This is a genomic window from Streptomyces sp. NBC_00667 (assembly GCF_036226825.1).
Lineage (GTDB): Bacteria > Actinomycetota > Actinomycetes > Streptomycetales > Streptomycetaceae > Streptomyces.
Genome location: NZ_CP109022.1, coordinates 2,538,697 through 2,652,211, shown reverse-complemented (window position 1 = coordinate 2,652,211; position 113,515 = coordinate 2,538,697). Strand labels below are relative to the sequence as shown.

The following is a 113,515-nucleotide window of genomic DNA, read 5'->3' as shown; positions in this document are numbered from 1 at the left end:
CGAACTCTCACGAGCGGATTTCGATGCACTGGGGAAAGCGATGCTGCGTCTGCTGATGGCCGCCACCAGCCCGGCCCTCCTCATTGAGGGGGGCAGCAAGTACGAGCCCCTGAGCTACCGCGTGCCGCCGCTGGAGGTCCCGGAGGGTGAGCCGCTGTTCGCTCTCATGCGTAACCTTCCGCAGCACGAGCTGTCTCCCAAGTACACGGAGACGATTAACATCGTTGCCGAAAACGCCGCCTTGGGGCGCAAGACGCTTATCTGGTCGACTTTCGTCCGGAGCATCACCACTCTCGAAAGCCTTCTGTCGGCCTACGGGCCGGCGGTGGTCTATGGCGGGACGGCCGACCGCGAAGAGCAGATCCGGCGTTTCAGGGAGGATCCGGACTGTCACGTGCTCATCTCCAACCCGTCCACGCTGGGTGAAGGGATCAGCCTCCACCACGAGTGCCACGACGCCGTCTACGTGGACCGTGATTTCATGGCCGGACGCTTCTTGCAGAGCCTCGACCGAATCCACCGCCTGGGCCTCGCACCCGGTACTGAGACGCGGGTCACGGTGCTGGCGGCCGAAGGGACGATCGACGAGGTGGTCGCGATGCGGCTTGAAGCCAAACTGGAGTTCATGGGCGCGATCCTTGATGACCCCTCGGTCCGGGAACTCGGTGATCTGCAGGAGGAGCCGTCGGTCGCCGGTGGGATGGATATGGCTGACGTCCGCGCGCTCCTTGAACACGTAGGTGCCTCCTGGTGAGGTAACCGTCACCTGAGCGGCACGGGGCGAGTGGGCTTGGTGCGAGGCGGTTCGGTGCCCGGATGTCGGTGGCGGATGCGACACTTGCCTGTCTGCATCAGCCACACCAGGAGGACTCGATGGATGCCAGCGAGCACACGCTGACCTCGATTGAGATTTGCGCGGGAGCCGGGGGTCAAGCCATCGGCCTCCACCAGGCCGGGTTCAGCCACCTGGCGCTCGTGGAGATCGACCGGAACGCCGCGAAGACCTTGACCCACAACATCGAGCGCCGGCCCGGGTGGAGTTTCGAGCGGAAGTACTGCGAGATCATCACTGGGGACGTCAAGGACTTCGAGCCCGAGAACCTCAAGAAGGCCTTGGACCACTTCGGTCATCCGATCGAGCCAGGCGATGTAGACCTGCTTGCTGGCGGTGTCCCGTGCCCTCCGTTCTCCCATGCCGGAAAGCAGCTGGGAAAGGACGACGAGCGTGACCTTTTCCCGACGATGCTTGATCTGGTCGACCGGATCCATCCGAAGGTGGTGATGATCGAAAACGTCAGGGGCATCAAGGACGAAAAGTTCCAAGATTACCGCGACTATGTGGTGGCCCGCCTGGAGGGTGGCCGGGCGAAGGATCCAGTCGACGGCATCACGCGGGATTTCGAAGGTGCCGGATACAAGGTCTGCGGCTGGAAGATTCTGGAAGCGAGCAATTTCGGGGTTCCGCAGCTCCGGCCGCGCGCCATTCTCGTCGCCATCGATGCGGGCGTGCTGGGTGACCTGGAGTTCGAGTGGCCTGCCGCTAAGACTGCTGATGTACCGGTAAGTGTTTTCCGGGCTCTTGAGGAGAGCATGGAGAATCGATTCGCGCCTCTGCTGAAAATGGGCGGCGACATCCAAGTTCGCGCTCAGGAGCGTCTTGAGCGGTGGCGCAAGCTCGCGGGGGAAGCCCAGGACCTGAAAAAGGGTGGAGGAGTCGCCCCGACGCTGGTTGGTGGTTCGAAGAAGCACGGCGGAGCTGATCTCGGGCCGAGCAGGGCCAAGGCGGCATGGGCAAGCCTTGGCGTCTCCGGCCTGGGCGTGGCCAACGAAGCGGTGATGAGCCTCGCCAAGGAAACCTTTGAGCGTGACCTCCTGCGCCCTGACGGCCCCATGCTCACAGTTTCCCAGGCAGCGATCATCCAGGGCTTCCCAGAAGAGTGGGAGTTCGACGGCGGGAAGACCGCTCAGTACCGGCAGGTCGGCAACGCCTTCCCGCCGCCGGTCGCGAAGGCCGTGGGCGAAGCGATCGCTGACGTACTCCGTGCCGCCCACAAGCGAGACCAGGCGAGCCGCCCGTAGCTCAGCCGGCCTCGGGTCCGCTGCTTCCCAGACGGCTCCGGACCGCATCAGCGATCCGGGCCGCGCAGACAGCTGAGTCTTGGTGTTCCCAGAATCGCAGGACCAGCCAGCCCGTCTCCACGAGTTTCGCGTCGGTATCCCGGTCACGCGCTACGTTCCGCGCGACCTTTTCCGACCAGTAGCCGGAGTTGGTTTTCGGCGGCACATAGTGCTCGGGGCAGCCGTGCCAGTAGCAGCCATCGATGAAGACAGCCACCTTCGCCGGACGGAACACCATGTCAGCCGTCCGGCGAAGACCAGGCAGCGGCTTAGCTGCCACCCGGTACCGCAGGCCCTGCGCGTGCACGAGCCTGCGCACTAGCTGTTCAGGCTTGGTGTCACGGCTCCGGATCGCTTGCATGTTGCGCCGCCGGGCGGCTGAGGAAGCCCAAGAACCCGCAGGGCGGTCCCAGTCTTCAGTCATGGTGCTGTTCCGCTCCCAGGTGTCTCACGTCAGCCCGAGCCCTGCGGGCGCTCAGGGCACATCATCCAATCTACGACGCTCGCATCGCTGCCATGCGTCTGAGGTGCCCCCGCCGTGCGGGAGAGCCGCTGACGCACTCGATCTTCATCAGCATCCACGAGGTCTCGGCGAGGGTGTACTCCAGCGCGGACAGGCCCGTCGGCGTCGGCCTGCCGGATGCAGGTCCGCAGAGCCTCGTGGAGCACGCCGAGATCCTCGGCCATACTGCGGATCAAGGGCTTCGGCTCGGCAGTCCGGTACGTCTGCACCACCGATGGGGGAGCCTCATTCGCTGTCCGTGTGCTTGGGCAGAAACGGAGCTGCCTCCACGGGGTCACCGTCGTCGGCGAGCACCCAGGAACGGCCGTCCAGCTCGACGCGGGGGCGGCCGGCGTGATGCGGCCGCGCCGAAGCGACCCGGAAGCTGACCAGTTCACCCTGTCTCGGCACAGCCACACCCAGCTCCCTTGCGATCGCCTGATGGCTGCTGAAGTGGCCGGGGATCAGCAATCCCTCCTCCCGCAGCACGGTGCGTGCCCGCCCTTTGGCCTCGCGGACCCGCGCCATGTAGTCGCTCTGCTGCGCCACGGTCCGGATGACACCTCGGCCTATTCTTCTCCGCTGTACCCGCCGGAACAGTTCATTCACGCGCTTCTGCCCGGACGCCAGAGAGAGGATGGCGTTACGTGTGTCCTCCGGTAGGTGCAGGAGAACGTTCTCTGGGAGCTCTGCGTGATGCCAGAGCCAGAGAATCTTGTTCCTGTGCTCTGCCTTCACCATGAGTTTCAAGTCGCGGTTCTTCCGACCGGTCAGCCATGCCTCCTCGATACGCAGCAGCCCTGCGCTCCAGCGGCTAGCGAGGTCGTCGGCCCAGACCAGCAGGCACAGGTGGCCAACTGCTTCTGGCGGGATCATCCAGTTGCCGAGCCGCTGCGAGTACTTGCAGTCGACGTCCGCACCAGCGATCCGGTAATCCATCGCGACGCCGTCGTCAAAACTGAACTCCCGCTGCAGATTGATCTCTACGAGCGTTCCCGCATGCGTCTTCTCCGTCTTGTACAGCTTCTCCCACTCGTACCGTCCGGTGACCTCACCGTTCAGTAGTTGGTCGATGGTGTCACGCAAGACCTGGGCGAAACGCAGGCCCGTGGGGTCCAGGCGGAGCAGCTGCGCATGTACGGCCCACAACTCAGGGTCGCTGTGAAGAGACGCCTGAGCATGGATGTTGGCGGCGGCCGAGACTTCCGGTTGCAGCAAGAGCAGACCTGCCCGAGGTGACGTCGTGGTTGCGGGGTCAGAAGCGCTGGGCTTCGCCGTGGCACTCCGGGTAGGGCTTGCCCAAGGTGCACCAGCAGGGGGAGGTGGGGGTGGGGGGCCAGGGGGTGGCTTTGCCGCGGGCGGCGAGGGTGGTGGCGTATTCCGCCAGGAGGCTGGGGGAGGCCGGGGAGGTCTTCTCGGAGGCCGCGAAGGCCTCGTACGAGGGGACGCTCGCGGTGACGATGCCGAGGTTGGTGGTGCCGGAGGCCGCCAGGGCGCGGAGGGACGCTTCGATCTGTTCCAGGTGCTGCGCGTGCGAGGGGTATTCCGCGGCGAGCGTCGGGTAGCTGGTCAGGAGTTCGGCCAGTTCACGCTGGGGCCAGTGGAGGATCGCCACCGGGAAGGGGCGGGAGAGGGCGGCGCGGCGGTCGCCCAGTTCGGCGCGGAGACGGGCGATCTCGGCGCGGAGCTCGGCCGGGTCGTCGGAGCCCAGGGCCCAGATGCGCTTCGGGTCGTGGAGCTCGTCCAGCGGGATCGGGCCGATGTGGCGGGTGTCCGCGACCATGTCCCAGTCGTCGTGGGGGCGTCCGAGGAGGCGCCGGACGCGGTGGCGGCCCGTGAGGAGGGCGGTGGTGGCCTGGGTGAGGGGGGTGTTCTCCGGGATGAGGAGGGTCGCCGCCTGCGTGAAGCACTCTTCCGAGGCGGTCAACTCGTCGTGGTTCTCCAGGGCTTCCGCGATGACCTCCCAGGGGGCCGGGTCCGCGGGGGCCGCCGTGCGGATGCCCTGGATCAGGGCGCGGGCCTCGGCCTCGTGGCCGTACTCCCAGAGGTTCGAGGCCTGGAGCGCCTTGATCAGGTGCGGGTCGTCGGGCTCGGAGGCCAGGAGCCGGTCGTAGAGCGCGCTTGCCCGTTCCCGTTCGTCGGCCAGTTCGAGGTGGGCCGCGGCCTGGAGGAGCAAGGGCTCCTGGTCCTCGGGGTAGCGGGTCGCCGTGCGGATGAGGCGCTCGGCTTCGGCGATGTGCTCGGCAGGCGTGTCGGGGCGCATGGTTCACACCGTACTGCCGCTGGTCAGTTGACGGGGGAGGTCTTATGGTGCCGCCCGTGCGGGATCACATGCCTGTGGTGGTGCAGGGGAGCGGCCGGCGGGGGCGCCGGGCCGGTCTCGCGGGGGTGCTGTGGGCGGCCGCCGAAGCGGCCGTCACGGTGGGGGTGGTGGTGTTGTTGCTGGTGGTGCACCAGGTGTGGTGGACCAATCGGCAGGCCCTGGCGGGCGCCCGGGAGGAGGTCCGGGCGCTGGAGCGGGGATGGGAGGAGCCGGTGGCAGGGATCCCGCCCGCGGCGGAACCACGGCCGGAGTCAGAGCCCGAACCGGATCAGGAGCCGGAACCCGGGCCGGAACCCGGGGCCGGGCGGTCGGGCGCGCCCGCGGCGGCGGTCGGGGCGGGGCCGGCGCCGTCTTCGCCGCCTGCGGCCCGGGCACCCGAGCGGGACCGGTCGTACGCCGTGCTGCGCATCCCGCGCCTCGGGCTCGTCGTGCCCGTCGCACAGGGGATCGACAAGAAGGCCGTCCTGGACAAGGGGTACGCCGGGCACTACCCCGGGACCGCGCAGCCGGGTGCGGAGGGGAACTTCGCACTGGCCGGCCACCGCAACACGCACGGGGAGCCGTTCCGGTACCTGAACCGGCTCAGGGCGGGGGACGAGGTGACGGTCGACGTGCGGGGGCAGAGGTACACGTACGTCGTGGGGCGGATCCTGCCCGAGACCACCGAGCGGGACACGGGCGTGGTGGCACCGGTGCCGCGCAGCGTGGTGAAGCCGGAGTTCGGCTACAGCGAGCCCGGTGCGTACATCACCCTGACCACCTGCACGCCCGAGTACACCTCCAAGTACCGGCTGGTCGTGTGGGGGACGTTGAAAAAGTGAGCGCGGAAAACGGTGATCACGGGAACTGGGGCGTGGGGCGGGGAGTTGGGTCAGTACAGTAGTTCGTGTCGGTGGCCGAGGGGCTGAGCGGAAGGGGGTGGGCGGCATGGCCGGGCGTATGGTCGAGCTGTTGCTGACCCTGCTGCTGCTCGGAGGCTTCCTCGGGCTGCTGCTCGGGGAGAACGGGCTCGCCGCAGTGGTGGTCGCCGTCGCGGCCGCCGTCGCGGTGGGCGTTTCCGCCTTGGCCGCGAGCCGGGTGCGTCTCGTACCGCCGCACCGAATACGTACCGCGATCCGTGATCGCGAGCAGCGCACGGCGTTCCTGCCGCAGCGCGATCCCGACGCCTCGGGCCGGTCGCGTCCCCGGGCTCCCGGCCGTCTCGTCCCGACGGCCGCGTAGGGGCGCGCAGTACATCAGGGCGGGGCCGCCGGTCGGCCCCGGCCGTGGCACCGTCTTCCGCTCACTGATCATGTCGTCGCCCCTCGCGGGTCGTCACGCCGAAATGCATCTCTTTCGACGTTCGACGAGACCCTTCGGAGGGCCCGCGTGTCCGTTTTCACCCATCTTGTTGCCGAGCTGGGCCGGCTGTTGGAGCCGGTACTGGCCGAATCCGCGACCGCTGTGGCGATCGTGCTGTTCACCATGCTCGTACGCCTCGCGCTGCACCCGCTCAGCCGGGCGGCGGTGCGCGCCGGGACGCCCACGGCCGGCTGCCTGCCCATGCTGTTGCAGCTGCCCGTGTTCTACGTGATGTACCGCGGGTTCTCCTCGGCGAAGGTCGGCGGGGCGGCCAACGAGCTGCTGGGCCACCGGCTGCTCGCCGCGCCCCTCGGCGACCGCTGGGCCGACGCACTGGGGCAGGGCGGGGTGTTCGGGGCGCCCGGGCTGGTGTTCCTCGGGCTGTTCGCGGCCATCGCGGCGGTGGCGGCCTGGAGCGCGGTACGGGGGCGCCGGGCCGCGCTGGCTCCGGGCGGACTGGCCGGCGGCGGGGCTGGGGCCGGCGGTCGTGCCGGTGGCGGCGCCGCTGTGCGGGCGGCTTCCGGCGCCGGGGCGAAGGCCGGTGCCGGGCGCGGGGGCGCCGGGCGCGCGGGCGCGGGTCTGGGCGCGGGCGCGGGCGTGCTGAGCGCCGAGCAGGAGGCGGCGATGCGGAAGATGGGCGGCGTACTGCCCCTGCTGTCCTTCGGGACGCTGATCACCGCTGCCGTGGTACCGCTCGCCGCCGGGCTCTACCTGCTCACCACCACCGCCTGGTCGGTCGCCGAGCGGGCCTGGCTGCAACGGGGTGTGGCGGCAGCCTGACGGAGGCCGGCGTTCCAGTCCGTGAACAGGGTCTTGCAGATTGGCCGGACATCTTGGAGGATCGGCCAATCCTCCGATGGCCGCAACCCATCGTCCGGCCCGGGGTATGCCCATGGGCCGACCACCCTCGACCACGGGAGAATGCCCATGAAGCTGCTGCGTGTCGGACCCGTCGGGTCGGAGCGCCCCGCGCTGCTCGACCAGGACGGCATCCTGCGGGACCTGTCCGGCCTGATCACGGATGTGGACGGCGCGCTCCTCGCCGACGACTCCGTGCTGTCCCGGGTACGTGACGCGGCGGCGGCGCCCGGGGAACTTCCCGTGCTCGACGCCGAAGGGCTGCGCCTGGGCTCCCCGATCGGCCGCATCGGCAAGGTCGTGGGCATCGGCCTGAACTACTTCGGGCACGCCGCCGAGATCGGCGCCGAGCCGCCGGCCGAGCCGATCCTGTTCCTCAAGGCGGCCGACACGGTCGTCGGCCCGGACGACACCGTCCTCATCCCGCGCGGCAGCGTGAAGACGGACTGGGAGGCCGAGCTCGGCGTCGTCATCGGCGCCACCGCCCGCTACCTGGCCTCCGCCGAAGAGGGCCTGGCGCACGTGGGCGGGTACACGGTGGTCAACGACGTATCGGAGCGCGAGTTCCAGATAGAGCGCGGCGGCACCTGGGACAAGGGCAAGAACTGCGAGACGTTCACCCCGCTCGGCCCCTGGCTGGTCACGGCCGACGAGATCCCCGACCCGCAGGCGCTCGGCGTCCGGCTCTGGGTCAACGGCGAGCTCAAGCAGGACGGCAACACCTCGGACCAGGTGTTCCCGGTCGGCGAGGTCGTGCGGTACCTGAGCCAGTTCATGACCCTGTACCCCGGTGACGTCATCGTCACGGGCACCCCGGCGGGCGTGGCCATGGGCCAGCCGGAGCCCAAGCCGTACCTGCGCGCCGGTGACGTGGTGGAGGTCGAGATCGACCTCCTCGGGCGTCAGCGCCAGGAGTTCAAGGGCGCGTAACGAGCCGGCGGCCGGGAAGGCAGGACGGCGGGAGGGGCGGACCCCCGGGGGGCGGCCCGCCCCTCCCGCCCGCCTGCGCTCCCGGCCGCCCCCCGTCTTGAGCCGTCCGGTGGACGCCCTGCCGCGAGCCGTCCGGTGGACGCCCGGCCGTGAGTCCGGCCGCCTCAGGCCGCGTCGCCGGGGGCGAGTGTCACCGTGACGCCGTCGCGCGACGACCGGCGGGCTGCCTCCAGGACCGCGAGGCACTGCGCCGCCTCACGTGCCGTCACGGGAGCCGGGCCGCCCTCGCGCAGTGCCGCGGCCACCGCCGCGTAGTACGCCGGGTAGTCGCCCGGGGCCGTCGGCACCGGGGTCCCACCACCGGTCAGCGGGGATTCCCCCGCGCCCAGCCGGCCCCACAGGTGCTCGGGCTCCATGCCCCACTCCTGTCCGTCCCCGCCCGGCCGCAGCCCCTCGCGCAGCGCGGCCTCCTGCGGGTCGAGGCCGTACTTGACGTAGCCGGCGCGCGAGCCGAGCACGCGGAAGCGCGGACCGAGCTGGGCGGTGGTCGCGCTGACGTACAGGTGTGAGCGGACCCCGCCGGCGTGCGTGATCGCGATGAAGGTGTCGTCGTCGGCCTCCGCCCCCGCGCGGCGCACATCGGTCTCCGCGTAGACCCGTACGGCAGGGCCGAAGAGGACCAGCGCCTGGTCGACGACGTGGCTGCCGAGGTCGTACAGCAGTCCGCCGATCTCCTCCGGCGCCCCCGACTCCCGCCAGCCTCCCTTGAGCTGCGGCCGCCAGCGCTCGAAGCGGGACTCGAAGCGCTGGACGTCGCCGAGTTCGCCGTCGGCGAGGAGCCGGCGCAGGGTGAGGAAGTCGTTGTCCCAGCGGCGGTTCTGGAAGACGGACAGGAAGGTGCCGGTCCGCTCGGCGAGCGCGGCGAGCTCGTCCGCCTCGGCGGCGGTGGCGGCCAGCGGCTTGTCCACGACGACGGGGACGCCGGCGGTGAGGGCGGCCTTGGCCAGCGGGACGTGCGTCTTGTTGGGGGAGGCGATGACGACGAGGTCGACGGGGTCGGCTCCGTCCGAGCCGTCCCAGAGCGCGGCGGCGGAGCCGGCGATCCGGATGCCGGGGTACTCCTCGCGCGCCCGGGCCTGGCGGCCGGGGTCGGAGGTGACGACCGCATCGAGGACGAGCCCTTCGGTGGCGGTGACGAGGGGGGCGTGGAAGACGGAGCCGGCCAGTCCGTAGCCGACGAGTCCGACGCGGAGGGGGGAGGTGGCGTTCAGGGGCATGGGCCATACTTTGGCAACAGTGTTGCGTAAGTGCAAGGAGAGGCGGCGGGGTGAATCGGGGCAATGGGGTCAACCTGCCCGTGGTGCGGGGGCACAACGAGGCGCTGCTGCTCGGGCTGTTGCGGGACGCGGGACCCGGCGGGCTGGGCCGGGCCGACCTCGCCGGCCGTACGGGGCTCACCCCGCAGGCCGTCAGCAAGATCACGGCGCGGCTCACGGCGGAGGGGCTGGTCGCCGAGGCCGGCCGGGGCGCGTCGACGGGCGGCAAGCCGCGGACCCTGCTGCGGCTGGTGCCGGAGGCGCGGTCCGCGGTGGGGGTGCAGCTGGACCGGGACGAGCTGACGGCCGTACGGGTGGACCTGGCGGGGCGCGTCGTCGCGCGGTGGAGCGGGCCGCTGGACTTCGCGGCGGGACCGGCGGCGGCGGTCGAGGCGGTGCTACGGGCGGTCGTGCGGGTTCGCGAGGCGGGCGGGTCGGGGGCGCCGCTGCTCGGGGTGGGGGTCGCGGCGCCGGGTCCGCTGGACTGGCGGGACGGGGTACTGGGGCGGGTGACGGGGTTCCCGGAGTGGGAGGGGTTCCCGTTGCGGGAGGTGCTGGCGGGGCGGCTGGGGGCGGGGGTGCCGGTGGTGGTGGACAAGGACACCAACGCGGGGGTCGCGGCGACGGCGATGGCGGCGACCGCGGAGGCGGACGGGCGGGGCGCGAACTGTGTCTACGTGCACGTCGGGACGGGGGTGGGGGCGGGGCTGCGGCTGGACGGCGCGGTGTTCCGGGGGCCGCGCTCGCTGGCGGGGGAGTTCGGGCACCAGGTGCTGGAGCTGGACGGGCCGCCGTGCCGGTGCGGGGGGCGGGGGTGCGTGGAGGCGCTGTGCCTTTCGGCGCTCGCGCGGGGGGATCTGGCGGGTGCGGCGCGGGTACTGGGGGAGGGGGCGGCGAACGTGGTCGCGCTGTTGGACGTGGAGCGGGTGGTGCTGGGCGGGAGGGTGGTGGAGGCGGAGCCGGGGGTGTTCGCGGAGGGGGTCGGGGCGGTGCTGGTGAGGCGGGCGGGGGCGGGGGTGGCGGTTGCCGTCGCCGGGGCGGGGGTGGCGGAGGGGGCGGCGGAGTTGGTGCTGGGCCCGGTGTTCGGGCGGGGGGTCTGAGGTTTCCGGGGCTCCGCCCCGGGGCCTGCGCCTCAAGCGCCGGCGGGGCTGGTGGTGCGGCCCTGCGCCTCAATCGTCGGCGGGCTGGAGGTGCGGCCCTGCGCCTCGATGGCCGCGGGGCTGGAGGTGGCCGCCGTGGCCCGGTTCGGTGCGGCGCCGTTGCGCGGAGCGGCCCCGGCTGCGCCGGGCTTCGTGGGGCTCCGCCCCACGCCCCGCGCCTCAAACGCCGGCGGGGCTGATATTGCCCTGCGCCTCAAGCGCCGGCGGGGCTGATATTGCCCCGCGCCTCAAGCGCCGGCGGGGCTGGAGGTGGCTGGCGTGGCGCTGGGTGTGGCCGCCGGGGCAGGGCTCGGTGGGCCGCGTCCGATCAGGCGTAATGGCGGGGGCCGTGCGCGCGGATGGGTGGGGGCGGGGGTGGGGCATGGGAGAGTGCGGGCGGCGGGGTGATTGTCGCCTCGTCCGATCATCGTCTTCCTCACTGTTTCCGTCCGGCGAGCTGCGAAGGTCCTCCATGCGACTACGCGAAGCCCTTGCCCCTCCCGCCCTGCTGGCCGCCGCGTTCCTCTCGCTCCTCGCGCCCGGCACGGCCTTCGCCGACATCGGCAACGGCGGCGGTGCCCGCCCCGCCCCCGCGCTGCCCTCGCGCGCGAAGGCGACCTGCGGGGACGCCAAGAGCAGCGCCTTCCCCATCGGCGCCCGCATCCGTGGCGGCCCGGCCGTGTACCGCACCGGCGACGGTCCCCAGACCTGGTACCTGGACCTGACCAACACCACCTCCGGCGAGTGCACCGCCATCCACCCCGTCGTCGTCTTCACCGACAAGGCCCGCACCCTGCGCCCCGCCCACCTCCGGATGGACTTCGAGACGTCCGGCGGCCCCCGCCCCGTCACCCTGGAGCGCAGCGACCGGGACGAGATCATCGCCGTCTTCGACGGCGCGGGCGAGGACTTCCCCGGGTTCGCCATCGGCGCCGGCGGCTCCCGTACCGTCCGCGTCTCCCTCGCCTTCGCCCCCGACGCCCCCCACGGCGAGGTCCTCGCCGACGCCGCCGTCGTCCAGCGCAAGGGTGACGACGGCGACTGGGTCGGCGAGGCGGGCGGCTACCGCTTCTCCGTCGAGGGGCCCGAGGACGAAGCCGGCGAGGCGGGCGCGCTCGCGCACACCGGCCCCCGCCCCTGGGTGTCCGCCGCTGCCGCCGTCGCCACCCTCGCCACCGGCGGCGCGCTGCTGCTCGGCGCACGTCGGCTGCGGGCCCGCGCCGAAGACTGACGTACACACCGAGGACTGACGTACACACCGAGGACTGACGGTCACCCGGCCCGCGTACAGTCCGAGGGTGGAACATCCCAGTCAGAGCCAGCCCCACCGCCCCGGACAGGCCGTGCGGTCCGGCATCCCCGAGCACGGGCGCATCCCCAAGTACTACGCGGTCAAGGCCCGTATCTCCGTCCTGGTCGAGGAACTCGGGGAGGGCGGCCTGCTGCCCACCGAGCGTGATCTTGCCGAGCAGTACGAGGTCTCCCGCGAGACCGTCCGCCAGGCCCTGCGCGAGCTGCTGCTGGAGGGCCGGCTGCGCCGCTCCGGCCGGGGGACCGTCGTCGCCGGGCCCAAGCTGGAGCAGCCGCTGTCCCTCGCGAGCTACACCGAGGGCGTGCGCCGCCAGGGCCGCCGTCCGGGCCGTCACCTCATCGGCCTGGAGCGTTTCCCCTGCCCGCCCGAGCTGTCCCGCGGCATCGGCGCCGAGACCGGTGAGCCGGTCTGGCACCTGGAGCGGGTCCTGCTCGCCGACGACGAGCGCGTCGGTCTGGAGAGCACGTACCTGCGCGTCGCCCGCGCGCCCCGCCTCGACAGCGATTTCCAGCCGGACTCCTCCTTCTACGGGTACCTCCGCGACCGCCTCGGCATCTCGTTCGGCGACGCCGACGAGAAGCTGGAGACGGTCCTCGCCACCCCCCGCGAGGCGTTGCTGATCGGCACCCCGCCCGCGCTGCCGATGCTGCTCATCCACCGTTTCTCCCGGGACCAGGACGGCCGCCCGCTGGAGCGGGTGCGTTCGCTCTACCGGGGCGACCGGTTCAGCTTCACGACCCGCCTGCGTTCCGAGTAGCCTCGGCATTCCCCCACCAGAGCGAGCGAAAGGGACGCCGTCTTGTCACAGAAAGATAACGGGTCTAGTCCAAGCGTCGGGGGTTGTTCACCGGCCCGCCACCGCACCGCCCCCTCCGTGCCACGGCCCGCGCCCACCGTGGACCGCGTGAGAGTCATAGTCGTCGGAGGCGGCGTGGTCGGCACCATGCACGCCTGGCAAGCAGTCGAACGCGGCCACGAGGTCGTCCAGATCGAACGGGAAGCGGAGGCCCGTGGCGCGTCCCTGCGCAATTTCGGCCAAATCTGGATCAGCGGCCGGGCCGGGGGCGAGGAGCTCGACGCCGCCCTGCGCGCCCGCGAGCTCTGGGAGCGGATCGGCGCACGGGTGCCCGGCCTGGGCTTCCGCGCCATCGGCTCCCTCACCCCGGTCCGCACCCCCCGCGAACTCGCGGTCGCCGAAGCGGCCGTCGCCCGCCCCGACGCCGCCGCCCGCGGCTACGAGCTCGTCACCGCCGAGGAGGCCCGGGCGATCAACCCGGCGCTGCGCGGCTCCTTCGAGGCCGCCCTGTGGTGCGAGCGGGACGCGGCCGTGGAGCCGCGCACCGCGCAGCTCCACCTGCGCGACGCCCTGCGCGCCACCGGCCGGTACACCTTCCTTCCCGGACGGGAGGTGCGCGAGGTCGTCGGCGCCGGCGCGGTCCGCGACGACCACGGGGACGTCCACCGCGGTGACGCCGTCGTCCTCGCCACCGGCGCCTGGCTGTCCGGCCTGGTCCGCGAGCTGGTCCCCGACCTGCCCGTACGCCGCGTCCGGCTCCAGATGATGCAGACCGCCCCGCTCGGCGAACCGCTGACCACCTCCGTCGCGGACGCGGACAGCTTCCGCTACTACCCCGCGTACCGGTCACAGGCCCTCGACGACCTGAACGCCGGGCAGGAGCAGGCGCCGGTCGCCGCCGCGCACAAGATGCAGCTGCTCATGGTCCAGCGCCGGGACGGCGGCCTGACCATCGGCGACACCCACGCGTACGAGCACCCGTTCGCGTTCGACACCGACGAGGACCCCTACGAGCACCTCACCGGGGTGGCCGAGTCCTTCCTGGGCCGCCCGCTGCCCAGGATCCGGCGCCGGTGGGCGGGCGTATACGCGCAGTGCACCGACACCACCCGCGTCGTCCACCGCCAGCAGGTCGCCGACGGCGTCTGGCTGGTGACCGGACCCGGCGGGCGCGGCATGACGTGCTCGCCCGCGATAGCCGAGACCACCGCGAACGAACTGGGCTGGTAACCGATATGACAGACACGAACGCCGCCACCCGGGCCCACGGCCTGGTCGTCCTCGACATGGCCGGAACCACCGTCTCCGACGGCGGCCTCGTCGAGCGCGCCTTCGAGCGCGCCGCCGAACGCCTCGGCGTCGAGCCGGGCAGCGCCGACCACGCGGCCAAGCTCCAGTACGTCCGCGACACCATGGGCGAGTCGAAGATCTCCGTCTTCCGCCACCTCTTCGGTACCGAGGACCTCGCCCGGCGCGCCAACTCCGCCTTCGAGCAGGCCTACGGGGAACTCGTCGACGACGGCCTGATCGCCCCGGTCCCCGGCGCCCGCGAAGCCGTCGAGGAACTGCGCGCCGAGGGCCGAACCGTCGTCCTGACCACCGGCTTCGCCCGCGTCACCCAGGACGCCATCCTCGACGCCCTCGGCTGGCGCGACCTCGCCGACCTCACCCTCTGCCCGGCCGACGCCGGCGGCCGCGGCCGCCCCTACCCCGACATGGTGCTGGCCGCCTTCCTGCGCACGCGCGCGGTGGCCGACGTACGGGACTGCGTGGTCGCGGGAGACACGGCGTACGACATGCTCAGCGGTGTCCGCGCCGGCGCCGGGATCGTGGCCGGCGTCCTCACCGGCGCCCACGGCCGCGAGGCGCTGACCGCCCACGGCGCGACCCACGTCCTCGGCTCCGTCGCCGAACTGCCCGCCCTGCTGGCGGAGCCGGCGTGAGCGGCATCCGCTTCGACTCGGTCTCGGTCGCCTACCACGGCACGACCGTCCTGGACCGGCTCGACCTCACCGTCGAGCCGGGCGAGGTGATGGCGCTGCTCGGCCCCTCTGGCTCGGGCAAGACCACAGCCCTGCGCGCGGTCGCCGGTTTCGTACGGCCCGTCGCCGGGCGGGTGCTGATCGGCGGCCGGGACGTCACCGGCCTGCCGCCGCACAAGCGCGGGATCGGCATGGTCGTCCAGCAGTACGCGCTGTTCCCGCACATGCGGGTCGAGGAGAACGTCGCCTTCGGCCTCAAGGCGCAGAAGGCGTCCAAGGCCGGCATACCCGGGCGGGTCGCCGAGGCCCTGGAGATGACGGGGATGGCCGCCTATGCCGCCCGCTACCCGCGCGAGCTCTCCGGCGGTCAGCAGCAGCGCGTGGCCATCGCCCGCGCCCTCGCCATCCGCCCCGGCGTCCTGCTGCTGGACGAGCCGCTGTCCGCGCTCGACGCGCAGCTGCGTTCCGGGATGCTGGCCGAACTGGCGCGGCTGCACCGCGAGTTGCCGGACGTCTCTATCCTCTACGTCACCCACGACCAGGTCGAGGCGCTGACCCTCGCCGACCGGATCGCGGTCATGGACCGGGCCCGTCTCCAGGACTGCGGCACCCCGCAGCAGCTGTACCGGGCGCCGGGTACGGAGTTCACCGCCGCGTTCGTCGGCAACGCCAACCTGCTGCCGGTGACCGTGTCCGACCGCGGGGCGGTCTTCGCGGGGCACGCGCTGGAGCTGGACCGGGGCCGGGCCGTGCCCGGCGCGGGGGCCACCTTGTGCGTGCGACCGCACCTGCTCGCCCTGGGCGAGGGGCCGAACGCGCTGCGCGGCAAGATCACCGAGGTGCAGTGGAGGGGTTCGACGCACCGGCTGTACGTCGACGTCGACGGCCACCGCGTCAAGGCGGACCTGCCGGAGCTGCGGGAGACCCCGGCGCTGGGCGACGAGGTGACCCTGCACTTCGAGCCCCGGGACGCGGTGCTGCTCTCGGCGGGGGTGTCCGGTGCCTGAGGCCACGGAAAGCCGCCCCCAGCCGGCGCCCGCGTCCGCCCAGCCGGCCCCCGAGGACGCCCCGGCGACGTTCGCCCCCGCCCCCTCCCCGTTGCCCGGCCCGCGCCGGGCGGCGGTGGGGGCCGGGGGCCCCGGGTCCCGGCCCCGGAAGGTGCGCGCCGTGCCCGCCTGGGTGTGGTCGTCGCCGCCGCTCGCCGCGCTCGCGCCGGCCTTCCTGTATCCCCTCGCCCTGGTGGTCCGGCAGTCTTCACCCCCGAGGGCGGCGGCGGCGCGCTGGGCGCCTACGCCTCCGTCTTCGCCTCCACCGCCTTCCGCGAAGCGCTCGGCACCACCGTCCGGCTCGCCGCCGGCGCCACCATCGGCTGCCTCGTCCTCGGCTTCGCCCTCGCGCTGGTCATCGCGTTCGTGCCCTTCCCCGGGGCCAAGGCGGTCGCCAAGTCCATCGACGTCTTCCTCTCCTTCCCCTCGTTCCTCATCACCCTCGCCCTCCTCTTCGTCTACGGCACCGCCGGCATGGCCAACGGACTGTGGCGCGACGCCTTCTCCACCCCGGACGGCCCGTTCCACTTCCTCACCACCGCCTGGGGCGTCCTGCTGGCCGAGATCACCTACTTCACGCCGTTCGTGATGCGCCCGCTGCTCGCCGCCTTCTCCCAACTGGACACCGCGCAGCTGGAAGTGGCCTCCTCGCTCGGCGCGCGGCCCGCCCGGATCATCCGGCAGGTCATCCTCCCCGAGGCCCTGCCGGCCCTCGCCGCGGGCGGCAGCCTCGTCCTCGTCATGTGCCTCAACGAGTTCGGGATCGTCCTGTTCACCGGCGCCAAGGACGTCACCACGCTCCCGATGCTCATCTACGGCAAGGCGATCCTCGAATCCGACTACGCGGGCGCCTGCGTGGTGGCCGTCGTCAACATCACGGTCTCCGTCGGTCTCTTCGGTCTCTACCGGATGGTGGGCAAGCGTGCTGGTGCATAGCAGAGCGGGCCGTTGGGCCGCCTGGGCGCTGTTCGGCGTCCTCTTCCTCCCCCTCTTCGCGCTGCCCCTCCTCGTCGTGGTGGCCGCTTCCTTCGCGACCCACTGGTCCGGCGCCTTCCCCTCCGGCCCGACCACCCAGCATTACGCCTCCGCCGTCCAGGGCGAATCGCTGCGGGCACTGACGACCTCCCTGGTCACCGCTCTCCTCGCGAGCCTGATCGCGCTCACCGTCGGCACCTGGGCCGCGCTGGCCGCCGCCGGGCTGGGCAAGCGCGGGAAGCGGTTCCTGGACGCGTTGTTCATGCTGCCGGTCGCCGTGCCGTCCGTCGTCGTGGGCCTGGCCGTGCTCGTCGCGTTCAGCAAGCCGCCGCTGCTGCTCAACGGCACGAGCTCCATCGTCGTCCTCGCGCACACGGTCCTCGTCACGGCGTTCGCCCACCAGTCGGTCTCGGCCGCCCTCGTCCGTCTCGATCCCGCGTACGAGCAGGCGGCGGCCTCCCTGGGCGCCCGTCCCTCGTACGTCCTGTGGCGGGTCAAGCTCCCGCTGCTGCTGCCGTCCCTGACGGCGGCCGCCGGGCTCTGCTTCGCGCTGTCCATGGGCGAGTTGAGCGCCACGATGATGCTCTACCCGCCGGACTGGACGCCCCTCCCGGTCCGGATCTTCACGGCCACCGACCGGGGTTCGCTGTTCCGCGGCTCCGCGATCGCGGTGGTCCTCATGGCCGCCACCCTGCTGGTCCTGCTGGCCGTCTCCCGCGTCCGCACCAGGGCCTCCTACCGCTGAGCCCCTCCTCGCCACCCCCCGACCCGCTGACTCCCTTTCCCGGTAAGGAAGTTCCATGCCCAGCTCCCGCATGCCCCTGCGCACCGCCGCCGCCCTCACCGGCAGCCTGGCCCTCACCGCCTCCCTCACCGCCTGCGGCGGGTCCGCCTCCCCCGCCGGCTCCGACGGCGGCGGGAAGACCGTCACCGTCTACAGCGCCGACGGCCTCAAGAGCGACGGGGGCGACGGCTGGTACGACAAGGTCTTCGCCGACTTCACCAAGAAGACCGGCATCGAGGTCAAGTACGTCGAAGGCGGCTCGGGCGAGATGGTCCAGCGCGCGCTCCGCGAGAAGACCAACACCCAGGCGGACGTCCTCGTCACCCTGCCGCCCTTCATCCAGCAGGCCGACGGCAAGGGCCTGCTCCGGGCGTACCGGCCGCAGGGCTCCGACAAGGTCAACGGCGGTGCCAAGGACGCCGACGGCAAGTGGACCTCGGTGGTGAACAACTACTTCGGCTTCGTCTACGACAAGAAGGAGCTGGCGCAGGCCCCCAGGACGTGGGAGGAACTGCTCGACGCCACGTACAAGGGCAAGATCCAGTACTCCACCCCGGGCGTCGCGGGCGACGGCACGGCCGTCCTCGTCAAGGCGGTGCACGACTTCGGCGGCAAGGAGCCGGCGATGGAGTACTTGAAGAAGCTCCAGGCCAACAACGTCGGCCCGTCCTCCTCGACCAGCAAGCTGGCGCCCAAGACGGACAAGGGCGAGCTGCTCGTCGCCAACGGCGACGTGCAGATGAACTACGCGCAGTCCAAGTCCATGCCGAACCTCGGCATCTGGTTCCCGGCCAAGGACGGCGGCAAGCCCACCACCTTCGGCCTGCCGTACGCCGCCGGTCTGGTCGAAGGGGCCCCGCACACCGAGAACGGCAAGAAGCTCCTCGACCACCTGCTCGGCGAGGACGCCCAGAAGCTGGTAAGCGAGGTCGGTGGCGGCTTCCCGGCCCGCACCGACGTCAGGCCCACCGATGCCAACGCCGTCGAACTCGCCAAGATCATGACGGGGGTCGAGGTCTTCGAGCCGGACTGGGCGGACGTCGGGAAGAACCTCCCCGCCTACGTCGACGCGTGGAAGTCGGCCACCGGCAGCTGACCGGCCGCCCGCCGGTCACGCGGCGGAGGAGGCGTCCGGGCCGTGGACGCCCCCCACGTCCACGGCCCGTGCCGGATAGGGTGGTAAAGACCAGAGGCCCCAGGTCAGAGACCCCGGAGGGCACAGGCCCCGCAGAGCGGAGAACAGTCCCGTGGCAGAGCGCAAGCCGATCGAATCCTGGCTCACCGACATGGACGGCGTCCTCATCCACGAGGGAACCCCGATCCCGGGCGCCGACACCTTCATCAAGCGGCTGCGCGAATCCGGCAAGCCCTTCCTGGTCCTTACCAACAACTCCATTTACACCCCCCGTGACCTGCACGCGCGCCTCAACCGGATGGGTCTGCACGTTCCCGTCGAGAACATCTGGACCTCGGCGCTCGCGACCGCCCAGTTCCTCGACGACCAGCGCCCGGGCGGCACGGCGTACGTCATCGGCGAGGCCGGTCTGACCACCGCCCTGCACGACATCGGCTACATCCTCACCGACCACGAGCCCGACTACGTGGTCCTCGGCGAGACCCGTACGTACAGCTTCGAGGCGATGACCAAGGCCGTCCGCCTGATCAACGGCGGCGCCCGCTTCATCTGCACCAACCCGGACGAGACCGGCCCCTCCATCGAGGGTCCGCTGCCCGCCACCGGCGCCGTCGCCGCGCTGATCACCAAGGCGACCGGCAAGCAGCCGTACTTCGCGGGCAAGCCCAACCCGCTGATGATGCGGACCGGCCTGAACGCGATCGGCGCGCACTCCGAGAGCAGCGCCATGATCGGCGACCGGATGGACACCGACGTACTGGCCGGCCTTGAGGCGGGCATGCAGACCTTCCTCGTGCTGACCGGCCTGACCTCGATCGAGGACACCGAGAGGTTCCCCTACCGCCCCACCAAGACGGTCGACTCCATCGCCGACCTGATCGACCTGGTGTAGAACGCTGCCGTGCCGGCCCTCGGCCGGCCCCTCGGTCGGCGCCCCCTTCGTGCGTACGGCTGACTCGTACGGTCCAAGGGTGCGCCGCTCCGGATGCGGAGCGGCGCGCCGCGCGTGAATCTCCTTGTTGAGGAGGTTCACCATGCGCAGTGCTCTGATCGCTCTCCGTGCCACCGGGGTGGCCGTCGCCCTGACGGCCCTCACCGCCGTCACCGCGCCCGCGACCGTCGCCGAGGACTGGGGCCGCAGCGGTGTCTCGGTCAGGCCGGACCCCGCCGAACCCGGGGACCTGGTCAAGCTGGAGGTGCGCGGCTGCGACGGCGGCTGGGCGTCCGCGAGATCCTCCGTGTTCGTCTCGGAGGTCCACCTGTCCTCCGGCCACGACGACCGCCGCGTCCTGTGGGGCGACGCGCTCATCGCCGGGCACGCCCAGGCCGGCTCCCACGAGATCCACGTCAAGTGCGACGGGCACGACGGCCGGGTCAGCGGCTCGATCCGGATCAGGGAGCGGCGCCACCACCCCGATCCGCACCACTCGCCGGTCTGGCCGGTGCACGCGGGCGGCGGCGCGATGGCCGCCGACGTGGCGGCCAGGTCCTCGGAACTGGCGGCCGCGCCCGCGAAGAAGAACCACGAAGGCGACGGCCCCGGGATGCCCCAGACGGTGATCGGCGCCGTCCTCGCCGCCGTGGCCACCCTGGCCGTCGCGGGCAGGGCGCTGGCGCTGCGCCGCCGTCGCAGCGGCGAGTGAGGGCCCACCGGTGAACGAGGAGCCCCGCGGCTCCGGCGGCTCCCGCCTGCTGACGTTCGCCGCGTGGACGGTGCTGGTGCTCGGACTGTGGTTGTGGGGGCGGGAGATCACCGGAGTTCCCGTACCGCCCGCGGGACGGGCCGGGGGCGCCGGGGCCGCGGTCCCCGGTCTGCCCACCGCGCACTCCCCGCTGGCGGCGGCCCCGCCGGCGCGGCTCGACGTACCGTCCCTGGGCATCCAGGCGCCGGTGATCTCCCGCGGCCTCGACCGCGAGGGGGCGATCGAGCCGCCCCCGTACGAGAACCCGGGCACCGTCGGCTGGTGGAGCGGCGGCACCCAGCCGGGCCGGGCAGGGACCGCCCTGCTGGTCGGCCACGTGGACACGCGCACGAAGCCGGCGGTGTTCTACGGGCTGAGCACGGCGCAGCCGGGCGAGAAGGTGGGCGTGGTGCGGGCGGACGGCTCGGTGGCCGAGTTCACGATCGAGGAGGTACGGGTCTACGAGCGCGCGGGCTTCGACCCGCAGAAGGCGTACGGCCCCAAGGTGGCGGGCCGCGCCGAGCTTCGGCTGGTGACCTGCGGCGGGACGTACGACAAGAAGGCCAAGGAGTACTCGGCGAACGTGGTGGTCGCCGCGTACCTGACGGGCGTGAAGGCCGGGCCGGGTACGGCGGTGTGAGGCGGCTTCGTCCCGTGCTCGGCGACGCCGCGCGGGACGGAACGAAGAAACCCCCGCAGCTTTCGCTGCGGGGGTTTCTCCCGTCTGTGCGCCGCCAGGGACTCGAACCCCGGACCCGCTGATTAAGAGTCAGCTGCTCTAACCAACTGAGCTAGCGGCGCCTGCTGACAGGGAAAACTCTACCCCACCTGCGGGGGTGCTCATGACCAGCCGCGCCCGCGTTGTCCGATTAACCCATGTTTGGGGGGTTTGTCGTGCACGATATGTCTGGGTCGAGCCGCATCTGATGCCCCGCCAGATGCGTGCCCGGCCGGACGAGTGGACGAGCAAGGGGAGTGGACGGAACGCATGACGACGCAGCCTCCGGTGCATGTGCAGACGGCGCCATCGATGCCGATGCCGATGCCGATGCCGGTCTTCGAGGAGTACGAGCCCGCGGGCGACTGTGTCTGCCTGGGCTGTGTGCACCGGCGCCGCACCCTCGCCCGCGGGCGGGCCACAGCGCTCCGGGACGGCGGGCCCCCGGGCGCGCGCGGCGCCCGACGCGCGCTGGTGGTGGCCACCGCGGCGGGTGTGGTGCTGAGCGGTGGCGGCGCGACCGCACTGGCCACGGCCCGCCCGGCACCCGGCCCGAGCCCGGTCCCGGTGGCGCCGACACCGCCGAGGCCCCCGGCGGACGGGCCCGGGTCTCCGCAGGGCGTACCGGCGCCGCTGCACGGGCCGAAGGGATCGCCCGCCAAGCCGCCGGGCCGGCCGGGTGCGCCCGCGACGGTGAGACGGATCGACCGCTCGACGATCATCAACCGGGCCAAGGTGTGGCTGGAGCAGCAGGTTCCGTACAGCATGTCCGACTACTGGTCGGACGGCTACCGGCAGGACTGCTCGGGCTTCGTCTCGATGGCCTGGAACCTCGGCACGAACGAATGGACCGGCAGCCTCGACAAGTTCGCCAAGAAGATCACCAAGGAGGAACTGCTGCCGGGGGACATGCTCCTCTTCCACAACCCCTCCGACCCCAACAACGGCTCGCACGTCACCCTCTTCGGCGGCTGGGTCGACGAGACGCGCACGAGCTACGTCGCCTACGAGCAGACCCGCCCGACGACGCGCAAGCTCGCTACGCCGTACGGGTACTGGAACAACGCGACGAAATACCTCCCGTACCGCTTCACGGGCGTGACCGGCGGGCTCCTGCCGGACGCCCCGGGGACCGACCCGAAGCCGGCTGCTCCGTCCGCGTTCCCCGGCGCGAAGATGTTCGGGCCGGGCGCGAACAACGAGTACGTGGCGCGCCTGGGCCGGATGCTGATCGACCGGGGCGGGCGGCGCTTCTACCCCAAGGGACCGAGCACGAAGTGGAGCGAGTCGGACCGGCTCGCCACGCAGGCCTTCCAGCAGGCCCAGGGCTGGACGGGCGCCGAAGCCGACGGCATCCCGGGGGCGCACACGTGGCGGCTGCTGGTGGAGGGCCAGGGCAACGACATCATCCCGACGCCGGACGCCGCCCCGGGCCCCGGCGGCCACCCCGCGCACCCGTCCCCGGGTGCGTCCGGCCCGGCGGCGGGCGCGCCCGCCTACCCGGGGCCGGGGGCCTTCCGGCCGGGGCGGTCGGGCCCGGCGGTCGCCGCGCTCGGGCGGCAGTTGATGGCCAAGGGGTTCGGCAAGCACTACACGTCCGGCCCGGGCTCCGTATGGGGCGAGGAGGACCGGCGCAACGTCGAGGCCTTCCAGCGCGCGCAGGGCTGGCGCGGGGCGTTGGCCAACGGTTATCCGGGCCCGGAAACCTGGCGCCGGCTGTTCGCATGACGGAGGCAACGATGTACCCCACGCGCACCACGACCACCACGGGCACGTTCCCCGTCCCCGCGGCGGAGCGACCCCCCACCGCCGGCCGGCCCCCGCGCCCGGGCCGCTGGACCACCCACCGCCCGACACCCGCCCCGCCCCCGGAGGCGGTGGGCCCGGTCCAGGCCCCGGGCGCGGCCCCGGCTGCGGGAGTGACCCCGGCCCCGGGCGTGACCCCGGCCCCGGCTGTGGTCCCGGCTGCGGGGGCTCCGGTTCCGGCCCCGGGGGTAGCTCCGGCCGTGACCCCGGCCCCCGCTGTGATCCCGACTCCCGGGGCGGCTCCGGCCCCGGCCCTGGCGGGGGCCTCGGCGGCGGGGCCGGCCCGGACGGGGACTCCGGCCCCGGTGTGGCCCGCACCACCGGCCCGGACCCAGGCGCCGGATGCGGCGCGCATGGCGGAACCGGCCCCCGTGCCGGCTGGAAGCCCGGGTCCGAGCCTGGCCCCTGCCCGGGCGGGGGCCTCGGCGGTGACTCCGCCCCAGGCCCCGGATCCGGCCGCCCGGACGGAGGCCTCCGGCTGGATGGCGGCTCCAGCGGCTGCGGCCCAGAGGGAGGTGCCGGCCCCGGTCTGGCCCCCGTCCCCGTTCCGGACGGAGGCACCGACGGCCGCGCCCGTGAACCCGTCCGTGGAGCGGAGCATGTCCGCTGCCGGGACGGCTGCCGCTGACCGGACGGTGACCCCGTTCCCGGCGGTGGCTCCGCCGCACACCCCGGCCCGGACGGAGGCACCGGTGGTGGCTCCGGTCCCGGTCCAGGACCCGGGGGAAGGTGCGGGCCTGAGCCCGGCCCCGGCCCCGATGGCTTCGCCTCAGTCCCCCGCCCGGGCGGAGGACTTGGGCGGCACTGCAGTTCCCGCTCCGGGGCCGGGTGGACGCCCGGGCCTGAGCCAGGCTCCCGCCCGGGCCGTGGCACCGGCCGCCGCCCCCGCTCCGGTCCGGTCCGCACCTGCGGCCAGGACGGACGCCCCGGGCCCGACTCCGGCGGCGCCCGTGAGCGTGTCCTGTGCCGTGACGACTGCCGCGGTCCCGGCGGTGCCTTCGGCCGCGGCCGCGCCTCTGGAGCCGCTCCGGGAGCCGGGTCGTTCCCCTGCCGGGGCGGCCGCCTGGACGTCGGCGCCGACGGACGCTCCGTACCAGGCCCCGGCTCTGGCCGCCCTGCGTGCGGCCTCGCAATCGAGCCGGCCTCTTGTCGGGACGGCCGCCTCGTTCTCGGCCGTGCCCGTGAGCCCGTACCAGGGGCGGAGTGCTTCCCCTGCCCGGGGGACGGGCTCGGCCGGTGTCCCGGCGGTGGCTTCGCCTCAGGCCCCGGCCCCGGCCGACACGACGGGCGCGTCGGCGGTGCCGGCCTGGCCCGCGCCCGCCCGGAGGGAGGCGTCGGCAGAAGCTGCGGCCGGGTACCCGAACCCGTCCCGCGCGTCAGGCTCGTCGGCTGCCGGCACGGCCGCCCGGGCGTCCACCCCGGCGGTGGCACCGCCCCCGTTCCCGGGGCCGGGCACGGCTTCGGCGGTGTCCCGGGCTCGTACGGAGACGCCGGCCATGTCCGCGTTTCCGGCGCGGGCGGAGGAGCCTGAGGCGGCAACGGCTTCGCCGCAGGCCCCGGCCGCGGCTTCGGCGGCAGCGGCGCCCGCCCCGGGCCGGGCGCAGGCCCCCGACGTGGCGGTGAACCCCGTTCCGGCGGGGGTCCGTTACCCGGAGCCGGCCATGCCCCCGGCCCCGCCCCGGGATCCGGCGGCAACGACCGGGGTACCGGCCGCGGAGTCGGCCCCGGCGCCGCGGGCGGCTGCGGCCCCCGACCGGGCCCGGGCGCAGGCCCCGGCGTCGGCCCCCGACGTGGCGGTGAACCCCGTTCCGGCGGGGGTCCGTTACCCGGAGCCGGCCATGCCCCCGGCCCCGCCCCGGGATCCGGCGGCAACGACCGGGGTACCGGCCGCGGAGTCGGCCCCGGCGCCGCAGGCTGCTGCGGCCCCCGACCGGGCCCGGGTGCAGGCCCCGGCGCAGGCCCCCGACGTGGCGGCGAACCCCGCTCCGGCGGCGGCCCGTCACCCGCACCCGGCGTCGGCCCCCGACGTGGCGGCCGACCCGCACCCGCACCCGGCGTCGGCCCCCGACGTGGCGGCCGACCCGCACCCGCACCCGGCCGCCACCGCCCCCGAGCGGCATGACCGGTCCGGGGTCGTCGAGGGGCCGCGCGACCCGGCGGGCGAGGAGGCGAGGACGCACCCCGAGGCGATCCCGGCCGCGCGGGGGCAGGCGGAGGGCGGCGCGTACCGGGCCGCCGGGCAGCGGCAGAGGTCCGTCGTCGACCTCGTGGCCCGGGCCGTCGCCCGGGTGATGGACCCCGGGGTCCGGGACGACCCCGCCCCCGGCCCCCGCCCCGAACCCGAGCCCGGCCCCCGCCCCGACCCCGAGCCCGTCCGCGGGACCGCCGTCACCGAGGTCCCCGTACACCTGCCGTTCCTCGGCCACCCCCGCCCGGCCCTCCCGGCCCCGCACCCCCGCCGGCAGCCCCCCGCGCCCCCGGCCGTCCGACCGGCCCCCGCCGGCCGCCGCGTCCCCCGGGGCGACGACGGCCTCCGCGAGCACCGCGGCCCCGTCCTGCCCGGCTGGTGTGCCGTCGGCATCGGCGCCCTCGCCCTCACCGGCTGCGCCGCGGTGCTCTGGCGGGCCGGCGCCACCCCCGACCTCCTCGCCGTGGCCTTCGGCGCGGCCCCCCGCGCCTACCACGGGCTGCCCGCCACCTCCTGGCCCCCGCTCGCCTTCCTCGGCGTCGTGGCCCTGCTCGCCCTCGGCGGACTCGGCCGCGCCAAGGCGGGTCACGCCTGGGTGCTGACCCTGTTCGGCCGCTACCGCGGCACCGTCCGGCGGACCGGTCTCACCTGGGTCAGCCCGCTCCTGCTCCGCCGCCGCGTCGACGTACGGCTGCGGCACTGGCGCAGCGAGCCCATGCCCGCCGTCGACGCCGGCGGCCTCGCGCTCCAGGTCGTCGTCCAGGTGGTCTGGCAGGTCAAGGACACCGCCCGGGCCACCCTCGCCGTGGCGGACCACACCGCGTACCTCGCCGAACAGGTGGAATCGGCCATGGCCCGGGTCCTGTCCCAGCTCCCCGCCGACGCCTTCCACGAGGACGCCCCCACCCTGCGCGACGCCGAGGCGGTCGGCGACGCGCTGACCCGGATGGTGGCGGCCGAGACGGAGGCCGTCGGGATCGAGGTGTTCTCCGCCCAGCCCACCCGCATCGAGTACGCCCCCGAGGTCGCCGAGGCGATGCGCCGCCGCCGGGTCGCGGCGATCGACGCCAAGCACCGGGACACCGTCCTGAGCTCGGTCGTGGACGCCGTCGACGACACCGTCCACCGGCTCACCTCGCGCGGGATCGTCGAGCTGGACGACTACGAGCGCAAGGCCCTGGTGAAGGACCTGACCGTCGCCTTCTACACCGGGCGCGCCGACCAGTAACGACGGGGAACACCACCACGGAACGGGTGGCCGGTCACGACCGGACCACCCGTTCCCCCTTTGGTATGGACATGGCCAACTCCCGTCAATAATCTGGAACTTGGTCTAGACCTGCACTCCAGCGATCCGATCGGCCCGAACGCGATCCCCACCGCGTGCGCACGCCCTCCCGCCTGTCTCCCCCCACGTCCAAGGAGCATCATGCGTCACCTCCGCATGCCCAAACGGTCCGCCGCCGCGCTCGGTCTCGGCGTCCTGGCCACCGTCACCCTCGCCGGCGCCCCCACCGCCAGCGGCCACGGCTACACCGACACCCCCATCAGCCGCCAGAAGCTCTGCGCCAACAAGACCGTCCCCGACTGCGGCCCCATCCAGTGGGAGCCGCAGAGCGTAGAGGGCTACAAGGGCTTCCCCGCCGCCGGCCCCGCCGACGGCCAGATCTGCTCCGGCGGCCACAGCGAGTTCGCCCAGCTCGACGACCCGCGCGGCGGCGCCTGGCCCGCCACCGGCGTGACCAGCGGCCAGAGCTACTCCTTCCGGTGGCAATTCACCGCCAACCACTCGACCACCGACTTCAAGTACTACGTCACCAAAAACGGATGGGACCCGAAGAAGCCGCTCACCCGGGCCTCGCTCGACCCCCAGCCCTTCCTCACCGTCGCCTACAACGGCGCCCGCCCCGCCATGACCACCGTCCACCAGGGCACGATGCCGAGCGGGAAGACCGGCCGTCACATGATCCTCGCGGTCTGGACGGTCAACGACACCCCGATGGCCTTCTACGCCTGCTCCGACGTTCAATTCTGACGCATCGTCAGATAACCTCCGGCGGCATGCGGACGACACACGGAACCGTCGCGGAGCTCATAGCGCGCCAATGGGGCGACCACCGGCCCGGGCTGAGGTACGAGAACACCGTCCTCACCCATCACCAGAGCGCCCAGCAGGCCGCCGCGCGCGCCGCGCTGCTCGTCGACCTCCTGCCGCCGGGTGCGGAGCCGCACATCGGGGTGCTGCTCGACAACACCCCGGAGTTCCCCCACTGGCTCGGCGCGGCGGCCCTCGCGGGGGCCGCCGTCGCCGGGATCAACCCCACCCGGCGCGGACCCGAACTGGCCCGCGACATCCTGCACACCGACTGCCGGATCCTGGTCACCGAGCCCGCCCACCTGCCGCTGCTGCGCGGCCTCGACCTGCCCGGCGTACGGATCCTGGTGACCGGGAGCGAGGAGTACGCCGCCCTCCTCGCCCCCTTCGCCGCCGTCACCCCCGGGGAGGCGGTCCTCGGCGGCGGTCCGGGCCCCGGCTCCCGCCTCCTGCTCTACTTCACCTCCGGCTCCACCGGCGCCCCCAAGGCGGCCGTGTGCAGCCAGGGCCGCCTGGCCGCCGCCGGAGCCTCCCTGGCCCGCACCTTCCGGGTCACCCCGGACGACGTCCACTACATCTGCATGCCGCTCTTCCACGGCAACGCCGTCATCGCCGCCTGGCTGCCCGCCCTGGCCGGCGGCGCCTCGGTCGCGCTGCGCCGCCGGTTTTCGGCCACCGCGTTCCTGGACGACGTACGGGCCCACGGGGCGACGTACTTCACCTACGTCGGCCGGGCCGTCCAGTACCTCCTCGCCACCGAGCCCCGCCCCGACGACCGCGAGCACACCCTCCGCCTTGGCTTCGGCACCGAGGCCGGCGCGGTCGACGCGGCCCGCTTCGCCGAGCGGTTCGGGGTCCGGCTGGTGGAGGGCTACGGGGCCACCGAGGGCGGCGCCTCCGTGCAGCGGACCCCCGGCACCCCGGCCGGCGCCCTGGGCCGGGCCGCGCCCGGGGACGACCTCGCCGTCGTCGACCCGGAGACGGGCAAGGAGTGCCCGCCGGCCCGACTGGACGGACGGGGCCGCCTCCTCAACGGGGAGGAGGCCATCGGCGAGCTGGTCAACCGGGGCCGCAGCCTCTTCGAGGGCTACTGGCGCAACCCCGAGGCGGAGGCGGCCCGCACCCGCGAGGGCTGGTACTGGACCGGGGACCTCTTCTTCCGCGACCCGGACGGGTTCCTCTACTTCGCCGGCCGCACGGACGACCGGCTGCGGGTCGACAGCGAGAACCTGGCGGCGGCGGTGATCGAGAACATCCTGGCCCGCTGGTCCGAGGCCTCGGCGGCCGCCGTGTACGCGGTCCCGGACGAGGTGGCGGGGGACCAGGTGATGGCCGCCGTGGCCCTGCGCGAGGGCGCGGCGTTCGACCCGCGCGCGTTCGAGGCGTTCCTCGCGGCCCAGCCCGACCTCGGTACGAAGATGGCCCCGCGCTACGTCCGCGTCCTCGACGCACTGCCGGTGACGGCGACGAACAAGATCCACCGGGTGGCCTTGCGACGGGCGGGTTTCCTCGTCCCCGAACCCGTCTGGTGGCGCCCGCCCGGCGCCGACGGCTACCGCCGCCTGGACGGGGAGGGCCTGCGCGCGCTGCTGGCGGCGTACGAGGACCAGGGCCGCCGGGACCTCCTGGACCGCTGAGGCAACCGACCGGGACGGCCGCCCGTCTTGAAGGCAAAGGCGGCAAGGGGCGAGGGGGGTGGCGCGATGAAGGCGAAGACGACAACGGCCGCGGTCGGCCGGTCGGTGGCGGCGGGGGCGCTGTGCGCCCTGCTCGCGGCCTGCGGCACGCACGTGGCGGGCACCGCCTCCCCGTCCGCGGCCCCGGCCCCGCCGACCTGCGCACCCAACCTCCCCACGGAGGAGGAGACGGGGACCACCCCGAACATCCCGACCGAGGAGGAGACGGGGACCACCCCGAACATCCCCACGGAGGAGGAGACGGGGACCACCCCGAACATCCCCACCGAGGAGGAGACGGGCAGCACCCCGAACATCCCCACCGAGGAGGACACGGGAGCTCCGCCGAACCCGCCGACCGACCAGGGGGACGGGACTCCCGGGCCGCCCACGGACGGTGCGCCGGCCTGCCAGGTGGTCGACGGCTGGTACGACATGACCCGCGACTTCAACGAGTACTACGCCCGCCACCGCACCGACGAGGACGAGTTCATGCCGACGGGCAGCGTCACCCTGGTACGGATCCGCAAGACGGCCCGCAACACCGAGGCGTGGATCACGTTCTCCACCGGGGCGGTCGGCAAGGGTGAGGGCGAGGACGCCCGCCGCGTCGCCACGGTCTTCGGCGCCTGGCGCCACGAGGTCTTCGGGGACCGGGGCACGGTCGGGGTACGGACCGGGCGCGACGTCAAGGTCACCACGACCTGGTGATCGCCGCCGTGATCGGGTGTGCGATCCGCTGTGATCCGCTGTGATCCGGCGTGATCGCCGGCGGCCCCGGTATTGGTTTTGAGCACCCCCCGGGACCAGGTAGTATTTTCTCTGTCAGGCGCCGCTAGCTCAGTTGGTTAGAGCAGCTGACTCTTAATCAGCGGGTCCGGGGTTCGAGTCCCTGGCGGCGCACCTGTACTTCGGGCGGTTCCCGGTTCACCGGGAACCGCCCGAAGTGTTTTCCGGCCCGGACTTCCTCCCCGGGTCACCGCCCGGGCCCGGCTCACAGCGTGAGCGACAGCAGCAGCGGCGCGGCCTTCCGGTTCAGCGCGTCCGCTGCGGCCCGCAGCCGGTGCGCGTGCTCGACCGGCATCGACAGGGCCAGGCAGCCGACGGAGGCCCCGGCGGTGATGGGGACCGCCGCGCAGACCGTGCCGACGGCGTACTCCTGCAGGTCGAGCACGGGGACGGTGGCCGGCTGGCTGTCGAGCTTCGAGAACAGGATCCGCTCGTTCACGATCGTCTTCGACGTGAGCCGGGCGATCTTGTGCCGGGCCAGGTGGTCGCGGCGCCCGTTCTGGTCGAGCTGGGTGAGCAGGCACTTGCCGACCGCGCTGGCGTGCGCCGCCGAGCGGAAGTCGACCCACTCGTGGACCTTCGGGGTGCGCGGACTGTCCGCGAACTGCGTGATGCGGACCTCGCCGTCCACGTACCGGCTGATGTAGACCGCCGCGCCGACCGAGTCGCGCAGCCGGTCCAGGGTCTCCTGGAGCTTCTCCTGCAGCGCCTGTTTCCGGTCGCTCCCCGAGCCGAGCAGGACCAGGGAGTCCCCTATGGCGTAGGCGCCGTCGGACACCTGCAGGACGTATCCCTCCCGGCGCAGCATGAGGAGCATGGGCGCGAGATGGGCCGCGGGCAGGCCGGTCTCACGCCCGATCTGTGCGTCCGTCACGCCACCGGTGTGGCGCGCGATCGTTTCGAGTACGCGAAGCGCGTACTGCACCGAGTGGAACGGCGCGGTCGGCTCGGGCTTCAGCGCCACGGTTTCCCCCTACCAGGTTGTTACCGCTTGCCCTACCACGATAGCCATCAAGCGGCCCATCCGGAGCGCCTGTTGGGGAGATTGATGGCTCAATCAAGTCGCTTGTTCAGCAGGTATCCGAATGGCATATGCCCCTGGCAAGACCATCTTCCCGGTCTGCCGGGAATGCCCGGCCCCGGCCCACGGTTCGAGTTCTTCGTACGGACGTGAAGGAGTGCGGAATGGGACGGGAGCGACGATGAGTGACGCAGGGGACGCGGGGGACACCGGGACGAGCGCGGCAGCGGCCGAGGACCCGCACGTGAGTACGGGGGCGGACCCGGGCGCGCGGGCAGGCGCGGGAGCGGAAGCCGACGGGGCCCCCACGGACCGCACGGACCGTACGGACCCCATCCGTGGGCAGGTGCGGGGCCGGGCGCCGGTGCCGCTGTCGGTGCTGGACCTCGTCACCGTCGGGTCGGGCGGCAGCGCACGGGAGTCCCTGCGCACCAGCGTGGCGATCTCCCGGCTGGCGGAGTCCCGCGGCTACCACCGCCACTGGGTCGCCGAGCACCACTCCATGCCCGGCGTGGCCAGCTCCTCCCCGGCGGTGATCCTCGCCCACCTCGCTGCCCACACCTCCCGGATCCGGCTCGGATCGGGCGGCGTCATGCTGCCCAACCACGCCCCGCTGGCCGTCGCCGAGCAGTTCGGGACCCTGGAGGCCTTCGCCCCGGGCCGGATCGACCTCGGTCTCGGCCGCGCCCCGGGGACCGACCCCGGCACGGCGGCCGCGCTGCGCGGGCCCGCGCGGGCGGAGGAGGCCCACGACGAGTTCCCGCGCCGCCTCGGGGAGCTGATCCGCTTCCTCGACGACAGCTTCCCCGACGGGCACCCGTACGCCCGGGTCCATGCCGTACCCGGTCCGGTCCAGGGTCCCGTCGGGCGGCCCCCGGTGTGGCTGCTCGGCTCCTCCGGATTCAGCGCCCGCCTGGCCGGCGAGCTGGGCCTGCCGTTCGCGTACGCCCACCACTTCTCGGCGGCCGGGACGCTGCCCGCGCTGGACCTGTACCGGCAGAGCTTCCGCCCCTCGGCGGTGCTGGACGCCCCGTACGCCGTCATCGGGGTCTCCGCGCTGGCCGCGGACACCGAGGAGCAGGCGCGGGCCCAGGTGCTGACGGGCGCGCTGTCGATGCTGCGGCTGCGCTCCGGCCGGCCCGGTCTGGTCCCGACGCCCGAGGAGGCGGCCGCGTACCCGTTCTCGCCGCCGGAGCGGGAGTTCGTGGACGGCTGGCTGGCCAACATCGTGCACGGCACGCCCGACGAGGTGCGTTCCGGGCTCGACGCGCTGGTCGCCCGGACGGGGGCGGACGAGCTGATGCTGACGGCCAACGCCCATGGCGGAGCGGCCCGGTTGCGCTCGTACGCTCTCGTAGCAGATGCGTACGGGATGCCCGTGGAGGGCTCGCTTCCGGCTTGAGCGCACAAGAACGGGGTGCGGCTGGTTCTTTGCCGAAACCTTGCCGGAACGTGGCTTAGGGAAGCCTTAAACCGCTCGTCACCGGGGGTGGCGGGCGGTTTTTCCTGCGCGTCCAGCCCTCTGACGAGCGGATTTGAGCCCCGAGTGGTCTAGTCCTTCTTTGGTCCAAACCATTGACTGGGGCTCGGCGTGATCGCTATCACTTCTCTCACCCGAAGCTGACGCATCCCCTCCCACCCCCACGGAGTCAGTTCATGCACATCCGTAAACCCCTCATCGCGGCCGCCGCCACGGCCGCGCTGGCAGCCGGAGCGCTGGCCACCTTCGCGGGACTCGGCACCGCACAGGCCGCGGGCGCCGCCACCGCCACCACCGCGGCGGCCGCGGGCAACGTCAAGATCGCCTATTACGACCAGTGGAGCGTGTACGGGAACGCCTTCTACCCCAAGCAGCTCGACACCCGTGGCATAGCGGGCAAGCTGGACGTCATCAACTACTCGTTCGGCAACATCCACCCCACCGACCTCACCTGCTTCGAGGCCAACAAGGCGGCGGGCGACGACAACAACGCCAGCGCCGGCGACGGAGCGGGCGACTCCTACGCCGACTACCAGAAGTCGTTCGGCGCGGCGGACAGCGTCAGCGGGGTCGCCGACAAGTGGGACCAGCCGATCGTGGGCGTCTTCAACCAGTTCAAGCAGCTCAAGGCGAAGTACCCCCACCTCAAGATCAACATTTCGATCGGCGGCTGGACGTACTCGAAGTACTTCAGCGACGCGGCGAAGACCGACGCCTCCCGCAAGAAGCTCGTCTCCTCCTGCATCGACCAGTACATCAAGGGCAACCTGCCGGTCGAGGGCGGCTACGGCGGCCCGGGCAGCGCGGCCGGGATCTTCGACGGCATCGACATCGACTGGGAGTACCCCGGCTCGGCGGGCGGCCACCTCGGCAACCACTACGCCCCCGAGGACAAGCAGAACTTCACGCTGCTGCTCAAGGAGTTCCGTACCCAGCTCGACGCGTACGGCCAGGCCAACGGCGGCAAGAAGTACCTGTTGACCTCGGCGCTCCCGGCGGGCCAGGACAAGATCAAGTACATCGAGACGGACAAGATCGGCGCGTACCTCGACTACGCGAACATCATGACCTACGACATGCACGGCGCCTGGGACGGCGACGGGCCGACGTACCACCAGTCCCCGCTCTACCCCTCGGCGGCCGACCCGACCGACCCCATCGCGCCGGGCACCGAGAAGTACAGCATCAAGAACGCCATCGACTCCTGGCTCGACGGCAACGCGGCCTACGGCATCGCGGGCGGGTTCCCCGCCGGCAAGCTGACGCTCGGCTACGAGTTCTACTACCGCGGCTGGAAGGGCGTCCCCGCCGGCACCACCCACGGCCTCGCCCAGACGGCGACCGGTCCGTCCGGCGCCCGGCCCACCAGCCAGCAGGCGGGCATCGCCAACTACAAGGAGCTCGGCGGGATCGTCGACAACCCGGCGGTCACCTTCTGGGACGACCAGGCGAAGGCCTCGTACTTCTACAAGGACGGCGAGTTCTTCACCGGACTCGACCAGAAGTCCGTCCAGGCCCGCGTCGACTACGGCAAGCAGCGCGGCCTGGCCGGCGCGATGATGTACTCCCTGCTCGGCCTGGACGACAAGACCACGCTGCTGAACCAGATCTCCACCGCCCTCGGCGGCTCCACCCAGCCCCCGGCCACCCCGACGGCGACCCCCACGCCCACCTCCACCCCCACCCCGACGGCGACTCCCACCGCCACGCCCACGACGGGCTGCGCCGCCCCCGCCTACGTCGCGGGCACGGTCTACACCGGCGGCAGCGAGGTCTCGCACAAGGGCCACAAGTGGAAGGCCCAGTGGTGGACGCAGAACGAGGAGCCCGGCACCACCGGTGAATGGGGTGTCTGGAAGGACCTCGGCGCCTGCTGATCCCCCCACCCCGCGCCGAGCGACCCTGCGCCCCGACCCCAGCCAGGGGTGCGGGGCGCAGGCGTGCCCGGCGCCCGGTCCGCCAGGCCGAAAGAGACGGCCTAGATGTATTGACCCGCAGCGTTGTTCACTCGGCTGATGGGCGGCTTGCCGTCCAGTGCGGTGTGGCAGCGGTGGTGGTTGTAGGTGTGGAGGAAGTCTGCCAGGGCCGCTGTCCGCTCGTTGTTCGATTGGTAGGGCCGTAGGTAGGCCCATTCGTCGAGGAGGGTGCGGTTGAAGCGTTCGACTTTGCCGTTGGTCTGCGGCCGGTAGGGCCTGGTCTTCTTGTGGGTGATGCCGGCCGCGGCCAGGGTCTGGGTGAACTGCTTGGACTTGTAGCAGGAGCCGTTGTCGGTCAGGACGCGTTCAACGGTGATCCCGTGGGCGGTGAAGAACGCCTGGGCTCGCTGCCAGAAGGCGACGGCCGTCTGCTTGCGTTCGTCGGTGAGGACCTCGCTGTAGGCCAGGCGGGAGTGGTCGTCGACGGCGGAGTGGATGTAGCTGTAGCCGATGACCGGCGTGGAGCTTTTGCGCTGGTCGGTGGTGGCTTGGCGGTTGCGGTCGCCTGCCGCCCGGCCCACCACGCGCCATCCGCCGCCTTCGGGGATGTTCCCGAGCTTCTTGATGTCGACGTGGACCAGTTCGCCCGGTCGGGCCCGTTCGTAGCGGCGGATCGGCTGGCCGGTGGGCCGGTCCAGCCAGGCCAGCCGGTTCAGGCCGTGGCGGGCCAGGATCCGGTGGACGGTGGAGGCGGGCAGGCCCAGGACCGGGCCGATGCGGGCCGGCCCGAGCTTGCGGCTTCGGCGCAGGTCACAGACGCGGGCCTCGATCGTCGCGGGGGTGCGGTGCGGGGTCGTACGCGGCCTGCTGGAACGGTCGTGCAGGCCGCCCTCGCCTTCGGCCCGCCAGCGGCGGACCCATTTGTGGGCGGTGGGCCGGGATATGCCCATCTCGGCGGCCACGTGGGCGACCGGCCGCCCGGCCAGAACCCGCTCGACCAGGATCCGCCTGCCGTGAACCGTCAGCCGGGCATTACGGTGGGACACGAAGACCTCCGTGTGTGGTGTGGAGCCTAGACACCTCCACCACACCGGAGGTCTTCGCCATGATCAAGACCCGGCTCTGTTAACAACGCTCGTGATCAATACACCTAGAGGCCGGTGCCCCGCGGGCGGGTGCCGATCATCTCCGCGATGCGTTCCGGGGCGACCGCGCGGGAGTAGAGCCAGCCCTGGCCGGTGTCGCAGCCGACGCGGCGCAGCCGGGCCGCCTGCCCGGCCGTCTCCACGCACTCCGCCGTCACCGTCAGGCCCAGCCGGTGCGCCAGCTGGACCAGAGCCTCCACGATCGTCTCGTCGGCCGGGTTGGGGTGGGCGCCCTCCTCGTAGCGGAAGCCGCGCACGAAGGAACCGTCCAGCTTGAGCACCGACACCGGCAGCCGGCTGAGGTAGGCGAGGTTGGAGTACCCGGTGCCGAAGTCGTCGATCGCGATCCGTACCCCCATGTCGCTCAGCGCCTGGAGCGCCTGCAGGGGCCGTCCCGCCGAACCCATGACCGCCGACTCCGTCAGCTCCAATTGGAGCAGCTGCGGCGCGAGGCCCGTCTCGGCGAGGATCTCCGCGACGTCACCCACCAGGTCGGAGTCCCACACCTGCCGCACCGCGACGTTCACCGACACGAACACCGGTGCGTCGCTGGGCTGCTCGATCTGCCAGCGCCGCGCCTGCCGGCAGGCGGTCCGCAGTACCCACTGGCCCAGCTGGACGATGGAGCCGTCCTCTTCTGCAATTCCGATGAACCGATTCGGCGTCAACGTGCCGAACTGCGGGTGGTTCCAGCGCACCAGCGCCTCCACCCCGCGCACCGCACCGCTCTCCAGGTCCACCAGCGGCTGGTACTCCAGCGCGAACTCACCCCGCTCCACGGCCGGGCGCAGCGTGGACGACAGGGCCTGGCGGGTCATCCGGTGGGCGTTGCGCTCCGGGTCGAACAGGGTCCAGCGGGCCTTGCCGTCGGCCTTCGCCCAGTACAGGGTCGTGTCGGCGGCCTGCATCAGGCCGGTCGCCGAGGTCCCGGCGGCGGCCCGTTCCACCACGCCGATGGACGCCGACACCGACAGCCGTTGCCCGGCCAGGTCGAACGGCTCCTGTACGGCGGTCAGTACGCTGCGCGCGAGCTCCGCGAGCTGCTCGGTGCCGGTGGAGTCCTCGACCAGCAGGGCGAACTCGTCGCCGCCGAGCCGTGCCACCAGGTGCCCGCTGGTGCGCCCGTATCCGGACTGGTCGGCGCACTGGGTCAGCCGGGCGGCGACCGCGGTCAGCAGCCGGTCGCCGACGCGGTGCCCGAGGGTGTCGTTGACCGCCTTGAATCCGTCGAGGTCCAGGTAGCACAGGCCGATCCGGCCCGTGCCGCCGTCCTCGTACGAGGACGCCTCCAGGGCGGCGGACAGCCGCTCGAAGAACAGCGCCCGGTTGGGCAGCCGGGTCACGGGGTCGTGCATCTGGAGGTGGCGCAGCCGGGCCTGGAGGTCGCGCCGGTCGCTGATGTCGGCAACGGACAGCAGGACGTCCCGGGTTCCCGGTACCGGCCCCAGCGTCACCTCGGTCCACAGCGAGTGCCCGTCGGGGTGCTTGAGCCGGCGGGTGCAGCGCAGCCGCGCCTGGCGCCCGCGGAGCACCTCCTGGTACGCCTGCCAGGTACGGGCCTCCGCCGCCAGGTCGACCAGCTCCGCCGCGGCCCGCTCGACGAGTTCGTGCGGTTCGGCGCCCAGCAGTGCGGCCAGGGCCCGGTTGGCGGCGACGACGTAGCCCTCGCGGTCGACCACGGCCATCGCGAGGTGGGCCGCGTCGAAGGCGGCCCGGAAGTCGCGTGCTCCCGGCGCGGGCCGGGTGGGCGTGGCCGGCATCGACGGAACCTCCGGCTCGCTCGACATGCCCGGCAGGGCCGGCACTGCTGGGTGACGCTCCGTAATGGCCGATCGGATGCGGTCGGCCGCCGAACCGGTTCCCTCTGAGGTTCCGCTCACCGTTGGCTCCCGCATTGCTCGTGAGTGTCCGTGCAGGAAAGTGTGCCGATCATAGAGGCTGCCGGACGGCCCTATCCAGCGGCGTCGCCGGGTGGAGGGACGTACTTCGGCGGGATGACGCCGTGATGACGGTTCGTCGGCCTGACCACGGGTGATCGTTTCTGCGCGGCTGTGAGCATGCGGAGCCCGTCATTGATCTCAGGTGACCGCTCGTGACGGTCCGTAGGCGGGGTCGTGAAGCCGGGGGGTCACCGACTTGCCCTACTGCTCACTCATGTGGGGCACCGGAACAGGGCATAAGTAAGACAATCGCCTCAAGGTGGACGAGATGGTACTAATCCACCACCGGAGGTCGATGTGCCGCCCCAGCAGACACCCGGGGGAGTGGACCATCCCGGCATCCGAAGTGCCGCGGCGGTTCTCACCTCCATGGCGGCGGTCGCCGCCATGTCGCTCGTCGCCACCCCGGCGGCCGCCGCGTCCGGCGCCGGCCCCTGCGCCCTGACCCGCACGGCCGCCCACCACTCCCTCGGCCTGGACACCTGGAACCGCGCCTACCCCAAACCCGTCCGCACCCTGAACGCGGTCATGGTCTTCCTCTCCTTCCCCGACCACCGCGCCACCGTCACCCCCGACCAGCTGACCGGCGACTACTTCCCCGCCACCAGCGAGTTCTTCGAGCGCGCCTCCTACGGACGCTTCCGGCTCGTCCCGCACCCGCAGAAGCAGTGGATCGCGATGCCCAGGCCCTCCACCGCGTACGGGATACAGCGCGACTGGGCGCCCGAGGCCCGTGCGGCCTACCTGCGCGACGCGGTCGCGGCCGCCGACCCCGCGGTGGATTTCAGCCAGTACGACGTCGTGTACTTCGTCGCCGACCCCAACGCGCCCGGGGTGGACTCGGACGCCACCAAGGTCGTCAACTTCGACCGGCCCCTCGTCGCCGACGGCACGGAGCTGCGGCGGATCGTGACCGTCTTCGAGCGGCACCCCCCGGACCGCAACGTCCTCGCGCACGAGACCGGGCACGTCTTCGACCTGCCCGACCTCTACCACCGCCCCACGGACGGCAAGGGCGACTGGGACACGTTCGTCGGGGACTGGGACGTCATGGGCAGCCAGTTCGGGATGGCCCCGGACCTGTTCGCCTGGCACAAGTGGAAGCTGGGCTGGCTCGACGCCTCCCAGGTGGACTGCGTGCCGTCGGGCACCTCCCTGCACACCCTCCAGCCGATCGCCGAGGGCGTCCCCAGGGGCGGTTCCGGTGGCACCCGGCTCGCGGTGGTGCGCACCGGCCCGGGCAGCGCCATCGCCGTCGAGGCCCGCGGCTCCGCCGGCAACGACGGGGACACCTGCACCGAGGGCGTGCTGGTCTACCGCGTCCGCAACGAGGCGGCCTCGGGCGGCGGCCCGATCGAGGTGCTGGACGGTCACCCGCGCTCGGAGGCGTGCTGGGACCGCTCGGTCTACCCGCCGCTGGCGGACGCCCCCCTGGAAGTGGGCGAGGCGTTCACGGTGCCGGGGGAGAGGATCCGGATCGAGGTGGCGGACCGGACCCCCTCGGGCGCCTACACGGTCAAGATCACGACGTAGGGACCGTCCGGGCACACGAAGAAGACCCCCACTCGCGTGGGGGCCTTCTTCCGTCTGTGCGCCGCCAGGGACTCGAACCCCGGACCCGCTGATTAAGAGTCAGCTGCTCTAACCAACTGAGCTAGCGGCGCCTGCTGACGTCGTAGACATTAGCATCCCGGTCGGCGGATCGAAAAATCGATACCTGCAGGCGGGCGGCGTGCAGGAACGCCCACAGCAGCGTGTCGGGCCCGGGCAGCCGGGGCCGCCGGGAGTCCGGGGCGACCAGCCAGCGCGACGGTCCGGACCCGGCGGCGAGCGGTGGAACGGTGACGGCGTCGCCCAGGCCGTGACAGATCGGGGCCGCCGTCTGCGCACCCCACTCCTCCCAGGCGAGCAGGGCCGGCAGCCGGTGGGCCGTGCCGGGGGCGGCGAAGAGCAGCATCCGGCCCCGGTGCACGGCGGCGGGCCCGCAGCCGGGGCCCTCGGCCCAGAGCAGGTCGAGCATCCGCCGGCCGAGCACGAGCGGGACGTTGACGACGTCGAACGCGACCCCGCAGGGCAGCACCGCCGGGGCGGCGGGCCGGCCCTCCCACGCCGCGAGGGCGCTGCGCGGGTGGGCGCACGCGGAGGCGAGCCAGGCGGCGCCCTCGTGGGTGACCCGGGTGGCGGGTGCGGGGCGGACGGCGAGGGCGGGGCAGCCGGTCGAGGTCGTCATGCCCCAGGTGTACCGCCGGTAGTGGAGCAACTCCTCGGAGTTACCGAATTCCGGGACAGGGCCGGGTCGCCCGGAGTATGGTGCGCGCCGCATATGCCAGGGGCCCCGGACGGCAGGGCCTACGCCTCGTCCGGACCGCCGCCGCGCCGGAGGCTCTCGCCGAACTCGATCATCTTGACGGCGTAGTCCTCGGTCCAGTCCGCCTGTTCCGCGATCTCACGGGCGGGCAGCCGGTCGAACCGCCGCGGGTCGGCCAGCTGGGCCGCCGCGAGCGCCTGGAACTCGACGGCCCGGTCCTGCGCCGCCCGGAAGGCCAGCGTCAGCTCGGTGGCGCGGGCCAGCAGCTCCCGCGGGTCCTCCATCGACTCCAGGTCGAAGAAGTGCTCGGGGTCCGAGGCCGCCTCCGAGGGCTCGAAGAGCAGCGGCGCGGGCCGCAGCCTCCGTTCGGTCCGCTCGGGCTCTGCCATGCCTGTCCTCCTGTGTGCTGCGCGCGAATCCTTCCGGGCCACCCTCCATTGTCCAACGCCCCGCAAGGGCGCACTCGCCTCCGCGCGCGCCTCAGGCGGAGACGGGCTCCGACGCCAGGGCCGCGACCTCGTCCAGCATGCCGGTCAGCTCTTCGGCGAGGCCCTCCGGGGCCTGGAAACCGTCCGGGCCGACCAGGGCGTTGATGCCGGGCACCGCCACCCGGCGCTCGGTGGGGAGCATGCCGAGGCGGGTCAGCACCGGCAGCAGCATCTCGGCGGCCGGGGCGCCGCCCGTGGGGCCGGCGCTGTAGCTGAGCAGGGCCACCGGCTTGCCGCGCCACTCGTTGTAGAGGAAGTCGATGGCGTTCTTGAAGGGCGCGGTGAAGCCGCCGTTGTACATCGGCATGACGAAGACGAACGCGTCGGCGGAGTCGACGAGGGCGCTCCACTCCAGGGTGTGCGCGTTGGCGTACACACCGCTGGAGGCGTACTCGGGCTCGTCGAGGAAGGGCAGGGCGATCTCGGCGAGGTCGACGGAGGTGACCTCGAAGCCGCCGTGTGCGCGGGCCTGTTCGCCGACCCACGCGGCGAGCGGGCGGCCCGAGGAGGTGGGGCGGGTGGCGGCGGAGATGACGTGCAGGCGGGTCATGTGCGGTGAACTCCCGTAGAACGTGTGTGCTGTGTCGGCGACAGTCTGGTCGTTGCCGCGCCCCGGAGGAAGCCGCACCCGCGCGGTATGTCAGGCCCCGCCCGCACGGGGCCCGTTGGGGATCCGTCCGGGCGGGCGGTCCGCGGCTCAGGGGCGCCAGGGGATGCGGTGGTCGGACCAGAAGTCCCAGGTGGACATCATCGCCTCCCAGCCGTCGGGGAACTTGACCGTCACGCCCAGCTGGACCGGCTCCGTGGACGGATGGTCGTCCAGGAGGGCCGCGACGCCCGCGCGGGCCACGACCACACAGGCGTGCCGGTGCCGGGACGCCAGGACGCACAGGCGGCCCGTCTCCAGGTGGAAGGCCGTGGCGTCGGGCCGGCCCGACAGGGGGTGCAGGACCACCGTCAGGTCGTACTCGCGGCCCTGGAGGCGATTCGCGGTGTCGACGGTGACGCCCGTGACGCCGAGGCCCGCCAGGGCCGTACGCACGGCGGCCGCCTGGTCACGGTGGGCGGTGCCCACGGCGATCCGGTCCGCCGTCAGCGGGGTCGGCCCGCCGGGGTGCTCGTCCTGCGTCACCGCGCCCCGGTCCAGGGCCCGGCGGACCACCAGCGCCACCGCCGCGACCGCCTCCGGATCCGTGCGCGGGGTGTGCCGCGCGGGCAGCTCCAGCAGGCCCCAGCCCGACTCGGCGGCCTCGTCCAGCACCCGGTCCGGGCCCGACCCGTCGGAGGCGACCCCGTACGACAGCCGCCGCTCACCGGGGCCCGTACCGCTGCGGAACCGGCTGTACGGGTAGAAGGCGCGCGAGACCAGCGGGGCCGCCGACGCCGGGAGCCGCCACGACACCGGCAGCCGGTGCTGCGGCAGCCCGGGGTTGTGTGCCAGCAAGGTGGACACCGCCGACGCCGAAGGGTCGTAGGACAGCCCCGCCCACTGCTCGGCGCCGACCACGCTGAACGGGTCCAACTGCCCCGGGTCGCCCACGAACAGCGCCCGCTCGAACAGCCCGGCCACCGCCAGCAGCGCGTCCGAGCGCATCTGGTACGCCTCGTCCACGATGGCGTGCTCCCACGGCTCGGCGTCCTTCACGTACGCCCACTTCGCCGCCGTGGACACGGTGATCGGCAGCTCCGCGAGCTCCCCCGGCTTGGCCGAGAGGGTGACCGAGGGCAGCTCGCGCAGGGCGGGGTCGTAGGCGTCGCCCTCGCTGCTGTGCAACCGGCCGACCCTCAATCCCGGGTCCTTCTCGTGCAGCCGCAGCACCAGGTCGTCCACCTGGGCGTTGGTCTGCGCGACCACCATCAGCCGGCGCCCCGCGGCGGCGAGTTCCCGGGCGGCCCGCACCACCAGCGTGGACTTCCCGGCCCCGGGCGGGGAATCCACGACGACACCCCGGTCGGTGCCGTGCAGGGTGTCGTGCAGGATGGCGGCGGTCGCCTGGGCGGCCGCGGCCCCCGGGTCGAAGGCGGTCAAAGGATGTCTCCGTCGGTGACGGGGTCGGGGAGGGGGAGCGCGGCGGTCGCCGATCCCGGCGGGCCGCCGTGGGTCCACGGGGTGTGCTCCGGGTCCGGCAGCTTCGGGCCGCCGCGCGCGTCGTGCTCGAACAGCGTCCAGCAGAGCCGGTCGCCCTTCTCGGGCACCGTGCCCGGCGCCGGTTCCCGGCCCGAGCCCATCTTGTCGAGCAGCCGCAGCACGATCGCGCCGGCCCCCTCGAAGCGTACGAACTCGGCGGCCTGCGGGCGACCGTCCAGCGAACGGAACACCTTCCCGCCGGCCCCGTCGGTCAGCTGTGGCCGGTCCTCGGTGACCACCGTCACCAGCGGCCTCGGGCGCGGGCGCGCCGACCCGGTCCACTCCATGACCACTTCGGTGACCTCGCCGGCGAACGCCTCGCCCGCCAGGCGCCGGCCCGCCATCACCAGGGGGTCGTCGAGCGCCTCCTGGGCGTCGAGCCGTACCTGCTCCGTCTCCCGCGTGGCCAGCTTCTGCGCGGCCGTCACCGCGTCGTCGCGGCGCGGCTGCGGGGGCTCGCCCGCCCGTACGCGGTCGCGGTGGGCGGTGTACGACCAGCGGTCACGGGTCCAGCGTTCCCCGGTCCGCTCCCCGGCGGGCAGGGCGCGCAGCAGGTCCAGGGAGCGCCACACCGCGTCCCACGTCGGCCGCAGCTGTCCGCCGACCAGCTCGCGCAGCGCCCCCTCGGCCCGGTCGGCGGCGTCCCGGTCACCGGCGGCGCGCGCGGCGTCGTAGCGGGCCATCGCGGGGGCCAGCAGCTTGTTGTCGAAGGCCGGGTCCGTGGCGGGCCCGGCGGGCGGGACCAGCAGGAGGCCGTCCCGGTCGCGGGCCAGCTCCGCGCGCAGGGCGGCCTCCGCGCCGTTCTCGCCGCCCGGCGGGGCGATCCAGGCCAGCAGGGCGCCCAGGTGCTGGTCCTCGACGCTGCTCTGCCCGGTCGCCCAGTGCCGGGCCAGCAGTTCGGTCGCCGACAGCAGGAGGGAGGAGCCGGGGACCCGGGAGCGTTCGGCGAGGTGCGTGAACCAGCGCCCCAGCAGCGGCACTTGGGTGGGCACCGGATACGGGTTCTCGGGGTCCTCCTCCGCGGTGCGCCGGAACCGCATCGACCGCCCGAGCAGCCGCACGTACTCCACGCCCGCCCGGCTCGGCACGATCAGCTGCGGCGCGTCCACGCACAGCTCGGTCTCCACCTTGACCCGCTTGCCGGTCTCCGGGTCGGTCTCGGTGCGCTCGGCCGGCTCGACGGCATCGGCGTACGCGTCGATGTACGGCATCACCTGACGCGCCAGCTCCGCCAGGAACTCCCAGCGCAGGTCCCGGTCGCGCGGCTGCGGTATGACCAGCAGGCACGGGTCGTCCCGGTCGGTGCCCACCAGCGCGCCGAGCGGCGCCCCGGCCTCGCCGGAGGTCGTCAGCGGTACGAAGACCAGCGGGCGCCCGCTCAGATGGCGGTGCCGTACGGTCGCCAGGGCCCGGGCCCGGCCCGAGCGGACCGCCTCCAGCCGCGCGAGGGTGTTCAGCAGGGGCATGCGGAGTCCTCCGACGGGGTGCGGGCGGGGGCGAGCGCCAGCGCCTCGGCCCGCAGCCGGGCGGCCTGGCGCAGCGCAGCCCCGGTCGGGTCCTCGGCGGGCCCGGCTCCCGCGGCGGCGGCCAGGGCCTCCCCGACGGTGCCCAGCCCGCCCAGCTCGGCCCGCAGCGACCGGCCCAGCGCCCCCACCTCGTCGGCGGCGCGGGCCCGCTGGCGGCAGTGGAAGGCCAGCTCGCAGGCGGCCAGGCATTCGGGGGCGTAGGCCGCGGGGACCGCCGAGACGGCCCGGTCGAGCTCCTCGGCCGGGCGGGCGGGGTCGAAGCACAGGCCCTCGGGCAGCAGGGCGGCCAGCTCCTCGACCCGGGTCAGCCGCTCCAGCTGGCGACGGGTGACGGAGCGCTCCCGGCGGACGTCGACGGGTGCGGCGGTGGGCAGGTTGGAGAAGTCCTTCGGGCAGACCAGCAGCACCTCGTGGCCCACGGTGGCGCCGGGCAGCTTCCGGGCGGTGTCCTCCAGGGCCAGTACGTACACGGCCGCCTGCCGGGCGGCGGCGCCGACCTTCGCCGGGTCGGCGCTCCCGTCGATCATCGGGAACGACTTGATCTCCACCACGGTCCAGCGGCCGTCGGGGTGCACCACGACGGCGTCCGGCTCCAGGTACGCGGGGGAGCCCGCCACCTCCAGGGCCAGCATCGGGTGGTCCAGCAGCGTCCAGGTGCCGGCGGCGCTCGCCTCGCGCAGTGCGAGGGCGGTGCGGGCGGCGCGTCCCTGGGGGCCGGCGGCGGTGAGGTCGGAGACCGGGGCGGCCGGGCCGGGCGGCTCGGCCCCGGCGCCGAGGTGTTCGTGCACCAGGCCTAGCAGCTCCGCTCCGCCGTCGCCCTTGACCTTGGCCTCGAAGGAGTTGCCCCGGACGATCGCGAACTGCGACTGCCCGAAGGCGGAGGGCGACCCGAGGGCCGTGGCGAGGGCGGTCTTGTCCACGCCCGCCCCGTCGAGCAGGGCCCGTCTGCCGCAGCCGGGGTTGGCGGCGAGGGCGGCGAGCGCGCGGGCGTCGAGCGGACGGGGCGGCACGGCGGGGCCGCGCAGGTCGGCGAGCCGCTGCCGCAGGGGGGTCGTCTGCGGTGTCGTCTGCGGAGGGACGCTGGGCGGGTAGGAGCTCACGGGCGGAAGTGTCCCATCCGCCACTGACAATCGTGGCCCTACGCCCGAAATCCGGCTGCGTCGGCGGTGAGCGGGCGGTCCGGGGCGCGGCGGTGGAGCGCGGTGTGCCGGGCGCGGCTGCCGGTGTGCGGCCGGTGTGCCGCGGCGCCCGGCGAGGTGGCCCGTGGACGCGTCGGGGATGATGGACGGGCGCGAAGGGCGCATCCGTACCGGTACGGGCCTCATGTCCATCGGTACGTCCCTCCACCCCGACCGGGAGAAACGCACATGGCCCCCCGCATCCTGCTGGCCCGCCACGGCCAGACGGCGTGGTCCCGGCTCGGCAAGCACACCGGACGCACGGACGTTCCGATGCTGGAGGAGGGCCGGCGGGGCGCGAAGCTGCTCGGCGAGCGGCTGGCCCGGGACCCGTGGGCGGGCCTGCGCGGCCTGGAGGTGCGCACGAGCCCGCTGGTGCGGGCCAGTGAGAGCTGCGACCTGGCCGGCTTCGGGGCGCAGGCCGAGGCGTGGGACGCGCTGATGGAGTGGGACTACGGCGACTACGAGGGCATGACCCCGGCCGAGATCCAGGCGGTTCGTCCGGGCTGGCTCATCTGGCGCGACGGGGTGCCGGGCGGTGAGTCCGTCGCCGATGTCGCGGCCCGCGCGGACGAGGTCGTCGCCTGGGCCCGCTCCGCGGAGCGGGACGTCCTCGTCTTCGCGCACGGCCACATCCTGCGGACCCTCGCCGCCCGCTGGCTCGGCTTCGAGGCCTCCTTCGGCGCCCGCATCCGCCTGGACCCCACCTCCCTGTCGGTCCTGGGCTGGGCGTACGGAGCCCCGGCACTGGAACGCTGGAACGACACGGGTCACCTGGACGGCTGAGGGCTGCCGGGACAGCCGCCGGGCCCTGTCCGGTCAAGTGGCGTGTGCCATACCGCTGTTGGACGTCTGGTGTGAAGATCGGCGCATGACGATCACCTCCGTGGTGCTGCGGCGCCGAGTGGACGACCTCGAAGGGGCTCTGCCCTTCTACGAGAAGCTGACGGGCGAGGCGCCGGCCCGGTTCGCCTTCGCCGGGCTGGAGCTGGCGAGCGTCGGACCGTTCCTGCTGTTCACGGGGCCGCCGGAGGTCGCGGCGCGGTTCGCCGGTGTCTCGGCCACCCTCGCCGTCGCCGACCTCGACGCGGTGGTGGCGGCCGGGGTGGGGGCCGGGGCGGAGCTGGTGGGGGCGCCGACGGACACCCCCAACGGGCGTCGGGCCGTCCTGCGCCACCCCGACGGGGCGGTGTACGAGTACGTCGGCGGCTGACCGGGCGCCCTCACGTCACCAGCGCCGCCCGGCGGTACAGGAACGCGGCCACGTGCGGGGAGCGCTGGTGGGGGAGCAGGGCGCGGGCCGTCGTCGCGAGCATGGAGCTGATCCGCGTCGACTGCACCGCGGCGAGCAGGTCCAGCACCCGTCCCCCCGCCCAGGCCGCCTCGTCGGGAGCCCCCGCGTTGGCCAGGTCACCGGCGAGTTCGGCGGTGTAGAAGGCCACGTTCCGGGCGAAGTGCGGGTCCTGGAGGTCCGCCGCGCGCCGGGCGTGCCGGGCCGCCCGCGCGTGTTCCCCGAGCGCCGCCCAGCAGCGGGACTCCAGGGATTCCAGTTCGGCCTCGCCGAAGAAGCTCATCCACTCGGGGTCGGCGTCCGTCTCGCCCCGCGCGAACTCCGTGTGCGCCCGTGCCAGCGCCTCCTCGCAGGACTTGCGGTCGCCCAGCCCCGCCCAGCCGCCCGCCTCCCGCAGCGCGAGGAGCGCGAGCAGCCGCGGGGAGTCCAGCGCACGGGCGGCGCGGAAACCGGCCTGGGCGGCCCGTACCGACTCGCGGGCCCGCCCGCAGTCCCGGGCCAGGAACGCCATGTTGCTGAACGCGTGCGCCTCCAGGGCCGGGTTGCCCGCCACCCGGGCCGTGGCGAGGGCTTCCGCGTAGTGCGAGCGGGCGTCCTCGAAGCGGCCCGAGTCGTGGGCCAGCCAGCCCACCGAGACGGCCAGTTCCCCGGCGCCCGCGTGCAGGCGGTCCTCGGTCGACTGGCGGGTGGCCCCCGCGTCGAGCAACGCGTAGGCGGCGCGCAGCGGTTCGGCCGCCCGCCGGTACAGGGCGTCGGCGCCGTGCCGGTCGTCCAGCAGCCGGATCTGGCGTACGGCGTCCTCGACGGCGGCGGCCTCCGCCGCCCCCGCCCGGGACGGCGGCCGGCGCGAGTCGCCGAGCAGTGGGGTGAGGCCGAGCGTCGCGGCCGCCACGGTCGCGGAGCCGCCGGCCATGAACGCGCGACGCAGCACGTCACTCTCCTTGGGACGGGGGGCGGGTGGGGAGGGGGCGGGCGGCGCGGCCGTGGCGCGCCGCCCCGAACGGCCGCGCACCGACTCGCGCGGGAAGAACCCGAGATCGGCCGTCGTGCGGCCGGGGAACATGTGCAGGAACACCCGCTCGTAGGCGTAGTTGGGGCAGCGGATCTCCCCCGATTCGACCCGGCCGATGTAACGGGCGTCGCAGGAAACCGTTTCGCCGATCTCGCGTGCCGCGCGGCGCACCAACGCCGCGAACTCCGCGGGGGAGTGGGCGCCGCGCAACCGCCGGAAGGCGGTATTGGGTGAGTGGGGGGACGCCGCCATGGACGTGGCCTCTCTGGACTTCGGGCTTTGTACACGCTCGTGCCCGGCGGGCACGAACGTACCGCCGCCGGAGGACCGTTCATGCGATGTTTGCCTACAAAACGGATATCTCACCCGTGATCTGCCATGAACTGCCATCCTTTGCGGCAACGTTGCGCCGCACCCGTTGACGTTCCGCCGCGTTGAACCCATGCGGAGTGGCTCGTACGCGGATCGAGGAGGGGTTCCCTTGATGGAGGGCGGCATGGAGAGCAGTGGAACGAACACCGCGCCCCGGCCGGGCGCATCCCTGACCGCGGGTGCGTTCCTGACCGCGGGCGGACCGGCCGGCGCGCCCGACCTGGTGACCGTCCCCACCCGCCAGGGCCTGGAGGCGGTCGACATCATCCGCCGGGCCACCGGCCACACCGCCCCCGGGGTCGGCCCCGTCCTGCACGACGGCTCCGGCGACACCCTGGGCTTCCTCGTGCCGCCCGGCACCGCCGACGCCTGGGACCTGCCGGGCAGCGCCTGTACGCACACCAACGGGCGCGGCATGCGCTTCGGTGACCTCATCGGCGGTGACCTCGCCGTGGGCGACCCCGACACGGTCCCGCCGGCGGCCGGGGACACCGCCTGGCTGCTGCCGCCGGAGGCGGTGGGGCCGGTCACCGACCCCGACGTGCTGCGCGCCGCGCTCGGGGAGGCTGCCCGGCTGATCGAGGCGGCGGACAACTGCCGCTGAGGCCCTGACCAGCCCAGACGCACCTCGGGACCGGCCCGCCCGGCATACTGGGGCCATGGCTGGCAAGAGCAAGGGCAAGCGGCGCGGGACCGGTGAGCCGGTCGTCGGACAGGTGGACGGCGGCCACGCGGAGCTGGCCCCCGACCGTGAGCGCGCCCGGGCGTGGACCCTGCTCATCGACGGGGCCCCGCAGTCGCACGTCGACCTGGCCGACCCCCTCCACCTCGACTTCGCCTACCAGCGGCGCATCGGCCACCTCATCGACCTCGTCGCGCCCGCCCGCCGCCCCCTGAACGTGGTGCACCTGGGCGGCGGGGCCCTGACCCTGGCCCGCTACACCGCGGCGAGCCGCCCCCGCTCCACCCAGCAGGTGGTGGAGATCGACGCCGCCCTGGTGGCCTTCGTACGGGAACACCTGCCGCTGGACCCGCAGACGCGGGTCCGCATCCGGGCGGTGGACGCGCGGGCCGGGCTGGCCAAGGTTCCCGACGGCTGGGCGGACCTGGTCATCGCGGACGTGTTCAGCGGCTCCCGCACCCCCGCGCACCTGACCAGCACCGAGTTCCTGGACGACGTGCGCCGGGCCCTCGCGCCCACCGGGTGGTACGTGGCGAACCTGACGGACGGCCCGCCGCTGACCCACCTGCGGGGCCAGATCGCCACCGCCGCCTCCCGCTTCGCCGAAGTGGCCCTGGCGGCCGACCCGGTGGTGTGGCGGGGCAAACGATTCGGCAACGCGGTCCTCGTCGCCGCCGACCGGGAGCTGCCGGTGGCGGAGTTCACCCGCAGGGTCGCGAGCGACCCGCACCCGGGCCGCGTGGAACACGGCCGCTCCCTCTCGGACTTCGCCGGCGGCGCCACCCCCGTGGCGGACGCCTCGGCCGTCCCCTCCCCGCAGCCCCCGCCGTCGGTGTTCGACTAGGCCGTCCCTTCCGGGTGGTCCCGATGTGCGGCGGCTGTCGCGCGCAGGCGGGTCTTGTCCGGTTTGCCGCGGTCGGTCAGGGGGAGGGACGGGAGCCAGAAGACGGCCGTGGGGCTGTGGGCGGGGGACAGGGCTGCCGTCGCCAGGGCGCAGGCGGAGGCGGCGATCGCCCCGCTCGGGGCGTGGCCCGGGGCCGGGACGAGGAAGGCGCAGAGCTGTTCGCCGGTGACCGGGTGCGGGCGGCCGACCACCGCCGCCCCGGACACCGCCGGGTGGCGGGTCAGGGCCGCCTCGACGGGGGCGCAGTAGATGTTGTCCCCGTCCACCATCACCACGTCCTCGACCCGGTCGTCGAGGTACAGGTAGCCGTCCGCGTCGAAGTGGCCGAGGTCGCCCGTCCGCAGCCAGCCGTCGCGCAGCACCTCGGCCGTCAGCCCGGGCTGCTTCCAGTAGCCGGCCATCACCGTGCCGGAGCGCACCCACACCTCGCCGGTGGCCCCGGCCGCCGCGCGGACCTGCACCTGCACCCCGGGGGCGGGCCGACCGACCGAGGCCAGCAGGGCGGGGCGCGCGGCGCGTGCGGCGTCGTGGTCCGCCTCCGAGAGGCGGCAGACGACCCCGGCCTCGTTCATCCCGTACCCCTGGCGCCAGCGCACGCCCGGACCCCAGCGGGTCAGGGCCTGCCGCAGCCGTTCGGGGGCGATGGGGGAGTCGCCGTACGAGACGCGCTCCAGCCCGGGCACGCCGCCGGCGGTCACCGGGTCGTCCAGCAGCCGGTACACCATGGAGGTCGTCAGGTACGTGGACACGGGCCCGAGCCGCCGGCACGCCGCGGCGAACTCCCGCGGGACGAACGGGCCGCCCAGGACCTCCGACCGGCCGCCCGCCCGCAGCTGCTCCAGGCAACGGCCCCCGGAACGCTGGGCCAGCGAGGTCACCGACAGGTACACCGTCTCCGCGCTCCGGGCGGCGTCACGGGCGGCCATCGCCGCGAACGTGGACGCGACGCCCTTGGGCCGGCCCGTCGTACCGCCCGTGTACGTCACCCGGGCCACGTCCCCCTCGGCCGCCCGCACCGGCACCGGACGCGCCTCGCGGGCGGCGGCCCGCTCCAGCAGCGCCGCGAGGGCGATCCGCGCGGCGCCGGTCTCCGGCACCGGGGTGTCGTGGACCACCAGGACGGGCTCGCAGTCCCGCAGGAGGAAGTCCAGGCCGTGGGTGGCGGGCCCCGCGCTCACCTGGGTCAGCCGCGCCCCCAGCACGTGTGCGGCCAGCCGCACCAGCAGCGCCTCGTGCCGGTTCCCGGCCGTCACGCAGGCCAGCCCGGCCCCGCGCCGCACGCCGAGCTCCTCCAGGGCGCCCGCCAGCCGGTACGCCCACGCCAGCACGTCGGCGTAGGTCAGCAGTACCGGACCGGCGCCGATCGCGGGCCGGTCACCGTACCGCTCGCACGCCGCCACCAGCTCCGTGACGTACCGCGCTCCCACGCCCATGCCCAGCTCCCCGCCTCGCCCCGACGACCGTATCCCTACCGGTCGTCGATCTGCACGCGCGGCGCCTCGTTGTACCAGGTGCAGAACACCGACACCTCACGGCCGTCCAGGGTGAAGGTGACGCGGATCCAGTAGTCCTGCTTCCACACCTGCATGCGCCAGCCGCCCGCCGGGGTCGCGGAGACCAGCTCGGCCGAGGAGGCGCCGAGGTCGAAGACCACCCGGCCGCCGTCGACCGTGTACCCCTTGACGTCCCCCGGCTCCTCGTCCCCGGCCACCCTGCGGGGCGGCGGCGAGGACTTCGGCTTCCCGGCGGGCGGCGAGGACGGCACCGGAACGGACTGCGGCGCGGACGCGGACGGCGCAGAGGAGTCGGGCGCGGGCGTCGCCGTGTCCGACGGCGCGGCCGGGGACGCCTGCGCGCCCTGTGCGGAGGGGGCCGGCGGCAGTGCGGCCAGCGGAACGGCGCGCGGCGGATCGTAGGCCGTTCCGGACATGACGGTGTGGACGCCCCACCAGGACAGCGTCACCGCTGCCCCCGTGGCGAGCGTCCAGGCGAACGCGTGCAGAAGTCCCCGGTGCATCGGGGCACATACTGCACCACTCGCCCCAAGGGTGGACCGACACCCCGCCCGGTCGCCCGAATGGACTACGGTGCCGCCATGGCAAGTGTGCTCGTGGTCGAGGACGACCAGTTCGTACGTTCCGCCCTCATCCGGCACCTGACCGACGCCTCCCACGCCGTGCGCAGCGTCGGCACCGCCCTGGAGGCGCTGCGCGAAGTCGCCCACCACCGCTTCGACGTGGTCATCCTCGACCTCGGCCTGCCCGACCTCGACGGGTCCGAGGCGCTCAAGATGCTGCGCGGCATCACCGACGTACCGGTCATCATCGCGACCGCCCGGGACGACGAGGCGGAGATCGTGCGCCTGCTCAACGACGGCGCCGACGACTACCTCACCAAACCCTTCTCCGTGGAGCACCTCTCCGCCCGGATGGCCGCCGTCCTGCGCCGCTCCCGCGCCGCGGGCGCCGAACCGCCCTCGCGCGTCCTGCGGGTGGGCGGGCTCGCCATCGACCCGCTGCGCCGCCAGGCCGAGCTGGACGGGGCGGTACTGGACCTGACCCGCCGGGAGTTCGACCTACTGGCCTTCCTCGCCGGACGTCCCGGCGTCGTCGTGGCCCGGCGCGAACTGCTCGCCGAGGTGTGGCAGCAGGCGTACGGCGACGACCAGACCATCGACGTCCACCTGTCATGGCTGCGCCGCAAGCTGGGCGAGACCGCCGCCAACCCCCGCTACCTGCACACGCTGCGCGGGGTCGGGGTCAAGCTGGAGCCACCGCGGTGAGGCGGCGGCCGTGAGGTGGGCGCTGGTCAAGGTGTGCCTCGCCGTCACCGCGATGGTGGTCATCGCCTTCGCCGTGCCGCTCGGGCTGGTGGTCCGGGAGATGGCCAGCGACCGCGCGTTCTCCAACGCCGAACGGCAGGCGGCGAGCATGGCGCCGACGCTGTCCATCACCACCGATCCCGTGCAGCTGCGCAAGGCGGTCGAGTCCACGCAGATGGGCGCCGCCCAGCGGATGGCCGTCCACGTCCCGTCGGTCGGCGGCCGGTTGGCGGTCGACATCGGTGCGGGCTGGGCGGGCCCCCACGCCGTGGAGGAGACCCGGCGCATGGGCCGGGCCACGACCGCCTCGGTGGCCGGCGGCGGATCGGCGCTGCTCCAGCCGACCGCGCTCGGCTCCGGCGACATCGCGGTGATCGAGATCTACGTACCGGAGAGCGAGGTCAGCAACGGGGTCACCACCGCCTGGCTGGTCCTCGCCGGCGTCGGGCTCGCCCTGATCGTGGGCTCGGTGGCGGTCGCGGACCGGCTCGGCGCCCGCCTGGTACGGCCGGCCGAGCGGCTCGCGGACGCCGCGCACGGGCTGGGCCAGGGGCGGCTCGGGGTGCGGGTGCCGGAGCAGGGGCCGAAGGAGCTGCGCTCGGCGGCCGTCGCGTTCAACGCGATGGCGGACCGGGTGGTGGAACTCCTGGCCAACGAGCGGGAGCTGGCCGCCGACCTCTCGCACCGGCTGCGGACCCCGCTGACGGTGCTGCGGCTCAACGCGGCCTCGCTCGGGGACGGCCCGGCCGCCGAACAGACCCGGGAGGCCGTGGAGCAGCTGGAGCGGGAGGTCGACACGATCATCCGTACCGCACGTGAGCAGCGCGCCCCGGCCGTCGTCGGCGGTCCCGGCGCGGGCTGCGACGCCTCGGAGGTGATCCGCGACCGGATGGCGTTCTGGTCGGCGCTCGCGGAGGACGAGGGCCGCGAGGTCCGTCTCGCGGGGGTGGACCGGCCCGTACGGATCCCGGTGGCCCGGCCCGAGCTGGCGGCGGCGCTGGACGCGCTGCTGGGCAACGTGTTCCGGCACACCCCCGAGGGGACCCCCTTCGCGGTGGACGTGCACGACGCGGGGGACGCCGTCATCGTCCTCGTATCGGACGCGGGGTACGGGATCGCCGACCCGGAGGAGGCCCTGCGGCGCGGGAACGACGGCGGCCGGGACGGCTCGACGGGGCTCGGCCTGGACATCGTGCGGCGGGTCGCGGAGTCGACGGGCGGCGACGTCCGGCTGGGGCGCTCGGTGCTGGGCGGCACCGAGGTCCGGATGTGGATCGCCCTGGACGGCAGGACGCGGGGCGGGGACCGCCGCAGCCGCCGCAAGGGCCGGGGCGCCGGATAGGGCCGCAGCACCCGGCAGGGCCGCGGGACCGGTAGCGACAGCGACTCGGCACCCGGCGGTACCCGGTGGCGACTCGGCCCCCGGCGCGGGCGCCGCCCGGACGGCTGCGGCCGGGTTGCCGCCCCCACCGGCCGCCCCGAGTGTGGCCGTGAAGGACCGAACCGCCACCACCACCGAAGGGGCCCCGATGCGCGTCATGCTCCGCGCCCACATGGACACCGCCGCGACCAACGAATCGATCAAGAGCGGCGCTCTCCCCCAGGCCATGCGCAAACTGCTGGAGATGCTCAAGCCCGAGTCCGCCTACTTCGGCCTCTCCGAGGGCGTCCGCTCGTGCTGGATCGTCTTCGACATGCAGGACAGCTCACAGCTTCCGGTGATCGGTGACGAGCTGTTCAGCCAGCTGGGCGCCGAGCTGGAGATCTGTCCCGTCATGACCGCCGAGGACCTGACCAAGGGCCTCCAGGCCATCGGGCGCTGAACCGGTCCCGCCGCCGCAGGCGGGCGGCGGGACCTCCGTCGCGCGGCGCTGTTCAGTCGAGCCGGCCGCTGCGGGCCAGACCGGCGTACCAGCGGGCGCTGGAGCGCGGCGTGCGGACCTGGGTCTCGTAGTCGACGTGGACGATGCCGAACCGCTTGCCGTACCCGTAGGCCCACTCGAAGTTGTCCATCAGGGACCACAGGAAGTAGCCCTCGACCGGGGCGCCGTCCGCGAGGGCCCGGTGGACCGCCGCGAGGTGCTCGCGCACGTACCGGATGCGCTGGGGGTCGTGCAGGTCGGGGGCGTAGGCCGCGCCGTTCTCGGTGACCAGCAGCGGCAGGCCCGGTGCCTCGCGGGAGAAGCGGGTCAGCAGCTCGTGCAGGCCGCTCGGGTCGACGGACCAGTCCATGTCGGTCAGCTCGCCCGGCGGCTGGTGGAAGGCGACCGAATCCGCCCCCGGCCAGGGGGAGTGGCCACTGGAGCCGTGGCCGTCGGCGCGGGGGCCGCCCGGGGCGGCGGACGCGGAGACCACCGCCGGGGTGTAGTAGTTGACCCCGAGGAAGCCCAGCGGCTGCCGGATCACCGCCTCGTCGCCGGGCCGCACGAACGCCCAGTCGCTCACCGGGGCGGTGTCCTCCAGCAGGTCCTGCGGGTAGGCGCCGTGCAGCAGCGGCCCGGTGAAGATCCGGTTCGCGAGGGCGTCGATCCGGCGCGCCGCGTCCGCGTCGGCCGCCGAGCCGGTCAGCGGCCTCACCGCACTCGGGTTGAGCGCGATGCCGACCCTCGCGGAGGAGGGCAGCACGGTCGCCGCCAGGCCGTGGGCCAGGTTCAGGTGGTGCGCGGCCCGCAGGGAGTCGGCGGGACAGGTGCGGCCGGGCGCGTGGACCCCGGAGGCGTAGCCCAGGAAGGCGCTGCACCAGGGCTCGTTGAGCGTCGTCCACAGCCCGACCCGGTCCCCCAGCGCCCGCCCGACCTGCTCGGCGTACGCGGCGAAGGCGTAGGCGGTCCCGCGCTCGGGCCAGCCGCCCGCGTCCTCCAGTTCCTGCGGCAGGTCCCAGTGGTAGAGGGTCGGGCAGGGCTGGATGCCGTACGAGAGCAGCTCGTCCACGAGCGCGTCGTAGAAACCGATCCCGCCGGAGCGCACCCGCGGCCACGACACCGAGAACCGGTAGGCCCCGAGCCCCAGTTCGGCCATCAGCGCCACGTCCTCGCGCCACAGCCGCAGGTGGTCCGTCGCCACGTCGCCGGTGTCACCGCCGCGCACCTTGCCCGGTGTGCGGCAGAACGTGTCCCAGATGCAGGGGCCGCGCAGCTCGGCGCCGCCCTCGATCTGGAACGCCGCCGTGGCCGCGCCCCACAAGAACCCCTCGGGGAACTCCATCGCGCTCAACCCTTCACCGCCCCCTGCATGATGCCGCCGACGATCTGGCGGCCGAAGACCAGGAACACCAGCAGCAGCGGGAGCGTGCCCAGCAGCGCACCCGCCATGATCACGGACTGGTCGGGTATGTAGCCGCGTCCCAGTCCCGTCAGGGCCACCTGCACCGTGGGGCTGCCGTTCTGCGTCAGCGCGATGACCGGCCAGAAGAAGTCGTTCCAGGTCATCACGAACGTCAGCATCCCCAGTACCGCCATCGCCGGGCGGGCGGCGGGGAAGACCACGTGCCACACGATCCGCAGCGAACTCGCCCCGTCCGTGCGCGCGGCCTCCACCAGCTCCACCGGCAGCGCCTGCGCCAGGTACTGCCGCATGAAGAACACCCCGAAGGCGGACACCAGCGCCGGCAGGACCACCGCCTGGAGCCGGTCCGTCCACGACAGCTCGGCGATCAGCATGTACAGCGGTACGACGCTCAGCTGCGGCGGGATCAGCATCGTCGACACCACCAGCGCCAGCAGCCCCCGGCTGCCCCGGAACCGCAGCCGCGCGAACGCGAAGCCCGCCAGGGTGGACAGCACGACGGTGCCCGCCGCGACCGTGCCCGCGACCACCAGCGTGTTCAGCAGGGCGGTGCCCATGTGGGCGTCGGTCCAGGCGATCGACAGGTTGCGGCCCAGGTTCCCGCCGAACCAGAACGGCGGCGGGGTCTGCGCGAGGCGGGTGTTGGTGCGGGAGGCCGCGATCGCCGTCCACACCAGGGGGAAGAGGGAACCGGCGGTGAACAACGCCAGGACGACGTACGTGGGCTTGCCCGCGCGCAGGACCTTCACCGCGGGCCTCCCCGCACCAGCCGGGCCACGCCCGCGACCAGCAGCAGCATCAGGAACATCGCCCACGCGATCGCCGACGCCCGCCCCAGGTGCAGGTTCACCCAGCCCTGCTCGTACAGGTACAGGCCCAGCGTCTGGAACTGGTGGTCCGATCCGCCCGTGGCACCCGAACCGCCGTTGAACAGCAGCGGTTCACCGAACAGCTGGGTGGCGCCGATCGTGGACACCACACAGGTGAAGAAGATCGTCGGGCGTAGCGAGGGCACCGTCACGTGCCGGAACTGCTGCCACCGCGAGGCGCCGTCCAGCGCGGCGGACTCGTACAGGTCCCCGGGGACGGCCTGCATGGCCGCCAGGTAGATCAGCGCGTTGTAGCCGGTCCACCGCCACACCACGATCGTGGACACCGCCACCTGGGAGGCCAGGGTGCCGTTCTGCCAGTCGACCGGCCCGAACCCGACTGCGGACAGAGCCCAGTTGACCATGCCGTAGTCCCGGCCGAAGAGCAGCACGAAGACGAGCGTGGCGGCGGCCACCGAGGTCGCGTACGGGGTCAGCACCGCGACCCGGAAGAACGCCGAGCCCCGCAGCCGGTAGTTGAGCAGGTGCGCCAGACCCAGCGCGATCAGCAGCTGCGGCACCGTGGAGAGCAGCCCGATGGTGAGGGTGTTGCGCAGCGCGTTCCAGAAGAACGCGTCGTCCCACAGCCGGGTGAAGTTCCGCAGGCCCACCCACGTCATGGCGTCCGGGTCGGTCAGCTCCACCTGGTGCAGCGCCGCCCACCCCGTGTACAGCAGCGGGAACAGCCCGAAGGCGGCGAAGAAGAGGAAGAAGGGCGCCACGAAGGCGTACGGACTCAGGCGCAGGTCCCACCGGTAGCGGCGCGAGCGCCACACCTGGCCCCGGCCGCCCGCGTCCCGCCCCGCGGCGGGGGAGGACGCGGACGACAGGAGGACGGTCTCGTCGCTCACCGCCGCCTCACTGGTCCAGGGCGTTGTCGATCGCCGCCACCGCGGCGTCCCAGCCCTCCTGCGCCGACCGGCCCTTCTGGTCGACCTGGAGCATCCCGACGTCCGCCAGGTTCTGTGCGATCACCAGGTCCTTCGGGCCGACCACCGTCACCGGGACGCCCTCGGCCGCCCGGGCGAAGATCTCCCCGATCGGGGCGTCGCCGAAGTAGGGGTGGTGCGCGCCCGCCACCGCGGGGAGCTTGTACGCGGCGCTCGCGCTCGGGAAACTCCCGCGCTTTTCGAACAGCTTCGCCTGCTGGGCGGGGGCCGTCAGCCAGGCGGCCAGCTTCGCCGCCTCCTGGGCGTGCCTGCCCGCCTTGGGCACCACCAGGAACGAGCCGCCCCAGTTGCTCGGCTTGGGGGCGGCGGCCACGTCCCACTTGTCCTTGCCCGCCGGACCCGCCTTGTCCTGGATGTAGCCGAGCATCCAGGCCGGGCAGGAGACGGTGGCGAAGCTGCCGTTGGAGAAGCCCTGGTCCCAGGCCGGGGTGAACTGCTGGAGCTTGGCGCTCAGCCCCTCGGAGGCGAACCGGGCCGCCAGGTCGAAGGCCCCGCGCACCGCCGGGTTGGTCTTGTAGACGACCTTGCCCTGGTCGTCGTAGAACCGCTGGGCGCTGCCGGCGGTGACGGCCGCCATCACGCCGGACGCCGAGTCCACGAACGCCTTGCCGTCGCCCGCCTTCGCCTTGTAGGCCTTGCCCGTCTCCAGGTACTTGTCCCAGTCGCCCGCCCAGAGCGCGCCGACCGCCGCCCGGTCGGTGGGCAGCCCGGCCGCCGCGAAGAGGTCCTTGCGGTAGCAGATGCCCTGCGGGCCGATGTCGGTGCCGAGCCCGACGGTCGCACCGTTCTTCGCGGTGCCCTGCGCCCACTTCCACGGCAGGTACGCCGCCTTGTCCACGCCCGGCGCCTTGCCGAGGTCGACCAGCTTGTCGGCCTGCGTCGCGGTGATCTCCGCGATGTTGTTGACCTCGACGGCCTGGACGTCGGCGAGGCCGCTGCCCGTGCCCAGGTGGGTCAGCAGCTGCGGGTAGTAGTTCTCGTTGCGCTCGATGGAGGTCTGCTCGATCCGCACACCCGGGTTCTGCGCCATGTACTCGTCGTACAGGCCGGCCTCCTTGAGCCCGAACGCGCCGAACACCCCGACGGTCAGGGTCGTCGTCGCCCCGCCCGCCCGTGGGGCGTCCTGGCCCGGGGGATCGGCGGGGTCCTGGGAGCAGCCCGCGAGGAGCAGGGCCGCGGCGGCGGCGACGGCGAGCGCCCCGAGGGGCGCGCGGGAGTGGGGACGGGATCGGGCTCGCATCGGGATCCTCCTGGAAGGACGGGACGTGCCGGGTGTCGTGTGCCACAGTGTGGGAGCGCTCCCACCGCCGTCAAGAGGCGGTCAAGAGGTAGATTCGCAGCCGGGAGGAAGCCATGAGCGGGCAAGGGCGCAGCGGGGGACGGCCGACCCTGGAGGAGGTCGCGGTCCGTGCCGGTGTGGGACGCGGCACCGTCTCCCGGGTGATCAACGGGTCCTCCAAGGTCAGCGAGCACACCAGGGCCGTCGTGGAGGCCGCCGTCGCCGAACTGGGGTACGTACCCAACCGCGCCGCCCGGGCGCTGGCCGCCAACCGTACGGACGCCGTCGCCCTCGTCATCCCCGAACCCGAGGCCCGTTTCTTCGCCGAGCCCTACTTCTCCGACGTGGTGCGCGGCGTCGGGGCCACCCTCGCCGAGACCGACGTCCAGCTGGTGCTCACCCTGGCCGGCGGGGAACGGGAGCGCCGGCGCCTCGCCCAGTACCTGTCCGGGCACCGCGTCGACGGGGTCCTGCTGGTCTCCGTGCACGCCGGGGACCCGCTGCCGGAGCTCTTGGCCGAGCTGGGCATCCCGACCGTGATCAGCGGGCGCCGCTCGGCCGACGAGGCCCTGCCCTGCGTGGACTCCGACAACCTGGCGGGCGCCGCCGGGGCCGTGGCCCACCTGCTGGGACGGGGCCGCCGGTCGGTGGCCACCATCACCGGGCCGCGGGACGTGTACGGGGCGCAGTGCCGGCTCGACGGCTACCGGCAGGCCCTCGCCGCGGCCGGGCACGCCGTGGACGAGCAGCTGATCGCGGCGGGCGACTTCACCGAGGAGGGCGGCCGCAGGGCCATGCGGGAGCTGCTGGAGCGGCGCCCCGCCCTGGACGCCGTCTTCGCCGCCTCGGACGTCATGGCGGCGGGCGCCCGCCTGGAGCTGCGCGCGGCGGGCCGCCGGATACCGCAGGACGTGGCGCTGGTGGGTTTCGACGACTCGGTGGTGGCCCGGCACATGGACCCGCCGCTGACCAGCGTGCGCCAGCCGATCGAGGAGATGGGCAGGACCATGGCGCGGCTGCTGCTGGAGCGGATCGCGGGCGGGCCGGCGGACGCCGCCGTCGTGCTGCCGACCGAGCTGGTGGTCCGGGAGTCCTCCTGAGGTGCCCGGACATGCGGAAGGCCCCGGCCGCTTCCGCGTACCGGGGCCTTCCCACAGGGTGAGTGACGGGACTTGAACCCGCGGCCACCTGGACCACAACCAGGTGCTCTACCAACTGAGCTACACCCACCATGTCCGGTCGTGTGAGCGACCGGCCGAAGAAAAGGGTACAGGGTCCGGGAGGGTGCTCGCTCCCCCCTTTCGCCGCGCTCCCTCCGCCCGGCCGCCCGGCCGGCTCCTACTCGTCGGCGACGACGTACTTCGCGGCGATGGTGCGCGCCGTGTCCGAGTCGGGCCCGGGCTGCGGGACGAACACCGCCTCGCGGTAGTAGCGCAGCTCGGCGATGGACTCCTTGATGTCCGCGAGCGCCCGGTGGTTGCCGTTCTTCGGCGGACTGTTGAAGTACGCCCGCGGGTACCAGCGGCGCGCCAGCTCCTTGACCGAGGACACGTCAACGATCCGGTAGTGCAGGTACGACTCCAGCGCGGCCATGTCCCGCAGCAGGAAGCCGCGGTCGGTGCCGACCGAGTTCCCGCACAGCGGGGCCTTGCCGGGCTCCTTCACGTGCTCCCGTACGTACGCCAGGACCTGCGCCTCGGCGTCCGCGAGGGTGGTTCCGCCGGGCAGCTCGTCGAGCAGGCCGGAGGCGGTGTGCATCTGGCGCACCACGTCGGGCATGGTCTCCAGGGCCGCGTCCGGCGGGCGGATCACGATGTCCACGCCTTCGCCGAGCACGTTCAGCTCCGAGTCGGTGACCAGTGCGGCCACCTCGATAAGTGCGTCGTCCGTCAACGAGAGCCCGGTCATCTCGCAGTCGATCCACACCATGCGATCGTTCATGAACCCCACCTTAGGGGGTCCCGCGACGCGAAGGTCCCCCACATCGGGGACGCCGATGTGGGGGACCTTCGTCACACGCCCGTGGCAGGGGCTACGCGTGCTCGCGCAGGACCCGGCCCGGTGAGTACAGCTCGGTGACCGTCGGACCGGCCGCGGCCAGGGCCGCCGCCGCCCGCTGCGGAGTGCGCTGGTGCGGCACCGGACCACCCGAGAGCTCGGCCACGTGCGGCACGTCGGCCTGCGGCCGGCGCGCCCGGTAGGCGGAGCGGTAGGCGGCCGGGGAGGACCCCAGCTGGCGCCGGAAGTGACCGCGCAGCGCGACGGGCGAACGGAACCCGCAGCGCCCGGCGACCTCGTCGACCGAGTAGTCGGAGGTCTCCAGCAGCCGCTGCGCCTGGAGCACGCGCTGGGTGATCAGCCACTGCAGCGGCGCGCTGCCGGTGAGCGAGCGGAACCGGCGGTCGAAGGTGCGCCTGCTCATGTAGGCGCGGGCGGCCAGGGTCTCCACGTCGAACTGCTCGTGGAGGTGCTCCAGCGCCCAGGCGACGACCTCGGCCAGCGGGTCGGCGCCGATCTCCTCCGGCAGCGACCGGTCGAGGTAGCGCTCCTGGCCGCCGGTGCGGCGCGGCGGGACGACGAGCCGGCGGGCCAGTGCCCCGGCCGCCTCGCTGCCGTGGTCCGTGCGCACGATGTGCAGGCACAGGTCGATTCCGGCCGCGGTGCCCGCGGAGGTCAGTACGTCGCCGTCGTCGACGAACAGCTCGCGCGGGTCGACGTGGACGGACGGGTACCGCTTGGCCAGCGTCGGCGCGTACATCCAGTGCGTCGTCGCGGGCCGGCCGTCGAGCAGACCGGCGGCGGCGAGCACGAAGGCCCCCGTGCACAGTCCGACGATCCGGGCCCCCTCCTCGTGCGCCAGACGCAGTGCGTCGAGCGCCTCGGGCGGCGGCGGTGAAGTGATGGACCGCCAGGCCGGAACGACGACCGTGCCCGCCCGGGCGATCGCCTCCAGCCCGTACGGCGCGGTCAGTTCGAGTCCGCCGGTGGTCCGCAGCGGACCGTCCTCACCTGCGCACACGAGTAGTCGGTAGCGTGGAACTCCCGCGTCCTGCCGGTCGATGCCGAACACGGAAAGTGGAATGGAACTCTCGAAGATCGGTCCGCCGCTGAACAGCAGCACCGCGACGATCTCCCTGCGGCGACGCCCCGCGAGCTTCCGGCCCGCGTCCGCGACGACTGCGGTGGAATCCTGGCTCATGGCGCTAAGCCCCCCTTGGGTGTCGCGACTCCTTGGTCTGGTCGCACCTGCACGTTTCCCCTCGGCCTTGCACGTGGATCCCCCGCCGTAAATACATGATCGAATCTACTGCGTCCCGTGGTGTCGGCGTGACAAGTTCAGCACGCAGCGCTATGTCGACTTGGCAACTTGGCGAAAAGCATTCGATCAGTAAGGGTTCCACTCCGCTACCCGTTCAGGAAGCGCTCGGTCCGGCCATGGCCAGTACTCATGGGGTCGACGGCGCACCGGTGCTCCGTCGTCGCTGGTGGTAGGGGGGTTGGGGGGACATTCCGGCAAGGAACGGACCCTGCCGGGAAGTTGGCCGAAAACAGCCGGGTGTGTACGTGCGAACCGGTCAGTCGTGCGGGGACAGCGGTCCGGGGGAGTGGCAGCCGCGGTGTGAACCGGCCCCGCTGCGCGAGTGCCGCCCGCGGTGGGCGGACGGGAACGCTTCCTCGGAGCGGATCCGGGCCGCGGCCCGCTCCGCCTTCTCCGAGTGCCGCAGCAGCGCCCGGCAGGCGGCGGTGACGGCCGCCAGACCGAGCGTCGCGACGGCGGCCCCGCCGAAGGAGGTCCCGTAGACGACGAGGACCACGGGGACCAGCAGACAGCTGAACGCGGCCCAGCGCACCACTTCACCCGCCGGGTCGTCGTGCGAGTGCCGCGCGGCGCGCACGGACGGGTGAACGGTGGAGGGGACGAAACGGCGGCCCGGTCCGGCGGACCGGGCGGACTGCGTCGGCGGAGCGGGCTGGACGGGGCGATCCCGATGGCCGGGCACGGCGTACTCCCTGCGGCTCTTCCTGGACGGTCGGACCCGTGTCCAACGGCGGCCGGCGGGACTCGGTCACTGCGCACACGGGTGGCGCACCGCGCTCTCGTCACTGGCTGTAGGGGACAGTCGCCATTGCCAACGCGCCGCCCCTCGGGCATGCTCCCTGGGACGCTCCTCAAGGGCGGCAAGCCCTGTGCAGGACAAGGGTGTCGCCGTACCCTGGGGGGTAAGGGCTTGGGAAGATGCTTCCCGGACAGAGCTCCGTCACAGTGCGTCGCCGAAATCTCCCCCGTCGCTTCCCCCGAGGACCCTTCGCCGAGACACCCATGGCCGGTCACGAATACTCCGAACCCGCGGACCGCAAGCGCAAGCGCCTCGCCGACCCCGCGTCGGCCGACCTGCGCGCGGTGGAACAGACGCGCCACCCTTGCGACCCTGCCTTCCGGCACGGCGTCGTGGTCGGCTTCGACGGCTCCACATCCAGCGAGCGCGCCCTCGCGTACGCCATCGGGATGGCCCGCCGCTCCGGATCCGGCCTGATCATCGTCCATGTGGCCAACCGGCTGCCCACCACCGTGTGGGCGGGCTGCGAGCCGCCCGTCTTCGTGGACGTCCCGGACCACCGCACGGAAGTGCTCGGGCTGGAACTCGCCTGCGCGGACTACCTGGCCGAGGTGCCGTGGATCCTGGTCGAGCGGGGCGGCGACATCTGCCACGAACTGGAGGAGGTCGGCCGGGAGTACTCGGCGGACGCCATCGTGGTCGGCTCCACGCACGGCATCGTCGGCCGGATCTTCGGCTCGGTGGCGGGACGCCTGGCCAAACGGGCACAACGACCCGTTGTTGTCATTCCGTAACACTCCGTTCGCCGGTTGTGCGGTTGTGAACCCCTTTGTAAGGGGTAGATAAATGCTGCTGGGACGCAGCAAACAACTGCAGATCGAAGGGAGCCCGCCGTGGACAATGGTGTCTCTGCGGGAAGCACGGCCTCGACTTCGACCCTCGGGCACATAGCCCTGGGTCTCACCCTTCTCGCATTCGGTATCGGCCACACCGGCATCATCAGCGGCGTGAGCGCGGCAGACTCCGTATCCCTCGCGATGTACGTGGGCGGTCTCGCCCTCTTCGTCCTCGGACTCCTGGAGTTCCGCGGCGGCAACGGCTTCAACGGCACCGCGTTCGCGGGGCTCGGGGCCTTCTGGTTCACCTGGGCCGGCGGAGCCGACGCCAAGGTGTCGGCGCACGCGGCCGGCCTGTTCCTGGTCCTCTTCGCCCTCCTGGCCCTCACCCTGACGCTGGGTGCGGCCGCCGGACCGTTCGGGCAGGGCGTCTACGGCCTGCTCACCCTCTCCCTGGTGCTCCTCGCGGTGGGCGCCTTCGCGGGCAGCGGCGGACTGGGCAAGGTCGCCGGCTGGGTGGCGGCGGTCGGCGGACTGCTGGCCTGGTACGGGGCGACGGCCGCACTGGCCCACTGGCCGATGGCGGTCGGCCGGGGCTCGCGGCGCGGCGCGGTAGCGGCCGGGTGACGGACGCGCACAGGGGAACGGGCCCCGGGGGAAGTCCCCCCGGGGCCCGTTCCGTGCGGTGCGTGCCTACTCGACCGTGACCGACTTCGCCAGGTTGCGCGGCTTGTCGATGTCCCGGCCCAGGGCCAGGGCGGTGTGGTACGCCAGCAGCTGGAGCGGGATGCCCATCAGGATCGGGTCCAGCTCGTCCTCGTTCTTGGGGACGATGATCGTGTGGTCGGCCTTCTCCTGCTCGCGGTGGGCGACCGCGAGGATCCGGCCGCTGCGGGCCTTGATCTCCTCCAGCGCCGCGCGGTTCTTGTCCAGCAGGTCGTCGTCGGGGACGATCGCGACCGTCGGCATCGCCGGCTCGATGAGCGCGAGCGGACCGTGCTTGAGCTCGGAGGCGGGGTAGGCCTCGGCGTGGATGTAGGAGATCTCCTTGAGCTTGAGGGAGGCCTCCAGGGCAACGGGGTAGCCGCGCACCCGGCCGATGAACATCATCGACTTGGCCTCGGCGTACTCGGCCGCCAGCTTCTTGATGTCCTCCTCGCCCTCCAGGATCTCCTGGATCTGGGCGGGCAGCTTGCGCAGGCCCTCGATGATCCGCTTGCCGTCGGTCACCGACAGGTCCCGGATCCGCCCCAGGTGCACGGCGAGCAGCGCGAACGCCACGACCGTGTTGGTGAAGCACTTGGTGGACACGACGCAGACCTCGGGACCGGCGTGCACGTACACGCCGCCGTCGGCCTCGCGGGCGATGGCGGAGCCGACCACGTTGACCACGCCGAGGACGCGGGCGCCCTTGCGCTTGAGCTCCTGGACGGCCGCGAGGACGTCGTAGGTCTCACCCGACTGGGAGACCGCGATGTACAGGGTGTCCGGGTCCACGACCGCGTTGCGGTAGCGGAACTCGGAGGCAGGCTCGGCGTCGGCGGGGATGCGCGCCATGCCCTCGATGAGGCCGGCACCGATCAGGCCCGCGTGGTACGAGGTGCCGCAGCCCAGGATCTTGACCCGGCGGATGCCGCGCGCCTCGCGCGGGTCCAGGTTCAGGCCGCCCAGGTGGACGGTGGAGAAGCGGTCGTCGATGCGGCCGCGCAGCACGCGGTCGACGGCCTCCGCCTGCTCGGAGATCTCCTTGTGCATGTACGTGTCGTGGCCGCCCATGTCGTAGGAGGCGGCCTCCCACTCCACGGTCTCCGGCGTGGCGGTGGTCGTCGTACCGGAGGTGGTGTAGGTACGGAAGTCGTCGGCCTTGAGGGTGGCCATCTCGCCGTCGTCCAGGGTGACGATCTGGCGGGTGTGGGCGACGAGCGCGGCGACGTCCGAGGCGACGAACATCTCCTTCTCGCCGATGCCGAGGACGACCGGGGAGCCGTTGCGGGCGACCACGATGCGGTCGGGGAAGTCGGCGTGCATGACGGCGATGCCGTAGGTGCCCTCGACGACCTTGAGCGCCTCGCGGACCTTCTCCTCCAGGGAGTCGGCCTGCGAGCGGGCGATCAGGTGGACGAGCACCTCGGTGTCGGTCTCGGAGACGAAGACGACGCCGTCGGCCTCCAGCTTGGCGCGCAGCTCGGAGGCGTTGTCCACGATGCCGTTGTGGACGACCGCGACCTTGTTCTCGGCGTCGAGGTGCGGGTGGGAGTTGATGTCACTCGGGGCGCCGTGGGTGGCCCAGCGGGTGTGGGCGATGCCGGTGGTGCCGGCGAACCGCTTGGGCACGCGGGACTCGAGCTCGCGGACCCGGCCCTTGGCCTTGACGACCTTGAGGGCCGAGGACTTCGGGCTGTTGACGACGATGCCCGCGGAGTCGTAACCGCGGTACTCCAGGCGCTGGAGCCCCTCCAGCAGCAGCGGTGCGACGTCACGCTTGCCGATGTATCCCACAATTCCGCACATACGGTCTTGCCCCTCCTGAGGTTCGGTGGATCGTGCTCGTGTCCGGCCGTCGGCCGCCCGGCCCCGCGGGGCCGGGGCTCACCCGTAGACGATGCGGCGCAGCTGCCGGAGCGAGAGCTCCGGGGGCGCCACGGCGCGGTGCGGCAGTTCGGCCGCGATGCGTTCGAAGATCTCCGCGTTGACGGAGCCGCCGGACTGCAGTTCGCGGTGGCGGCGGCGGACGAACGCCTCGGTCGTCTCGTCGAAGTAGGCGAGCACGTCGAGCACCACCCGGGCGGCTTCGCCTCGCTGCAGCGAGGTACTGCGCACCAGGTGGTCGACGAGGTCGTCATGCGACGGGCGGCGGTCGAGCACCCGTAGATACTGACGGCCCGCAGGCTGGAACGCAAAGATCCTGCCCGAAAACGGGCAGGATCGGGCTGGTCTGGACCAAGGAATGTCTGCTTCCGGTGGGACTCGCTTAGAAATGTCCCAAAATGGCGGCTTTTGCGGTCAGGAACTCCTCAGGGGTGAGGACGCCCTCCTTGTGCAGCTCGCCGAGCTCGCGCAGCCGGCGCAGGAGCACGTCGTGGTCCGCGGCGGGGGCGGGGGCGGGGACGGCCCGGCCCGCCCCGGCTTCGGGCGTTCCGGCCTCCCGCGCCCGGGTCGCGCGTTCTGCGGACGGGTGGGGGAGGCGTACCGTCACGGCCGCCGCGACCAGCGCGGTCAGCAGCTCCTTCTTGCCGAAGCCGAAGAGTTCCGCCGCGTACGGGTCGTACTTGGGCGCGGGCGCCGCCTGCGCACCCGTCAGAGTGAACCGGAGCCAGCCATTCGAGAGGCCCTTCGCCGGGACCCAGTCCACCGCCCGTACGTCCGCCATGCGGAACCGGCTCGGGCCGGCCGAGTGCTTGGCGTCCTCCGCCGTCCAGTTCCAGTCCAGCGTGAGCGCGTCGCCGTCGAAGGACACCGTCGAGTCGCCCGCCTCGGCCGTGACCGGCACCGGCGGCCCGGGCAGCAGGTACGCGTCGGCCGGGCCGGGATCGACCTGGTCGAGCAGCAGCGCGTTGCGCACCTCGTCCACGAAGTACTCCGCGACCGCGGCCCTGGCCGCGTCCACGGTCAGCTTGTACGGGTCGGCGGCGTCGGGCAGCCGGCCGCCCGTGCCCTGCGTCAGCGGGTCGGCGCCGTCCCGTAGCCGAAGGCGCAGCCGGCCCGACTTGCGGCCCGGCTCAAAGGAGACGCCGGCGATCGCGTGGAGCGGTACCGAAAGTTCCCCGAGGGCCTGGCGCAGCGGGCCGACGTCCTTGTCCCGGCCCGGCACGATGCGTACCGCGTCGCCGTCGAAGGTCCATGTGCCGTCCTTCTGGATGATTTCCGCCATCTTGCGATTCTGCCACCGGTGTTGACGGCCGCGGTGGCCTATACCTGGGCTCATGAGAGTCCTGCGACGCACGCTCGGTACCCTCCTCGTCCTCGGCGGCGCGGCCCTGTCCTGCGCCGCCGCCCACGGCGTCGACGCCGGGCCGGCCGACGGCCGCCCGGCCGCCCGCCCCGCCGCCGCGCTGACCCCGTACGAACGGCTGCTGCCCGCGCCGGCCTCCGTGCGGGTGGCGGGCGCCGGGTACCGCTTCGGGGCGGGCACGGTGATCCGTGCCTCCGGCCCGTCCGAGGAGGTCCGGCGGGTCGGGGAGCTGCTGGCGGAGCAACTGCGCGCATCGAGCGGGCTGCGGCTGCCGGTGGTCGACGCGGCGACCGGGGACGGGGTGCGGCTGCGCCTGGACGCGGCGGCGCCCGGGCTGGGGGCCGAGGGTTACCGGCTGGAGACCCGGGCGGACGGGGTCACGCTCACCGCCCGGACCCCCGCCGGGCTGTTCCACGCGGGGCAGACGCTGCGCCAGCTGCTGCCGGTGCGCGGAGCGGGGACGGTGCCGGGCGGGACGGTCACGGACGCGCCGAGGTTCGCGTACCGGGGCGCGATGATCGACGTCGCGCGGCACTACTTCACGGTCGAGCAGGTCAAGCGGTACGTGGACCAGCTCGCCCAGTACAAGGTGAACACCCTGCACGTCCACCTCACCGACGACCAGGGCTGGCGGCTGGAGTCCGCGTCCTGGCCCAGGCTCGCGCAGTACGGCGGCGCCGGGGAGGTGGGCGGCGGGCCGGGCGGCCACTGGACGAAGGACGAGTACCGGGACCTGGTGGCGTACGCGGGCGAGCGGTACGTGGACGTGGTGCCCGAGATCGACATGCCGGGCCACGTGAACGCGGCGCTGGCCTCGTACGCGGAACTGAACTGCGACGGCAAGGCGCGGGAGCGGTACACGGGGACGAAGGTCGGGTTCAGCTCGCTGTGCGTCGGCAAGGAGCGGACGTACGAGTTCATCGACGACGTGCTCGGTGAACTCGCCGAGCTGACTCCCGGCCGCTACCTCCACATCGGCGGCGACGAGGCGCACTCCACCCCGGCGGCGGAGTACGCGGCGTTCATGGACCGGGCGCAGGAGGTGGTGGGCCGCCACGGCAAGACGGTGGTGGCCTGGCACCAGCTGGCGGCGGCCCGGCCGGCGCCGGGGGCGGTGCTCCAGTACTGGGGCCACGGGGGGACCCCGGCGAAGGAGAAGGAGCACCTCGCGCAGGTGGTGCAGGCGGGCCACCCGTTGATCCTGTCGCCCGCGGACCGGCTGTACCTGGACATGAAGTACGACACCACGACGAAGCCCGGCCTGGCGTGGGCGGGCTACGTCCCGGTCAAGCGGTCCTACGACTGGGACCCGGGGGCCTTCCTCCCGGGGGTCGCGGAGTCGGCCGTCCTGGGGGTCGAGGCGCCGCTGTGGACGGAGACCATCGCGACCCGCGCCGACTGGGAGTTCATGGCCTTCCCGCGGATGCTGGGCCTGGCGGAGCTGGGCTGGTCCCCGGCGGGGGCGCGGAACTGGGCGGGCTACAGCCGCCGCCTCGGGGCGCAGGGCCCGCGCCTGGACGCGCAGGACATCACCTACTACCGGGCGGCGGAGGTTCCCTGGCCGTAGCGGCCCGCCCGCCGGCCCGAACTCCGGGCCGGACGGGTGTCGAGGGACCGTGTCGACACCCGCCCGCCCCGGTTCACCGTCGCGCGAAGGGGGCGACGGGGTTCTTGAGGGTGCCGATCAGCTGGAGGGCCGCAGACGGGTCGGTGAGGTCGACCATCTGCTGGTTGTCGCGCAGCTGGAGCCGGTTGAGGCAGGACAGCTGGAACTCCGGCGCGAACAGGTCGTAGCGGGCGAAGCGGTCCGCCAGCTCCGGCATCGACTCCTGGTAGGCGTGGGCGCAGTCGGCCACCGCCCGCCAGAAGGTCTCCTCCTCGCAGATGCCCTCCGCCGCCAGGATCGGGGCCAGGAAGCGGAAGAAGCAGTCGAAGACGTCCGTGAAGACCGACAGGAGCTTCATGTCCTCCGGGACGTCCGCCCGGATCCGCTCGACCGCCGGCGGCAGGACCGCGTCCGGGTCCATGACCACGATCTCCTCGGCGATGTCCTTGAAGATCGCCCGCCTCACCGCACCGCCCTCGATGACGAGGATCGTGTTCTCGCCGTGCGGCATGTACGCCAGGTCGTAGGCGTAGAAGCAGTGCAGGAGCGGGACCAGGTAGGCGCGCAGGTACGAGGCCAGCCACTCCTCGGCCGGCAGCTTCGACTCCTCGATCAGGGCGCCCACGAAGGACTTGCCCTCGGAGTCGACGTGGAGGAGGGACGCCATCGTGGCGAGGCGCTCGCCCTCCCGCAGCGAGGCGACCGGCGATTCGCGCCACAGGGCCGCCAGCATCTTGCGGTACGGCGAGTACCGGTCCGTCGCGCGCTCGTACTGGCGGTGGTGGTAGCCGATCGCCGCCCGCTCGCGGATGATCGAGAAGTCCACCGACCGCAGGACGGCGTCGGACACGATCAGCTGGTGGAGCCAGTCGTTGATCGCCGGGGTGGCTTCCATGTACGCCGCCGACAGGCCCCGCATGAAGCCCATGTTGAGCACCGAGATGGCGGTCTTCACGTAGTGCTTCCCGGGGGCGCTGGCGTTGAAGAACGTACGGATGGACTGCTGCGCCAGGTAGTCGTCCGAGCCCTCGCCCAGCAGGACGAGACGGCGGTTCGCGATCTCCGCCGCGAAGGTGACCGTCGTCTTGTTCCACCACTGCCAGGGGTGGACGGGGAAGAGGTGGTAGTCCGCCGGGTCGAGGCCCAGCGAGACGAGGCGGGCGGCGAAGGCCGCGACGGTCTCCTCGCCCAGCTCCTCGCGCATGAACGAGTCGTGGTCCAGGCCCGCGCCCGCCGTGAAGGTGGAGACGTCCTTGTGGGTCGCCACCCACACCAGGTGGACCGGGCTCGCCGCCTCCGGGGCGTACGCGAGGTACTCGTGCACGCCGAAACCGAGGCGGCCGTTGTTCGCCACGAAGCAGGGATGGCCCTCGGTCATGCCGGTCTCGATGTCCTGGAAGGAGGACTTGGCCAGGACGGAGGAGGAGACCTGCGGCTTCGTGTACTTGAACCCGGAACCCGCCAGGGTGGAGGAGATCTCCTCCAGGTACACCGGCAGGACCTCCGCGCTCAGGCCGAGCGTCTCGCGCAGCTCGATGTGGAAGTCCAGGGCGTCGAGGGGGAGCTCGGCCCCGTCCCGGTGGCGGGTGATCGAGGACTCGTCCACCGCCCAGTGGTCCAGCGCGTACAGGGCGGCGCGGAACCGGTACTCCACGGTGCCGTCGTCGCTGGAGACCGCGTACCGCTCGTCGCCGATCGGCTCGGGGGTCAGCAGGCGCTCGTGCGAGAACTCCGCGAGGGCCTTGCGCACCAGGGCGCGGTTGGCCCGCGCCCACAGCTCGGGGGAGAGGTGGGAGACGGCGTCGGCGAGGCTCATATGGATCCCTCCCGGGTGGCCGCTTCGAACTGCTCGCGGGTGCAGAAGCTCAGCAGCGCTTCCTTCTCCGGCTTGCGCACGGGGCCCTGCGCCGTGAAGCCGACGGCCGCGTTGAGGGCGTGCACGGCGGTGTTGCGGACGTCCGGCTCGACCACCACGCGCCGGGTGGCGGGGTCCGCGAAGAGGGCCGCCATGACGGTGGTGATGACCGCGCGGGTGAAGCCGTGGACGGGAGTGTCGCTGGGGGCCACCAGGAAGTGCATGCCGACGTCGCCCGGCCGGGCGTCGTACAGGCCGACCAGCTCCAGCCGGCTCGGGTCGTACTTCTCCATCAGGAACGCGGGGCGGCCGTCGTGGAGGCCGATGAAGGCCTCGTGGTGCTCGGCGGCGGCGATCCGCATGTACTCGCGCTCCACGTCCGGCAAGGAGGCGTCGCCCATCATCCAGAAGGCCGCTTTGGGGTGCGTGACCCAGCCGTGCAGCAGCTCCGCGTCGGAGAAGGGGTCCAGGGGGCGCAGGGCGAAGTCGCCGAGGGCCGGATCGGTCCGGGTGAACAGGAGTTCGGTGGTGCTCATACGAGGGTGCCTTCCGGGGCCGTGAACTGCTGGAACGCGATGGACTTCTCGACCTTGTAGTGCTCGCGGCCGAGGAGCTCTCCGATGATGTACGCGTTGCGGTACGCGGCCATGCCCAAGTCGGGGGAGGTGACGGAGTGGTTGTGGACGGTGCCGTTCTGCAGGAAGATCCCGCGGCCCGTCACGTCGATGCTGTAGTTGCGGGCCGCGTCGGGCCGGCCGTGGCCGTCGAAGCGCAGCCGGTCGCGTACGGGTGCCAGGAACTCCGGCAGGGTGTAGCGGTAGCCGGTGGCGAGGACCAGGCCCTCGGTGGCGAGGGAGAAGTCACGTTCCTGCTCCTCCTGGCGCAGGCCGAGGGTGTACGTGCCCGTCGTGGTGTCGTACGCGGCCGAGTTCAGCGAGGTGTTGGTCAGCAGGGTGGTCGGTACCGGGCCGGGGCTGCTGATCTTCTTCTGGTAGAGCAGGTCGAAGATGGCGTTGATCAGCTCGCCGTCGATGCCCTTGAACAGGTTCTTCTGCTGCGACTCCAGCCGGTAGCGGGTCTCCTCGGGCAGCGCGTGGAAGTAGTCCACGTACTCGGGGGACGTCATCTCCAGCGTCAGCTTCGTGTACTCCAGCGGGAAGAAGCGGGGGGAGCGGGTGACCCAGTTGAGCCGGTAGCCGTGTACGTCGATCTCGCTGAGGAGGTCGTAGTAGATCTCGGCGGCGCTCTGCCCGGAGCCGACCAGGGTGATCGACTTCTTCTGCTGGAGCTGCGCCTTGCGGTCCATGTAGGCGCTGTTGTGGGTGAAGTCGCCGCCCAGGCCCTCGCAGGCGGACGGCACGAACGGCGGGGTGCCGGTGCCCAGGACCAGGCGGCGGGCGAGGTGGGTCTCCCCGCGGTCGGTGTGGACCTCGTACAGCCCGGCCCGTTCGTCGTAGGTGACCTCGGTGACGGAGGTCGAGTACAGGACGTTGTCGAGGCGGTCCGCGGCCCAGCGGCAGTAGTCGTTGTACTCGGCGCGCAGCGGGTAGAAGTTCTCCCGGATGTAGAAGGAGTACAGCCGGTCCTTGTCCTTGAGGTAGTTCAGAAAGGAGAAGGGCGAGGTCGGGTCGGCGAGGGTGACGAGGTCCGACATGAACGGCGTCTGCAGGTGCGCGCCGTCCAGGAACATCCCGGCGTGCCACTCGAAGTGCGGCTTCGACTCGATGAAGAGCCCGTCGAGCCCGTCGATCGGTGCGGTCAGGCAGGCGAGTCCCAGGTTGAAGGGACCGAGGCCGATACCGATGAAGTCACGGGGTTCACGAGTGGACGGCAAGGGATGCTCCCAGGTACTGCTCGGCGTGTACGGCGAGGAGGTCGAGGACGGCCGAGATGTCGGACGCCGTGGTCTGCGGGTTGAGGAGGGTGAACTTGAGGTACTGCCTGCCGTCGACCTTGGTGCCGGCGACGACGGCCTCGCCGGAGGCGAACAGGGCCTTGCGGGCGTGGAGGTTGGCCTCGTCGACCAGGTCCGGCCGCAGGTCGCCCGCGGGGACGTAGCGGAAGACGAGGGTGGAGATCGTGGGGCGTACGACGACCTCGAAGCGGGGGTCGGCGTCGAGGAGTTCCCAGCCTGCCGCCGCCAGGTCGATGACCTCGTCGAAGAGCGAGCCGATGCCGTCGGCGCCCATCACGCGCAGGGTCATCCAGAGCTTGAGGGCGTCGAAGCGGCGCGTCGTCTGGAGGGACTTGTCGACCTGGTTCGGGATCCGCTCCTCGGCCATGCGCCGCGGGTTGAGGTAGTCCGCGTGGTACGTGGCGTGCCGGAGGGTGTCGCGTTCGCGGACCAGGACGGCGCTGGAACTGACGGGCTGGAAGAAGGACTTGTGGTAGTCGACGGTGACCGAGTCGGCGTGCTCGATGCCGTCGAGGAGGTGCCGGCGGGTGGGGGAGACCAGCAGTCCGCAGCCGTACGCGGCGTCCACGTGCATCCACGTGGAGTGCTCGGCGGCGAGGCGGGCGATCTCGGGGAGCGGGTCGATGGACCCGAAGTCGGTGGTGCCGGCGGTGGCGACGACGGCCATCGGCACGAGGCCCTCGCGGGCGCAGCTCTCCAGTTCCAGGGCCAGCGCGGAGGTGTCCATACGGCGGCCCAGGTCGACGGGGACGGAGATCACGGCCTCGTAGCCCATGCCCAGCATGGCGGCGGACTTGCGGACGCTGAAGTGGCTCGCCTCGGAGGCCAGGATGCGCAGTCGCGGCAGGAGTTCGGCCTTGGTGAGTTCCCGGCCCTCGGCACGGGCCCGCTGGAGGGCGATGCGGCAGGCCTCGTCCCGGGCCAGTAGCAGGGCGTGGAAGTTGGACTGGCTGCCGCCGGAGGTGAACACGCCGTCGGCGCGCGGGCCCAGGCCGATGCGGCCGGCGGTCCAGTCGATCAGGCGGCGCTCGATGAGGGTGCCGCCGATCGACTGGTCCCAGGTGTCCATCGAGGAGTTGACGGCGGAGAGGATCGCCTCGCCGAGCACGGCGGGGATGACGACGGGGCAGTTGAGGTGCCCGAGGTAGCGGGGGTGGTGGAAGTACACCGCGTCCCGCAGGTAGACCTCTTCGAGCTCGTCGAGGGCGGCGGCGGGGTCTTCGAGGGGCTTGTCGAGGTCGATCCCGTTGATGACCGGGGCGAGTGCGTCGACGGAAATACCGGTGTGGGGCCGTTCCGTGGTGGCCAGTTTGGCGGCGACACGGTCGACGCCTTCGGTCACGGAACGCCGGTAGAGGTCCGCGGTCGTCTCATTGAGCAGATGCGAACGCATCAACTTTCCTCCGGACAGGGGGCAGTGGGGGTGGACGGTGGTGCTCCGAAATGCTTGCTTAGGTTAGCCTAACCTAACCATTTTGCCCAACAGAGAGGGCCCCGGCCGAAACGGCCGGGGCCCTCTGAACGGGGGTCGGTGCAAGGGGAGTTGGGGCTTACAGATCCGCGGCGGGGTCCTCGCTGGGAGCCCGGCCCGAATAAGCCTCCGCGAGGAGCTCCTCCTCGCTCACGCCGAGCCGCCAGTAGCCGGTGAAACGCACCCGCCGCCGGTCGACCCCGCGCTCCTGTACCAGGAGGCGGCGTACGGCGCGGATCGTCGCGGACTCCCCGGCGATCCAGCCGTACGGGGCCTCGCAGGCGGGCGCTCCGTCCGCCCGGACGACCTCCAGCAGGTGCTCGGTCCGCGCCCGGCCGGCGCCCGCGCCCCGCACCACCCAGGTGATGTCCGCGTCCGCGAGGGTGGGCAGGGTGAGGCGGTCGTCCTCGTGCGGGACCTCGAACCAGGCCTTGACGCGGCTGCCCGGGGGGAGCCGGTCCAAGATCGCGGCCGCCGCGGGCAGGGCGGTCTCGTCCGCGTACATCAGGATGAGGTCGCTGTCCGCCGGGGGCTGGAACCGCACGGACTTGTTCCGGGCGACGGCCGGCCCGATCGCGAGGATCCGGCGGCCGGTGACCGCCCGCCCGGCCCACGCGGAGGCGGGGCTCGTGTCCCCGTGGAGGACGAAGTCGATGTCGATCTCGTCCACGCCCTGTGGGGTACGCCGCTGCTCGCGCACGGTGTACGAACGCATCACCGGGCGCTCGCCCTCCGGCATGGCGCGCCAGGCGCCGAACCAGGTGTCCTCGTCGGTGGACGGGAGCACGGTGTGCTCCCGGTGCGGGGGCGGCAGGAAGAGCGAGAGGCTCTGGTCGTAGCCGCCCGAGCGGAAGCCGGCGAGCGACTCACCGCCGAAGGTGACCCGCAGGAACGAGTGGCCGAGGCGGCGCGTGCGGAGCACTTCGAGCGCGAAGAAGCGGAAGTCCGCGACGGCCCCGGCGGTGTCCGGGCCGCTGTCCGTTCCTTCGGCGGCGGAGGTGGTGGCGGTCATGCGGTGGGTCCCCCAGGGAGTTGGTCGACGGCGCCGGAACCGAGCGTGGTCAGCTGACCTTCTTGGCGCTCTGGATCGCCTTCGCGAGGTCTTCAAGGATCTTGGCGCACTTGTCGTACGAGTAGATCGGCTCGGTCACGCGCGGGGTGACCTGGCCGGCCTTGACGGCGGGCAGCTCGGCCCAGGTCGGCTTGGCCTTGAGCTCCTCGGGCTGGAGGGTGCCGGTGCGGTTGTCGAGCAGGACGACGTCGGCCTTGTACTTGCCGGCGTTCTCCCAGCTCAGGCTCTCGAAGAAGCCACCCTGGTCCAGCTTCTCGGGGACGACGAACTCGACGCCGAGGGACTCGAAGTACTTCAGGTCGGCGGAGGTCTTCGGGGTGGAGACGTAGAACAGGTCGGCGGCGCCGGAACCGACGAGCACCTTGATGCCCGGGTTGGCCTTCGTGGCCTCGCGGACCTTGGCGGAGGCCGCTTCGAAGCGGGCCTTCGCGTCGACGGCGGCCTTGGAGTTCAGGTCGGCGCCCAGCGACTTGGCGAGGTCGGCCGTGCGCTCCAGCGACTTGTCGAGGGTGGCGTCCCCGCCCACCGAGATCGCGGCCGCCGGGGCCAGCTTGAGGATCTTTTCCTTGGAGGCCTCGGGGACGTACCAGTACGTGCCGTCCCAGGTGTTGGTGACGAGCAGGTCGGGCCGCAGGGCCGCGTACTTCTCGACGTTGAACTCGTCGTAGACGTTGCCCAGGATCTCGACCTTGGAGATGTCCATCGTGCCGGCCTGGACGTCGGGCTTGCCGTCGGCGGTCTTGGTGGGGCCGAACACGCCCTTCACCTTGACGCCGTAGTCGGACAGCGCGGCCGCGGTGCCGGTGAAGGCGACGATGTTCTTCGGCGTCGACTTGGCGGTGACGTCCTTGCCCAGGTCGTCCTTGAAGCTCCAGGCCCCGGAGGCCGCGGCGCCCTTGTCCGATTCGCCCGCCCCGTCCTTGGCCTTGTCGGCGCCGCCGCAGGCGGAGAGCGCCGCGACGAGGCCGAGGGCGCCGCCTGCGGCGATGAGGCCGCGGCGGGTGAAGGGGGAGGTCCGGGACTTGGGCATGTCGATGTCCGCTTTCGTGCGTGGAGCGTGCCGGGCGACCGCTGGGGCCGTTCGAAGGAAGGTTAGCCTAACCTCGCTTGGAAAGGTAAGGGGGCCCTAACTTCCGTCGGGGCCCCTCACCTGCACGCCTACGCGGACGGACCGACTCTCAGCCCCCGAAGCCCAGTTCGCGCGCGATGAGCATGCGCTGCACCTCGCTCGTGCCCTCGCCGATCTCCAGGATCTTGGAGTCACGCCACATCCGTGCGACCGGATACTCGTTCATGAACCCGTAGCCGCCGTGGATCTGGGTGGCCTCCCGGGCGTTGTCGACGGCGACGGTGGAGGAGTACAGCTTCGCGATCGCCGCCTCCTTCTTGAACGGCTCGCCCGCCACCAGCCGCGAGGCCGCGTCCCGCCAGCCGACGCGGGCCATGTGGGCACGCATCTCCATGTCGGCCAGCTTGAACTGGATGGCCTGGTTGTCCCCGATCGGCCGGCCGAAGGCCTGCCGCTCCTTCGCGTACTTCACCGACTCGTCCACACAGCCCTGCGCGAGGCCGGTGGCGAGCGCCGAGATGGCCACGCGCCCCTCGTCCAGGATGCGCAGGAACTGGGCGTAGCCGCGGCCCTCCTCGCCCACCAGGTTGGCGAGCGGCACCCGTACGTTGTCGAAGGCAAGCTCACGGGTGTCCGAGGAGTTCCAGCCGACCTTCGAGTACGGCGCCGCGACCGTGAAGCCCGGGGTGCCGGACGGGACGATGATCGAGGAGATCTCCGGGCGGCCGTCCGCCTTGCGCCCGGTGACGGCGGTGACCGTGACCAGACCGGTGATGTCCGTACCGGAGTTGGTGATGAAGCACTTCGAGCCGTTGATCACCCACTCGTCGCCGTCCCTCACGGCGGTGGTGCGGCTGCCGCCCGCGTCCGAGCCCGCGCCCGGCTCCGTCAGGCCGAAGGCGCCGAGGATCTCACCGGAGCACATCCGCGGCAGCCACTCCCGCTTCTGCTCCTCGGTGCCGAAGAGGTAGATCGGCATGGCGCCGAGGGAGACCCCGGCCTCCAGGGTGATGGCGACCGAGGAGTCGACGCGGGCCAGCTCCTCCAGGGCGATGCCGAGGGCGAGGTAGTCACCGCCCATGCCGCCGTACTCCTCGGGGAAGGGCAGGCCGAACAGGCCCATCCGGCCCATCTCGCGGACGATCTCGTACGGGAACTCGTGCCGCTCGTACAGGTCGCCGATCTTGGGCGCGATGACGTCGTGGGCGAACTCCTCGACGGTGCGGCGGAGTTCCTCGTGCTCGGGGGTGAGCCGGTGGTCGAGGGACATGTCTTCGTTACTCCTTGTGGGAGAGGGCGCGGACGGTACGGGAGGGGCTGGGCCGGCCCAACTGCTCGGCCATCCACACGCTCGTGGCGGTGAGGGCGGCCAGATCGACCCCGGTCTCGATGCCGAGACCGTCGAGCATCCACACCAGGTCCTCGGTGGCGAGGTTGCCGGTGGCGCTCTTCGCGTACGGACAGCCGCCGAGGCCGCCCGCGGAGGCGTCGACCGTGGTCACGCCGTGCTGGAGCGCCGCGAGGGTGTTGGAGAGGGCCTGGCCGTAGGTGTCGTGGAAGTGCACGCCGATCCGCTCGGTGGCGACGCCTTCCGCGTTCAGCGCGGACAGCAGCGCCCGGACGTGGCCCGGGGTGGCGACGCCGATGGTGTCGCCGAGGCTGAGCTCGTCGCAGCCGAGGTCGAGCAGCGCCTTGGCGGTGCGGACGACCTGGGGGAGCGGGACCGCTCCCTCCCAGGGGTCGCCGAAGCACATGGACAGGTAGCCGCGTACGTGGGCCCGGTGTTCCTTGGCGCGGGCCACGACGGGCTCGAACATGGCGAGGGACTCGGCGACGGTGCGGTTGAGGTTGCGGGCGGCGAAGGTCTCGGTGGCCGAACCGAAGACGGCGATGCGGGTGGCGCCCAGGGCCAGCGCCCGGTCGAGACCGCGCTCGTTGGGGACGAGGACGGGCAGGGCCGCGTCGACGTCGGTGAGGAGGGGGAACAGCTCCTCCGCGTCGGCCAGCTGGGGCACCCACTTGGGGTGGACGAAGCTGGTGGCCTCGATGGTGGTCAGCCCGGCAGCGGCCAGGCGGCGGACGAACTCGGCCTTGACGGCGGTCGGGACGGCCGTCTGCTCGTTCTGCAGCCCGTCACGGGCGCCGACCTCGTGGATGCGGACGCGGGCCGGCAGCTCGGGAACCGGGACGGTCATGGGCAGTCCGTTCACGACGTCTCCTCCTTCTCTTCCTCGTCCGGGGTGACGACGGCCAGGACCTGGTCCATGGCGACCGTCGTGCCGGGGGAGACGTCCAGCTCGGTGACCGTGCCGGAGTGGGGGGCGGAGATGACGTGCTCCATCTTCATCGCCTCGACGACGAGCAGGCTCTGACCGGCGGTGACGTGGTCGCCGACGGCGACCTTGACGACGGTGACGGTGCCGGGCATGGGAGCGGCCAGGGCGTCGGCCCCTGCGGCGGCCGCGCCCTTCGCCGTGACGGGGTCGTACGCCTGGACGTGCCAGGAGTCGCCGTCCCGGCCGAGCCAGACCCCTTCCGCAGAGGCGGTGTGGCTGAACCGGTGCGTGACGCCGTCCAGTTCGATGGTGAGGCGGTCGTGATCGCGGCTGATGACGCGGCCGCGGGCCGGCGTCCCGGGGCCCTGCCCCGGACTCCGCGCCCCGGACGCAGCCGGGGCCGCGTCCGGCGCGGCGCCGTCGGCGGCCGCGGCGTCCTGGCCGGCGAGCAGGATCTCCTGCTCCGTGCCCCGCTGCCGGGTACGGACCTCGACCGGGTCCTGACCCGGGAGGCGGAAGTGGCGGACCGTCCATGCCGGGGTTCCGCCGAGGCGCCAGCCGTCGGCCGCCCCGAAGGGGTCCACCCAACCCGGGTCACCCGGGCCCCCGGCAGGGTTTCGGGAAGGGGCGGGGCGGGGGACGTCCAGCAGCGCGGCCGCCGCGTACACCTCGGACGGCACCGAATCCGGGAGGAGGGACGCGAGATCCCGCTCGACAAGGCCGGTGTCGAGGTCGCCCGACACCACGTCCGGATGGGCCAGCAGCCTCCGCAGGAAGCCGGCGTTGGTCTGGACGCCGAGGATCACGGTGTCCGCGAGGGCGCCCCGCAGCATGCGCAGGGCCGTCGCCCGGTCGGGGCCGTGGACGATGACCTTCGACAGCATCGGGTCGTACGTGGAGCCCGTGTCCACCCCGGCCAGCAGCCCGGAGTCCGTGCGCACCGCACCACCGGACGGCTCCGACAGCGCCAGCACCGTGCCCCCCGACGGCAGGAACCCGCGCGCCGGGTCCTCCGCGCAGACGCGGGCCTCGATCGCGTGGCCCGTCAGGGTGACATCGGCCTGGCCGAAGCCGAGCGGCTCGCCGGCGGCCACCCGCAACTGCTGCTCCACCAGGTCCAGCCCGGTGATCAGCTCCGTCACCGGGTGCTCCACCTGGAGCCGGGTGTTCATCTCCATGAAGTAGTACGAGGACGGGTCCCCGCCCGGCACGATGAACTCCACCGTGCCCGCGCCGACGTACCCGCAGGAGCGGGCCGCCTCCACCGCCGCCGCCCCCATCGACGCCCGCAGCTGCGGCGTCAGCAGCACCGAGGGGGCCTCCTCGATGACTTTCTGGTGGCGCCGCTGGAGCGAGCACTCGCGCTCGCCCAGGTGCACCACGTTGCCGTGCGCGTCCGCCAGCACCTGGATCTCGATGTGCCGCGGCCGGTCCACCCACCGCTCCACGAGCAGCGTGTCGTCGCCGAAGGAGGACCGGGCCTCGCGGCGGGCCGCCGCGATCTCCTCGCCGAGCAGGTCCGCGTCCCGCACCAGGCGCATGCCCTTGCCGCCGCCGCCCGCCGAGGGCTTGAGCAGCACCGGCATGCCGATCTTCTCGGCGGCGGAGACCAGTTCGGCGTCGCTCAGGCCGCTCCCGGAGGAGCCGGGGACGACCGGGACGCCGGCCGCCTTCACCGTCTCCTTCGCCCGGATCTTGTCGCCCATCAGCGAGATCGCGCTCGCGGGCGGCCCGATGAACGCGAGGCCCGCCTCCTCGCAGGCCGCCGCGAACCCCGCGTTCTCCGCGAGGAAGCCGTACCCCGGGTGGACCGCCTCGGCGCCGGTGCGGCGGGCCGCGTCGAGCAGCCGCTCCACCGACAGGTAGCTTTCGGCGGCCGCCGCCGGGCCGATCCGGACGGCCGTGTCGGCCTCCCGGACGTGCCGCGCGTCCGCGTCCGCGTCGCTGAAGACGGCCACGGAGCGGATCCCGAGCTGCCGCAGCGTGCGGATGACCCGTACCGCGATCTCACCCCGGTTGGCGACCAGAACAGTGCTGAACATCAGTGAGGTCCTCACGTCACATACGGAAGATGCCGAAGCCGCGATCGCCCAGCGGAGCGTTCGCGCACGCGGTCAGGGCCAGCCCCAGCACCTGCCGGGTCTCCAGGGGGTCGATGACCCCGTCGTCCCACAGCCGGGCCGTGGCGTAGTAGGCGTTGCCCTGCTCCTCGTACTGCGCGCGGACCGGGGCCTTGAAGGCCTCCTCGTCCTCGGCCGGCCACTCCTGGCCCGCGCCCTCGATCTGGTCGCGCTTGACGGTCGCGAGGACGGACGCGGCCTGTTCGCCGCCCATCACGGAGATCTTGGCGTTGGGCCACATCCACAGGAAGCGCGGCGAGTAGGCCCGGCCGCACATCGAGTAGTTGCCGGCCCCGTACGAGCCGCCGACGACCACGGTCAGCTTCGGGACCCGGGTGCAGGCGACCGCCGTGACCATCTTCGCGCCGTGCTTGGCGATGCCGCCGGCCTCGTAGTCGCGGCCGACCATGAAGCCCGAGATGTTCTGGAGGAACAGGAGCGGGATGCCGCGCTGGTCGCACAGCTCGATGAAGTGGGCGCCCTTCTGGGCGGATTCGGAGAAGAGGATGCCGTTGTTGGCGACGATCCCGACGGGGTGGCCGTGGATCCGGGCGAAGCCGGTGACCAGCGTCTGCCCGAACTCCGCCTTGAACTCCTGGAAGCGGGAGCCGTCCACGATCCGGGCGATGACCTCGCGGGCGTCGTAGGGGGTGCGGGAGTCGACGGGGACCGCGCCGTACAGCCCGTACGGGTCCACCTTCGGCTCTTCCGGCGCCTCGACGGACCAGGGCAGGGCTCCGCGCTCGGGGAGGGTCGCCACGATGTTGCGCACGATCCGCAGCGCGTGCGCGTCGTCCTCCGCGAGGTGGTCGGTGACGCCGGAGGTGCGGGAGTGCACCTCGCCGCCGCCGAGCTCCTCCGCCGTGACGACCTCGCCGGTGGCGGCCTTCACCAGCGGCGGCCCGCCCAGGAAGATCGTGCCCTGGCCGCGGACGATGACGGCCTCGTCGCTCATGGCCGGTACGTAGGCACCGCCCGCGGTGCAGGAACCGAGGACGGCGGCGATCTGCGGGATGCCGGCGCCGGACATGCGGGCCTGGTTGTAGAAGATGCGGCCGAAGTGGTCCCGGTCGGGGAAGACCTCGTCCTGCATGGGGAGGAAGGCGCCGCCCGAGTCGACCAGGTAGAGGCAGGGGAGACGGTTCTCCAGCGCCACCTCCTGGGCGCGCAGGTGCTTCTTGACGGTCATCGGGTAGTACGTGCCGCCCTTGACGGTGGCGTCGTTGGCCACGATGACGCACTCGCGGCCGCTGACCCGGCCGATGCCCGCGATGACCCCGGCGGCGGGGGCCGCACCCCCGTACATGCCCTCGGCGGCCAGCGGGGCCAGCTCCAGGAACGGGGACCCCGCATCGAGGAGGGTGTCCACGCGCTCGCGCGGGAGCAGCTTGCCCCGGGCGGTGTGGCGGGCGCGGGCCCTCTCCCCGCCGCCGAGGCGGGCCGCTTCCAGCCGGGCGCGCAGGCCCTCGGCGAGTTCGCGGTGGGCGGCCTCGTTGGTCCGCCAGGCCTCGGACGCCGGGTCCGCGGCGCTCGTCAGCACTGGTGCCTGCTGCATCGGTCGAGCTCCCTTGCTCGGTCCATGGAAACCGGTCACGCTGTTAATGAGCGTTAACGCCTGTGGGGCCTAGGTTAACGAGCGCTAACGGCCCTGTCTAGAATGGATTCCCATGAGCACCAGAGCGGCCGCCCCCACCCGTCGCGAGCAGATCCTCAGTGAGGCCGCCCGCCTTTTCGCCGAGCGCGGTTTCCACGGCGTCGGCGTGGACGAGATAGGGGCCGCGGTGGGCATCAGCGGACCCGGCCTGTACCGCCATTTCGCGGGCAAGGACGCCATGCTCGCCGAGCTGCTCGTCGGGATCAGTGAACGCCTCCTGACCGGCGGCCGGCGCCGGGTGGAGGAGGCGGCCGGGGACCCGGAGGCGGTGCTGGCCTCCCTCGTGGAGGGCCACATCGACTTCGCGCTGGACGACCGCGCGCTGATCACCCTCCACGACCGCGAGCTGGACCGGCTGCGCGACGCCGACCGCAAGCTCGTGCGCCAGCTCCAGCGGCAGTACGTCGAGCTGTGGGTGGAGGTCGTCCGCCGGCTCCACCCGGAGGTGGGCGAGTCGGAGGTACGCGTCTCCGTGCACGCGGTGTTCGGCCTGCTGAACTCCACCCCGCACCTGGCGGCCCTGGGCCGGGAGGCGACCGAGTCACTGCTGCGGCGGCTGGCCAACGGGGCGTTCGGGGCGCTGTCGGGGTGACACCCCGTGTCCGCTGGTCGGAATGGAACAGACGGCTCCGGCGGGGCGGCGGCACAATGAACCGTATGCCGAAGCCGATAGAGACGCCCGCCCAGCCCGTGGGAACACCGAACCGTACCGAACTCATCGACCACCTGGTCCGTACGCGGATCGCGGGCGAGGTGGCGACGGCGCGCGAGAACAACCTCTCCCACTACCGCAAGCTCGCCAACGGCGACCGGCACTACTGGCTCGGACTGGAACTCGGCGACCGCTGGACGGACGAACAGGACGTCCTGGCCGTCATGGCCGAGCGGTGCGGGGTCGTGGACGACGCGGAGCACCGGTACGGGCAGGACACCATCGACCCGGAACTGACCGTCGCCGCCCTGGACCGGATGGCGGCGCGGCTGCGCAAGGCGGCGCTGGACCGCCAGCGGGTCCTGCTGGCCACCGGGCACCCGGGCGGCCTCCTGGACGTCCACCGCGCGACGGCGGCCGCCCTGCGCGACGCGGGCTGCGAGATCGTGGTGGTCCCGCCGGGGCTGACGGCCGACGAGGGCTCGGTGTGGCAGTTCGCCGACGTGGCCGTACTGGAGCGCGGGGCCACGCTGTGGCACACCCACTCCCCGGCCCCGATGGCGGCGATCCTGGACGGCCTGGACGCCGCGGGGCGCCCCCTGCCGGACCTGGTCGTGGCCGACCACGGCTGGGCGGGCTGCGCGGCGCAGCGGGGGCTGGACGCGGTGGGCTACGCGGACTGCAACGACCCCGCGCTGTTCCTCGGCGAGGCGGAGGGCACCCTCCAGGTGGCGGTACCGCTGGACGACCACGTCCGCGACCCGCGCTACTACGACCCGATGGTGGCGTACCTGCTGGCGGCGGCGGGCCTGCGCTGACGGGACGCGGGCCCCGGCCCCAGGGCCGGGGGCCTAGCCCAGCCAGCCCTTCACCTCCGTCTGGACGGCCGAGCCGTCGAGGTCCGCGAGCTTGGCGGCGACGAAGTCGCGGGCCCAGTCCGAGGTCTGGATCCGGAACGGCATCTTCTCGGCGGTCAGGGCGGCGACGACCGGCGCCGCAGCCTGCTCCGGGGTCTGGGCGGTGTCGCTGCCGAAGGTCTTGAGGGCGTGGTCGACGTAACCCTGGAGCGCCGGGGCGTACGGCCCCGCCTGCGCGAGCATGGCCGGTACGTCGAGCCGTACGTTGTTCACGAACTCGCTCGCGACGGCGCCCGGTTCGACGACGGCCACCTGGACCCCCGTGCTCGCGGCGACCGGGGCGAGCGACTCCATGAAACCCTCGACGGCGAACTTGGCCGCGCAGTAGGACTCGTTGAAGGGCTGGCCGACCACCCCGCCCACGCTCGTCACCGTGATGACCCGGCCGCCCGACGCGCGCAGGTGGGGCAGCGCGATGCGGGTGAGCTCGACCACCCCGAAGAAGTTGACCTCCATCACCGACCGGACCTGCTCCATGTCGTGCTGCTCGATGGTGCCGACGAAGCCGGCGCCCGCGTTGTTCACGACCGCGTCGAGGCGCCCGTGTTCGGCGACGACCTCCGCCACGCAGGCGGCCGCCGAATCGGCGTCGGTCACGTCCAGCCGCTTGACCTGGACCCGGTCGGCGACACCGGCCGCGCGGGCGGCCGCCAGCAGCGCGTCCGCCCGGCCCGTGTCGCGCATCGTCGCCACGGCGTGCCAGCCGGCCCGGGCGGCGCCGACGGCGGCGGCCAGGCCGATGCCGGAGGAGGTGCCGGTGATGAGAACGGTCTTGGTCATGGGGAGCTCCTCGTAGAACCGTAAGTGCGTGTGCACACACATTATCGTTGTGTGCGTGTGCACGCAACCTCTCTCCCGGTAGGCTTGTCCCCATGGCGCAGAACAACCTCACCCCGGGCGAATTCACCCCCCGCGACCACGCTTTCTACGGCCTCGTCTGGGCGGGCTCCACGCTCAGTGCCCGGGTGGACCAGGCGCTCGCGCGCCGCCACGACCTGCCGCTGTCGTGGTTCGAGGTGATGCTGTGGCTGCGCGCGCAGAAGGAACCGGTCGCCGCCTCCGAGCTGGGCGCCGTGACCCTGCTCAGCCGCAGCCAGGTGTCCCGGGTCGCGGACTCCCTCCAGGCCCGCGGCCTGATCGAGCGGATACCGTCCCCGACCGACGCCCGCTCGGTCCGGATCGCCCTCACCCCGGCGGGCCACCGCGCCTTCGAGGAGGCGGACGCCACCCGTCGCGAGGTCCTCGCCGAGGTCTTCGACGACCTCCTGGACGACGCCGACATCTCCGCGCTGACCGGCATCTGGGCCAAGCTCAAGGCCCGGCCGGCCGCCCGCGGGCCGCTCAAGGGCTGACGAAGCAGAACTCGTTGCCCTCCGGGTCGAGCATCGCCTGGAAACGACCCTGGTCGTCGGTCACCGCTGCGCCCAGGCGGCGTGCGCCCAGCCCCACCGCCTCGCGGGCGGCGGCCTCGACGTCCTCGACCGCTATGTCGAGGTGCAGGCGGTTCTTCACGGCCTTGGTCTCGGGGACCGGCTGGAAGGCGAGCCGCGTGGAGCCGGACAGCTCGACGTGCGACCAGCCGCGCCCGCGGTCGACCGGTTCCCCGCCGAGGAGCCGGGCCCAGAAGCGGACCAGCTCCTTCGGCTCGTGACAGTCCACGACGATCTGCTGCACGTGTCCACGCATGGTGCCCCAGCCTACGGACCGCCTCCGGATGTCGGCGTCGGGTCCAGGTACACGCGGCGGATCGACGGCCAGCGCTCGCGCAGCTGCGACTCCGCGTCCTCGCACGCCGCCTCCACCTGCCGGGCCGACGCCAGGTCATGGAAGTCGATCTTCGCCGCGATCAGCACCTCGTCCGGCCCCTGCACCAGCGTGGTCAGCTCCAGCACCCCCTCGATGTGCGGCACCGAGAGCAGTTCCTCCCGTACCTCCGCGCGGGTCGCCGCCGGCAGGCTCCGCCCGATCAGGTACTGCGCGTTCGAGCGGCCGAGCTCCCACGCCACCCACACCAGCAGCAGCCCGATCAGCAGCGATGCGACGCCGTCGTACGCCCCCGAACCCGTCAGCTGCGCCCCCAGCAGCCCGCCGGCCGCCAGGACCAGGCCGATCAGCGCGGCCACGTTCTCCAGCAGGACGGCCTTCACCGCCGTGTCCGGGGTGTGCTTCACGTACCGCACCAGCGGGGCGCGCAGCCGCGCCGCCTCGCCGCGCACCTGCCGCCAGGCCACGAGCAGCGAGTAGCCCTCCAGCAGGAAGGCGACCGCGAGGATGACGTACGACACCGTCGGGTCGCCCGGATCCTCGCCGTGCAGCAGCGTGTGGATGCCGTCGTACACCGCGAAGACCGCGCCGCCGACGAAGGTCGCGATCGAGGCGAGCAGCGCCCAGATGTAGCGCTCCGGCCCGTAGCCCAGCGGGTGCGCCTCGTCGGCCGGCCGTGCGCTGCGTTTGAGCGCCGCCAGCAGCATGACCTCGGTGACGGTGTCGGCCACCGAGTGCGCGGCCTCCGACAGCATCGCGCTCGACCCGCTGATGATCCCGCCGACCGCCTTGGCGGCGGCGATGCCGAGGTTGGTGACGACCGCGACGACGACCGTCCCGACGCTCTCGGACTCCGCCGCTCCGGTCGCTTCCGGTGGTCCCGGTGGTTGTGAGGCCATGCAGCGACGGTAGGCGCGACTATCCGCGCGGGACGCGTACGACACCCTCCTGGATGACCGTCACGGCCAGCCGGCCGTCCTGCGTCCAGATGCGGGCCTGGCCCAGGCCCCGCCCGGCCGCCGCCGAGGGCGACTCCTGGTCGTACAGCAGCCACTCGTCGGCGCGGAAGGGCCGGTGGAACCACATCGCGTGGTCCAGGGAGGCGCCGACCACGTCACCGACGGCCCAGCCGCCCCGGCCGTGCGCGAGCAGCACCGAGTCCAGGAGCGTCATGTCGGACACGTACGTGGCCAGGCAGGTGTGCAGCAGCGGGTCGTCGGAGTCGAGCTTGCCGGCCGTACGGAACCACACCTGCGAGTGCGGCTCCCGCGGCTGCCCGACCGAGCCCCACGGGGGAGTCGTCGCGTACCGCAGGTCCACCGCGCCACGGGCCTCCATCAGCCGCTCCACCGTGCCCGGGTCGCGGAAGACCTCCCGGTAGAGCGGGAGCGACTCGGCGGCCGTCGGCAGGGTCTCCGGGTCGGGCGCGTGAGGCATCACGGCCTGGTGGTCGAGCCCCTCCTCGTACGTCTGGAAGGACGCGGAGAGGTGGAAGATCGGCTGCCCGTGCTGGACGGCGACGACCCGGCGCGTGGTGAAGGAGCGCCCGTCGCGGATCCGGTCGACGGAGTACACGATGGGCGCGCCGGGATCACCGGCGCGCAGGAAGTAGGAGTGCAGCGAGTGCGCGGTGCGGTCCGCGGGCACGGTCCGGCCGGCCGCCACCAGTGCCTGGGCCGCGACCTGCCCGCCGAAGACCCGCGGTACCAGCGACGTACGGCTGGTACCGCGGAAGATGTTCTCCTCGATCTGCTCCAGGTCGAGCAGGTCGAGGAGCGTCGTCAGTGCCTCGTTCATGGGGCTGGGACTGGGGTTCCCCCGGTCCTCAACTGTTCCTCAGAGGCCCATCGACTTCGCGATGATGGACTTCATGACCTCGCTGGTGCCGCCGTAGATGCGGTTCACGCGGTTGTCGGCGTACAGACGGGCGATCGGGTACTCGTTCATGTAGCCGTACCCGCCGTGCAGCTGGAGGCACTTGTCGATGACGCGGTGCGCGACCTCGGTGCAGAACAGCTTCGCGGAGGCGGCCTCGGCGGCCGTCAGCTCGCCGGCGTCCAGGGCCTCCAGCGCGCGGTCGGCGACGGCCTCGGCCGCGTCGACCTCGGCCTGGCAGGCGGCCAGCTCGAACTTGGTGTTCTGGAAGTGCGCGACCGGCTTGCCGAAGACGGTGCGCTCGCTCACGTACTGCTGGGCGAAGCGTATGGCGGCCTTGGCCTGCGCGTAGGCGCCGAAGGCGATGCCCCAACGCTCGGAGGGCAGGTTCGCACCGAGGTAGTAGAAGCCCTTGTTCTCCTCGCCGAGCAGGTCCTCGACGGGCACCTTGACGTCGACGAACGCGAGCTCGGCGGTGTCGGAGGTGCGCAGGCCCAGCTTGTCCAGCTTGCGGCCGACGGAGTAGCCCTCGGACCTGGTGTCCACGGCGAAGAGGGAGATGCCGAAGCGGCGGTCGTCTTCGCGCGGGGCGGAGGTGCGGGCGCAGACGATCACGCGGTCGGCGTGGACGCCACCGGTGATGAAGGTCTTGGCGCCGTTGAGGACGTAGTGGGTGCCGTCCTCGGAGAGCTTCGCGGTGGTCTTCATGCCCGCGACGTCGGAGCCGGTGCCCGGCTCGGTCATCGCGAGGGCCCACATCTCCTCGCCGGTGACGAACTTCGGCAGGAAGCGCTTCTTCTGCTCGTCGCCGGCCAGCATCTTGAGGTAGGGGAGGGCGAGCAGCACGTGCACGCCGGAGCCGCCGAAGTTGACGCCCGCGCGCGAGGTCTCCTCGTAGAGGACGGCCTCGAACTTGTGGGTGTCCAGGCCCGCGCCGCCGAACTCCTCGGGGACGTTGATGCCGAAGAGGCCCAGCTCACCGAGCTTGTAGTAGAACTCGCGGGGGGCCTGGCCGGCGGCGAACCACTCGTCGTAGACGGGGACGACCTCGGCCTCGATGAAGGCGCGGATGGTCTCGCGGAACGCTTCGTGGTCCTCGTTGAAAACGGTGCGGCGCACGGCCGGCCTCCCTCTGCGGCTACCCGCCGCCGCTGTCGCGGAGGTGGTCGCGCGCCGTCGTGGTTGCTCGATTGATGGCTTACGTCTAAGCGCTTGCTCAGATTAAGTTACCGGCGAGTTGCCACCGCTGTCCAGGGTACGTAGCGCGAACCACAGTTCCATGCGCGTGTCCGGGTCGTCGAGGTCGCGCCCGAGGAGGACCGAGCAGCGGGCGATGCGCTGGCGGACCGTGTTGCGGTGGACGCCGAGCACGGCGGCGCTGCGGTCCCAGCTGCCGTGGTGGGCCAGCCAGCCGCGCAGGGTCGCCGCCTGGACCGCGGTGAGCGGTGCGAGCAGGGCCTCGGCGTGCGCGCGGGCCCGCGCCGGGTCCAGGAGGCCGGGCAGGCCGGCGTCGGAGTGCCGGACCAGCGCGGTGCGGGCCGCTTCGGCGCGTTCCAGGGCGCGGCGGGCCTGGGTGTCGGCCGTCGGCAGGGCCCCGGGTCGGGCGGGGGCGCTGACGCCCAGGCGCCACCCCGGCTGCGGGACCGGGTCCCGGTCGGTCACGAGGCGCAGCTCCGGGCCGAGCGCGTCCAGGAGTACGGTGCCCAGCGCGCCCGCGAGGGCCTGCGGATCCCCCGCACCCCGGGCATGGACCACCTGCCAGGGCCCGGGGGCCAGGGCGGCGGCCGGGTCCCCGTCCAGCAGCAGCCGGGTCAGCGCGGCGGCCTCGGCCCCGGCGGGGCGGTGCGTGGTGAGCAGGCCCAGCAGGACGGCGGCGATGGCCGTGATGGCGTGGTCCCCGGGGGTGCGCTCCGGGACGGCGACCCCGAGGACGGCGACACCGGGGACGGGGGCGGGGTGCGGGGGCGCGGCTGCGCCCGGGCCGGGGCCGGCGGGAGCCGCGCCGCCGCCCAGGGCGTACGCCGACAGCTGCCACCCCGCGGCGGAGTCCGTCGCCGTCGCCGGGCCGCCCGGCGCGGCGACCCGCCCGAGCAGCGCCTCCAGCGCGGCCTCCGCCCCGGGGGGCACCTCGCGGCCCGCTTCCCCGGAGCCGGCGCCGCCGCCCGGGCCGCCCCGCAGCAGCACGACCCGGCCGCCCAGCGCCGCCGCCAGCCGGCGCAGCACCGCCGGGACCGGATCCGGCCGGGCGGCGGCCGCGGCCAGCGCCTGCTGCGCCTCGGTGACCCGGCGCAGCTCGCGCGTCCGGGCCTCCGCCATCAGCCGCCACACGGTGCGGGCGACCGCGGTGAACGGGGTCCCCGGCGGGACCTCCAGCAGGGGCAGCCCGTGCCGGGCGCACGCCGCCACCAGCTCCGGCGGTACCACCTCGTACACGGGCGCCACCCCGAAGCCGAGCGCCGCCGCGCCCGCCGCGACGAGCCGGGCCACGTACCCGTCGGCGTCCGGCCCCAGGTGCGCCCCGGCGGTGAGCAGCAGCTCCCCGCCCAGCAGGTAAGGCGACGGGTCGGCCATCTCCGAGGCGTGCACGGCGTGCACGGTGGCGGGCCCCGCGACGTCCTCGGCCGCGTACAGCCCGCGCAGGCCCAGCTCCCGGTCGGCGAGCAGGGCGGAGAGTGCGACACCCGTGGTCGGCGGCTGGTCCGGCATGGATGCTCCGTACACATGAGAGCGGTCTGGTGGATGAAACGTACACTTCGCGGCTCCGAGGTGTCCCCTTACGCTCGAAGGACCGCACACCTCTTCCGGAAGGCACCCCCCATGAGCACGCAGCCGCGCGGACCCGTCGACTCCTCCCGCATCCCGCGCTACGCGGGCCCGGCGACCTTCGCCCGCCTGCCGCGCCTGGACGAGGTCGGCTCGGCCGACGTGGCCGTCGTCGGCGTCCCGTTCGACTCGGGTGTCTCCTACCGCCCCGGCGCCCGCTTCGGCGGCAACGCCATCCGCGAGGCCTCGCGCCTGCTGCGCCCGTACAACCCGGCGCAGGACGCCTCCCCGTTCGCGCTCGCCCAGGTCGCGGACGCCGGTGACATCGCGGTGAACCCCTTCAACATCAACGAGGCCGTCGAGACGGTCGAGGCCGCCGCCGACGAGCTGCTCGGCGCCGGCTCCCGCCTGATGACCCTCGGCGGCGACCACACCATCGCGCTGCCGCTGCTGCGCTCGGTCGCCAAGAAGCACGGCCCGGTCGCGCTGCTGCACTTCGACGCCCACCTGGACACCTGGGACACCTACTTCGGCGCCGAGTACACGCACGGCACCCCGTTCCGGCGCGCCGTGGAGGAGGGCATCCTCGACACCGAGGCGCTCAGCCACGTCGGCACGCGCGGCCCGCTCTACGGCAAGCAGGACCTGGACGACGACGCCAAGATGGGCTTCGGCATCGTCACCTCGGCCGACGTCTACCGGCGCGGCGCCGACGAGGTCGCGGACCAGCTGCGCCAGCGCATCGGCGACCGCCCGCTGTACATCTCCATCGACATCGACGTCCTGGACCCGGCGCACGCGCCCGGCACCGGCACGCCGGAGGCGGGCGGCATGACCTCCCGCGAGCTGCTGGAGATCATCCGCGGCCTGTCGTCCTGCAACCTGGTCTCCGCCGACGTGGTCGAGGTCGCCCCGGCGTACGATCACGCCGAGATCACCTCGGTCGCGGCCTCGCACACCGCGTACGAGCTGACCACGATCATGTCGCGACAGATCGCGCAGGCGAAGGGCAAGTAACCGACGTGACGCACGACCACGACCTGGTACTCCGTCCCACCGAAGCCCAGACGGCGGCCGCCCTCGCGCCGCCGCCCGGGCGGACGGGCGGGGACCTGGTCGTGGAAACGCTGCGCTCCCTCGGCGCCACCACCGTGTTCGGCCTGCCCGGGCAGCACGCGCTGGCCGTCTTCGACGCGGTGGGCCGCGCCGACCTGCGGCTGGTGGCCCTGCGCACGGAGAACAACGCGGGATTCGCGGCCGACGCGTACGGCCGCCTCACCGGCGAGGCCGTACCGCTGCTGCTGTCCACCGGACCGGGCGCCCTGATGGCCCTGCCGGCGCTGGCCGAGGCCGCGGCGGCCTCCGCACCGGTCCTCGCGATCTCCTCCCAGGTCCCCTCCCCGGGCCTGGGCGGCGGCCGTCGGGGCCACCTGCACGAGCTGCGCGACCAGTCCGCCTCCTTCCGCGAGGTGGTCAAGTCGGTCCACACCGCCCGCACCCCGTCGCAGATCCCGTCCGTCATCGCGGAGGCCTGGGAGTCGGCGCTCACCACCCCGCACGGCCCGGTCTGGGTGGAGATCCCGGAGGACGTCCTCCGTGCGGAGACGATGGTCCCGCAGGTCACCGGCATGGACGCGGCTCCGCACGAGTTGGCGCCCCGCCCCGAGCTGACGGCCGTCGCCGCCCACTGGCTCTCGAACGCCTCCCGTCCGGTGATCATCGCGGGCGGCGGTGTGATCCGCGCGGACGCGGCCGGCAAGCTCAGGCAGCTCGCGGAACGCCTGGACGCGCCCGTGGTCACCACCTTCGGCGGGAAGGGCGCCTTCCCCTGGACCCATCCGCTGTCCCTCCAGTCCTGGCTGGAGGACCGCCACATGACGGACTTCCTGGAGGACGCGGACGTCCTCCTGATCGTCGGCTCCGGCCTCGGCGAGCTGTCCTCGAACTACCACACGTTCTTCCCCGGGGGCCGCGTCGTCCAGATCGAGGCGGACCTCGGGAAGCTGGAGTCCAACCACCCGGGCCTGGGCATCCACGCGGACGCCCGGCTGGCGCTGCAGGCCCTGCTGGAGACGGTGTCCGCACGCGAGGACCCCTCGGCCCCCACCCGCGTCCGGATGGTGCTGGACGAGATCGGCGCCCGCCTCGCCGAGCAGGACGTGGCGCTGGAACAGGAGTTGCTGGCCTCCATCAGGTCGGCCCTGCCGCCGCGCTCCCCGTCGTTCTGGGACATGACGATCCTGTCCTACTGGGCCTGGTCGGCCTTCGACGCCAAGCACCCGAACACCATGCACTCGGCGCAGGGCGCGGGCGGCCTCGGCTACGCCTTCCCGGCGGCCCTCGGCGCGTGCGTCGCGGAACCGGGCACCCCGGTGCTGGCCGTCTCGGGCGACGGCGGCGCGATGTACTCGATCGCGGAGCTGGCCACGGCCAAGCAGCACGAGCTGGACGTGACCTGGCTGATCGTCGACGACGGCGGCTACGGCATCCTGCGCGAGTACGGCTGCGCGACGGGTACGGACCTCACCGGCCCCGACTTCGTCGCCCTGGCGGCCTCCTTCGGCGTCCCGGCCGCCGTCACCTCGGCCCCCACCCTCCGCGAAGACCTCGCCACGGCCCTCGCCTCCCCGGGCCCCTCGGTCCTGGTCCTCCCCACCACCTTGAAGATGTTCGCCCCGACCCACCTCTGACGCCCCGGTCGCCCTGCCGCGGGGCGTCGGCGGTGGCAATCGCATTCCCTGACCCGGCGTGCGCTCTACGCTGCCGGATGACCCCAGGAGGACGCATGGCCGAGGACGTCACAGGACGGCAGCCCGAAGACCGGCTCATCCGGCGGCGCGGTATCCAACGGCTGGGCGCCGACGTGTGGGGTCACGGTCGGTCGATCTGGGCGGCCGACACCGAGGACCGTGAACCGGAGGTCGAACTCCTCGGGGTCACCGAAGAGGCGGCGCCCGAGGCCGTCGCCCTGGTGCTCGGGCTCATGGAGGGCACGGCGGCATGCGTGCGGCGGCGCAGGTTCCTGCTCGACGGGAAGGCCGTCATGCTCGCGACCTCGTACCTGGACGCCGCCCTCGTCGCCGGCACCCCCGTCACCGAGCCCGACACCGGCCCGGGAGGGATCTACGCCCGCCTCGCCGAGCTCGGCGTCGGCCCCGTCCGGTTCCGCGAGGAGGTCCGTTCACGGATGCCGGGTCCGGACGGGGCCGCGCGGCTCGGTCTCGGGGCCGCGGCCCCCGTCGTACTGGTCCGCCGTACCGCCTTCGCCGCCGACGGGAGGGTGGTGGAGGTCAACGAGATGGTGCTCGACGCCTCCGCCTACGTCCTGGAGTACGAGTTCGACGCGCCCTGACCCGGACGGCCCCTCGGGGTCGCCCGCCGTCGCGCAAAGCCGTTCGATTGTTGCTGCGGGATGAAATCCGCCGGTCGGGGCGTTGGCGCCTGCGGCAGGACAGGATCGACGGGGAGGCTCGACGTGGCGGCGGCGGAGACGGAAGCAGGCGGAAAACAGGGCTGGGGCAGGCGGCTGGCCGCGTACACCTGGCGGTACAAGGCGAACGTGCTGCTCGCGCTCGGGTCCTCGCTGGCCGGTATGGCCGTCATGGCCCTCGTACCGCTCGTCACCCGCACGATCATCGACGACGTCATCGGCGACGAGAGCAAGCCGATGGGCCCCTGGGCCGCCATGCTCATAGGCGCGGCCCTGCTGGTGTACGTACTCACCTACATACGCAGGTACTACGGCGGCCGCCTCGCCCTCGACGTCCAGCACGACCTGCGCACCGACATGTACGGCGCCATCACCCGCCTCGACGGCCGCCGCCAGGACGAGCTGTCCACCGGCCAGGTCGTCGGCCGGGCCACCAGCGACCTCCAGCTGATCCAGGGCCTGCTCTTCATGCTCCCGATGACCATCGGGAACTTCCTCCTCTTCGGGATATCCCTCGGCATCATGCTGGCGCTGTCGCCGCTGCTGACCCTCGTCGCCCTCCTCATGGCCCCCGCCCTCTGGTACATCGCCAAGCGCAGCCGCAAGAAGCTGTTCCCCGCCACCTGGTACGCCCAGAGCCAGGCCGCCGCCGTCGCCGGCGTCGTCGACGGGGCCGTGACCGGCGTCCGCGTCGTGAAGGGCTTCGGGCAGGAGGAGCAGGAGACCGGAAAGCTCCGCGCAGCCGGCCGCCGTCTGTTCGGCGGGCGGCTGCGGGCCATCCGGCTCAACTCGAAGTACACCCCCGCCCTCCAGGCCGTGCCCGCGCTCGGGCAGGTCGCGATGCTGGCCCTCGGCGGCTGGATGGCCACCCGCGGCCAGGTCACCCTCGGAACCTTCGTCGCCTTCTCCACCTACCTCGCCCAGCTCGTCGGCCCCGTCCGCATGCTCGCGATGGTCCTCACCGTCGGCCAGCAGGCCCGCGCGGGCGTCGAGCGCGTCTTCGAGCTGATCGACACCGAGCCGGTGATCGAGGAGGGCACGACCGCGCTGCCCGCCGACGCGCCCGCCACCGTCGAGTTCGAGGACGTCCGCTTCGGCTACGACCCCGAGCGGCCCGTCCTGGACGGGTTCTCGCTGCGGATCGAGGAGGGCGAGACCGTCGCCCTCGTCGGCTCCTCCGGCAGCGGCAAGTCCACCGTCTCGCTGCTCCTGCCCCGCTTCTACGACGCCGACAGCGGCGCCGTCCGCGTCGGCGGCCACGACGTGCGCGAGCTGACGTACGCCTCCCTGCGCGGCGCGATCGGCCTGGTGCCCGAGGACTCGTTCCTCTTCTCCGACTCGATCCGCGCCAACCTCGCCTACGGACGCCCCGACGCGGACGAGGAGCAGATCCGGGCCGCCGCCCGCGCCGCCCAGGCCGAGGGGTTCATCGAAGCCCTGCCCGCCGGGTACGACACCAAGGTCGGCGAGCAGGGCCTGACCCTGTCCGGCGGCCAGCGCCAGCGCATCGCGCTCGCCCGCGCCCTCCTGACCGACCCCCGGCTGCTCCTCCTGGACGATGCCACCTCCGCCGTCGACGCCCGCGTCGAGCACGAGATCCACGAGGCCCTGCGCGCCGTCATGGCCGGCCGCACCACGCTCCTCATCGCACACCGCCGCTCCACGCTCGCGCTGGCCGACCGGATCGCCGTACTCGACCACGGGCGGCTCTCCGACATCGGCACCCACGAAGAGCTCGAAGCCCGCTCAGCCCTGTACCGCAGGCTGCTGACCGACCCCGAAGCCCTCGGCGCCGCCTCGCCGCGCGTCCCCGAGGCCGCCGCGATGGCCGAGTTCGAGCGCGACCTGGAGCGGGACATCGAGATCGAGGCGGAGATCGACTCCGAGCCGGTCAACGCCAAGCGCCGGGTCTCCGGCGGGATCACCCCCGAGCTCTGGCGCCGCCAGGACGAGGCGGAGGGCGACGACCCCGCCCACGTCGCCGGCAGCCCCGCCACCCCCGAGCTGCTCGCGCAGGTCGCCGCCCTGCCGCCCGCCGACGACCTTCCCGACGTCGACGAGGACCGGGCCGCGGCCCCCGAGGACAGTTATGGCCTGCGCCGGCTGCTCCACGGGTTCTGGGCGCCGCTCGCCATCAGCCTCGGCCTCGTCGCCGTCGACGCGGGCTCCGGGCTGCTGCTGCCGATCCTGATCCGGCACGGCATCGACAAGGGCGTCGAACAGGCCGCGCTCGGAGCGGTCTGGGTGGCGGCGGGGCTGGCCCTGGCCGTTGTCATCGGGCAGTGGGCCGCGCAGTTCGCCGAGACCCGGATGACCGGCAGGACCGGCGAGCGCGTGCTGTACGCGCTGCGCGTGAAGATCTTCGCCCAGCTCCAGCGCCTCGGACTCGACTACTACGAGCGCGAGCTGACCGGCAAGATCATGACCCGGATGACCACCGACGTGGACGCGCTCTCCAGCTTCCTCCAGACCGGTCTGGTCACCGCCGTCGTCTCCGTCTTCACCTTCTTCGGCATCCTGATCGCCCTGCTCGTCCTCGACGTGGAACTGGCGCTGATCGTCTTCGCCACGCTCCCGCTGCTGGTCATCGGCACCGTCGTGTTCCGTCGCAAGTCGGTCGCCGCGTACGAACTCGCCCGCGACCGGGTCAGCGGGGTCAACGCCGACCTCCAGGAGTCCGTGGCCGGACTGCGCATCGTCCAGGCCTTCCGCCGCGAGGGCGACGGCGCCGTCCGCTTCGCCGGGCGCAGCGACTCCTACCGCGAGGCCCGGGTCCGCGGCCAGTGGCTGATATCCGTCTACTTCCCCTTCGTGCAGCTGCTGTCCTCGGGCGCCGCGGCCGCCGTGCTGATCGTCGGCGCGGGGCGGGTGGAGGCCATGACGCTCACCACGGGCGCGCTCGTCGCCTACCTGCTCTACATCGACCTGTTCTTCGCGCCCGTCCAGCAGCTCTCCCAGGTCTTCGACGGGTACCAGCAGGCCACCGTCTCCCTCGGCCGGATCCAGGACCTGCTGCGCGAGCCGACCACCACCCCCCGTCCCGCCGATCCGCGCCCGGTGGCGCAACTGCGCGGCGAGATCGCCTTCGAGGACGTGCGCTTCGCCTACGGCACCGCCGAGGAGCGCGGCGAGAAGGGCGAGGCGCTGGCCGGAATACGCCTGCGCATACCGGCCGGGCAGACCGTCGCGTTCGTCGGCGAGACCGGCGCCGGGAAGTCCACGCTGGTCAAGATGGTGGCCCGGTTCTACGACCCGACCTCCGGCCGGGTCACCGCCGACGGCGCCGACCTGCGGGAGCTGGACCTGACGGCGTACCGCCACAGGCTGGGCGTCGTCCCCCAGGAGGCCTACCTCTTCCCGGGGACGGTCCGCGACGCCATCGCCTACGGGCGGCCCGAGGCGAGCGACGCCGAAGTGGAGGCCGCCGCCCGCGCGGTCGGCGCCCACGACATGGTCGCCACCCTGGACGGCGGTTACCTGCACACCGTCGCCGAGCGGGGGCGCAACCTGTCGGCCGGTCAGCGCCAGCTGATCGCGCTGGCCCGGGCCGAACTCGTGGACCCGGACGTCCTGCTGCTGGACGAGGCGACGGCCGCACTGGACCTGGCCACCGAGGCGCAGGTCAACCTGGCCACCGACCGGCTCGCGGGCAAGCGCACCACCCTCGTCGTCGCCCACCGCCTGACGACCGCCGCCCGCGCCGACCGCGTGGTGGTCCTCGACCGCGGCGAGGTCGTGGAGGACGGTACGCACGCCGAACTGCTGGCGCGCGGTGGCCGGTACGCCGAGCTGTGGCGGACCTTCGCGGGAGAGGACGAGCGGGCCGTGGCCTGAGCCGCGCTCGCGCGGTGCAACCTTCCGCAGGACCGGGGCGTCGTACGGACGTACGGGCCGCGTACGACTGAGCGGGGGGCCGGGATGGTGGCGCAGGGGTGCGGGCGGGGACCGGGGGCGGGGCGCAAGCGGGGGGTGAAGCCGGGGCGGCCGGCGCCCCGCCGGCCGCGGCCGCTCACCCCGGGGGTGTTCGCGGCGGCGCTGTGGCTCGTCGGGGGCGCGCTGTTCACCGCGCCCCCGGCGCGGGCCGCCGCCGCCACCGACGGCGACCGCTGCACGGGCCGGCTGGCCAAGGTGGTGCCGTTCCCGTCCGGCGAGGGCGAGCTCCGCGTGTACAAGAGCCGCGCCCGGGTGTGCGCCGTGACCCTCGCCTCCCACCCGGGCGAGCGCCGCCGGATGGCGGTGAGCGTTCAGCCGCGTGGCGGTGTCCCGGTCGCCGATGCGGGGCGCTTCACCCGTTACGCGGGCCCCGTCACCGTCGGCGCGATCAGCCGCTGCGTGTATGTAAGGGGGAACGTAGCGGCCGGATCGGCCGATTCCGGCTGGATCCTGTGCTGACGACTTCCCCGCGGCCCAACTTGGTCTGTTCAGAGGCGCGTTGGCCCCGCTAGGTTCACGGCGACCGAAGTGAACGCAAGGGGAGGGCGAATGCGCAAGACGCTCGGATGGCTGCTGTCGCTCGTGGTGCTCATCGGCACCACGGGTGCGGCCGGCGCCACGGCACAAGCGGCCGAAGCCACGGAACCAGCGGCCACCGCCGCACGGCCGGCCGCCGCCGCGGACATCAAGGACCAGATCCTCGGCATCCCGGGGATGAGCCTGATCGAGGAGAAGCCGTATCCCGGATACCGCTTCTTCGTGCTCGCCTACGAGCAGCCGGTCGACCACCGTCAGCCCTCGAAGGGGACCTTCAAGCAGCGCCTGACCCTGCTGCACAAGGACACCTCGCGGCCCACGGTCTTCTACACCTCCGGTTACAACGTCAACACCAGCCCGCGCCGCAGCGAGCCGACGACCATCGTCGACGGCAACCAGGTGTCTCTGGAGTATCGATTCTTCACGCCTTCCCGGCCCGACCCCGCCAACTGGTCGGACTTGGACATCTGGCAGGCCGCCAGTGACCAGCACCGCCTGTTCACCGCCCTCAAGAAGATCTACAGCAAGAACTGGATCGCCACCGGCGGCAGCAAGGGCGGCATGACGGCGACGTACTACGAGCGCTTCTACCCGCGCGACATGGACGGCGTCGTCGCCTACGTCGCGCCGAACGACGTCAACAACAAGGAGGACTCGGCCTACGACCGGTTCCTCGCCAAGGTCGGCACCAAGGAGTGCCGCGACAAGCTGAACGCCGTCCAGCGCGAGGCGCTCGTCCGCCGCGAGCCGCTGGAGGCCAAGTACGCGGCCGCCGCCGCCGAGAACGGCTGGACCTTCACCACCGTCGGCACCCTCGACAAGGCCTACGAGGCCGTGGTGCTCGACTACACCTGGGCCTTCTGGCAGTACAGCCTGCTCGCGGACTGCGCCGGCATCCCGGTCGCGGCCACCGCCTCCGACCAGGAGATCTGGGACACCGTCGACACCATCTCCGGCTTCTCGGCCTACACCGACCAGGGCCTGGAGACGTACACGCCCTACTACTACCAGGCGGGTACGCAGCTCGGTTCGCCCGACATCAAGCAGCCGCACCTCAAGGGGCTGAGCCGCTACGGCTACCAGCCGCCGCGCGACTTCGTGCCGCGCGACATCCCGATGACCTTCAAGCCGGGGGTCATGGCGGACGTCGACGCCTGGGTGCGCACGCACGCCGACCGGATGCTGTTCGTGTACGGGCAGAACGACCCGTGGGGCGCAGAACCGTTCCACCTCGGCTACGGGGTCAAGGACAGCTACGTGATGATCGCGCCGGGCGCCAACCACGGGGCGAACGTCGCCAAGCTCCAGGACGGCGAGCGGGCCCTCGCGACCGCGAGGATCCTCCAGTGGGCCGGGGTGGCGCCGGCCGCCGCCCTCACCGACGCGGGGCGGGCGACGCCGCTGGCGAAGCCGGACCCGCAGCTCGACCGGCAGGACCTCCCGCGCGAGGCGCAGCTGCGCCCGTAGCTCCCGGGTGACAGGGGCCGCGGGCCCGGCGTGCGCGCTCAGTCGTACGTCAGCCCGTGGCCCAGCGGGTAGCGTCCCGGCACCGCGACCGGGAGGCGGCCCACGGGCCGCCGCGCACCGGTGATCATCCGGGCCGCCGCCCGCATCTCCACGTCCGTCCAGGAGTACGTCGCCAGTTCCGCGGCGCACTCCGGCAGGCGGGCGCCGTCGTAGGGGTTGCGGATCGCGACCGCCACCACCGGCACTCCGGTGGCCAGCAGGTCCGCCACCAGCTTCCGCTGCGGGCTGTCGCCCTCGGGGACGTTGTACGTGCACACCACCACCGCCGCGTGGCCGGGCGCCGCCGCCACCGCCCCCTCGGCCGCCACGGCCGAGGCCCGGCAGCCCAGGGCCGTCAGCTCCCGCGCCAGTACCTCCGTAGGGGGTCCGGTGGTACCGCTGGGGGAGGGCGGGGCGGCGCCCGTCACCAGCACCCGGGGCGCGGCCGCGGCGTCCAGCGGCAACACCTTCGCGGGGTTGGCCAGCAGGGTCGTCGTACCGGCCGCGATCTCGTCGGCGGCCGCCAGGTGCCCGGACACCCCCACCACGTCCGCCGGCTCCGGCCCGGCGGTGGCGGCGGCGGCGAACAGGCCCCGGCGCGCCTTGAGTTCCAGGATCCGCAGCACCGATTCCTCGATCCGGGCCACGGTCAGCTCGCCCGACTCCACGGCCGCCAGCACGCTCCGGTACGCCAGCGCCAGGTCCGGCGGGTTCAGCAGCTGGTCGCAGCCCGCCTTGAGGGCCAGGACGGGTACCCGGTCGTTGCCGTACTTCTGGCGGACGCCGGCCATGTCCAGCGCGTCGGTGACCACCACCCCCGCGAAGCCCAGGCGTTCGCGCAGGATGCCCGTCACGATGGGCCGTGAGAGGGTCGCCGGGTCCCCGGAGGGATCGAGCGCGGGGAAGACGATGTGCGCCGTCATGACCGCGTCCACGCCCGCCGCGACGGCCGCCCGGAACGGCGGCTCGTCCAGCTCCTCCCACTGGGCACGGGTGTGCCGCATCACGGGGAGTCCCACGTGGCTGTCGGTCTCGGTGTCGCCGTGTCCGGGGAAGTGCTTGGCGGTGGCGGCCACCCCCGCGCCCTGGTACCCGCGGACCTGGGCGGCGACCAGCGCCGCCACCGCCTCCGGGTCGGCGCCGAAGGACCGTACGCCGATCACCGGGTTGGCCGGGTTCACGTTCACGTCGGCGACCGGCGCGTAGTCCTGCCGGATGCCCATGGCGGCCAGTTCCGCACCGGCGATCCGCGCGGCCCGCCGGGCCTCGGCGGTGGAACCCGTGCCGCGGTGGGCGGCGCCGAGCGCCATCGCCCCCGGCAGCAGGGTCGCGGGCTTGCCGATGCGGGCGACCGCGCCGTGCTCCTGGTCCGTGGACAGCAGCAGCGGGATGCCGGCGCCCGAGCCGGTCGCCGCCTGCTGGAGGCCCTGCGAGAGGGCGGCGATCTGCTGCGGGCCACGGGTGTTGTGGGCCCACGCGAAGTAGATGACCCCGCCCAGGTGGTAGCGGGCGACGAGTTCGGCGGCGGTGCGCACCCCGAACTGCGCGAGGTTCACCTCCGCGTCCGCCGCGTCGGGCTCGCTCGCGGAATGCCCGTACGCCCGGGACACGAACAGCTGCCCGACCTTCTCGGCGAGGCTCATCCCCTCCATCAGCCGGCGCAGCTCCGCCCGGTCCGGGTAGCGCCCCGGCCGGCCGCCGGGCCCGGAGTCCGGGGGGTGCGGGTCGTCGGGGGCGCCGTCGGAGGCGGAGGCGCCCTCCGGGGCGCTGCGGACGTCCGAGGCGGAGGAGACCGGTGCGGTGGCCGTGACGGCAGCCAGGGCGGCCGCGGTGAGCAGGGTCCTGCGGGAGGCGTGGTTCGGCACGCGCCGGACCCTACTGCCGGGCTGCGTCCCCGGGGCTGCGGACACTCTCGGCGTCCCCCGGAAGTGGCCCTTCGGGAGCAGTGGCGGCGGCAGCATCGGCCCGGGCCGTCCAGTGCGCCCGGAGGGTGCGCACGGCCGCGGTGATGGCCGGGCGGCGGGCCGCGCCCACCCGCCACAGCGCGTACAGCCGCCGGACCGGCCCCGGTTCCAGCGGTACGGCCACCGCCCCCTCGGGCAGAGGGCCCGTGCCCAGGCGCGGTACGACCGCGACCCCGAGCCCCGCCGCGACCAGGGCGACGATGGTGTGGTTCTCCTCGGCGACGTGCGCGATGTCGGGCTCGAACCCCGCCGTGCGCAGGGTCCGCACCAGCCAGTCGTGGCAGACCCAGCCCGGGGGCTGGCACACCCACCGCTCGCCGCCCAGGTCCGCCCGGCGGATCACGGGGCGGGCGGTGAACGGGTGCCCGGCCGGGACGACCAGGTCGCAGTGGTCGTCCCCGATCACCGCCTGCTCGATGCCCTCGGGGGCCGGGAGCGGGGCGATGTCCCAGTCGTGCGCCACCGCCAGGTCGGTGACCCCGCGCGCCACGAGGTCCACCGACAGGTGCGGGTCCACCTCCGTCAGGCGCACGTCCAGTGCCGGGTGCCGGGCGGCCAGTTCGGCCAGAACGCCGGGCAGCAGCCCGCGCGCCGCCGAGGCGAAGGCGGCCACGGCCAGCAGCCCGCTCGGCTGCCCGCGCCGCTCCTCCAGCGTCGTCTCGGCCCGCTCCACGATCGCCAGCAACTCCCGTGCGGTGTCGGCGAGGTGGCGGGCCTCCTCGGTGAGGGCGACCCCCCGCCCGCGCCGCTCCAGCAGCGTGGTGCGGGTCTCGCGCTCCAGCTTGGCGATCTGCTGCGAGACGGCCGAGGGGGTGTAGCCGAGGGCGGCCGCCGCGCCCGCGACGGAACCGTGGACGGAGACGGCGTGCAGGGCGCGCAGCCGGGACAGGTCGAGCATGCCGCGATGGTAGCCCCGGGTGGCCCCGACACGTAAGCATTGCTTCATCCATCGCGGAAGAGATCCGCGCTGGTGCTACATGGTCCGGCCGTCGATGCTCGGTGCATGCGTCCTGTACACACCGCGCTCGCCGTGCTCGTCACCGCCGTCTGGGGTTTCAACTTCGTCGTCATCGAGATCGGCCTCGGCCACTTCCCGCCGCTGCTCCTGTCCGCCCTGCGGTTCCTGGTGGCCGCCTTGCCCGCCGTGTTCTTCGTCGGCAGGCCCAAGGTGGCCTGGAAGTGGGTCGTCGGCGTCGGAGTGGCCCTCGGCATCGCCAAGTTCGGCCTGTTGTTCACGGGAATGGCCGCCGGGATGCCCGCCGGTCTGTCCTCCCTCGTCCTGCAGATCCAGGCCGTCTTCACCGCCGTGCTCGCCTCGCTCGTCCTGCGCGAGCGGCCCGGGGCGGTGCGGGTGCTCGGCATGGGCGTGGCGCTCGCCGGGATCGCGGTCGCCGCCGTGGACGAGGGCACCTCCGGGCCGGTCGCCGGTTTCCCGCTCGTCGTGGCGGCCGCCGCCTGCTGGGGCGTGTCCAACGTGCTGACCCGCAGGGCCGCCCCACCCGACGCGCTGAACTTCATGGTGTGGGTGTGCACGGTCCCGGTGCTGCCGCTGATCGGGCTGTCGCTGCTGCTGGAGGGCCCCGGGCGGGACGCGGCGGCGCTGCGCGCCCTGGACTGGTCGGGGGTGGCCGTCATCGGGTACGTCGCCTGGATCTCGACGGTGTTCGGCTTCGGCGCCTGGGGCTACCTGCTGCGCCGCTACCCGGCCTCCGCGGTGGCCCCGTTCTCGCTGCTGGTTCCCGTGTTCGGCATGTCGTCGGCCGCGCTGGTGCTCGGCGAGGGCGTCTCGGGCATGCGCTGGCTGGCCGCCGCCCTGCTCGTCGGCGGGGTGGGCCTGACCTCGCTGGCCCCCGGGCGCGTGAAGCCCCGTACGACGGCGGCCGGCCCGGCGGCCCCGCCCGCGGCGACCGCCGCCGCTCCCGCCCCCGCCCCCTGACGGTTCGTGCGGCACGCCGTCGTCTTCGTGCAGCACACCGCCCTTGAGTAATGGTGGAGTAAAGACCTGCCCCCGGGTGCAACCGCCGGCGGCGCAGGCGGGTCGTAAGGAGCGTCGGCGCTTCCGGGAGGGGATCTGGGGGGATCGGGAAGTCCGGCACGGGAGGGGTAACCGTGAGGGGGTCCGGCCGGAAGGCCGGACCCCCTTCGGTTTGTCCACAGGCGCGGCGGCCTGTCGGCGGCGGCCGGTACTTTCTTGGCATGACGAGCAACGGGGCAGTGCAACTTGCCGTGGTGGAGGGGGTGCTGGAACGCATCACCTACGCCAACGAGGAGAGCGGCTACACCGTCGCCCGGGTCGACACCGGCCGGGGCGCCGGCGACCTGCTGACCGTCGTCGGGTCCCTGCTCGGCGCGCAGCCCGGCGAGTCGCTGCGCATGGAGGGCCGCTGGGGCTCCCACCCCCAGTACGGCAAGCAGTTCAGCGTCGAGAACTACTCCACCATCCTGCCCGCCACCATCCAGGGCATCCGGCGCTACCTCGGCTCCGGCCTCATCAAGGGCATCGGCCCGAAGATCGCCGAGCGCATCGTCGACCACTTCGGCACCGACACCCTCGATGTGATCGAGGACGAACCGGAGCGGCTGATCGAGGTCCCCGGCCTCGGACCCAAGCGGACCAAGCTGATCGGCGCCGCCTGGGAGGAGCAGAAGGCCATCAAGGAGGTCATGGTCTTCCTCCAGGGCGTCGGCGTCTCCACCTCCATCGCGGTCCGCATCTACAAGAAGTACGGGGACGCCTCCATCTCCGTGGTCCGCAACCAGCCCTACCGGCTCGCCGCCGACGTCTGGGGCATCGGCTTCCTCACCGCCGACCGCATCGCCCAGGCCGTCGGGATCCCGCACGACAGTCCGGAACGGGTCAAGGCCGGGCTCCAGTACGCCCTGTCCCAGTCCACCGACCAGGGCCACTGCTTCCTCCCGGAGGAACGCCTGATCGCCGACGGGGTCAAGCTGCTCCAGGTGGACACCGGTCTGGTCATCGAGTGCCTGGCCGAGCTGGCCGCCGACCCGGAAGGGGTGGTCCGCGAGGCCGTGCCCGATCCACAGGGCGGCCCACCGCTCACCGCCGTGTACCTGGTCCCCTTCCACCGGGCCGAGCTGTCGCTGGTCGGCCAGGTCCGGCGGCTGCTGAACGCCGAGGAGGACCGGATGCCCGGCTTCCAGGACGTGGACTGGGACAAGGCGCTCGACTGGCTGGCCGGCCGCACCGGGGCCAAGCTCGCCCCGGAGCAGCGGGACGCCGTCCGGCTGGCCCTCACCCGCCGGGTCGCCGTCCTCACCGGCGGCCCCGGCTGCGGCAAGTCCTTCACCGTGCGCTCGATCGTGGAACTCGCCCGGGCCAAGAAGGCCAAGGTGGTGCTGGCAGCGCCCACCGGCCGGGCCGCGAAGCGGCTCTCGGAGCTGACCGGGGCCGACGCCTCCACCGTGCACCGGCTGCTGGAGCTCAAACCGGGCGGGGACGCGGCCTACGACCGGGAGCGGCCCTTGGAAGCGGATCTCGTCGTGGTGGACGAAGCCTCGATGCTCGATCTGCTGCTCGCGAACAAACTGGTGAAGGCGGTGGCCCCGGGCGCGCACCTGCTCCTGGTGGGGGACGTGGACCAGCTGCCGTCGGTGGGCGCGGGCGAGGTGCTGCGGGACCTGCTCGCCGAGGACGGGCCGGTGCCCGCCGTGCGGCTGACCAGGATCTTCCGCCAGGCACAGCAGTCGGGCGTGGTCACCAACGCCCACCGGATCAACACCGGGGTGCCGCCCATCACCGACGGGCTGCCGGACTTCTTCCTCTTCCCCGAGGAGGACACCGAGGAGGCCGGCCGGCTCGCCGTGGACGTGGCCGCACGGCGAATTCCGGCCAGATTCGGCCTGGATCCGCGCCGTGACATCCAGGTGCTCGCGCCGATGCACCGGGGCCCCGCCGGAGCGGGCAACCTCAACGGCCTGCTCCAGCAGGCGGTCACCCCCGCCCGGCCCGGCCTGCCCGAGAAGCGGTTCGGCGGCCGGGTCTTCCGGGTGGGTGACAAGGTGACCCAGATCCGGAACAACTACGAGAAGGGCGCCAACGGTGTCTTCAACGGCACGGTCGGCGTGGTCACCGGCCTTGACCTGGACGAACAGCGGCTGACGGTGCGGACGGAGGAGGACGAGGAGGTCGCCTACGAGTTCTCCGAGCTCGATGAGCTGGCCCACGCGTACGCCGTCACCATCCACCGGTCCCAGGGCAGCGAATACCCGGCCGTCGTGATCCCCGTCACGACCGGCGCCTGGATGATGCTCCAGCGGAACCTGCTCTACACGGCCGTGACCAGGGCGAAGAAACTGGTCGTTCTGGTCGGGTCACGCAGGGCGCTCGGCCAGGCGGTGCGTACCGTTTCCGCAGGCAGGAGGTACACGGCGGTCGCCCCCAGACTGTCCGGCCGGATACCGGTGGGAAACATCACCTAAATGATCGATCATTTTGGGTTCCGCCTGGTGCGCCCAGGGGGCAGGATGTTCAGGTTGGCGGCACTCAGTGCCGTCGAAAGCACCAAAGGCCGACCCCGAGTGCACTCTCCTGCGCCAAATGGGGGAAGGTAGAGGCAGTCAGGGCACCTCGAAGAAGAGGCACTACGTCGGTGAGGGATGACGTGAGCGACAACTCTGTAGTACTCCGGTACGCGGACGGTGAATACACCTACCCGGTGGTCGACAGCACCGTCGGTGACCAGGGCTTCGACATCTCGAAGCTGCGGGCCCAGACCGGGCTCGTCACCTTGGACAGCGGCTACGGCAACACCGCCGCCTACAAGTCCGCGATTACCTACCTCGACGGCGAGCAGGGGATCCTGCGCTACCGCGGATACCCGATCGAGCAGCTGGCCGAGCGTTCGACCTTCATCGAGGTCGCCTACCTGCTGATCAACGGGGAGCTGCCGACCGTCGACCAGCTCGCGTCGTTCCGCAACGAGATCACCCAGCACACGCTGCTGCACGAGGACGTCAAGCGGTTCTACGACGGCTTCCCGCGTGACGCGCACCCGATGGCGATGCTGTCCTCCGTGGTCAGCGCGCTGTCGACGTTCTACCAGGACAGCCACAACCCCTTCGACGAGAAGCAGCGCCACCTCTCGACGATCCGGCTGCTGGCCAAGCTCCCGACGATCGCGGCGTACGCGTACAAGAAGTCCGTCGGCCACCCGGTGGTCTACCCGCGCAACGACCTCGGCTACGTCGAGAACTTCCTGCGCATGACCTTCTCCGTGCCGGCCCAGGAGTACGACCTGGACCCGGTCGTGGTCTCCGCGCTCGACAAGCTGCTGATCCTGCACGCGGACCACGAGCAGAACTGCTCGACCTCCACCGTGCGTCTGGTCGGCTCCTCGCAGGCGAACATGTTCGCCTCGATCTCCGCCGGCATCTCGGCCCTGTGGGGCCCCCTGCACGGTGGCGCCAACCAGTCGGTGCTGGAGATGCTGGAAGGCATCAAGAACGACGGCGGTGACGTCGACGCCTTCATCCGCAAGGTGAAGAACAAGGAAGACGGCGTCCGCCTCATGGGCTTCGGGCACCGCGTCTACAAGAGCTTCGACCCCCGGGCGAAGATCATCAAGGCGGCGGCCCACGACGTCCTCTCGGCGCTCGGCAAGAGCGACGAGCTGCTCGACATCGCGCTCAAGCTGGAAGAGCACGCGCTGGCCGACGAGTACTTCGTCTCGCGCAACCTCTACCCGAACGTGGACTTCTACACCGGTCTCATCTACCGGGCCATGGGCTTCCCGACCGAGATGTTCACCGTGCTCTTCGCGCTCGGCCGCCTTCCCGGCTGGATCGCCCAGTGGCACGAGATGATCAAGGAGCCCGGCTCCCGCATCGGCCGACCGCGCCAGATCTACACCGGCGAGGTCCTGCGCGACTTCGTCCCGGTCGAGGCCCGCTGACCCGAGGCTCTCCCGGACCCGCAAGGGCCCGCGCGCACACGAAAAGCGCCCCGCCGTCGATCCCCCCACGGGTCGACGGTCGGGGCGCTTTCCTTTCCCCGGAACGGATTCCCCCCACGGGACCCGAGCCGGGGTGTCGGCGAGGAGTGCGGTCCTGATGCACTCCAACGGGGTTTTTGCCGGGACCCGCACGGGTCGGGAGGGCCGCTCAAAGCTCCCCGGGGTGCACGTGTCCCGGCCGGCTGATGCCCGGGACGTCCCCCAAGACCTCCCGCGAACGTCCCCCAAGACGTTCCTGGCATCACCCCATTAGACCCGGGCATCAGCCCGATGGTTACGTTCGAATCACTGTGATCTGCGTCTCCTGTGAAGGAGTTGTGCGTGCGGTGCGAAGGGGATCCTCTAGCGGAAGGACCGCAACCGCAGGCTGTTGGTCACCACGAACACCGAAGAAAAGGCCATCGCCGCACCGGCGATCATCGGGTTGAGCAGGCCGGAGGCCGCGAGCGGCAACGCGGCCAGGTTGTACCCGAAGGCCCAGAAGAGGTTGCCCTTGATCGTGGCCAGGGTCCGGCGGGAGAGCCGGATCGCGTCCGCCGCCACCCGCAGGTCGCCCCGCACCAGCGTCAGGTCGCCCGCCTCGATGGCCGCGTCCGTGCCGGTGCCCAGCGCCAGGCCCAGGTCCGCCTGGGCGAGGGCGGCCGCGTCGTTGACACCGTCCCCGACCATGGCGACCGTACGACCCTCGCCCTGCAGGCGGCGTACGACCTCCACCTTCTCCTGCGGAAGCACCTCGGCGATCACCTCGTCGATGCCCACCTCGCGGGCCACCGCCTCGGCCGCGGCCCGGTTGTCGCCGGTCAGCAGCACCGGCGTGAGGCCGAGCGCCCGCAGCCGCGCGACCGCCTCGGCGCTGGTCCCCTTCACCGCGTCGGCCACGCCCAGCACCCCGCGCACCTCCCCGTCCCAGGCCACCAGTACCGCCGTGCCCCCCGCGGCCTCGGCGGCCGCCTTGGCTCCCGCCAGGGCGGCCGGCGCGGCCGCGACGCCCCGCTCCGCCAGCAGTCGCTCCCGGCCCACCACGACGGAGCGCCCCTCCACCACGCCCCGTACGCCCAGCCCGGCGAGGTTCTCGAAGGCCTCGGGGACCGGCAGGGCCCCCACCCGCTCGGCGGCGCCCACCGCGACGGCCCGGGCGATGGGGTGCTCGGAGGCGTGCTCCAGGGAACCGGCCAGGCGCAGCAGCTCCGACGCGTCCACGCCCGGGGCGGGGTGCACCCCCGACAGGGTCATCCTGCCGGTGGTGACGGTGCCGGTCTTGTCCAGGACGACGGTGTCCACCCGGCGGGTCGACTCCAGCACCTCCGGTCCCTTGATCAGGATGCCGAGCTGGGCGCCCCGGCCGGTGCCGACCATCAGCGCGGTCGGCGTGGCCAGTCCCAGGGCGCAGGGGCAGGCGATGATCAGGACGGCCACCGCGGCGGTGAACGCCGCCGTCGGGTCGTCGGTGATCAGCAGCCAGGTCACCCAGGTCCCGACGGAGAGCAGCAGGACGACGGGCACGAAGACGGCGGAGATCCGGTCGGCGAGGCGCTGCACCCGGGCCTTGCCGTTCTGCGCCTCCTCGACCAGCCGTGCGATCCGGGCCAGCTGGGTGTCCGCGCCGACCCGGGTCGCCTCGACGACCAGCCGCCCGGACGTGTTGACGGTCGCTCCGGTCACGGCGTCGCCGACGCCCACGTCGAGCGGGACGGACTCCCCGGTCAGCAAGGAGACGTCCACGGCGGAGCTGCCCTCGGCCACCGTGCCGTCGGTGGCGATCTTCTCGCCGGGCCGGACCACGAACCGGTCCCCGACGGCCAGCGCGCCCACCGGGATCCGCACCTCGCGGCCGGCGCGCAGGACGGCGACGTCCTTGGCGCCCAGCTCCAGCAGCGCCTTGAGGGCCGCGCCCGCCTTCCGCTTGGAGCGGGCCTCCAGGTAGCGGCCCAGCAGGATGAAAGTGACGACGCCGGAGGCGACCTCCAGGTACAGGGCGTCGCCCGTCGTGGAGGCGGTGAGGGCGAAGTCGTGCCTCATCCCGGTCATGCCGGCGTGGCCGAAGAACAGCGCCCACAGTGACCAGCCGAACGCGGCGAGCGTGCCCAGCGAGACCAGGGTGTCCATGGTGGCCGCGCCGTGCTTCACGTTGGTCCAGGCGGCCCGGTGGAAGGGCAGTGCGCCCCACACGGCGACGGGCGCGGCCAGGGTCAGCGACAGCCACTGCCAGTTGTCGAACTGGAGGGCCGGGACCATGGCCAGCACCACGACCGGCAGCGCCAGTACGGCGCTGACCAGCAGCCGTTGGCGTAGCGCGGCGAGCTCCGGGTCGGCCGGGAAGGCGGCCGTCGCGGCGGCGGCGGCGGCGGTGTCCGTACCGGCGCCGGCGGCGGGCTCCGGTACGGGCGGTGGCGGGGGCGGCGGGGGCTGCTCGGCGGTGTAGCCGGTCTTGACGACCGTCGCGATCAGGTCGGCCACCCGCACGTCACCCGAGTACGAGACCTTCGCCTTCTCGGTGGCGTAGTTCACCGTGGCGCTGACCCCGTCCATCCGGTTCAGCTTCTTCTCGATGCGGGCGGCGCAGGAGGCGCACGTCATCCCGCCGATGACCAGCTCGACTTCCGCGGCGCCGGCCACCGCCACCGGTCCTTCGTGCACTGCGTTGCCGCTCATTTCCGGCTCATCTCCGGCTCGTCTCCGGCTTCAAGGGAAAGGCCGGGCCGTACGCGGCCCGCAAGGGCGGCCCCCGTACGACCCGGCGGGTCCTTCGGCTGTCCTACGGGCCTCAGGCCCGGCCCGCCAGCTCGTACCCGGCCTCGTCCACGGCGGCGCGCACGTCGTCGTCCTGGAGCGGGGCGGCGGAGACCACGGTGACCTCGCCGGTCGCGGCGACGGCCTTGACGGAGCTCACGCCCGCCAGCGCCGAGATCTCGGCGGTCACCGCGCCCTCGCAGTGCCCGCAGGTCATGCCGGTCACCCGGTAGACGGTGGTGGTCTGCGTGTCCGTCTCGGCGCTCATGTCGTTCTCCTCTGCGGGGGCGGGTCGGTCGCGGGCCGGTGGCGTCTTCACACCATCCTCCCCGATTCCCCCCAAGTGTACCCCCAGGGGGTATGACGAGGGCCGAACCCGGTTCAGGCGTCGCGGCGGGCCCGGTTCCCCGGGCGCCGGGCCACCCAGGCGCGGATCGTATCGTCGTACCAATAGGGCTTCCCGTGCTCCACGTGGTCGGGAGCCGGCAGCAGTCCGTGCTTGCGGTAGGAGCGCACCGTATCCGGCTGGACGCGAATGTGGGCGGCGATCTCCTTGTACGACCACAGCTGTCGGTCGCTCATGAACGGCACCTCCTTGTCCACGCCGCTGGGGCCGGCCGGGAGGCCGTCGGGGGAGCCGGGGCGTGGACGGACGATCACTCGGGTTGTGCCCGGGGAACGACCCGCGGTGACCTGAGGGCAGCGCCTGTCGACTGTCTGTGACGCAAGACCCGCGTAACGCGGACATGCGTGACACGGCAGCGACTTCCGTGACGGAAGTGGCATGCCGTGCACGCCGGTCGGCGGGCCTCAGCGGTAGAGCGCGGGCCGTTCCACCAGCTCCACGGGCGTGCGGGCCCCGCTGCGCGCGGCGGCCAGCCCCGCCTCGGAGACGGCTGCGGCCGCGTAGCCGTCCCACACGTCGGGTCCGTCGATCCGCCCCCGCGCGGCCGCCGCCACCCACCGCCGCACCTGGCGGTCGTAGGCATCGGCGAACCGGACGAGGAAGTCCTGGGCGATCTCCCCGCCCCACCGGCCCCCCGACTGCACGACCATCGCCCGGGCGTCCCCGATCCGGGCGCTGCCCGACTCGCCGACCGCCTCGCACTGCACCTGGTAGCCGAAACCGCAGTTGACGAAGATCTCCACGTCGACGATGGCCCCGCCCGAGGTCTCCAGCACTACGAAACGGGGATCGCCCAGCCCCTCGGGCGCAGCGGCGGAAGGGGTGGGGGACAGGACCGTCACCGCGGTGATCTCCTGCCCCAGCAGCCAGCGGGCGGCGTCGACCTCGTGCACCACGGAATCGCTGATCAGCATGTCGCCGGTGAAGAAGGAGGGGGAGGACGCGTTGCGGTGACGGCAGTGCAGGAACAGCGGCCGCCCGATCCCTCCCTCGTCCAGCAGCTCTTTCAGCCGCTCGTACTCGGCGTCGAAGCGCCGCATGAAGCCCACCTGGACCAGCCTGCGGCCGAGCCTGCGCTCCGCCTCCAGCACCCGCAGGGCCCCCGCCGGATCCGGGGTCAGCGGCTTCTCGCACAACACCGGCAGCTCCCGTGCGAGGGCGTGCAGGAGCGCCTCCTCGTGGGCGGCCCCGGGCGAGGCCACCAGGACGGCGTCCACCCCGGGCGCGGCGATCGCCGCCGCGGCGTCGCTGTGCGCGCTCACGCCGTCCAGGCCCGCCACGGCCTCCTTGGCGCGGTCGCCGTCCGGATCCGCCACGGCCACCACCCGCGCCCCGCCGACCGTCCGGCCGATCCGCCGGACGTGGTCGGCGCCCATCCTGCCGGCTCCGATGACGGCGATGCCGAGCGTGCTGGTCATGTGGAAGTCCCCCTCGGGTGTCGACTGGTCAGCGGGCGCCGCAGGAGCGCAGGTAGGAACGGGTCCGGCGGGCGATCGGCAGCGGCCGGTCCGGCGGGCACGGGTACATGTCCTGCTCGACGATGGCGAACAGGTCCACGCCGAGCGCCTGCGCGGCGGCCAGTACGGGCTCCAGCGCGGGTACCCCCGACGGCGGCTCGCACATCACCCCGCGTGCCACGGCCGGCCCGAACGGCACCTGCCCGGCGACGACTTCGGCCAGGATCCGCGGGTCCACCTGCTTGAGGTGCAGGTAGCCGATCCGCTCGCCGAAGGTCTCGACGGCCCGGACGCTGTCCCCGCCGCAGTACGCGTAGTGCCCGGTGTCCAGGCAGAGCGAGACCAGGTCCGGGTCGGTGGCGTCGAGGAAGCGGGCGACGTTCTCCGGGGTGTCGATGTGGGTGTCCGCGTGCGGGTGGACCACGATCCGCAGCCCGTACCGCTCGCGCACCTCCCGGCCCAGCCGCTCGGTCTGCGTGGTCAGTTCTCGCCAGCCCGACGCGGTGAGGGTCCGGTCCTCCAGCACCTCGCCGGTCTTGTCGTCGCGCCAGAACGAGGGGATGACCACGAGGTGCGCCGCGCCCATGGCCCGGGTGAGTTCCGCGATCCGCGACACGTGCTCCCAGGTCTGCTCCCACACGCCCGGCCCGTGATGGAGTCCGGTGAAGACGGTGCCCGCGGACACGCGCAGGCCGCGCTTGCCGGTCTCGTCGGCGAGGCGGTCCGCATCGGTGGGCAGGTAGCCGTACGGACCGAGCTCGATCCACTCGTACCCGGCGTCCGCGACCTCGTCCAGGAAGCGCTCCCAGGGCGTCTGGCGGGGATCGTCGGGAAACCAGACACCCCACGAGTCCGGAGCCGAACCGATGCGGATACGGGTCAGCGCGGGTGGGGAGGACGGGGGAGTGGAAGGCGGGGGAGCGGAGGACGGCGAGGACGTCATGGCGGCCACCTTAGGGTGCGAGGCTCGAAAGGGGACGGGGAAGAGCAGTGGGAGAGGAAGTGGGAGCAGTGGCACCGGACAGCGGGGACGGGGACGCGTCCGACGCGGCGCGGACCACCGGGGACGGGGACGTGTTCGACCTGATCACGATGGGGCGCATCGGTGTGGATCTCTACCCGCTGAGAACCGGCGTACCGCTCGCCGAAGCGGATACCTTCGGCAAGTTCCTCGGCGGCTCCCCGACGAACGTCGCGGTGGCGGCGGCCCGCCTCGGCCGGCGCGTGGCCGTGATCACCCGGACCGGAGCCGACCCCTTCGGCGCGTACCTGCGCGCGGAGCTGCGGGCCTTCGGCGTCGACGACCGGTGGGTGCGCGAGGTGGCCGCCTACCCGACGCCCGTCACCTTCTGCGAGATCTTCCCGCCGGACGACTTCCCGCTGTATTTCTACCGCTTCCCCAAGGCACCCGATCTGGAGATCGCCGCCGATGAGATCGACGCCGACGCGGTGCGGGCCGCCCGGGTGTTCTGGATGACGGGTACGGGTCTGAGCGCGGAGCCGAGCCGGAGCGCCACCCTGGCCGCGCTCGAAGCCCGCTCGAAGTCCGGGACCACCGTCTTCGACCTCGACTGGCGGCCCATGCTGTGGGACGAGGCGCCGGAGCGCTGGTACGAGCG

100 protein-coding genes, 4 tRNA genes and 1 pseudogene (2 of these 105 running past the window's edge) are annotated in these 113,515 nt (G+C 72.9%); 51 read left to right on the top strand and 54 right to left on the bottom strand.

The annotated features are described in order from the left end of the window. Positions 1-754 carry the final stretch of a DEAD/DEAH box helicase gene (locus OHA81_RS12440; RefSeq protein ID WP_329195513.1) on the top strand. Its footprint begins 1,070 nt before the window's first position, so the window shows 754 of its 1,824 coding nt (coding positions 1,071-1,824); its start codon lies beyond the left edge, outside the window; it ends in the stop codon at positions 752-754. Positions 755-873: 119 nt separating this feature from the next. Continuing rightward, positions 874-2,079, top strand: a complete 1,206-nt coding sequence (locus OHA81_RS12435; RefSeq protein WP_329195511.1) for a DNA cytosine methyltransferase — start codon at positions 874-876, stop codon at positions 2,077-2,079. Between the two features lies 1 nt (position 2,080). On the opposite strand, the gene OHA81_RS12430 is transcribed toward OHA81_RS12435, so the two are convergent. The 3 genes from OHA81_RS12430 to OHA81_RS12420 form a co-directional block, all read right to left on the bottom strand. After that, positions 2,081-2,542: a very short patch repair endonuclease gene (locus tag OHA81_RS12430; protein ID WP_329195509.1), complete on the bottom strand. Its 462-nt coding sequence runs from the start codon at positions 2,540-2,542 to the stop codon at positions 2,081-2,083. Between the two features lie 324 nt (positions 2,543-2,866). After that, a complete protein-coding gene (locus tag OHA81_RS12425) occupies positions 2,867-3,838 on the bottom strand; it encodes a NaeI family type II restriction endonuclease (RefSeq protein WP_329195507.1) in 972 nt (323 codons plus the stop codon). A gap of 37 nt (positions 3,839-3,875) precedes the next feature. Then, positions 3,876-4,883 (bottom strand): hypothetical protein, encoded by a 1,008-nt coding sequence (locus tag OHA81_RS12420; RefSeq protein ID WP_329195506.1) that lies wholly within the window; start codon positions 4,881-4,883, stop codon positions 3,876-3,878. Between the two features lie 56 nt (positions 4,884-4,939). Here OHA81_RS12420 and OHA81_RS12415 point away from each other — a divergent pair, with 56 nt between their 5' ends. From OHA81_RS12415 to OHA81_RS12400, 4 genes are all read left to right on the top strand, one after another. Further along, the gene (locus tag OHA81_RS12415; RefSeq protein ID WP_443056516.1) at positions 4,940-5,764 is read left to right on the top strand and encodes a class E sortase; all 825 of its coding nucleotides are present in this window, start codon (positions 4,940-4,942) and stop codon (positions 5,762-5,764) included. A 106-nt stretch (positions 5,765-5,870) separates the two neighbouring features. After that, on the top strand, positions 5,871-6,164 hold the full coding sequence (locus OHA81_RS12410; protein WP_329195503.1) for a DUF6412 domain-containing protein: 294 nt from the start codon (positions 5,871-5,873) through the stop codon (positions 6,162-6,164). 147 nt (positions 6,165-6,311) lie between these two features. Continuing rightward, positions 6,312-7,064, top strand: coding sequence for a hypothetical protein (locus tag OHA81_RS12405; protein ID WP_329195502.1), 753 nt, complete (start codon positions 6,312-6,314; stop codon positions 7,062-7,064). Positions 7,065-7,211: 147 nt separating this feature from the next. Beyond that, on the top strand, positions 7,212-8,072 hold the full coding sequence (locus tag OHA81_RS12400) for a fumarylacetoacetate hydrolase family protein (RefSeq protein ID WP_329195500.1): 861 nt from the start codon (positions 7,212-7,214) through the stop codon (positions 8,070-8,072). Positions 8,073-8,236: 164 nt separating this feature from the next. Here the strand turns inward: OHA81_RS12400 and OHA81_RS12395 are convergent, their stop codons facing one another. Next, entirely contained in the window at positions 8,237-9,349 is a 1,113-nt protein-coding gene (locus OHA81_RS12395) for a Gfo/Idh/MocA family oxidoreductase (protein WP_329195498.1), read from the bottom strand. A 50-nt stretch (positions 9,350-9,399) separates the two neighbouring features. On the opposite strand from OHA81_RS12395, the gene OHA81_RS12390 reads away from it, so the two are divergent. Further along, positions 9,400-10,488: an ROK family transcriptional regulator gene (locus tag OHA81_RS12390; RefSeq protein WP_329195497.1), complete on the top strand. Its 1,089-nt coding sequence runs from the start codon at positions 9,400-9,402 to the stop codon at positions 10,486-10,488. 32 nt (positions 10,489-10,520) lie between these two features. Here the strand turns inward: OHA81_RS12390 and OHA81_RS12385 are convergent, their stop codons facing one another. Continuing rightward, the gene (locus OHA81_RS12385; protein WP_329195496.1) at positions 10,521-10,697 is read right to left on the bottom strand and encodes a hypothetical protein; all 177 of its coding nucleotides are present in this window, start codon (positions 10,695-10,697) and stop codon (positions 10,521-10,523) included. Positions 10,698-10,999: 302 nt separating this feature from the next. On the opposite strand from OHA81_RS12385, the gene OHA81_RS12380 reads away from it, so the two are divergent. From OHA81_RS12380 to OHA81_RS12330, 11 genes and pseudogenes are all read left to right on the top strand, one after another. Beyond that, on the top strand, positions 11,000-11,758 hold the full coding sequence (locus OHA81_RS12380; protein ID WP_329195495.1) for a hypothetical protein: 759 nt from the start codon (positions 11,000-11,002) through the stop codon (positions 11,756-11,758). A 67-nt stretch (positions 11,759-11,825) separates the two neighbouring features. Further along, entirely contained in the window at positions 11,826-12,596 is a 771-nt protein-coding gene (locus OHA81_RS12375; RefSeq protein ID WP_329195494.1) for a GntR family transcriptional regulator, read from the top strand. A 147-nt stretch (positions 12,597-12,743) separates the two neighbouring features. Beyond that, entirely contained in the window at positions 12,744-13,865 is a 1,122-nt protein-coding gene (locus tag OHA81_RS12370; protein WP_329195493.1) for a TIGR03364 family FAD-dependent oxidoreductase, read from the top strand. Positions 13,866-13,870: 5 nt separating this feature from the next. Next, the gene (locus OHA81_RS12365) at positions 13,871-14,578 is read left to right on the top strand and encodes a phosphonatase-like hydrolase (RefSeq protein WP_329195492.1); all 708 of its coding nucleotides are present in this window, start codon (positions 13,871-13,873) and stop codon (positions 14,576-14,578) included. Beyond that, positions 14,575-15,624 (top strand): ABC transporter ATP-binding protein, encoded by a 1,050-nt coding sequence (locus OHA81_RS12360; protein WP_329195490.1) that lies wholly within the window; start codon positions 14,575-14,577, stop codon positions 15,622-15,624. Before OHA81_RS12365 ends, OHA81_RS12360 begins: the two co-directional genes overlap by 4 nt. Before the next feature lie 115 nt (positions 15,625-15,739). Beyond that, positions 15,740-16,599 (top strand): annotated as a pseudogene (locus tag OHA81_RS12355) (2-aminoethylphosphonate ABC transporter permease subunit). Next, complete coding sequence (locus OHA81_RS12350) at positions 16,586-17,383, top strand: ABC transporter permease (RefSeq protein ID WP_329195488.1); 798 nt, start codon at positions 16,586-16,588, stop codon at positions 17,381-17,383. The pseudogene OHA81_RS12355 and the gene OHA81_RS12350 overlap by 14 nt, the downstream one beginning before the upstream one ends. Before the next feature lie 55 nt (positions 17,384-17,438). Continuing rightward, positions 17,439-18,518: a 2-aminoethylphosphonate ABC transporter substrate-binding protein gene (locus OHA81_RS12345; protein ID WP_329195486.1), complete on the top strand. Its 1,080-nt coding sequence runs from the start codon at positions 17,439-17,441 to the stop codon at positions 18,516-18,518. 151 nt (positions 18,519-18,669) lie between these two features. Continuing rightward, positions 18,670-19,449, top strand: coding sequence for an HAD-IIA family hydrolase (locus tag OHA81_RS12340; protein ID WP_329195485.1), 780 nt, complete (start codon positions 18,670-18,672; stop codon positions 19,447-19,449). A gap of 142 nt (positions 19,450-19,591) precedes the next feature. Then, positions 19,592-20,200, top strand: a complete 609-nt coding sequence (locus OHA81_RS12335) for a hypothetical protein (RefSeq protein WP_329195484.1) — start codon at positions 19,592-19,594, stop codon at positions 20,198-20,200. 10 nt (positions 20,201-20,210) lie between these two features. Further along, positions 20,211-20,879, top strand: coding sequence for a class F sortase (locus OHA81_RS12330; protein WP_329195483.1), 669 nt, complete (start codon positions 20,211-20,213; stop codon positions 20,877-20,879). A gap of 87 nt (positions 20,880-20,966) precedes the next feature. Here the strand turns inward: OHA81_RS12330 and OHA81_RS12325 are convergent. Further along, positions 20,967-21,040 (bottom strand) — tRNA-Lys (locus OHA81_RS12325). Positions 21,041-21,281: 241 nt separating this feature from the next. Between OHA81_RS12325 and OHA81_RS12320 the strand changes: the two genes are divergently transcribed. Continuing rightward, positions 21,282-22,685, top strand: coding sequence for a peptidoglycan-binding protein (locus OHA81_RS12320; RefSeq protein WP_329202203.1), 1,404 nt, complete (start codon positions 21,282-21,284; stop codon positions 22,683-22,685). A 1,336-nt stretch (positions 22,686-24,021) separates the two neighbouring features. Here OHA81_RS12320 and OHA81_RS12315 read toward each other — a convergent pair. Further along, positions 24,022-24,261: a hypothetical protein gene (locus OHA81_RS12315; protein ID WP_329195482.1), complete on the bottom strand. Its 240-nt coding sequence runs from the start codon at positions 24,259-24,261 to the stop codon at positions 24,022-24,024. Between OHA81_RS12315 and OHA81_RS12310 the strand changes: the two genes are divergently transcribed. The 5 genes from OHA81_RS12310 to OHA81_RS12290 all read left to right on the top strand — a co-directional run bounded on the left by OHA81_RS12310 (position 24,260) and on the right by OHA81_RS12290 (position 29,625). Then, a complete protein-coding gene (locus tag OHA81_RS12310; protein ID WP_329195480.1) occupies positions 24,260-26,179 on the top strand; it encodes an SPFH domain-containing protein in 1,920 nt (639 codons plus the stop codon). The two genes, OHA81_RS12315 and OHA81_RS12310, sit on opposite strands and share 2 nt — an antisense overlap. 201 nt (positions 26,180-26,380) lie before the next feature. Then, the gene (locus OHA81_RS12305; RefSeq protein WP_329195478.1) at positions 26,381-26,986 is read left to right on the top strand and encodes a lytic polysaccharide monooxygenase auxiliary activity family 9 protein; all 606 of its coding nucleotides are present in this window, start codon (positions 26,381-26,383) and stop codon (positions 26,984-26,986) included. A gap of 26 nt (positions 26,987-27,012) precedes the next feature. Next, positions 27,013-28,683: an AMP-binding protein gene (locus OHA81_RS12300; protein WP_329195477.1), complete on the top strand. Its 1,671-nt coding sequence runs from the start codon at positions 27,013-27,015 to the stop codon at positions 28,681-28,683. Positions 28,684-28,749: 66 nt separating this feature from the next. Beyond that, positions 28,750-29,433 carry a hypothetical protein gene (locus tag OHA81_RS12295; protein WP_329195475.1) on the top strand — a complete coding sequence of 228 codons (684 nt, stop codon included), beginning with the start codon at positions 28,750-28,752 and terminating at the stop codon, positions 29,431-29,433. 118 nt (positions 29,434-29,551) lie between these two features. Continuing rightward, positions 29,552-29,625 (top strand) — tRNA-Lys (locus tag OHA81_RS12290). Positions 29,626-29,716: 91 nt separating this feature from the next. Here the strand turns inward: OHA81_RS12290 and OHA81_RS12285 are convergent. After that, positions 29,717-30,475, bottom strand: coding sequence for an IclR family transcriptional regulator (locus OHA81_RS12285; protein WP_190182595.1), 759 nt, complete (start codon positions 30,473-30,475; stop codon positions 29,717-29,719). Positions 30,476-30,713: 238 nt separating this feature from the next. On the opposite strand from OHA81_RS12285, the gene OHA81_RS12280 reads away from it, so the two are divergent. Together OHA81_RS12280 and OHA81_RS12275 are read left to right on the top strand one after the other, a co-directional pair. Beyond that, positions 30,714-31,934, top strand: coding sequence for an LLM class flavin-dependent oxidoreductase (locus OHA81_RS12280; protein WP_329195471.1), 1,221 nt, complete (start codon positions 30,714-30,716; stop codon positions 31,932-31,934). A gap of 254 nt (positions 31,935-32,188) precedes the next feature. Then, positions 32,189-33,889, top strand: coding sequence for a glycosyl hydrolase family 18 protein (locus OHA81_RS12275; RefSeq protein WP_329195469.1), 1,701 nt, complete (start codon positions 32,189-32,191; stop codon positions 33,887-33,889). Positions 33,890-33,990: 101 nt separating this feature from the next. On the opposite strand, the gene OHA81_RS12270 is transcribed toward OHA81_RS12275, so the two are convergent. Continuing rightward, entirely contained in the window at positions 33,991-34,974 is a 984-nt protein-coding gene (locus OHA81_RS12270) for an IS481 family transposase (protein WP_329195467.1), read from the bottom strand. A 104-nt stretch (positions 34,975-35,078) separates the two neighbouring features. Further along, positions 35,079-36,833 carry a putative bifunctional diguanylate cyclase/phosphodiesterase gene (locus tag OHA81_RS12265; protein WP_443056514.1) on the bottom strand — a complete coding sequence of 585 codons (1,755 nt, stop codon included), beginning with the start codon at positions 36,831-36,833 and terminating at the stop codon, positions 35,079-35,081. Positions 36,834-37,310: 477 nt separating this feature from the next. On the opposite strand from OHA81_RS12265, the gene OHA81_RS12260 reads away from it, so the two are divergent. Further along, the gene (locus OHA81_RS12260; RefSeq protein WP_329195463.1) at positions 37,311-38,546 is read left to right on the top strand and encodes a M6 family metalloprotease domain-containing protein; all 1,236 of its coding nucleotides are present in this window, start codon (positions 37,311-37,313) and stop codon (positions 38,544-38,546) included. A 57-nt stretch (positions 38,547-38,603) separates the two neighbouring features. Here the strand turns inward: OHA81_RS12260 and OHA81_RS12255 are convergent. The 7 genes from OHA81_RS12255 to OHA81_RS12225 all read right to left on the bottom strand — a co-directional run bounded on the left by OHA81_RS12255 (position 38,604) and on the right by OHA81_RS12225 (position 44,563). Further along, positions 38,604-38,677: transfer RNA gene (locus tag OHA81_RS12255), tRNA-Lys, on the bottom strand. Continuing rightward, the gene (locus OHA81_RS12250; protein WP_329195461.1) at positions 38,668-39,243 is read right to left on the bottom strand and encodes a bifunctional DNA primase/polymerase; all 576 of its coding nucleotides are present in this window, start codon (positions 39,241-39,243) and stop codon (positions 38,668-38,670) included. Before OHA81_RS12250 ends, OHA81_RS12255 begins: the two co-directional genes overlap by 10 nt. Positions 39,244-39,362: 119 nt before the next feature. After that, positions 39,363-39,710: a hypothetical protein gene (locus OHA81_RS12245; protein WP_329195460.1), complete on the bottom strand. Its 348-nt coding sequence runs from the start codon at positions 39,708-39,710 to the stop codon at positions 39,363-39,365. Between the two features lie 91 nt (positions 39,711-39,801). Beyond that, the gene (locus tag OHA81_RS12240) at positions 39,802-40,359 is read right to left on the bottom strand and encodes an NADPH-dependent FMN reductase (RefSeq protein ID WP_329195458.1); all 558 of its coding nucleotides are present in this window, start codon (positions 40,357-40,359) and stop codon (positions 39,802-39,804) included. 147 nt (positions 40,360-40,506) lie between these two features. Next, positions 40,507-41,838: an AAA domain-containing protein gene (locus OHA81_RS12235; RefSeq protein ID WP_329195456.1), complete on the bottom strand. Its 1,332-nt coding sequence runs from the start codon at positions 41,836-41,838 to the stop codon at positions 40,507-40,509. Continuing rightward, the gene (locus tag OHA81_RS12230) at positions 41,835-43,403 is read right to left on the bottom strand and encodes a hypothetical protein (protein ID WP_329195454.1); all 1,569 of its coding nucleotides are present in this window, start codon (positions 43,401-43,403) and stop codon (positions 41,835-41,837) included. Before OHA81_RS12230 ends, OHA81_RS12235 begins: the two co-directional genes overlap by 4 nt. Then, a complete protein-coding gene (locus OHA81_RS12225) occupies positions 43,391-44,563 on the bottom strand; it encodes a hypothetical protein (protein WP_329195452.1) in 1,173 nt (390 codons plus the stop codon). The genes OHA81_RS12230 and OHA81_RS12225 overlap by 13 nt, the downstream gene beginning before the upstream one ends. A gap of 267 nt (positions 44,564-44,830) precedes the next feature. Between OHA81_RS12225 and OHA81_RS12220 the strand changes: the two genes are divergently transcribed. Continuing rightward, complete coding sequence (locus OHA81_RS12220; protein ID WP_329195450.1) at positions 44,831-45,427, top strand: histidine phosphatase family protein; 597 nt, start codon at positions 44,831-44,833, stop codon at positions 45,425-45,427. Between the two features lie 85 nt (positions 45,428-45,512). Continuing rightward, complete coding sequence (locus OHA81_RS12215) at positions 45,513-45,854, top strand: VOC family protein (RefSeq protein ID WP_329195448.1); 342 nt, start codon at positions 45,513-45,515, stop codon at positions 45,852-45,854. 10 nt (positions 45,855-45,864) lie between these two features. Here the strand turns inward: OHA81_RS12215 and OHA81_RS12210 are convergent, their stop codons facing one another. Continuing rightward, positions 45,865-47,196, bottom strand: a complete 1,332-nt coding sequence (locus OHA81_RS12210; RefSeq protein WP_329195446.1) for a tetratricopeptide repeat protein — start codon at positions 47,194-47,196, stop codon at positions 45,865-45,867. Between the two features lie 244 nt (positions 47,197-47,440). On the opposite strand from OHA81_RS12210, the gene OHA81_RS12205 reads away from it, so the two are divergent. Beyond that, positions 47,441-47,920, top strand: a complete 480-nt coding sequence (locus OHA81_RS12205) for a hypothetical protein (RefSeq protein ID WP_329195444.1) — start codon at positions 47,441-47,443, stop codon at positions 47,918-47,920. A 55-nt stretch (positions 47,921-47,975) separates the two neighbouring features. Then, positions 47,976-48,842: a spermidine synthase gene (locus OHA81_RS12200; protein ID WP_329195443.1), complete on the top strand. Its 867-nt coding sequence runs from the start codon at positions 47,976-47,978 to the stop codon at positions 48,840-48,842. Here the strand turns inward: OHA81_RS12200 and OHA81_RS12195 are convergent. Together OHA81_RS12195 and OHA81_RS12190 are read right to left on the bottom strand one after the other, a co-directional pair. Further along, the gene (locus OHA81_RS12195; protein ID WP_329195442.1) at positions 48,839-50,335 is read right to left on the bottom strand and encodes a class I adenylate-forming enzyme family protein; all 1,497 of its coding nucleotides are present in this window, start codon (positions 50,333-50,335) and stop codon (positions 48,839-48,841) included. The genes OHA81_RS12200 and OHA81_RS12195 overlap by 4 nt on opposite strands. A gap of 35 nt (positions 50,336-50,370) precedes the next feature. Further along, positions 50,371-50,919, bottom strand: a complete 549-nt coding sequence (locus OHA81_RS12190; RefSeq protein WP_329195440.1) for a hypothetical protein — start codon at positions 50,917-50,919, stop codon at positions 50,371-50,373. A 78-nt stretch (positions 50,920-50,997) separates the two neighbouring features. On the opposite strand from OHA81_RS12190, the gene OHA81_RS12185 reads away from it, so the two are divergent. The 3 genes from OHA81_RS12185 to OHA81_RS12175 all read left to right on the top strand — a co-directional run bounded on the left by OHA81_RS12185 (position 50,998) and on the right by OHA81_RS12175 (position 53,546). Continuing rightward, entirely contained in the window at positions 50,998-51,684 is a 687-nt protein-coding gene (locus OHA81_RS12185; RefSeq protein ID WP_329195438.1) for a response regulator transcription factor, read from the top strand. A gap of 10 nt (positions 51,685-51,694) precedes the next feature. Beyond that, positions 51,695-53,065: a HAMP domain-containing sensor histidine kinase gene (locus OHA81_RS12180; RefSeq protein ID WP_329195435.1), complete on the top strand. Its 1,371-nt coding sequence runs from the start codon at positions 51,695-51,697 to the stop codon at positions 53,063-53,065. A gap of 148 nt (positions 53,066-53,213) precedes the next feature. Further along, positions 53,214-53,546, top strand: a complete 333-nt coding sequence (locus tag OHA81_RS12175; RefSeq protein ID WP_329195433.1) for a hypothetical protein — start codon at positions 53,214-53,216, stop codon at positions 53,544-53,546. Between the two features lie 52 nt (positions 53,547-53,598). Here OHA81_RS12175 and OHA81_RS12170 read toward each other — a convergent pair whose 3' ends face one another. From OHA81_RS12170 to OHA81_RS12155, 4 genes are read right to left on the bottom strand one after another with little or no spacing between them, the layout of a single operon-like run. After that, positions 53,599-54,927 carry a GH1 family beta-glucosidase gene (locus OHA81_RS12170; RefSeq protein WP_329195431.1) on the bottom strand — a complete coding sequence of 443 codons (1,329 nt, stop codon included), beginning with the start codon at positions 54,925-54,927 and terminating at the stop codon, positions 53,599-53,601. Between the two features lie 5 nt (positions 54,928-54,932). Next, on the bottom strand, positions 54,933-55,823 hold the full coding sequence (locus OHA81_RS12165; RefSeq protein WP_443056513.1) for a carbohydrate ABC transporter permease: 891 nt from the start codon (positions 55,821-55,823) through the stop codon (positions 54,933-54,935). After that, positions 55,754-56,707, bottom strand: a complete 954-nt coding sequence (locus OHA81_RS12160; protein ID WP_329202201.1) for a carbohydrate ABC transporter permease — start codon at positions 56,705-56,707, stop codon at positions 55,754-55,756. Before OHA81_RS12160 ends, OHA81_RS12165 begins: the two co-directional genes overlap by 70 nt. A 28-nt stretch (positions 56,708-56,735) precedes the next feature. Then, entirely contained in the window at positions 56,736-58,067 is a 1,332-nt protein-coding gene (locus OHA81_RS12155) for an ABC transporter substrate-binding protein (protein ID WP_329195427.1), read from the bottom strand. A 113-nt stretch (positions 58,068-58,180) separates the two neighbouring features. Here OHA81_RS12155 and OHA81_RS12150 point away from each other — a divergent pair, with 113 nt between their 5' ends. Next, the gene (locus tag OHA81_RS12150; RefSeq protein WP_329195426.1) at positions 58,181-59,206 is read left to right on the top strand and encodes a LacI family DNA-binding transcriptional regulator; all 1,026 of its coding nucleotides are present in this window, start codon (positions 58,181-58,183) and stop codon (positions 59,204-59,206) included. A gap of 57 nt (positions 59,207-59,263) precedes the next feature. On the opposite strand, the gene OHA81_RS12145 is transcribed toward OHA81_RS12150, so the two are convergent. The 4 genes from OHA81_RS12145 to OHA81_RS12130 form a co-directional block, all read right to left on the bottom strand. Next, positions 59,264-59,336, bottom strand: a tRNA-His gene (locus tag OHA81_RS12145). 108 nt (positions 59,337-59,444) lie between these two features. Beyond that, positions 59,445-60,047, bottom strand: coding sequence for an oligoribonuclease (gene orn / locus OHA81_RS12140; RefSeq protein ID WP_329195424.1), 603 nt, complete (start codon positions 60,045-60,047; stop codon positions 59,445-59,447). 91 nt (positions 60,048-60,138) lie between these two features. Further along, a complete protein-coding gene (locus tag OHA81_RS12135) occupies positions 60,139-61,305 on the bottom strand; it encodes a helix-turn-helix domain-containing protein (RefSeq protein ID WP_136214349.1) in 1,167 nt (388 codons plus the stop codon). 376 nt (positions 61,306-61,681) lie between these two features. Next, complete coding sequence (locus OHA81_RS12130) at positions 61,682-62,107, bottom strand: hypothetical protein (RefSeq protein ID WP_329195421.1); 426 nt, start codon at positions 62,105-62,107, stop codon at positions 61,682-61,684. Between the two features lie 320 nt (positions 62,108-62,427). On the opposite strand from OHA81_RS12130, the gene OHA81_RS12125 reads away from it, so the two are divergent. Both OHA81_RS12125 and OHA81_RS12120 read left to right on the top strand, forming a co-directional pair. Then, positions 62,428-62,958 (top strand): universal stress protein, encoded by a 531-nt coding sequence (locus tag OHA81_RS12125; RefSeq protein ID WP_329195419.1) that lies wholly within the window; start codon positions 62,428-62,430, stop codon positions 62,956-62,958. 99 nt (positions 62,959-63,057) lie between these two features. Further along, on the top strand, positions 63,058-63,627 hold the full coding sequence (locus tag OHA81_RS12120) for an acetate uptake transporter (protein WP_329195417.1): 570 nt from the start codon (positions 63,058-63,060) through the stop codon (positions 63,625-63,627). A 66-nt stretch (positions 63,628-63,693) separates the two neighbouring features. Here OHA81_RS12120 and glmS read toward each other — a convergent pair whose 3' ends face one another. The 3 genes from glmS to OHA81_RS12105 all read right to left on the bottom strand — a co-directional run bounded on the left by glmS (position 63,694) and on the right by OHA81_RS12105 (position 66,871). Further along, positions 63,694-65,511: a glutamine--fructose-6-phosphate transaminase (isomerizing) gene (glmS, locus tag OHA81_RS12115; protein WP_329195416.1), complete on the bottom strand. Its 1,818-nt coding sequence runs from the start codon at positions 65,509-65,511 to the stop codon at positions 63,694-63,696. A gap of 78 nt (positions 65,512-65,589) precedes the next feature. Continuing rightward, positions 65,590-65,865 (bottom strand): hypothetical protein, encoded by a 276-nt coding sequence (locus OHA81_RS12110; protein ID WP_136214344.1) that lies wholly within the window; start codon positions 65,863-65,865, stop codon positions 65,590-65,592. A gap of 106 nt (positions 65,866-65,971) precedes the next feature. Beyond that, entirely contained in the window at positions 65,972-66,871 is a 900-nt protein-coding gene (locus tag OHA81_RS12105) for a DUF4429 domain-containing protein (RefSeq protein WP_329195413.1), read from the bottom strand. A gap of 52 nt (positions 66,872-66,923) precedes the next feature. Here OHA81_RS12105 and OHA81_RS12100 point away from each other — a divergent pair, with 52 nt between their 5' ends. Beyond that, a complete protein-coding gene (locus OHA81_RS12100) occupies positions 66,924-68,519 on the top strand; it encodes a beta-N-acetylhexosaminidase (RefSeq protein WP_329195412.1) in 1,596 nt (531 codons plus the stop codon). A 73-nt stretch (positions 68,520-68,592) separates the two neighbouring features. Here OHA81_RS12100 and OHA81_RS12095 read toward each other — a convergent pair whose 3' ends face one another. The 10 genes from OHA81_RS12095 to OHA81_RS12050 all read right to left on the bottom strand — a co-directional run bounded on the left by OHA81_RS12095 (position 68,593) and on the right by OHA81_RS12050 (position 81,891). After that, entirely contained in the window at positions 68,593-70,374 is a 1,782-nt protein-coding gene (locus OHA81_RS12095; protein WP_329195410.1) for an IucA/IucC family protein, read from the bottom strand. Further along, positions 70,371-70,949, bottom strand: a complete 579-nt coding sequence (locus OHA81_RS12090; RefSeq protein ID WP_329195408.1) for a GNAT family N-acetyltransferase — start codon at positions 70,947-70,949, stop codon at positions 70,371-70,373. The genes OHA81_RS12095 and OHA81_RS12090 overlap by 4 nt, the downstream gene beginning before the upstream one ends. Continuing rightward, positions 70,946-72,247 carry a lysine N(6)-hydroxylase/L-ornithine N(5)-oxygenase family protein gene (locus OHA81_RS12085; protein ID WP_329195406.1) on the bottom strand — a complete coding sequence of 434 codons (1,302 nt, stop codon included), beginning with the start codon at positions 72,245-72,247 and terminating at the stop codon, positions 70,946-70,948. The genes OHA81_RS12090 and OHA81_RS12085 overlap by 4 nt, the downstream gene beginning before the upstream one ends. Then, a complete protein-coding gene (locus tag OHA81_RS12080; RefSeq protein WP_329195404.1) occupies positions 72,231-73,721 on the bottom strand; it encodes a pyridoxal phosphate-dependent decarboxylase family protein in 1,491 nt (496 codons plus the stop codon). Before OHA81_RS12080 ends, OHA81_RS12085 begins: the two co-directional genes overlap by 17 nt. 157 nt (positions 73,722-73,878) lie before the next feature. Further along, the gene (locus tag OHA81_RS12075; protein ID WP_329195402.1) at positions 73,879-74,811 is read right to left on the bottom strand and encodes a siderophore-interacting protein; all 933 of its coding nucleotides are present in this window, start codon (positions 74,809-74,811) and stop codon (positions 73,879-73,881) included. A gap of 49 nt (positions 74,812-74,860) precedes the next feature. Then, positions 74,861-75,901: an ABC transporter substrate-binding protein gene (locus OHA81_RS12070; RefSeq protein ID WP_329195401.1), complete on the bottom strand. Its 1,041-nt coding sequence runs from the start codon at positions 75,899-75,901 to the stop codon at positions 74,861-74,863. A gap of 148 nt (positions 75,902-76,049) precedes the next feature. Continuing rightward, the gene (locus OHA81_RS12065; protein WP_329195399.1) at positions 76,050-77,210 is read right to left on the bottom strand and encodes an acyl-CoA dehydrogenase family protein; all 1,161 of its coding nucleotides are present in this window, start codon (positions 77,208-77,210) and stop codon (positions 76,050-76,052) included. A gap of 7 nt (positions 77,211-77,217) precedes the next feature. Further along, on the bottom strand, positions 77,218-78,135 hold the full coding sequence (locus tag OHA81_RS12060) for a hydroxymethylglutaryl-CoA lyase (protein WP_329202199.1): 918 nt from the start codon (positions 78,133-78,135) through the stop codon (positions 77,218-77,220). A gap of 11 nt (positions 78,136-78,146) precedes the next feature. Further along, a complete protein-coding gene (locus OHA81_RS12055) occupies positions 78,147-80,258 on the bottom strand; it encodes an acetyl/propionyl/methylcrotonyl-CoA carboxylase subunit alpha (RefSeq protein ID WP_329195397.1) in 2,112 nt (703 codons plus the stop codon). Between the two features lie 16 nt (positions 80,259-80,274). Further along, positions 80,275-81,891: a carboxyl transferase domain-containing protein gene (locus OHA81_RS12050; RefSeq protein WP_329195395.1), complete on the bottom strand. Its 1,617-nt coding sequence runs from the start codon at positions 81,889-81,891 to the stop codon at positions 80,275-80,277. A gap of 112 nt (positions 81,892-82,003) precedes the next feature. Here OHA81_RS12050 and OHA81_RS12045 point away from each other — a divergent pair, with 112 nt between their 5' ends. Then, complete coding sequence (locus OHA81_RS12045; protein WP_329195394.1) at positions 82,004-82,582, top strand: SACE_7040 family transcriptional regulator; 579 nt, start codon at positions 82,004-82,006, stop codon at positions 82,580-82,582. A 56-nt stretch (positions 82,583-82,638) separates the two neighbouring features. Further along, positions 82,639-83,460: a phosphatase gene (locus OHA81_RS12040; protein WP_443056512.1), complete on the top strand. Its 822-nt coding sequence runs from the start codon at positions 82,639-82,641 to the stop codon at positions 83,458-83,460. Positions 83,461-83,493: 33 nt separating this feature from the next. Here the strand turns inward: OHA81_RS12040 and OHA81_RS12035 are convergent, their stop codons facing one another. Next, entirely contained in the window at positions 83,494-84,339 is an 846-nt protein-coding gene (locus OHA81_RS12035; RefSeq protein ID WP_329195390.1) for an SDR family NAD(P)-dependent oxidoreductase, read from the bottom strand. A 92-nt stretch (positions 84,340-84,431) separates the two neighbouring features. On the opposite strand from OHA81_RS12035, the gene OHA81_RS12030 reads away from it, so the two are divergent. Beyond that, positions 84,432-84,911, top strand: coding sequence for a MarR family winged helix-turn-helix transcriptional regulator (locus OHA81_RS12030; RefSeq protein ID WP_329195388.1), 480 nt, complete (start codon positions 84,432-84,434; stop codon positions 84,909-84,911). On the opposite strand, the gene OHA81_RS12025 is transcribed toward OHA81_RS12030, so the two are convergent. The 5 genes from OHA81_RS12025 to OHA81_RS12005 all read right to left on the bottom strand — a co-directional run bounded on the left by OHA81_RS12025 (position 84,901) and on the right by OHA81_RS12005 (position 89,904). After that, a complete protein-coding gene (locus OHA81_RS12025; RefSeq protein WP_329195386.1) occupies positions 84,901-85,245 on the bottom strand; it encodes a VOC family protein in 345 nt (114 codons plus the stop codon). The two genes, OHA81_RS12030 and OHA81_RS12025, sit on opposite strands and share 11 nt — an antisense overlap. Positions 85,246-85,256: 11 nt before the next feature. Next, positions 85,257-86,222: a cation diffusion facilitator family transporter gene (locus tag OHA81_RS12020; RefSeq protein WP_329195384.1), complete on the bottom strand. Its 966-nt coding sequence runs from the start codon at positions 86,220-86,222 to the stop codon at positions 85,257-85,259. 19 nt (positions 86,223-86,241) lie between these two features. Next, the gene (tesB, locus tag OHA81_RS12015; protein ID WP_329195382.1) at positions 86,242-87,120 is read right to left on the bottom strand and encodes an acyl-CoA thioesterase II; all 879 of its coding nucleotides are present in this window, start codon (positions 87,118-87,120) and stop codon (positions 86,242-86,244) included. Positions 87,121-87,159: 39 nt separating this feature from the next. Continuing rightward, positions 87,160-88,317, bottom strand: coding sequence for an acyl-CoA dehydrogenase family protein (locus tag OHA81_RS12010; protein WP_329195380.1), 1,158 nt, complete (start codon positions 88,315-88,317; stop codon positions 87,160-87,162). 102 nt (positions 88,318-88,419) lie between these two features. Next, positions 88,420-89,904 (bottom strand): helix-turn-helix domain-containing protein, encoded by a 1,485-nt coding sequence (locus tag OHA81_RS12005; protein WP_329195379.1) that lies wholly within the window; start codon positions 89,902-89,904, stop codon positions 88,420-88,422. Positions 89,905-90,015: 111 nt separating this feature from the next. Here OHA81_RS12005 and speB point away from each other — a divergent pair, with 111 nt between their 5' ends. The 6 genes from speB (at position 90,016) to OHA81_RS11975 (ending at position 99,328) form a co-directional block, all read left to right on the top strand. Continuing rightward, positions 90,016-90,978 (top strand): agmatinase, encoded by a 963-nt coding sequence (gene speB / locus OHA81_RS12000; RefSeq protein WP_030013156.1) that lies wholly within the window; start codon positions 90,016-90,018, stop codon positions 90,976-90,978. A gap of 5 nt (positions 90,979-90,983) precedes the next feature. Next, positions 90,984-92,651, top strand: a complete 1,668-nt coding sequence (locus OHA81_RS11995; protein ID WP_329195377.1) for a thiamine pyrophosphate-binding protein — start codon at positions 90,984-90,986, stop codon at positions 92,649-92,651. Further along, positions 92,648-93,313, top strand: coding sequence for a GntR family transcriptional regulator (locus OHA81_RS11990; protein ID WP_443056761.1), 666 nt, complete (start codon positions 92,648-92,650; stop codon positions 93,311-93,313). The genes OHA81_RS11995 and OHA81_RS11990 overlap by 4 nt, the downstream gene beginning before the upstream one ends. A 123-nt stretch (positions 93,314-93,436) precedes the next feature. Continuing rightward, a complete protein-coding gene (locus OHA81_RS11985; RefSeq protein WP_329195375.1) occupies positions 93,437-97,225 on the top strand; it encodes an ABC transporter ATP-binding protein in 3,789 nt (1,262 codons plus the stop codon). A gap of 84 nt (positions 97,226-97,309) precedes the next feature. Continuing rightward, complete coding sequence (locus tag OHA81_RS11980) at positions 97,310-97,783, top strand: hypothetical protein (protein WP_329195374.1); 474 nt, start codon at positions 97,310-97,312, stop codon at positions 97,781-97,783. Positions 97,784-97,873: 90 nt separating this feature from the next. After that, on the top strand, positions 97,874-99,328 hold the full coding sequence (locus OHA81_RS11975; protein ID WP_329195371.1) for a S28 family serine protease: 1,455 nt from the start codon (positions 97,874-97,876) through the stop codon (positions 99,326-99,328). 38 nt (positions 99,329-99,366) lie between these two features. Here the strand turns inward: OHA81_RS11975 and OHA81_RS11970 are convergent, their stop codons facing one another. Next, the gene (locus tag OHA81_RS11970; protein ID WP_329195370.1) at positions 99,367-101,232 is read right to left on the bottom strand and encodes a glycoside hydrolase family 3 protein; all 1,866 of its coding nucleotides are present in this window, start codon (positions 101,230-101,232) and stop codon (positions 99,367-99,369) included. A 10-nt stretch (positions 101,233-101,242) separates the two neighbouring features. Then, positions 101,243-102,229: a LysR family transcriptional regulator gene (locus OHA81_RS11965; protein ID WP_329195369.1), complete on the bottom strand. Its 987-nt coding sequence runs from the start codon at positions 102,227-102,229 to the stop codon at positions 101,243-101,245. Between the two features lie 105 nt (positions 102,230-102,334). Here OHA81_RS11965 and OHA81_RS11960 point away from each other — a divergent pair, with 105 nt between their 5' ends. The 3 genes from OHA81_RS11960 (at position 102,335) to OHA81_RS11950 (ending at position 107,243) form a co-directional block, all read left to right on the top strand. After that, entirely contained in the window at positions 102,335-103,267 is a 933-nt protein-coding gene (locus OHA81_RS11960) for an EamA family transporter (protein ID WP_329195367.1), read from the top strand. Positions 103,268-103,527: 260 nt separating this feature from the next. Then, positions 103,528-105,771, top strand: coding sequence for an SF1B family DNA helicase RecD2 (gene recD2, locus OHA81_RS11955; protein ID WP_329195365.1), 2,244 nt, complete (start codon positions 103,528-103,530; stop codon positions 105,769-105,771). 182 nt (positions 105,772-105,953) lie between these two features. Next, positions 105,954-107,243: a citrate synthase gene (locus tag OHA81_RS11950; protein WP_190182534.1), complete on the top strand. Its 1,290-nt coding sequence runs from the start codon at positions 105,954-105,956 to the stop codon at positions 107,241-107,243. A 402-nt stretch (positions 107,244-107,645) separates the two neighbouring features. Here OHA81_RS11950 and OHA81_RS11945 read toward each other — a convergent pair whose 3' ends face one another. From OHA81_RS11945 to OHA81_RS11925, 5 genes are all read right to left on the bottom strand, one after another. Beyond that, positions 107,646-109,955, bottom strand: coding sequence for a heavy metal translocating P-type ATPase (locus OHA81_RS11945; protein ID WP_329195363.1), 2,310 nt, complete (start codon positions 109,953-109,955; stop codon positions 107,646-107,648). A 112-nt stretch (positions 109,956-110,067) separates the two neighbouring features. Then, positions 110,068-110,301 carry a heavy-metal-associated domain-containing protein gene (locus tag OHA81_RS11940; RefSeq protein WP_329195360.1) on the bottom strand — a complete coding sequence of 78 codons (234 nt, stop codon included), beginning with the start codon at positions 110,299-110,301 and terminating at the stop codon, positions 110,068-110,070. A gap of 113 nt (positions 110,302-110,414) precedes the next feature. Then, complete coding sequence (locus OHA81_RS11935; RefSeq protein ID WP_329195358.1) at positions 110,415-110,615, bottom strand: helix-turn-helix transcriptional regulator; 201 nt, start codon at positions 110,613-110,615, stop codon at positions 110,415-110,417. A gap of 228 nt (positions 110,616-110,843) precedes the next feature. Then, a complete protein-coding gene (locus OHA81_RS11930) occupies positions 110,844-111,857 on the bottom strand; it encodes a Gfo/Idh/MocA family protein (RefSeq protein ID WP_329195356.1) in 1,014 nt (337 codons plus the stop codon). A gap of 28 nt (positions 111,858-111,885) precedes the next feature. Beyond that, positions 111,886-112,839 carry a sugar phosphate isomerase/epimerase family protein gene (locus OHA81_RS11925; RefSeq protein ID WP_329195354.1) on the bottom strand — a complete coding sequence of 318 codons (954 nt, stop codon included), beginning with the start codon at positions 112,837-112,839 and terminating at the stop codon, positions 111,886-111,888. Between the two features lie 149 nt (positions 112,840-112,988). Between OHA81_RS11925 and iolC the strand changes: the two genes are divergently transcribed. Next, a protein-coding gene (iolC, locus tag OHA81_RS11920; protein ID WP_443056760.1) for a 5-dehydro-2-deoxygluconokinase crosses the window boundary here: on the top strand, positions 112,989-113,515 show its 5' portion. Its footprint extends 385 nt past the window's final position; 527 of the gene's 912 nt are visible here — the first part of the coding sequence; it begins with the start codon at positions 112,989-112,991; its stop codon lies beyond the right edge, outside the window.

What these genes read in the sequence shown, in the direction of transcription:
- speB (WP_030013156.1), top strand. Translation starts at nt 90,016, where the DNA reads ATGAGCACGCAGCCGCGCGGACCCGTCGACTCCTCCCGCATCCCGCGC.
- OHA81_RS12190 (WP_329195440.1), bottom strand. Translation starts at nt 50,919, where the DNA reads ATGCACCGGGGACTTCTGCACGCGTTCGCCTGGACGCTCGCCACGGGG.
- OHA81_RS12265 (WP_443056514.1), bottom strand. Translation starts at nt 36,833, where the DNA reads ATGCCGGCCACGCCCACCCGGCCCGCGCCGGGAGCACGCGACTTCCGG.
- OHA81_RS12050 (WP_329195395.1), bottom strand. Translation starts at nt 81,891, where the DNA reads ATGCAGCAGGCACCAGTGCTGACGAGCGCCGCGGACCCGGCGTCCGAG.
- OHA81_RS12205 (WP_329195444.1), top strand. Translation starts at nt 47,441, where the DNA reads ATGGAGAGCAGTGGAACGAACACCGCGCCCCGGCCGGGCGCATCCCTG.
- OHA81_RS12195 (WP_329195442.1), bottom strand. Translation starts at nt 50,335, where the DNA reads ATGGGCGTGGGAGCGCGGTACGTCACGGAGCTGGTGGCGGCGTGCGAG.
- OHA81_RS12125 (WP_329195419.1), top strand. Translation starts at nt 62,428, where the DNA reads ATGGCCGGTCACGAATACTCCGAACCCGCGGACCGCAAGCGCAAGCGC.
- OHA81_RS11960 (WP_329195367.1), top strand. Translation starts at nt 102,335, where the DNA reads ATGCGTCCTGTACACACCGCGCTCGCCGTGCTCGTCACCGCCGTCTGG.
- OHA81_RS11940 (WP_329195360.1), bottom strand. Translation starts at nt 110,301, where the DNA reads ATGAGCGCCGAGACGGACACGCAGACCACCACCGTCTACCGGGTGACC.
- OHA81_RS12105 (WP_329195413.1), bottom strand. Translation starts at nt 66,871, where the DNA reads ATGGCGGAAATCATCCAGAAGGACGGCACATGGACCTTCGACGGCGAC.
- OHA81_RS12045 (WP_329195394.1), top strand. Translation starts at nt 82,004, where the DNA reads ATGAGCACCAGAGCGGCCGCCCCCACCCGTCGCGAGCAGATCCTCAGT.
- OHA81_RS12315 (WP_329195482.1), bottom strand. Translation starts at nt 24,261, where the DNA reads ATGGCCGGCGTCTCCGTACGAGCCCGGGACACCGCCGAAGCCGTGCCC.
- OHA81_RS12435 (WP_329195511.1), top strand. Translation starts at nt 874, where the DNA reads ATGGATGCCAGCGAGCACACGCTGACCTCGATTGAGATTTGCGCGGGA.
- OHA81_RS12075 (WP_329195402.1), bottom strand. Translation starts at nt 74,811, where the DNA reads ATGACCGCCACCACCTCCGCCGCCGAAGGAACGGACAGCGGCCCGGAC.
- OHA81_RS12200 (WP_329195443.1), top strand. Translation starts at nt 47,976, where the DNA reads ATGGCTGGCAAGAGCAAGGGCAAGCGGCGCGGGACCGGTGAGCCGGTC.
- OHA81_RS12155 (WP_329195427.1), bottom strand. Translation starts at nt 58,067, where the DNA reads ATGCGAGCCCGATCCCGTCCCCACTCCCGCGCGCCCCTCGGGGCGCTC.
- OHA81_RS12040 (WP_443056512.1), top strand. Translation starts at nt 82,639, where the DNA reads ATGAACCGTATGCCGAAGCCGATAGAGACGCCCGCCCAGCCCGTGGGA.
- OHA81_RS12320 (WP_329202203.1), top strand. Translation starts at nt 21,282, where the DNA reads ATGCCGATGCCGGTCTTCGAGGAGTACGAGCCCGCGGGCGACTGTGTC.
- OHA81_RS11975 (WP_329195371.1), top strand. Translation starts at nt 97,874, where the DNA reads ATGCGCAAGACGCTCGGATGGCTGCTGTCGCTCGTGGTGCTCATCGGC.
- orn (WP_329195424.1), bottom strand. Translation starts at nt 60,047, where the DNA reads ATGAACGATCGCATGGTGTGGATCGACTGCGAGATGACCGGGCTCTCG.
- OHA81_RS12005 (WP_329195379.1), bottom strand. Translation starts at nt 89,904, where the DNA reads ATGCCGGACCAGCCGCCGACCACGGGTGTCGCACTCTCCGCCCTGCTC.
- OHA81_RS12365 (WP_329195492.1), top strand. Translation starts at nt 13,871, where the DNA reads ATGACAGACACGAACGCCGCCACCCGGGCCCACGGCCTGGTCGTCCTC.
- OHA81_RS12250 (WP_329195461.1), bottom strand. Translation starts at nt 39,243, where the DNA reads ATGACGACCTCGACCGGCTGCCCCGCCCTCGCCGTCCGCCCCGCACCC.
- glmS (WP_329195416.1), bottom strand. Translation starts at nt 65,511, where the DNA reads ATGTGCGGAATTGTGGGATACATCGGCAAGCGTGACGTCGCACCGCTG.
- OHA81_RS11965 (WP_329195369.1), bottom strand. Translation starts at nt 102,229, where the DNA reads ATGCTCGACCTGTCCCGGCTGCGCGCCCTGCACGCCGTCTCCGTCCAC.
- OHA81_RS12210 (WP_329195446.1), bottom strand. Translation starts at nt 47,196, where the DNA reads ATGGCGGCGTCCCCCCACTCACCCAATACCGCCTTCCGGCGGTTGCGC.
- OHA81_RS12135 (WP_136214349.1), bottom strand. Translation starts at nt 61,305, where the DNA reads ATGAGCCAGGATTCCACCGCAGTCGTCGCGGACGCGGGCCGGAAGCTC.
- OHA81_RS12345 (WP_329195486.1), top strand. Translation starts at nt 17,439, where the DNA reads ATGCCCAGCTCCCGCATGCCCCTGCGCACCGCCGCCGCCCTCACCGGC.
- OHA81_RS12240 (WP_329195458.1), bottom strand. Translation starts at nt 40,359, where the DNA reads ATGACCCGCCTGCACGTCATCTCCGCCGCCACCCGCCCCACCTCCTCG.
- OHA81_RS11935 (WP_329195358.1), bottom strand. Translation starts at nt 110,615, where the DNA reads ATGAGCGACCGACAGCTGTGGTCGTACAAGGAGATCGCCGCCCACATT.
- OHA81_RS12070 (WP_329195401.1), bottom strand. Translation starts at nt 75,901, where the DNA reads ATGCCCAAGTCCCGGACCTCCCCCTTCACCCGCCGCGGCCTCATCGCC.
- OHA81_RS11945 (WP_329195363.1), bottom strand. Translation starts at nt 109,955, where the DNA reads ATGAGCGGCAACGCAGTGCACGAAGGACCGGTGGCGGTGGCCGGCGCC.
- OHA81_RS12335 (WP_329195484.1), top strand. Translation starts at nt 19,592, where the DNA reads ATGCGCAGTGCTCTGATCGCTCTCCGTGCCACCGGGGTGGCCGTCGCC.
- OHA81_RS12090 (WP_329195408.1), bottom strand. Translation starts at nt 70,949, where the DNA reads ATGAGCACCACCGAACTCCTGTTCACCCGGACCGATCCGGCCCTCGGC.
- OHA81_RS12025 (WP_329195386.1), bottom strand. Translation starts at nt 85,245, where the DNA reads ATGCGTGGACACGTGCAGCAGATCGTCGTGGACTGTCACGAGCCGAAG.
- OHA81_RS12380 (WP_329195495.1), top strand. Translation starts at nt 11,000, where the DNA reads ATGCGACTACGCGAAGCCCTTGCCCCTCCCGCCCTGCTGGCCGCCGCG.
- OHA81_RS12170 (WP_329195431.1), bottom strand. Translation starts at nt 54,927, where the DNA reads ATGGAGTTCCCCGAGGGGTTCTTGTGGGGCGCGGCCACGGCGGCGTTC.
- OHA81_RS12275 (WP_329195469.1), top strand. Translation starts at nt 32,189, where the DNA reads ATGCACATCCGTAAACCCCTCATCGCGGCCGCCGCCACGGCCGCGCTG.
- OHA81_RS12100 (WP_329195412.1), top strand. Translation starts at nt 66,924, where the DNA reads ATGAGAGTCCTGCGACGCACGCTCGGTACCCTCCTCGTCCTCGGCGGC.
- OHA81_RS12065 (WP_329195399.1), bottom strand. Translation starts at nt 77,210, where the DNA reads ATGTCCCTCGACCACCGGCTCACCCCCGAGCACGAGGAACTCCGCCGC.
- OHA81_RS12410 (WP_329195503.1), top strand. Translation starts at nt 5,871, where the DNA reads ATGGCCGGGCGTATGGTCGAGCTGTTGCTGACCCTGCTGCTGCTCGGA.
- OHA81_RS12095 (WP_329195410.1), bottom strand. Translation starts at nt 70,374, where the DNA reads ATGAGCCTCGCCGACGCCGTCTCCCACCTCTCCCCCGAGCTGTGGGCG.
- OHA81_RS12030 (WP_329195388.1), top strand. Translation starts at nt 84,432, where the DNA reads ATGGCGCAGAACAACCTCACCCCGGGCGAATTCACCCCCCGCGACCAC.
- OHA81_RS11925 (WP_329195354.1), bottom strand. Translation starts at nt 112,839, where the DNA reads ATGACGTCCTCGCCGTCCTCCGCTCCCCCGCCTTCCACTCCCCCGTCC.
- OHA81_RS12430 (WP_329195509.1), bottom strand. Translation starts at nt 2,542, where the DNA reads ATGACTGAAGACTGGGACCGCCCTGCGGGTTCTTGGGCTTCCTCAGCC.
- OHA81_RS12230 (WP_329195454.1), bottom strand. Translation starts at nt 43,403, where the DNA reads ATGCCCCTGCTGAACACCCTCGCGCGGCTGGAGGCGGTCCGCTCGGGC.
- OHA81_RS12300 (WP_329195477.1), top strand. Translation starts at nt 27,013, where the DNA reads ATGCGGACGACACACGGAACCGTCGCGGAGCTCATAGCGCGCCAATGG.
- OHA81_RS11980 (WP_329195374.1), top strand. Translation starts at nt 97,310, where the DNA reads ATGGTGGCGCAGGGGTGCGGGCGGGGACCGGGGGCGGGGCGCAAGCGG.
- OHA81_RS12295 (WP_329195475.1), top strand. Translation starts at nt 28,750, where the DNA reads ATGAAGGCGAAGACGACAACGGCCGCGGTCGGCCGGTCGGTGGCGGCG.
- OHA81_RS12420 (WP_329195506.1), bottom strand. Translation starts at nt 4,883, where the DNA reads ATGCGCCCCGACACGCCTGCCGAGCACATCGCCGAAGCCGAGCGCCTC.
- OHA81_RS12400 (WP_329195500.1), top strand. Translation starts at nt 7,212, where the DNA reads ATGAAGCTGCTGCGTGTCGGACCCGTCGGGTCGGAGCGCCCCGCGCTG.
- OHA81_RS11930 (WP_329195356.1), bottom strand. Translation starts at nt 111,857, where the DNA reads ATGACCAGCACGCTCGGCATCGCCGTCATCGGAGCCGGCAGGATGGGC.
- OHA81_RS12035 (WP_329195390.1), bottom strand. Translation starts at nt 84,339, where the DNA reads ATGACCAAGACCGTTCTCATCACCGGCACCTCCTCCGGCATCGGCCTG.
- OHA81_RS12150 (WP_329195426.1), top strand. Translation starts at nt 58,181, where the DNA reads ATGAGCGGGCAAGGGCGCAGCGGGGGACGGCCGACCCTGGAGGAGGTC.
- OHA81_RS12305 (WP_329195478.1), top strand. Translation starts at nt 26,381, where the DNA reads ATGCGTCACCTCCGCATGCCCAAACGGTCCGCCGCCGCGCTCGGTCTC.
- OHA81_RS12245 (WP_329195460.1), bottom strand. Translation starts at nt 39,710, where the DNA reads ATGGCAGAGCCCGAGCGGACCGAACGGAGGCTGCGGCCCGCGCCGCTG.
- OHA81_RS12080 (WP_329195404.1), bottom strand. Translation starts at nt 73,721, where the DNA reads ATGCGTTCGCATCTGCTCAATGAGACGACCGCGGACCTCTACCGGCGT.
- OHA81_RS12395 (WP_329195498.1), bottom strand. Translation starts at nt 9,349, where the DNA reads ATGCCCCTGAACGCCACCTCCCCCCTCCGCGTCGGACTCGTCGGCTAC.
- OHA81_RS12185 (WP_329195438.1), top strand. Translation starts at nt 50,998, where the DNA reads ATGGCAAGTGTGCTCGTGGTCGAGGACGACCAGTTCGTACGTTCCGCC.
- OHA81_RS12280 (WP_329195471.1), top strand. Translation starts at nt 30,714, where the DNA reads ATGAGTGACGCAGGGGACGCGGGGGACACCGGGACGAGCGCGGCAGCG.
- recD2 (WP_329195365.1), top strand. Translation starts at nt 103,528, where the DNA reads ATGACGAGCAACGGGGCAGTGCAACTTGCCGTGGTGGAGGGGGTGCTG.
- OHA81_RS12020 (WP_329195384.1), bottom strand. Translation starts at nt 86,222, where the DNA reads ATGGCCTCACAACCACCGGGACCACCGGAAGCGACCGGAGCGGCGGAG.
- OHA81_RS12220 (WP_329195450.1), top strand. Translation starts at nt 44,831, where the DNA reads ATGGCCCCCCGCATCCTGCTGGCCCGCCACGGCCAGACGGCGTGGTCC.
- tesB (WP_329195382.1), bottom strand. Translation starts at nt 87,120, where the DNA reads ATGAACGAGGCACTGACGACGCTCCTCGACCTGCTCGACCTGGAGCAG.
- OHA81_RS12055 (WP_329195397.1), bottom strand. Translation starts at nt 80,258, where the DNA reads ATGTTCAGCACTGTTCTGGTCGCCAACCGGGGTGAGATCGCGGTACGG.
- OHA81_RS12310 (WP_329195480.1), top strand. Translation starts at nt 24,260, where the DNA reads ATGTCCGCGTTTCCGGCGCGGGCGGAGGAGCCTGAGGCGGCAACGGCT.
- OHA81_RS12060 (WP_329202199.1), bottom strand. Translation starts at nt 78,135, where the DNA reads ATGACCGTCCCGGTTCCCGAGCTGCCGGCCCGCGTCCGCATCCACGAG.
- OHA81_RS12215 (WP_329195448.1), top strand. Translation starts at nt 45,513, where the DNA reads ATGACGATCACCTCCGTGGTGCTGCGGCGCCGAGTGGACGACCTCGAA.